Genomic DNA, 86,001 nt, shown 5'->3' with positions numbered 1-86,001 from the left:
ACTCATCTCAACAAATTGATTTAGTCAAAAGCGCGTAGAATATCACATAAAATCAATAACTTTTAGACGCCAGGGTAATATTTAAAATATTGCCTATGTTGTGCAAAATAGTCGTTGCCACTTCTGCCATTCCAGCACGACGAGCAGTAGATGATATTTTTTGGTTTAATTCTTTGATTTTTTCTTCAGAAACTTTGCTTTTATGAATATCGATAACGATTCCAGCAAGTTGTTTCTCTCCTTCCTGACATTGACTAATTAACCTATACCAATGGTAATTTCCATCAGGGTTTCTTACACGTATTTCACATTCATAATCTATTTTATCTTTAAGGGCACGTTTTACTTTTTGTATTAATTCAAATCGGTCTTGCTCATGGATTAATTCGATAAACTCATTTAGTTTAGGAGCTTTATGAGAAGGATTTAAATGCAATAGATTGAATAATTCATTGGACCAGATTGCACGGTCGAGGATGCCATCATAAGACCAATAGCCTAAACCAGCAATATGTTGGGCATATTCAAGTTTTTCATTCAAACTCATCATTTCTCGGGAAGATATTTTTATAGAGCGCTCGTGCAAATAGCGCTCCTGATCTGCTTCCATATAGGTATTATTGACGTGGTGAATAAAAGTCTGCCACTGCTCATTAGTTTCTGGCATCTTATCCTGAACAATGTTTGAATGTTCTAGCTGTCGTTTTAATAATTTATGAATTTCCATATCACTCTTATCTAAATATTTAATTTTTAGGTTTCGTAAATTGTCGTAATCGTCATCGTTTGGTTATGCAATTCGCAATTTCCAACAGAAAAAGGTGATAATTCCCCATATGAATAAAAGCCAATCTGGGTCGAGCCTTCAGGTAAAGCGGACATTGTTGATTCGATTTCTTCTTCTGTTCGTTCGCCTAAAAGCAGTCTTCTTCCTACACAACTAATGTCAATCGCTAAAACAGGGCCTAATTGTTTTAAGTTATCGTTCAACATTAATTTATTTGCTAGAAGACCTGCTTCATTCGCGCTATCGATTAATCGATCAAAATTGGCTCTCATCAATTGCGCGTACCATCCTGTTGGAATATCCCCTGCAAATACCAGTGATTGTTCTTTTTCATCGATTGCTAAGATTGTACGAACCAATTGGGTGTCATTATGGATTTCAGGGTTATTGATTGCTAATGGATAAAGCAATCCTGATGAGGGCAGCTCGGAAGCTTTTTCACCCAAGTATTCTTTGTACAGTTGCAAAGCAGGTTGATAATCAAGCTCATATAAAACATTAGCTTCTGAACGTGTAATTCGGCGAACAGGACCAAAAATATCCCATCCTCCTTTAGATGCGTGGCCAACATGAATGTCAGAACCATAAAAACCTACGGCTACGACATAATGATCAAGAATTTTATTATTTAAAATGGTCCATGTTTTTTTGAAATCACTGCCATCACCTGCTAACCCACCGGTAATAATAAGTTTATGATTACCATTTGCAGTGTTTAATCCTTGTACTAATTCAGAGCCATTTACATTAAGTCCATCAGACAAGATAAAGATACTATGCAGATCATCTGCTTTTAATTGCTCAGCAATTAAACTGCCTGTTTTTTTAGAGTCTTTGCTGTGACTTACCTCTGCTTTTGCAATTTTTAATGATGTTTTGGCAAATTTGACTACAGAGACTGTAATACTGTGGTCAAAAAGATCATCACCATAAATTTCACCCGCAGTGGAACAGCCTATAACTTTTGATTTGGAATAAAAGTTCGCTAATTGAATTATAGGATCTTGAAAATCCATGAATTCTGGAGCTGCAAAAATAAGTACTAATGTATTCTCTGAGTCAAGATCAGGAAATTCTTCCACACTCCATCCTTTATTCTTAAGGAATTGAAAGGTTTTTATTTCCATATTCTCTCCTGAGTGAAAATATCATATGACAGTAAAAAAGAGTCTTTTTTTATTAGTATAGTGTTAATTTTAGCTTTTTTCTTGGACAATTGGATTGTGCTTTGACGCCCAAATGAGACTGACATACGTTTAACTAGATTTTTTTGCTACCCTTATGAAAATTCGCTATGATGAATTTCTTCATTTTGGCTCAAGGAACGTAGTTTTTATGGAAGGAGAAAAGTCACCCCCTAAGAAAAATAAAACGGTGATTTCTAAACGTTGGCGAGCGCGTTATCAAGTAGACAATTTGTTAGGACTGCTCATTATTTGCATTGCTTTGGTTGCAGGACTGTGGCTTTATATTGTCGCTAAAAAAGCAAAAAATACAGCACCTAAGCCTATTCCTGTTGTTGCAGAAGTTTCTACTACTCGTGATGTACCGATTTATGCTCCAGCACTTGGTACGGTAACGCCTGTTTACACAGTGACGGTGCAAACCCAAATCAATGGTTTATTAATGAAAGTCCTTTTCAAGGAAGGACAATTGGTCAAAAAAGGACAGCTACTCGCCCAAATTGATCAGCGTCCTTATGAGGCATTGCTTATCCAATATGAAGGTGATCTAAAACGTGATTCAGCACTACTGGCTAACGCAAGAATTGATTTAAAACGTTATCAAAGACTATGGAAAGAGGACTCTATTTCCCAACAAACCTTAGCAACTCAGCAATCACTAGTAGAACAATATGAAGGTAACGTTAAAGCCGATTTGGGTTTGATTCAAAGTACTAAAGTCAATCTTATCTATTGCAATATTACTTCCCCAATAGATGGACGGATCGGCTTGCGCTTAGTTGATCCTGGCAATTTTGTGCAAACTGCAAATACGCAAGGCATTGCCGTGATCACTACCAATGATCCCATTACCGTAATTTTCCCTGTTGCTGAAGATTATGTACCACGAATTGCGCCACAGGCCTATGCTGGCAAAGAGATGCAAGTTAAAGTTTATGACCGCCAACAGAAGAATTTACTTGGAATAGGAAAATTGTTGGCTTTGGATAATCAGATAAGCACGACTACAGGAACAGTAAGACTAAGAGGGATTTTTAATAATGAAAAAAATAAACTATTCCCTAATCAATTTGTTAACGTAAAAATTTTAATTGAAACATTGCACCAAGCGACCGTTGTGCCCACGGCGGCGATACAACATTCAACAACAAACGATTTCATTTATGTGATTCATGCAAATAATACAGTGACAACTCAAGATGTGGTTATGGGACCCACTAGTGGTGATTATACTGTAATCAAAAGCGGTTTGTTACCAGGTCAAAAAGTAGTAGTAAATGGTGCTGATAAATTAATGAATGGCTCGACGGTACTTGTCAAAAATGATTATTCTAGCAAGCCAGTTAAAAAAGCAGGTAATGAATCGAAAGTGCGCAATATCACATGAGTATTTCAGGCCCATTTATCGCAAGAGCTATAGCCACTTCATTGTTAATGTTCGCTATTTTTCTTAGTGGGGCCCTTTCTTACAAACTATTGCCTGTTTCGGCTCTGCCAGATGTGGAATATCCCACAATTCAAGTGTCAACTTTTTATCCTGGGGCGAGTCCATATGTGATGAGCACAACGGTTACTGCACCACTTGAGCGACAATTTGGACAAATGCCAGGTTTGGATCAAATGACCTCAAACAGTTCATATGGATCATCGATTATTACCTTGCAGTTTAAACTGGATATCTCATTAGATGTTGCTGAACAAGAAGTCCAGCAATCAATCAATGCGGCGAGCAGTTATTTACCTGCTGATTTACCAAATCCCCCGGTTTACAGCAAAGTAAACCCAGCAGATACACCAATTCTTACTTTAGCATTAACTTCAAACACAATACCTTTAACAAAAGTTGAAGATTACGCTGAGACGCGTTTAGTCCCCAAAATTTCTCAATTAACCGGTGTAGGATTAGTGAGCTTGGGAGGAGGGCATCGGCCTGCAGTACGTATTCAAGCTAACCCCAATGCATTATCTGCTTATGGATTAACTCTGGAAGATATCCGAGCTATTGTTATGGCCTCTAACGTGAATACCGCAAAAGGGAGTTTTTCTGGTCCTCGTTTGTCCTATACGATTAATTCAAATGATCAATTGTTGTCTGCAGAAGCTTATCGTCCTCTAGTCATTTCTTATCAAAATGGGGCTCCAGTTCGTTTATCTGATATAGCGAATGTTATAGATGGTGCGGAAAATATTATGCAGGAGGCATGGATGAATAATGACCCTGCAATCATTGTAAACGTCCAACGGCAACCTGGGGCCAATGTGATTGAAGTGGCTCAACGAGTCAAAAAATTATTGAATCAAATGAAATCTGCAATTCCTGCAGGAATGGAAGTTAAGGTGCTTACTGACCGCACTATTAGCATTCAGGCATCGGTAAAAAATGTGCAATTCGAATTACTTTTATCTGTAGCGTTAGTAGTTATGGTCATTTTCCTTTTCTTACGAAAATTACCAGCTACCATTATTCCTAGTATTTCGGTACCTCTGGCACTCGTAGGCACTCTGGGTCTAATGTACTTACTAGGATTTAGTCTTAACAATCTTACTTTAATGGGATTGACTATTGCAGCCGGTTTTGTGGTCGATGATGCGATTGTGATGATCGAAAACATCATGCGCTACATTGAGCTTGGTGAAAAACCATTGGTTGCTGCTCATAAGGGAGCAGAACAAATTGGTTTTACTATTATTTCTTTGTCCATATCACTTATTGCGGTCCTTATTCCTTTGTTGTTTATGGGGGATGTAGTAGGTCGGTTATTTCGAGAATTTGCTCTGACTTTAACGATAACAATTGCTATTTCTACGTTCGTTTCTTTAACCTTGACGCCCATGTTGTGTTCGCGCATTTTAAAGCCAGAAAGCGAAAGCCAAAATAATGACTTACAAAAATTTCTCGAAAGAAAGCTAAACTACCTTATTGAAAAATATAAAGTTTCTTTAAACTGGGTATTATTACATCAACTACTTATTTTATTGATTTTCTTTATTACTGTACTCATTACTGGGGTTTTGTTGTTTCTTATTCCTAAAGGTTTTTTTCCTATTCAAGATACTGGGGTGATTCAAGGGATCTCTGTTGCAGCTGATTCAGTCTCATTTCAAGAAATGGCCAATCGTCAGAAAGATTTAACAAAAGCGGTACTTTCTGATCCTGCTGTAGAAAGTTTATCTTCGTTTATTGGAATTGATGGGACCAATATTACTTTAAATAGTGGGCGTATTCTTATTAATCTTAAACCTTTTGATGAACGACCTGGTGTGGATGAAGTAATAAGGCGATTACAATCTAAGGTTAGAAACGTGGTTGGTGCAAAATTGTATATGCAGCCAGTTCAGGATTTAACTATAGATACTTTAACGAGTCGTACTGAGTTCCAATACAGTGTGAATGGACCTGATCCTGATGAAGTGACTAACTGGTCAAAATTAATGCTGCAACGAATGCAAAAATTACCAGCATTGAAAGACGTCAACTCAGATCAACAAAATCTAGGTTTGGTCTCAGAACTGGATGTTGATCGTGATACGGCATATCGGCTTGGAATCAGCATGCAAATGATTGATGATACGCTTTATGATTCTTTTGGGCAGCGGCAAATATCAATTATGTTTACCCAACGAAACCAATATCGTGTCGTTTTGGAAGTTTTGCCTTCGTTACAAAAGGAACCCGTTGCTTTTGATAATATTTATATCAATTCTACGGTTTATAACTCCTCGCCTAGTATTTCTGCTGTAACGAACGCTTCTAGTCCAGGAATAAATTATCCGACGGTTAATTCATTGGGCGCGACCATCACTCCAGGTTCTGTATCTTCAGCAATAACCACTTCGAGTGGCTCAGTTCCCATTAAAACTTTTGCTAGCATCAAACAAACTGTAGGGCCATTAGTCATTGCACATAAGGACCAATTTCCATCAGCAACACTGTCATTCAATCTTGCTAAGAATGGCTCATTAGGAGAGGCAGTACAACAAATTGATGAGATGAAAAAAAATCTTAATCTACCTCTGAGTATTACGGCAGATTTTCAGGGGACAGCAAAAAGCTTTCAAAATGCACTTGCCAATGAAGGATGGTTGATTCTTGCTGCAGTTGTAGTCGTGTACATTGTTTTGGGTGTGCTTTATGAAAGCTATATTCATCCCCTGACCATTTTATCTACACTACCCTCAGCTACAATGGGTGCTTTATTTGCATTGTATGTCACAAATAATGAGTTCAGTATTATTGCTTTAATCGCCATAATTTTATTAATTGGTATTGTGTTAAAAAATGCCATTATGATGATTGACTTTGCTCTTGAACAAGAGCGTGAGTACAAAAGAAAACCTATAGATGCAATTTATGAGGCTGCATTATTGCGTTTTAGACCTATTTTGATGACGACTATGGCTTCGATGCTCGGTGCAATTCCTTTAGCCCTCAGTAATGGTATTGGAGGTGAATTACGACGTCCGTTAGGTATCGCTATTATTGGTGGTTTAATGGTTAGTCAGTTAGTTACTTTGTACACGACTCCAATTATCTACCTGACATTTGATCGAATATCACGCAAAGTAATGAGTTATCGAAGGGATAGCACTGATAAAGTGAGGGGGAACGCGTGAATTTATCCTCTTTATTTATTCATAAACCTATAGGAACTATATTACTTGCATTAGGTCTAAGTTTTGCAGGTATACTTGCATTTAATCTTTTACCTGTAGCTCCTTTACCACAAATTGATTTTCCTACGATTACAGTTCAAGCTCAGTTACCAGGCGGAAGTCCAGAAGTAATGGCTACTTCAGTAGCAGCTCCTTTAGAACGTCAGATCGGACTAATTGCTGGGATTACTCAGCTTACTTCGTCAAGTACTTTAGGGCAATCAATGATAACGGTTCAATTTGATTTATCCCGTAATATTGATGGCGCTGCGCGAGACATACAGGCAGCTATTAACGCTTCGTTAAGTCAATTACCGACGAATTTGACCAATAACCCAACGTATCGCAAGGTTAATCCTGCTGATGCGCCGATTATGATTATTGCCTTGACTTCAGATAAAAAAACACCAGGACAATTATATGATGTAGCGTCTACTTTTTTGCAACAAAAAATCCTGCGAAGTGAAGGAGTAGGGCAAGTGAACGTTGGTGGAAGCTCTTTGCCTGCTGTGCGTGTTGAAATCAATCCAACAGCATTAAACAGTTATGGAATAGGTTTGACGCAACTTGCAAATGCAATTGCTGCAGCTAATCTTAACCAAGCAAAAGGTCAATTGATCCGTGATGATTTAGCCTCAACAATTAAAAGTAATGATCAAATACTCAAGGCTGCGGGATACGCCCCCCTTATCATTAGTTATTTTAACAATCAACCTGTGCGACTTTCCGATGTGGCTAATGTTATCGACTCAGTTGCTGATGTTCATAATGCAGGTATAGCTAATGGAAAACCTGCTGTTTTGCTGGTTTTATTTAAAGAACCAGGCGCCAATATAATTAAGACAGTTGACAGCATAAAACAAATTTTGCCACAACTTGAAGCATCAATACCCAGTGACATTAAATTAAAGGTTTTGATGGATAGAACGACAACAATTCGAACTTCATTGCATGATGTGGAATTAACCTTACTTATTGCAATGTGCTTGGTAATTTTTGTTACTTATTTTTATCTTGGCAGTGTACGTGCCATGATGATTCCTGGAATTGCGGTGCCATTATCTTTACTGGGCACGTTCGCAGTTATGAAATTATTAAACTACAGCCTTGATAATTTATCACTTATGGCATTAACCATTTCCACGGGATTTGTGGTGGATGATGCAGTGGTTGTACTGGAAAACATCTCGCGTCATATTGCTATGGGTAAAAAACCATTTCAGGCTGCTTTAGAAGGATCTAAAGAAATTAGTTTTACTGTATTATCAATCAGTATTTCTTTAGTTGCTGTATTCATTCCAATTCTGTTCATGGGAGGAATAGTTGGACGTTTATTTCGTGAGTTTGTAGTTACGCTTTCACTTGCAATCGTTATCTCCATGGTGGTTTCATTAACTTTGACTCCAATGATGTGTTCGCGAATGCTTCACTCTGATGAAGGTGAAAAGGATCATTTTTTTATTCGTTTTAATGAGTACATCAAAATGCGCTATGCAAATGGTTTGCGTTGGGCATTATACCACCCCATATTAATGCTTGGTGTAACTTTGGGTACTATTTTACTTACTGCCTATTTATTTCATAGCATTCCTAAGGGATTCTTTCCTCAACAAAATACAGGCAGAATTGTTGGTTCTTTACAAGCTGATCAAAATATTTCATTTGACGCAATGAAGAATAAATTAATCCAATTTGTTTCCGAGATACGTAAGGATCCTGCGGTAGAAAATGTTGCTGCTTTTATAGGGAGTGGTCCAGGAAATAATACGGCAAATACCGGTTCTGTATTTATTATGATGAAGTCTTCTGTACTCAATAAAGAGACTACTGATGAGGTGAAAGACAGATTACGAGCCAAGTTATCTAAAATTTCTGGCGCAACACTCTACATGCAAGCGGCGCAGGACTTGACTATAGGTGGAAGACAAAGTGCAGCTCAATTTCAATACACAGTGTCAGCTGATAATTTACAGGATCTCGAGACTTGGACTCCTCGAATTATGGAGAGTTTGTCAAAACTGCACGGCATTGCTGATCTGAATAATGATCAGCTCAATCATGGGTTACAAATCTTTGTAGATGTAGATCATGACACAGCATCTCGTTTTGGTCTCACACCGGAGCTCGTTGATCGGGTGTTATATAATGCCTTTGGTCAAAGTCAAATTTCAGTGATGTATATGCCAATGAACCAATATTACGTGGTGATGAATGTGGCAGAGAAATATTGGCAATATCCTAAAGTATTGGAAGAAATTTATGTTATTTCTCCTGACGGAAATAAAGTACCTTTATCTGCATTTGCACGTTTCAAACCAGGAGCAACTTTGTTATCTGTCAATCATCAAGGCCAGGCACCAGCAGCAACATTTTCGTTTAATTTAGCTCCGGGTACTTCTTTAGGTGGGGCTGTGACTAAGGTTACTCAGATCATTAACAACATGAATTTGCCACCCACTATGCGTGGCGCATTTCAGGGAACAGCCCAAGCATTTCAGGAATCCTTTGCAAATGAAAAATTTTTGATTATGAGTGCTATTTTCGCTGTTTATATTGTATTGGGAATGCTTTATGAAAGTTTGATCCATCCAATAACTATTTTATCTACCTTACCATCAGCGGGTGTCGGTGCATTGCTTGCTTTAATGTTGTTTAAATCAGACCTAAGTATTATTGCTCTTATCGGGATGATTCTTCTTATTGGTATCGTGAAAAAAAATGCCATTATGATGATAGATTTTGCTTTAGATGCAGAGCGGAAGGAAAGCAAATCACCGCGCGAAGCGATTTATGAGGCGGCGATATTACGTTTCCGTCCTATTATGATGACCACTATGGCGGCTATATTAGGCGCTATGCCTTTGGTCATCGGTTTTGGTGTGGGGTCTGAATTACGTAGACCGTTGGGAATCGCGATTGTTGGTGGCTTAATCGTAAGTCAGTTATTAACACTATACACGACGCCAGTTATTTATTTGGCAATGGATACTGCCGGAATACGTGTTCGCAATTTTATGAAAAAATTTAAGTTACGGGGTGTCTATGGCCACTCATAATCGATTAAAGTCCCTAAGTAGCCTGGGTGCAGCGCAGCGGAACCCGGGGAGAAGCTGGCACAATACTCCCGGGTTCCGCTGCGCTGCACCCAGGCTACAGTTTTTTAAGAAATTCAAAATTTTTTTAATTTTGATACAGGCTTCTTTTTTACTGCCTTCCTGTATGGTTGGACCTAATTATGTACCTCCAAAACTTGTAGTACCACCACAATTCAAAGAAGCCAAAGGCAAAAAAGAAATAGGGGTTAAGCGTAAAAACTGGAAACCTATTCAGCCTCAAGATGATATGGAGCGTGGCGAATGGTGGAAAATTTTTAATGATCCTGTTTTAAATGATCTGGAAAATCAGTTGTATCATTTCAACCAAAGTATTGTAAATGCCGAGGCAAATTTCCGTCAGTCGCTTGCTATTGTTGACCAAGCTCGTGCCAGTTTGTATCCAACCGTAGTCGGCGCGTTTAGTTTGTTCGAACAACGACAAGCTGGAGGATCTACATCCATTATCAGTACCTCTGGAACTACAGGTACCGCAACGACAAATATTGCACCTGCAGCAACGGTTACAACAATTTATACAGCATTTTTGAATGCAAGCTGGGAACCTGATCTTTGGGGGCTTGTTCGCCGAACCATCGAAGCAGATCTTTCTTTGGCGGAATCCAATGAAGCATTGATTGGTGTAACGCGTTTGTCAGCCCAAGGTGCTTTAGCACAATATTATTTTGAATTACGCACATTGGATAAAGTTCAAAAGTATTTAGATGACACGGTGATTGCTTATAGAAAAATCTTACAATTGACAAAAAATCAATATAGATCGGGCGTTGTATCACGCGCCAATGTGGTCCAGGCTCAAATCCAGCTCGAATCAGCTCAAGCTTCAGCTATTAACAACGGTATTTTACGTGGCCAATATGAACATGCAATTGCAGTATTAATGGGACGTCCACCGGCTTATTTTTCGCTAAAACCTGCGATTATCAACTTGAAGCCACCAACTATTCCTTTACAGGTGCCTACAGCTTGGCTGGAGCGAAGGCCTGATATTGCTCAAGCTGAGCGCTTGGTACAACAAGCGAGTGCTTTAATTGGAGTGGCAGTTGCTGCTTATTTCCCAACTTTAACTCTGACAGGTACTATTAGTGCCGCAGGTCATAGTTTTCATCAACTGTTTCATAAACCTGCAATCAGTTGGTCTACTGGTTTTCAATTGGCAGAAACTATTTTTGATGGGGGTTATCGTTCAGCAGGCGTGAGGGCTGCGAAAGCACAATACATGGCTCAGGTCGCCAATTATCGTCAAGTAGTGCTCTCTGCTTTTCAAAATGTGGAGGATTATTTGATTTCCTTACTTCTTTTGGAAAAACAAAGCATAGTTCAAGATAAAGAAGCGTCTGATGCACTCTTTGCACTCAAAATTGTTAAAAATCAATATAGGTCAGGAACTGTTCCTTATGCGAATGTACTTACTGCTCAGATCAGTGCTCTTGCGGCAGAACAGGCGGCAACACAAGTAGATGGATTACAAATGTCTTCTGCTGTGGGTTTGGTTAAGGCACTGGGAGGAGGCTGGGTTGCTAATGTAAGGTTGGCACCCAAAAAGCAAAAAGCCTGATATGATAGAGAGCCCGCAATTTTTCACCCCACATACTGTGTTCTATGTGTGGCATCTAATGCCCCTAATATTAACTCTGCTTTGGATTTCAACTCAGTATGTGAGTTTAAATTTTTTATAATAATAAATTGACATCAATATAGCATCTCTTTAGCATGGGCAAAAACTAAACGAAGTGAGGGATGCATGTTAGGATTGATAAGTTTAGATGATATTAGCTACGTACTAAATGGTCGGTATGGTCCAAATCATTTATTGTCAGATGAGCCAAAAAGATTTATTGAAGTTTATAAGAAACGACCTGGTTTTTTTCAACCCTATCTAAACGCTAAAGAGTTTGCTGGTGGTTTGATAGCACCAATTGTGTATCCGTTAGGATTTGCGGCTTTAGGTATAATTGGAATTGTAGCGAGCATTGCTTTGCCACTTGCTACTCTTGGAAGCTGGTTTGTTGGCATAGGGGCAGGGATATTGGGGTATACACCACTACATGATCAAGCACTTAATGCCGCGAGTCAGTTTTTGTATTTTACAGGCTATGCTCTTGTAAACGCAGTGGCAGGTCTTTTATTAGCAGCTCTTAGTATCCCATGCTCTTTAGTTACTTTGGGTACTCGTAGTCTGGCTACTGTTGGTGCTGAGGTGCTTGAATGCATGAATGAGGCCTCTACTACTACAGAAATTTACACTAGTATGCTTATCTAAGTAAGCAAAAAATTATGGAAGAGTTTTATGCTTTATTTACTCGGTGAAGAAGAAGTCTATTATATTTTCGATGGACGAACCGTCAGTGAAATTACTGATAGGGCAATTAAAACCTACAGAAGTCGTCCAGGTTTTTTTACTCCTTATAAAAATCTTTATGAGTTTGGAGGAGAGTTAATTGCCCCTGGCGTGTACCCATTCGCTGGTCTTGTTTTAGCAGGATTTTCTGCATTTGCCTTTTTTGCTTCGGCTGCAGTTTGTCTGGCTACTTACCTTGTTGCTGCTGGTGCATTCGTATTTAACGCTCCAGAACTTCGCGATGATGCACTTGAATTTGCGGGTTCAGTACTTTATTTTACTGGTGTAGCACTTTTAACTTCTGCTGTGAGCGCCTTACTTGCACTTATAAGTTTTCCTCACAGTGTGCTCTCTATTGTTACGCGGTCTATGAGTACACTAGGTGCTGTAGGTACAGAAACTTATTTTGAAACAGGACAAGAGAAGATAGACCTTGAGAAGAATACAGATGGGTATGAGTTTCAAATGAGATAGAGTTAAGTTAGCGCATGGATCTCTTCACGTTGTAAATAGTTTTCTATCATTTTTAACTCCATTTTAACGCGTGTGATTTTCTCTTTTAACTTATTTTCTAGAGCAAAGTAATTCTTAAGCTCTAGAGTGGTCGCTTCTTTTTTTTCTTGCTGTTGCATGATGAAATTAAGCCAATTGATTTCAACCGCTGGATTCATAGTGAGTGAGTTAGGGACAGTTTGATTGATTTGTTTTTCAATTTGCTGAATTTGTTGTACGAGTTCTTGCTTTTGATGCTGAACAGTTTGTAAATGCAAATCAAGTTCATGGAATTGACGATTTAACTTGTTTATTAGGCTACTGAGTGACTCATTCATTGTTAAGCAAGAGTCCATTTTTTATTCTTTTCATATCTTATGCCAGTGTTACTTAGATTAATGGTGTGAGATTATTTTTTTCACACAGTAAATATTTAAAATACAGCTCAGATTAAATCAAACTGATGCAATTAAAACAACCCTATAAATGCAAATTGAAGAAAAAACAACTCTGGATAAATTGTATTTAACTTAAATGATTCAAATTATTTTTGATTTCAAAATGTGATTAATATGATTGTTAATTGCTCATTGATGTTGTTAGAATAGGCATAAAAATTGATGCTAAAAGATGGATACTTAATGAAAGAAATCACTTTAACTGCCATATTTGAAGGCACTATCTACAAAATTGATGAGCCAAATACCCATTTGCACCGAGTTTTATATAAAGATTGCAAGGGGACACTCATCGAGTCAGCCGAGCAAGTAAACCAACATAAAGATGCCACTCATTTTAAAATGGGTTTTAATGGATGTGGTATTGATTATGGTACAAAAGGGGCTTTATTTGGTGTAGGTTTAGAGGAGCAAAGTGATCAACTTGTTGCAGTCGTCAAAAAGTTAATTCAAGACGGTTATAAAGTGAAGTTAAATGGTATTGGCTTAAGTCGAGGTGGAATTGCTTTAATTTTGGCAGCGCTTAAGTTGGGCCATATTGATCGTTTCCATTTAGAAACAAATTTACTTCTTTTAGATCCCGTACCAGGTAATTTATTTTTCACAGCATTTTTAGATTTTTTTAAATATTCATTGGCTAATCGCACAGTCGATTTGTCTGGGTCCAAAAATTTAAATTATGTTGAAACACTTTATCCCTATCTTGAAGTGGGTGATGATACCGAAGAATTTTTGGATCAGGTTCTTGCCAAGTTCCATATACCTATAAGACCTACTTATCCTAAGCATTGTAAAGTAAGAGAAGAGGTTATTTTAGGCGCTCATTTAAAAGCTTTTCAGGATGTTGATAAGGCAAATGATGCGAAACACTTGCGTTATGGGGTTGATGCAATTCCAGTAATCAGAAAGCTTAGTAGAGCAATTATGTACCAATTTCTGAGTCGAGTGGGTAGCTTGGCAGAGTTGGGAGAAAATGTTGAGCAATCTGAGATCATTAATGAGTTTCAACGAGAAAACAAAAAATGGACAAAACTTCTTGCCGGTATTATTACGAACATTATTCCCAAAAGTAGAAGTTTACATTCTCAGGATGGTTCTAAAATTACGGTTTCAAACACAGCAAAATATCTTAATAAAACGCACCGTGAACTTATTGATACAAAGTCAATTGATCCAGATGAACTGTGTTTAAAAGTAGAGCCGGAACGAATCCATTTGGAAAAGGAAAAAAAACCACTAATCAAAGCAGATTTACTTCGTTTAATAGAAGTTATTCTAGATAATATGACTGCTGCAAGTAAGCAAGGTCAAAAGAAGGGATTACTGGATGAAATTAAAAAAGGTTTGGAAGATGATTTTAGTGAAGAGCAGTTGAGTTTTATACTGAGAGATATTCTCACAGTTGCATTACAAAGGGACCGAAACAGCTATAGTTTTTATAATACAACAACTTCTGGTTTAGCATTGGTTGGTGCATTGAACCAACCAGAATTTAGTGCAATTAAAGAATTGATACAATCTGATGATAAGGCTATTGAATACGATGATTTATGTGCATATGTTTTAGGTAGAAATGATTCGGCACATTTTAATAGTCAAGATAAGGATAAAAATCTTGCACATGTCGAGGAGCATATGCTTGGAGAAGATGGATACAGGATGTTGATTTAGATTGGTATTTGGCCATCTTGAATGTGAATAACTGACAATAGTGCTTAAAGAAAGAAGAAAATCAGGGAAGAAAAACAATGATAATGAAAAAAACGAGAACATTACTTTTAGTTTCAGTATGGTTGATGCAATGTTCCACTGGCTAAAGAGATGGCGGGACGAACGGGCCATAAGCCATTCACCTGTAACTGATAATGAATGGAATGAGGCAATTCAAAGTTTATCCTTGCTGCGGCGCTTGAGTACTCAGGAAAAAATAAAACTCAAGCGATTAGCCATTTTATTTCTTTATTATAAATCATTAGAGGGAGTAGGCGATCTACAGATAACAACTTCGATGCAGTTAAACATTGCTCTACAGGCATGTCTTCCTATTCTGAATCTTGGACTTGATTGGTACGATGGCTGGGTTTCAGTCATAATATATCCGGGTGCCTACTCACGAGAAAGCAAGGTAACTGACGAGTTTGGGATAGAACATTTAGGACGATCCAATTTAAGTGGCGAGTCATGGCAACGTGGACCCGTTATTATCTCTTGGGACGACACGCAACATCATGGTGGAATTAATGGGCGTAACGTGGTGATTCATGAGTTTGCCCATAAGTTGGATATGCAAAATGGAAGGGCAAATGGATTTCCTCCACTTCATAAAGGGATGTCAGCGACGCATTGGGCTGAGGTTTTTAATTCAGGGTATAATGATTTAGTAAATCGTCTCCAAGAAAATGATCCTATTCCGATTGATTCTTATGCTGCTACATCCCCAGCGGAGTTTTTTGCAGTATTTTCTGAATTATTTTTCGAAAAACCGGAAATAATAAGGCACTACTATTCTGAGATCTATAATTTGCTTGCCCAATTTTATCGACAAAATCCGCTGGGTGCTGTTGGAGTATTGTAGCCTAGGTGTTTGGTAGCCTGGGTGCAGCGCAGCGGAACCCGGGAACTGTGGCACAGCATTCCCGGGTTCCGCTGCGCTGCACCCAGGCTACAATACTACGAACTCCAATAAAATAATTACCAATTAAATGTATAACGTGTTTCCTTGGAGCTCCATCCATCGGTCACATACACTTCAAGTGTTCTTTCAGAAATGAGATTAAATTCGATTAGCGAACCCCAATAAGGATTATGGAACTCAAAACCTTGTTTTGTCTGCCCAGTTGTTAATTTGCACGAAAGCTGCCTCGGTTCGGGAGCTCCAAGACCATCGCCATAACTTAAATCCAGTTGGGTCGATCCCTGTGAGTTACCCACGGAAGCCACTGCATTCAGCCAATTACATTCAATTTTTGCAGATTGAGAGTTTTGGTTTTTTAGTTTTAAACAGCTTCTATGTGTACCACATGGTTTTGCAAAACTTGTACTAGCAAGTAAACCTAACAAAAGAAAAGTGTAAAATTTATTCATTTTTATACCTAGTCAGTTAGGGGGTGTGATGTTTTTATCATTGTTGTTAAATTGTTGTCAATCATTAATGGAATAAAATGAAAATTGAATCAATAAGATAACAGGATTCTATAATAGACGATCTTCGGGTAATATTCCTTATTTACATTCATGACAGAATTTAATATGACAAGGAAAAAGGATGAAACAAAATATTTCAATGTACACCGCTTCGGTACCAGTTTTCAAACAGATGCTTACCTCATTAAATGCAATTTTGGAAAAAACACAGGCTCATATTGATAATAATAAAATGGACCCAAATGTCTTTTTACAAGCCAGCCTTTTCCCAGATATGTTTAATTTCACACGTCAAGTACAAATTGCTACTGATTTCGCTAAAGGTGTTTCAGCACGGTTGGCAGATATGGAAGTGCCTGTTTTAGAAGACAATGAGAAAACGTTTTTTGAATTACGTGGTCGTATCGAAAAAACATTGTTCTTCCTTTCCAAAATTCTTCCAGAAGATATTAACGGCAGTGAAGAGAAAGAAATTATTCTCCGTCCGGGAACTCCAAAAGAACGAAAATTAATGGGGCAAACCTATCTTTTGCATTATGGAATACCCCAGTTTTTCTTTCACATTACTACAGCCTATGACATCTTAAGAAGCTTGGGCGTTGCTATTGGAAAAATGGATTATATGGGAACATTTTAAAGTTGTAGTCTGGTTGCTTGCAACCATGAGAGCCTATCGATTGTCCGTGCTACTGCAAGCAGTCAGGCTACAATTCTAATCCGGGCTACAAAGCGAGTACCTCTTTATTTTGAATATGCTGAAGTTCAAATTCATCAGCTGACACTTCTTTTCCTGGTATCTCTGCTTCTTCATGAGCTAAGCTCGCCTCATAACCTAACAATTCACTGGTTTTGAAGAATCGACGCGTCTGATAACGTGTTTTATTGATTTCCTCTTTTGCAATTTTATTAATAACTGGTTCGGCTTCTAGGAATTCTTTTTCTATCGTTACTACTAGCTGTTTAGCTGCTCCCTCGAGATGGGATGCAAGCTCGTGTTTGATTTGGTCTAGGCGTATTGGTATAAGTTCAATTCTTTTTTTATCCAATCGATCATTATGGTCGCTTAATGCATCCACTCGTACAGTTTCTTCATCTTGAAATTTACGCAGAGTACTCCTGAGTTGTTCCAGATGCTTTTCAAAGGCTTGTATTTTGCTTGCTAGCCTATAATTTTTAGTCATTATGATGCCCTGTTCCAAATAGGAACAAGTAGGTTCTTCCATACGTATTTGTGCTGTTTTAATGAGATTTTGTGTATCTAATATTTCTTTTTCCTGTATGCGGATTTGTTCTAAAGTATTCTTTATATTGCTTCGAATTTCCTCAATATTAATTTTGATCTTTAATTGCTCCTCCATAAGAGCATTAAAACCTCCGTCAGGCACTTGCCCCATAATCTTCGTGAGTTGACCCGGATCTACTGGGTTTAATTTCCAATTCAATTGTTTTAGCTCATCGACATGTTCCAGTTTTTTTCGAATTAATTCAGGAATTTCACTGCGATCAATGTTAAGAGTGTTCCAATCAAGATTTAAAAGTGCTTTTAGTCTGAATAATTTCTCAGCTTCAGGCTGTTTTCGTGCGGGAAGTATTTTGATTACATTTGCATCAGATAAATTGAGAAGATTATTTTTATTTTCTGCAAAAACTGATTTGACTCTTCGAAGTTCATCTTTCTCGGCATCGAGTCGTGTACGATAAGAGAATTGATATCCAGTAAATCCTTGTTGCAATTGCTCGTCTTCAATTTGTAATTCGATATAGGATTGAATGCCATCAGTACCGCTTTGAATCCGCACATGAGCAGGATCAACTTTCAATAAAGCAGCAAATTGAGTTTGTTTTTGTGTCAATAAACTTTCTTGTACATCTTGATGCAGTCCATCTGGTGCTTCCAATTCCTCTATTGAGCTTAAGAGTCGTTTTTTCAACGCATTAAGCTGGTTTAAATAGGGCTGATATGCTTTATAAGAACTAAAGCGTAAGGTTGCTTCATATAACTCCTGCACCACATGGCTAGGATTATCTTTACTTTGATGGCTTATTTTGAGTAACGTTCTTTTCAAATGCTCCCAAGTAGGGTCTGAGGTCTTGAAAAAGTAAGGTGATGCATTGGTCAAATAACTACGGAAAGACGTAATTTGATGTTCTGCAACTACTTTATCATGGCAGTTTTTTCTAAAATCAAGATCACAGTGCGGTACATTATTTAATGAATCAATTGCATTCAGTGCATCGTTAATCACATTGCGGGGCGATGAGTGGCTAATCGAAAACAGATACTTATCTTTTAAAATGGCTTTATGACGTTCAAGTGCTGAATAGAGTCCCTGAATTTTATCTTTATCCTGAGGAAAATTATTTAAATCTTCAGCCAAAGTATAAATTTCAAATGCTGCTTTTTTGGCTACGGTTCGTTCAAAGAAGGCATGGAAAGGCACAGGGTTTTCTTGCACCCAAGCAAACTCACTAAGTAGATGTTGGGCTAGCTTTTTCATTATTTCTTCGTTGTACGTCTTTTGCAAATTGTTTAAATCTTTATCTTCAGCTAATACTAAATTTCGATAAAGGGTAGAAAATGAGAGGACTAGGCCTTGCATTTTAAATTGTTCGACGAGCGAAAATTGTGCTAAGTTGCTGCAATGACTTAAGATTAAAGGCTTGATTTGGGACAATAGCTCCTGAATGGTTTTATCATCTGCATTCATTAGTTTTTTTTGATAAAATTGAATGATGCTTCCAGTGACTTCTTGTTTTTCTTCACTGGGCCATACCCATTTTTTTTGTTCGATTAACTTATTAATTCCTATTCGGATAATTTCAGGTATAAACGAAGAGTTTTGAGAGGTGATTTGAGGAAAGAATACTTTGGTAGTTTCTGGACAAGCAGTACAAAATTCTCCGATAAGATAGGGTAAAATTTGTTTGCTTTGCGCCAATTCCAAATCTTTTTTTGTTTGGCCAGAGGGGTTTGTATAATTTAAAACAGCTCCTGCTTTATCGGCAATTATTGTTTCTAGATTTTGATGCATTAAATCTTTTATTCCAGCGGTAAAACGCTTCGATTTTTGTTTGAGCTTTGTTTGAATATTTAGTTCTTGGAAGAAATCTAATTGTTTTAAAAACTTAAGCCGTAATTCTTGCTCATAACTCATTTTGGGTGCCTTTTCTGCTTTAGCTACCCATTTATCTTCTCGAGCAGTTTCCCAAATTCTGCACGCTGATTTTTTGAATTGCTCAATACTTTCAGTAAGAGAGCTTTCGGATACATTGGTATCTTGAGCACGCGTCAGCTCTCCCAAAATCGTTTCACGCCATTGGTAAAACTCAAATTGTAGTTTGGGATCATCAGGATAAAGCTCAAGAAGAAAACTTTCCCAAGCCTCAACTTGTTGAATTAGTATCTGTTGCGCTTCATCAATGGCCTGAGTATATATTCTATCTACAGTTGCTTGTAATGTGATTTTATTCCTATGTGCTTTAACCATTTGTTCATTACTACGTTGACGAACCCATGGAAAAACATAATATAAACACTTATTAAGCAAGTCTTCTGGCGGTTTTACTTGATAAATTGGCAGCCATTCACCAGGTTTTCCATTTCGCGCAGCGCGACCACCGATTTGGATGGTCATTCTTTCAGTATCAGGAAAGGTTTGTATTACAAATAAACCCTTAGGGTGATCTCCCGGATTGAAATCTATTCCCTGTGCAAGCATTGTTGTCCCTACAGTAATGGTATTAACTTGACCTGCTTGCTGTATGAGCTTTTCCAGTTGTTCTGGAGATTCCTTACCCGTAATAATTTGGACTATAAAACCTTGCTCTTCATATTTTTTTAAACTGTTGCCAATTGCCTGTGCCTCATCAAAATCTTCACTCACAATAAGAATGGGTTGAGTTTGATCGTGACTCCATTCTTCAATGGCTTGATTTCTTTCTGCAATTAATTGTTCATGTTGTTTATAGGTTTGAATCTTTTCATTAGGATTACCAATAACCATCTTTGGTTTTGTAACAGGACACTTAATCTTATCGAAGGTCTCATGGATGGCTTTGATTGTCCCTTCACGATCTAAGGTAAAAATTGGATCATGATTTATGCGTTTATCTCCAGCATGTGGTGCTACGCTCACTGCCTGAGTTCTTAGAGATGTAGCTAAGCTTTCAAGCTCACGCTTATCTCCCGGAGTTGCTGAAATTCCAAGCAATCGTCCTAAGGTCTTTTGGAAAAACTTGATTAACCCTTGTGCTGATTGACTAGCAAGTACAGAAGGAGCAGGGTCAATAAAAATATACTGGGCCTGATCTTTACTTTCCGCTTTAAGTCGGGCCTGTAATGCTTGCTGCACTTCTTCAGTGAAAATTGAACCAAGCTTTGGTGTGCTGCGGATTAAAGGAACGCAGGCAATTTTTTTAATAATCTCATGACCTGTCTCATCTTTTTCTTTGACAGGTTGCATTAGGAAATGTTTGTTTTCCACTAAAGTAGCGGCGATACAACTGGCACGTATCCATTGTTTGAGTTGCGTGTTACTCGTTGCCATCAAATAATTTTGTTTTTCGATATCACCATTAAATTGTTCATTAATTTGTTTGTTAAGAAATAATCTGAATTGATCGAGATCTTCATCCTCATCCCAAACTTTATCTAGAGTATTACGAAATGATGGCAAATTGGTGAATTGATATGCGAGTGGATAAATCCATTGAGCAGGATTGTCACCATGCGCTGCTTCGGCTTCTGCAACGAGTTTATAAAGTATTTGCTGATCTAAAAGTGCATCGTGACATTCATCTAAAACAATATGTACAGGACCTATTGAATCAAGCAGCCTTTCATTTTTAGCAATTTTTGCAGCTAAGTGGAAACTGGCCATATCTTCAACAGTGGAGCAGTTGATGCCATTAGGTATAAATTTTTCTGTGGGCGTATCACTTTGAATGAGTGTCGACGGAATCTCTAAAAAGCTGAAAAAAGGTTCGCAACTGTTCTCAAAATCGCGAGTCAGAAGGGTTGGATTGGCAGTCCATTGTACAACTGTACCACCTTGCGCCCATTGAGCAACAGAAAGCATCGGCGTATTAATGCTTTTCCCTTCTCCAGTTTTGATACGCATTAATAAATTGGATGATGGATCTTCTAGGGCAAGTAACAACACAAGCATTTGTGTGGTATTGGGGAATAAACCTGTTGTTCGAAAGTAGATTTCCCTTAAATAAGCTAAAAGCTCCAAGTAGGTTACTTCTTTTTGTTCAGGTGTTATTGAATTCGCACGAAGTTGATCAAGTATTGTTTTGGCACGTTTTTGTAATTCATCACGTGGCTTGCCAGTCAATCCTTTTAGAACGGGTGGTCGGTCATCTTTTAGGTTTGTAAAATCATTGGGAACTAATGGATCGGTATAACCTAATGTTTCGATATAGGTTAATTGTCTTGCAAGCTTCATTTGCAGTGAATGAGGAAAATTTTCTTCATGAAGCAAATCTTGCAAATTGGTCAGAGCATCTTTTATTCGATCTGTTGCAAAATGTTTGGCTAAATCCCTTTTTTCATTAGTTTTAGCAAAAGGATTTGTATCGAAGTTTAAACAATATTTATGTAGTTTTTCAGGATCAGGTGCGAGCAATGCAGCGTTTAGGCTTTGTGTATTAGGGTATGGACGTGTCTTGAATAATTTTAGAACTTTATCAACATCATCAGGAAGGCACCGTTTTAAACCTTTGGCGACTTCCAGCAATGCAGGTAAATTTACCGTGGAGTCTTTTTTGTTATTCGCTAGGCCTGTTAAAATCGTAGCAATTTTTTTTCTATTTTCTGGAGTAAATCCCACTAATTCTTGAAGAATTTGAGGATAGACACTGAGATCTTGGTTGGGATTTTCTTGTGAGACTTTCTTTAGTAATGAAGCGCAGAGTTCTGCTTGTTCCTGATTTTCAGTTAAAAATAATTGAGTCTTTTGGATCAATGACTGAATCAGTTCTGAGTCTGAGCCAGGAATTCCTAAAATTTGTATAATTTGTTTGATAATTAATGACTTGGTTGGAACAGGAAGCTCTGATTTTTTAAATTTATTTAGTGCGTCAAATGGGAAGGGGGTGCTGCTTTTCAAATTATGAGCCATGCTCATTTTGAAAAACATAACTTGGGTATCTGGATCAAGATCTGATAATTTAAAGAGCTCAGCTAAGCCATTAACCGCTCGTTCAATCGCTGTAGCATCTGCACGGGGATGCTCATCTAACGCTTGGATTGTCAGTTTTAGATAAAGGTCTAATTTTTCTGAGCTTTGTTTGATGAGATCATTAACTAAACTTTGTTTTTGCTTATAATCTAAGCGTGCTAGTGCTCCTGTACTCAGTTGCTTGTAAATCTTATTGAATTGTTGGGGGAGTCGGGCATTGATATCAATAAGCAAATTGAGATAATTTGCAATCGATTCAATTTTATTTTTATAACTTAGTAGTGCTTGATCTGAGGGAGCGTTTTCATCGATTGAAGCAGCTTCTTTAAGGATGTTTTTTTCAAAATCCTGATCCTGAGTATTAAGCTGATGTAATGTTTTTTTCAAGGCAGGCAATACTTTTTTCTGAATCAACTCTTCTTCGAAAAAGAAAGTTAAAGAGAGTGTCTTGTTAAATTTTGACATCCAACTAAGACAAGTGCTTAAATCTAAGTCTTTGACCGTCTGCTTATTCTTGGGGTTTTCAAAAAATGCCCTCATTTGAGAAACAAGTAAGGTATGGACTGGACCTAAAACTGCAGCAAACCCTGGTCCAGTAGTTTTATCGGTTGCTTTTCTTTCCCCAGTGAGTAAGAAACTTAAAATATATTCGCCTTGAGTTTTTACCTCAATACCGAAAAGACTAAGTCCATAAGTGCCATTAAGCAGTACAGTTTTTTGTTTCTCAAAAAATTTAAATTTTTCAAACACTTCTGAGAATTGAGGTGTATTAGATCTTTGTAACATCTTAACTAATTGATCGACCTCATCAAAAAGTGGCATCAGGTCTTGATCTAGTTTATCGCGTAATTCTTGAGGAACCATGCGGCTATTCAAATTCTCTTGTAATTTAGCCTTCAATATATCTAATTTTAATACAGCACTTCTTTTTTTAATTGCATCAGCTAAAGCATCAACAATCAAATTATCGAGTTTGGATATATCTCCATTACCAAGTACACAATCTTTTAAAAGGTTTTTATCGATGATGAGTGCTTTTAACCATTCCTCTTGTTTTTCTGGGGTATTAGATTCAGCAGGGATAACAGTGTCTTCAAAATTTGCGAGCTTATCCAGAAGTGTTTGAATATTATCTATTTTAGGTAATTCTTTTGACTTTGCGATATTGATTTGACTTAATGTACTGAGTACGGTTCTATGAAATTCTGGACCTTTTTTATCGTGTATGTTCTTTAGGGCTAATAATAAATTGTCGATATGTCCTTGAGTTAAATCGGACTCATTGAGTTTTGTGAGCAGTTTAATGAGATCCGGCGGTAAGACCTGGCGATTTTTTTGCAGCACTGCCGTAAACGATGCAATAGAGGATAGAGAAAATTGATTTACTTCAGGTTTCGGATCAGTTTTTTGAATACGCTCTTGAAGTATATTTAGTGTTTCAAGTCCTTCATTTTCCAAACATGAAACTAGTGGGGCAATGAAATCATCTTTGAATTTTTTATCAGGAAAAGCGATTTTAAATTCAATACACTGCTTCATGAATGCATTGATTTGTGCCAATGAACAGTTAGGTTTGAATTTAAAGGATCGAGAAAAAGCGTGCAGTAAATCACTACGATCACTGGGTTCCAATGTCTGTAATGAAAGAATGCAATTGTTTAAAGTTTCTCTCCATTGTGCAGCGTTCAGGGCGTCCTTATTTGAAAAAGCACAAGTTAAAATAAAAGTTAATTGATTCTTTTGAACTGGAGTCCATGTAGCAAGTTTTTCGATTTCTGAAAGCTGTGCCTGGATGTCTGATAATCTTACTTCAGCTTTCCAATTTTGTCCTAAGTATCGGAATAGCCAGGGCTTAAGTTGGAGGTCTTCATTGTTGAGTTGTTGATACATGCGCTCGGGATCAGTATTGCTATCCTCAGGCTTTTCAATCTTCATACACGAAGCAACTTGTTTAAAGTGTTCCGTAGCAGGGTTTTGCACCATGGCATAATGCACACCTGTTGGTCCCCAATTGAGGTCCGACAAAGAAAGACACTGTTCTTGTGGATTTTGAGCGAGTTCTATAACATCCAACACTCTGTTTAATGTAATGAGTAAATGGCCGTTATGTTTAATTGGACAGGGGATAGGTAGCGTTAGATTTTTTTCCGCAATTCGGGGGAGAACGATTTGTGTATAGGCTTCAAAAAAAACATTAAAATCAAAACTGTTTTTATCGTAATTTAAATGTGCAGCCACCAGTGTGTTCCACCATTCTTTTTGTTCTGCAGGGAGTTGCACTAATTTCTGCAGATTTTTAATTCCCCGCGTGCTCAAAAGAGCATTTTGTACTTCAGGGGAGTTCAGAAACTCAAGATTGATTTTTTTATTCAAACACGCATTCAGTAATCTTACTAAAACAACAGTATGAGCCTCACCTCCCAGCACATATTGTTTGCAAAGTAATGGAATAATGAATTCCTGGTGTTGTTGAAATTGAAGTAGTGCTTTGATTTCATTTTCATGTGCAGGAAGCAATGATACAAAGATATTTTTTTGGTTAGGTGAGTACTGAGGATCCAAAAGCGCAGTAACCGTATTTTGGTTAAGTTGGGGTAATAGCGCCGTAGTTTCTTCAATTGACGGCAAAACTAAAGATTCTTGTTTCTTCAGTAAAGGTGCTAAAGCAGAGGGAAGTTTTCTTGGGGTATCAGTATAACAAAACGCTTTTTTTTCTTTGCTTATATAAAACCCTTTGGGAAGATTGTTTGGGATAATACCATCCCTAAAGGCATAGCTATGTTCTTTTATTATAGGAAGAGCTGATTCTTGTATGTTATCAAGACCTAATGCCCTGAGTTGTTTGACCAGCTCGGGAAGTTCAGGGAGATCAATGGGTAGTAGGTTCAGATCCGGGCTTGCTACATGTTCGCTCTGTTCGAGTTGAGCATTTTTTTGTGCACTTGGTGGTTTAGGTAATCTATAGCTTTTTTGAATTTGGATACGTGCTCTGACTTCTGGTGTCTTAGAGCTCAATGCATATTTTAATGGGTTGATTTTTGGAGCGTTGGATGTATTTTTAAGAATTGTTTCTGCTGTTTTATTTAATACTGAGCGGCGTGCATGAAACGCGAGTTTCTTTGATGCTTGCTCATTCCCTGGAATTTTTAAAATAAAGAGACGCTTGCGATCATCATTAACAAATTTCAATAGAGCATTAATTTCTTTATCAGTGTATGGTTGTGCATCGAGTTCCCTCTCTAAGGGATTATAATTGACTTCAGTTTCATATGAGGTAATTAGATTTTCTAGAAAAGATTGCAGGTATTTATTTTCTGAATATTGAGGCACAGCAACGCTCCTAGAATCAAAAGAAATAATAATACATCGTAATTATTAACAGGAGATTAAGTGTCAAAAATGAAAATGCATGTATTCTTATTTCGCTCATGGTGAATCGTAGTATAATGAAAAAAAAAGGATTTTTACATTACGATATGTAAATAAATCACTCAATCTATGAGTAATCTTTTGCGAATTATTGAGCAATAATACGTTGCTTTTTATTGACTCCTAGAAGTTAATGATAAAACACCTACATCCTTTTTCTGTAAATTAGCCGTTTAAAAATTTATTTCAAATGATTTTTTCGATTGCAAAACAAACTTCTTTATTGAAAATGCAAAATTTACTTGACAGAGCTTGGGGAGCTCATTAAACTGCGAACCTAATTTTCGGGGTTATAGCTCAGCTGGGAGAGCGCTTGCATGGCATGCAAGAGGTCGGCGGTTCGATCCCGCCTAGCTCCACCATCAACATCTTTGATGTTGATGGTAAAAAGTCTAAGGTCCCCATCGTCTAGCGGCCTAGGACACTGCCCTTTCACGGCGGTAACAGGGGTTCGAACCCCCTTGGGGACGCCATTATTGGTGTTTGTAGTTGTAGTAAAAGAGTTGTAAGTTAAAGATCCAGGTCCCCATCGTCTAGCGGCCTAGGACACTGCCCTTTCACGGCGGTAACAGGGGTTCGAACCCCCTTGGGGACGCCATATTTAAGTCAATATTTTCATTTCAACGCCTTAATCCATAATTCAAAAAGCAAAAATGACACTGATAACGAGTGTATTAGTTCAAATGATCTGATTTTTAACATATTTTATTGTAAGTGTTCACTCAATGGTGCTAACCTAAGAGTAGCCTGGGTGAAACGAAGTGAAACCCGGGTTGCGACCTTTCGGCCTTCACCCAGGCTACGAGTGTATTTAAATAGGTAACTTACACAGGGTAGGGTACTTATTAATTATTATTTACTACCAGATACTCCAGAAACATTGGCTATGGTTATACTTGATGGTACAGGAAGTAAAAGTGGGGCGCTCCAAGTATTACCGCCATCAGTGCTACTATATGAATAGGGAATAATGTTCACCGCATTAGTTGTTCCTGAGCCAGCAGTAGTACAAAGGGTTCCATTTCCACCACAGAACAACCCATTTAATGTGTTGGCATCAAAACCTTGAGGTATGTTAGGTAGAATGGGTGCACTCCAGGTATTTCCACTATCAGTACTTGTATATACAAGATTTCTCAAGATTCCATTAAGTGTTCCAGTTCCAACTGCAGTACAAAGGCCCGAGTCGTTGCAAGAAACTGCGGAAAGTGAACTCCCCTCAGTAGATGGAGGAGTTGGTAAAATAGGATTACTCCAATTTAAACCACCATCAGCTGTTGTATAAGTAAGCGGTATTTGATTTCCTAATGCATCAAATGTATTCCCTACTGCGCTACAGATTAATCCTGAGCTGTTGCAGGAAACTGCTGATAAAGTCGGTGTAGAGCTAGGTGGTGTATTCAGAGTACTAGGAGCATTCCAGTCCTTACCCCCATCATTACTCGTATAAGCTATGGTCTTTGCTCCATTAACGCCTACAGTGACGCATTGGAGACCGGAACTGCTGCATGCAACACCCAACAAGGTTGTACTTCCTGTTAAAGCAGTGGGTAATACAGGAGTGCTCCACGTTGCACCTCCATCCATACTTGTATAAGTTAGTGCAAAACTTCGAGTTGGAGTTCTTGAGCGTCCTACTGCCACACAGTTTACCGCGGCACTATCACAAGCAACACTTATGAGTCTTGCATCAGTTGCGCCAGCTGGTGCAGTCAAAAGTATTGGAGAAGACCATGAATTTCCCCCATCTGTGGTGTTATATGCTAAAGGTTGGCTGGGAGCTGAAGTTGTACGACCTACTGAAACACAATTTAAACCTGAATCATCGCAAAAAACATCAGATAATGTACTTGGTAGCGTGCTAGACAGTTGAATAAGAGAACTCCATGAGTTGCCACCGTCAGTACTAGTAAAGGCAATCGGTGCGTTTTGGCCATTAATGGTAGCAACACCAACAATTAGTCTTCTTATCAGAGAAGACGGTGATAAGGTAATATTTAAATGATTCTCGGTACTGGGCTGAGAACAAAGATAGGGATCAGGATTATTATTTCCGGGGCCTTGGGTTTTGCATATCTCAGGTCCACTGTGTATTCCAGCAGATGAAATAGAATTTCCATGAATCACTAAGGTTAATAGGCAAGACTGTTTTGAGTCAAGTGTAAAAGGGCTGGAACAAGGATTAGTCCCTCCGGTTCCTTGGCTAACCCCTTGAATTGCTTTAAAGGTTAAAGTCCTTTTAATTTTCGTATTATTAGTTATTTGATAACGAACAGTAGCCGTGCTTGTTGAAGAAATTTGAAGTGTTGTTTTTGTAGTAGGAAGTATTGAGAATTTTGGTGTTGGTGCTGCATGCATTATGGTTGGTGTAAAAGCAATGCTACCCAATAAAAAATAAATCCATTTATTATTCATTTTCAATCCTTAAAATCATTAGATTATGAGACTTAAGCTAAATTGCAATTCATTTGTATATAGATGATTTAAACTCAAGCCGTTATTTAGGGTCTGGCCTGGTGCTCTTCCGAGATTACTTTTTCCCCAATCTGCAAATTCATAACCAATGCCAAATTGCCATCTCGAATAGAACTCTTTTTGGACTCCTACTCCAACTGTGTAAGAAAAAGCAGTATGGGTATTGGAGGTAAATTCTGGGGCAGGAACTTCTTCAACTATTTTAGGAGTAATTGTGAAATCGTGTGCACGATTAAAACCAACTCCCAAGCTTCCGCTTAAATAGGGATTTACAAGAACATTGAAATTACCAATCAACTTTCCTTTGGCTGCGATATGAGTATGATTGATTTTGTAGGTGTAGAAAAAGTTATCGAATTCTGGATCGGCATCTTCCCATACATCGCCTTTCAATTTTGCATTAGTTGTTGCTGCGACAGCCAATCCTAATTGACCGGTAAATGAAGCATTTAATGCATGTTGCAAGCCATAGAAAACCTCTCCATCAAAAAGGGTACTTGTATTTTCATTCGCAGTATATTTTTTTTCAACATCAGGTTGTAAGAAAAAGGTGTTCGTTTCACCACTATCAGTCCACGCTGGGCCAAGACTTAAAGTGATAACCTGCGTCCAGGGAGGGCTAACTGGTCCCATAGTTCCTGAAAAACTGTTTTGAGCAAACGCTGTAACAACAAGTACAGTAAGAGTCCTTTTTATATCCATTTTATTCTTATTTCTCCGTGAATTGAAAGGAGATAATAATATATTTTGGGGAGACATCCCAGTGCGGGAAAATAAAAAGTTGAAAACTCAATAAGTTAGTGATGAGTTCTCAAAGTCTTTCGAAAATGGTTCTTGTATTAAACCCAAACAATCGCTCATGCATTCTATAGGCATACTCATCGGTCATATTCGCCAGATAATCGCATACAATCCGATAGGCAGTTGTTTCATCTGTGGCTTGTTTAAACAAAACTCTATTTTTGTTATCTAATAAACTGGCAGGGTTGGAGCTGATGGCATCGAACAGTCTAAGTACAACCGTTTGCCCGCCATACTCAAAAGTACGGGCTTCTTGGGAGTCAATGACATTATTATAAATGCATTGTTTTAAATAGTTCAGCAGGGCATTTGCTTCAGGAGCGAGTGCCAAATTGTATTTCAACAGATTATTCTCAAAATTTTCATTGGTCGTTATGATTTGAGCTGAGGTAATAAAATAATTGACCATTTCTCCTATGGTTTGTTTTCTTGAATAAAGATCTGGAGAAAATAACGAATCAATGATTTGATTTTGTCGATTGGTTAATAGGGTACTGCTTAATAACTGTCTAAACTCCGGTGTATCCAAATGAGAGGGATTAATAAGGCGTAAATGGATTGCATCTTCAAGATCATGCACTCCATAAGCAATATCATCTGCGATATCCATAATGGAACAATCAAAGCTATGGTAGGCTGATTTTCCTGCTTTTGTACCATGCGGTGCTTGTGATAACGATTGAAATAATTCTTTGTCATTATCAGAAAAAGGGGACAATAACCAATCAATCTCAGGCTGTTCGCAATCAAAATATGCTTTAGGTGGTAACCAGTCATTAATTTTGATGGTTTTATGAATGGATTCATGAACTGGGGCTTGTTTTGGTGCGACGACAGCAGAACGTTTCACTGGGTATTTTAAAATACCCAGCAATGCACGGCGGGTTAAATCAAGACCATACGTTCCATAACTGCTTTCAACCTTAGTGAGGAGTCGCAGTGTTTGTCCATTTGCTTCAAACCCTCCATAATTGCGCATCATATAATTGAGGGCCACTTCACCACCGTGTCCAAAAGGTGGATGTCCAATGTCATGAAGTAAACAAATAACGGAGATCAGATCGTCATTAGGTAATAGGCCAGCTAAAACTATATGTTTCTCTTGGTTCATTAAGAGATTATGTACAATACTGCGTCCTATTGAATCGACCTCGAGAGAATGGGTCAGGCGAGTACGGTGGAAATCACCTTCATCAGTCCCTAAAATTTGTGTTTTTCTTTGCAGACGTCTGAAAGCTGGGCAGTGAATTACACGTGTACGGTCTCGTTCATAAGGATCCCGATGATCGAGATTTCCTCTTTGATTCGTTTGTCCTGAACGTCGATGTGTCCACATAAGTTTTTGCCGTCGAAATAAAAAAATAATTACTGTAAGTCATAATTTGCTCTTTAACAACACAATTTCCTAAAGTTTTTTCTAGTTATGTAGATATAGTGAACAGGGAGTAAATAATAAGAACTAAAAACTAGGGGAATGACTATGGATAAGAAAATAAACTTAGCGCTCATAGTAATTTGTGCTTTTGGTATGTCTTCCTGTACTAAAGATGACAACATCTCATATCCAGCATATTCATATGTTGATATCACACAACAACCTTGGACTATAAATAGTTACAATACGAATTATGACTATAGATACCAACGAAGTCAGGAAGTAAAAGTTCCTAATTCATATCATGTTGGCGAGTTGCATTCTCCAGTGTCTTTTAAAGACAGAGATGAGACTTGGGTAAATAGTCAAAATCCTCAAGGTTATACGATTGAATTGACCGAAGGGGACAAGGCATCTCAAGTTGCACAAGTCCTATATAAAGCGCCCAAAAAAGATCGAATGGCGCAGGTAAAATATGATCGAGATGGTAAAACTCGATATAGAGGAGTATATGGAACCTACACTACCTCTGAAGAAGCACAAAAAGCTTTAAATTCTTTACCCCCTGAATTGAAAAGTGGTGCTTCAGTAATTAATTGGAGCAGTGTCCAACACTAGAATAATAGCTTGACCCGAGTGAAGAGAGACCTTTACTCGGGCATTTTTTGCTGCGATTAAGCGGTTACTATAATTTTACCTACTTGTTCATTAGACTCCATGTATCGATGTGCATCGACTATATGTCCCAAAGAGAAAGTTTGGGCAATTTGAGGATGAAATGATCCATCTTGTAAATGATCAAAAATATATTTTTCGGCTTCTTTCCGAGCCTCGGTTTGAGTAGCAATTTCAAAAAGCGTATAACCCCGCACAGAAATTCCTTTGTTCAATGCGGTGAAAAGAGGGAAAGGCGTAATCTGTTCCAGAGATAAGTTACCATAAACAAAAAGTGTTCCACCTGGTGAGAGTGTTTCTGCTAGAACTTCAACGCCTTTACCAGCGATTGGATCAAAAACGATTTTTACTCCTGTACCCTTTGTTATTTCACTTACACGAGCAGGGAGATTTTCTTCGCTTGTTACAATGACATGATCTGCGCCTAAAGAGAGTAACTCAGCTTTTTTCTTAGAGGTACGTGTGGTAACAATACTCTTTGCACCCTGAGTTCGTGCAATTTGAATTGCAGCTAATCCCACACTACTACTTGCTGCAGTAATTAAAACAAAATCATTTTTAGAGAGTTTTCCATAGTGAATCAGAGCTCCATAAGCTGTCATGTATTGCATCCATATGGAAGTTCCCTCTGCATATGAAAGTTTCTCAGGATATGCTGCAAGTGCGTATGCAGGGACTATGGCCACTTCTCCATATACACCATATTTACCTAGATCAAAACAAGGCACAGTGCTGTATGTCTTGCCAATTATTTTTTTATCAACATCCGGACCAACTGCTTCAACCACACCGGAGGCTTCATAGCCAATTTTTGATGGGAAATGAGGTTGTACTAAATATTGACCAGTACGAAACATAATTTCAGCTCGATTTAAACCAATTGCATGAACACGCAAACGAACCTCACCTTTCCCTGGCTCTGGTAATGATATCTCTTCAAGTTTTAATACCTCTGGTCCCCCAGTTTCGTGAAAACGAACAATTTTAACTGATGAGTTTGACATGAAATTTCCTTATTTTTTATGAAGTTCTTGTATCGCTCTTAACCCGGAATCTTTTTTCGTCATCCCGAGTGGGGTCTCCCATCGTAACTCGGTGCATAGGGTGAAGGTTCCCCTCGTTACACTCGTGATGACGGGGCATTATTGCCTCTTCACCCAGATTATAACAGGCTAAGTTTTCGAAGCGGAGCTAATTAAGATCATTAAACGAGTTACACCAGGTGTTTTCGAGCGATCTGCTTCAAACTGTTTTACGGTAATCGCATAGCGTTGATTTATTTTTTCCAACCAGGTAATAAATAAATTAAAAGCAACTGCATCAAAAGTAAGCTGAATATCTCCGGAGCCAGTTTGTTGCAACTGATATGGAAACTTTAATGTTGTGTCATTTTTTAGTTGTGTCGCTAGAGTCGTTAATAATTGACTGTTATCAACTATTTGTTTTTTCGTTTGTTTTGTATGGCTTTGTTGTTTTATCTTTTTCATCCACTCGAGTGTAGCCGTTTTTTCGACGAGTTGGGTTGATTTTTGGTTTACCTTTTGGCTCAACGGGTTATACAAAAACAAATAATACACATAAAGGAAAAGGCACACTGCTGTTCCAATCAACATCCATCTTTCTCGTTCATTAAGTGTACTTAAGTATGCTTTCACATTAACTCCAAAGTAGCGACAACTTGTTGTTCGCGAGTTGATGCTTGGGTTTGTTTTACTTTAAGTTGAAGCTTTTTTAATGCATTTTCTAATTCTTCTAAACTGGCAAAGTCCGTGCTGACCAATGTGACTGATAAAATCTTATTCTGATAACGTAATTGTTCCAAGGTATTGTGATCATTTTTCATGACCTTGGAAAATTGGTTGAGTAAGAACCAAAAGCGATTTTGTTCTTCCGCATTATTGCTTTTTAACAGCTGTGTGATGCGAAATTTAGGGCTAATAACTTGTTTTGCATCAGGAAAAAATTCATGATAAATCACTGCAATTTGCGCATCAATTTTTTGAGTATCTTTATTGAGTAAATGCAACTTGATCCCATTGACTACAAGTAGGGAGATTAACCAAACACAAAAAAGAGCGCCGGCGATTTGATATCCTTTTTTAAGTTGATTTGCCTTATTGCCGTACTGCATCTCTCCTTGACAGAGGTTCATCAGCTTTGCTTTTAGTATTCTTTGGGCAATCCATGTGTACGATGATTCCTGATTCTTGGGCAAAGATGAATCATCTTGGATTGTACTGTCTTCAAAAAGCAAAGGTTGATGTTGCGGGTGGCCTTTTAGATAGATATGAGCTAATTCTCCTGATAGAGCTCCTTTGAAATCATCGGTATTAATAAGTAATGTTGCTTCACAAACGCATAATTCTTGTGGTTCCAGGGCAAACCAATCTACGGTGATTCCAGAAAATTCTATTCCTTGCTCCCTGAGGAATTGCATGAGATATCGAATTCGCTGTTTACTTATCACAGTCACCAGGTACTGATTATTTTGATATCGTGCTTTATCAAAAGCAAAATGAAGCTCATCTACTGGTTGTGCTAGTTTTTCTTCTAAAGCATAAGGGATTGCAATTCTTGCCTTCCTATCTGGAAGCCATGAAAACTCGAGATTAAGAAGACTGACCTGTTCACATGTTTCAATAACTAAAGTGTTACTTTCTGTCTGTAGTGTTTTAATTTCGGCAAAACTACGTTGAGCAGGTGGAGCAATTAATGCTCCATCAGCGTTCATTTTGAGGCAGAAACATCCTGCTTCATTAAGATGTTTTGCGAAAAGAAAAAGGGTATTCATTCCTAAGCATAAGCTCTAAGTTTTTTTATATTCATGGCAGTCCATTGTTGCTTCAATTGTTGCGACAGTAGATAAACTACAAGTGCATACTGGGGACTTGAATTGTATCGGGTTATCACAAAGAAATTAGGATAAGCGATCCAATATTCATTCCCTTTAGCCGTAACCAGCTCAATTAAGGCGGCGCGTGAAGGATGATTATACGCGGCGGTAACAGGTTTAATACCATTTGCAATCAATTGTGAATAGTAATAATTGGGTTTTTTAGGGTTCACTTGAATTCGTTTATAACGAGTACCAACTACTGTGGCATGTTGGGCAACCCCATCATTAGGTCTCCAACCATGATGATAGAAATAATTCGCAATGCTTCCAATCGAATCCGCATTATTGGTTACAATATCGCGTTTTCCAGTATTATTAAAATCAACAGCAAAGTTACGGTAACTACTGGGCATGAATTGTGGTTGGCCAATGGCACCTGCATAGGAACCTTTGAATTGGGTTGCAGGAACTCCATGTTCGCGACAAAGAAGCAGGTATTCTTTTAATTCTTTAGTGAAATAAGGCGCGCGTTTTGGATAATTGAAAGCCAGTGTGGCTAATGCATCTAGAACTCGATGTTCTCCTTGTTTCTCTCCATATAAGGTTTCCACTCCCAAAATTGCAATAATAATTTCTGGGGGAACGCCATATTTTTTTTGTGCTTTTTCTAATGCCTTTCTATTCGCTGCCCAATAGTCCAATCCGCCTTTTAGACGTGCAGGGGTAAGAAACAAATCTCTATAAACATCCCAATTCTTCTTTTCATAGGGTTTTTCCATCGATTCAATGATATCGGGTCGGATTACTACCTGATTCATTGTTGCTGTAAGCTCTTTAGCATTAAAGTGGTACTCATTAACCATACTTTTGATAAAGAGTTGTACATCTTTTCTTTGTGTAAATGCGGTATCTGAATAAGTTGAGAACGAAAGAAGTAGCAATAATATTGCTATAAACCCCAAACTTGATACTCGTCGCATAGCGCACCCTAATAATAGAAAAACGAAATGGTAAATCTTATTAAAAATGCGGTGCATTAGCAAATACTTTAAGGCTGCGCTTATTTAAGCTAGAATGCGCTATTTGCAAAAAAGGGTATTTCAGTTGAGTGATTTAAAGCGGATTCGTAATTTTTCGATTATTGCCCATATTGATCATGGTAAATCAACCTTGGCAGATCGGTTTATCCAAATTTGTGGTGGTTTAACAGAACGTGAAATGAGTGCTCAAGTTCTTGACTCAATGGATATAGAGCGAGAAAGGGGGATTACGATCAAAGCCCAGTGTGTTTCTTTAAATTACACTGCGAAAGATGGCAATAGCTATCTCTTAAACTTCATTGATACACCAGGACATGTGGACTTTAGCTATGAAGTATCTCGTTCTTTGGCTGCTTGTGAGGGTGCGATTCTTGTTGTGGATGCAGCCCAGGGTGTGGAAGCACAAACTGTCGCTGTTTGTTACACGGCCATTGATCAATCATTATCTGTTTTGCCCGTGCTTAATAAAATTGATTTACCGCAAGCTGAGCCAGAGCGTGTTATCTCAGAAATTGAAGATATTATTGGTGTGGACGCACACGATGCAATAAGGGCTAGTGCAAAAAGTGGACTTGGTGTGGAAGATGTTCTGGAAGCATTAGTAACTCGTATTCCACCACCAGTAGGTAATATCGACGCGCCTTTACAAGCTTTAATTATTGATTCATGGTTTGATAGCTACCTTGGTGTTGTTTCTTTGGTGCGTATTGTAAATGGATCGATACGTAAGGGGGACAAGATGAGAGTCATGTCTACAGGTCGATCTTATGAGGTTGATCAGGTAGGTATATTTACTCCTAAACGTACTAAGCTGGAAATGTTGAATGCTGGTGAAGTCGGTTATGTCGTTGCCGGAATCAAAGAAATTCAAGGCGCTCCAGTAGGCGATACACTTACTCTGGAAAAAAATTCTGCGGATAAACCACTTCCTGGTTTTCAACGTGTGAAACCCCAAGTTTATGCGGGTCTATTTCCTATCAGTGCTGATGATTTTGAGGCATTCCGCGAAGCTTTGGCTAAATTAAGCCTCAATGATGCTTCACTCTTTTATGAACCTGAATCTTCTGAAGCACTAGGTTTTGGTTTCCGATGTGGCTTCCTAGGTATGCTGCATATGGAAATTGTACAGGAGCGTCTGGAACGAGAATATAATCTTGATCTAATCTCCACCGCGCCTACAGTGGTTTATCAAATTGTGACGCAAAAAGGCGAGACGATGCTCATTGATAATCCATCTCATCTACCGCCGCTTCCACAAATTAAAGAAATGTATGAGCCTATTGTACGAGCAAATATACTTGTACCACAGGATTATCTCGGTTCAATTATTAATTTGTGTATTGAGCGACGTGGTGTCCAAGTAAATATGACTTACAGTGGCCGCCAAGTTTCTGTAACCTATGATATTCCAATGAGCGAAGTAGTTTCTGACTTTTTTGACCGATTAAAATCGGTGAGCCGAGGTTATGCTTCATTGGATTACAATTTTTTGCGTTTTCAGGAAGCCGATTTAGTTAAAATGGATATTTTGATTAATAGTGAACGTGTGGACGCGCTCTCAGTGATTGTCCATCGCTCCTCATCACATAGTCGTGGAAAATTAATTGCTGAGAAAATGCGAGATTTAATTCCAAGACAAATGTTTGATGTGGCAATTCAAGCGGCTTTAGGCAGTCATATTATTGCCAGACAAACAGTAAAGGCACTACGAAAAAACGTTACTGCTAAATGTTATGGTGGTGATGTGACACGAAAACGGAAATTATTGGAAAAACAAAAAGCGGGTAAAAAACGTATGAAGCAAGTGGGGCATGTGGAAATACCGCAAGAGGCTTTTATGGCTGTGTTTCAAACGGATAAAAAGAAATAATAGCTGTTTACCACGGTTCACCAAATCTGACTTTTCACCAGGATTTTAAAATGGATGAATGGTTATTGGATATATAAATTAAGTTTAATTAGGATATAAATTTATGAATTTTGCTTTAATATTAGTTGTCCTATCTTTTATCAGTGGATTTATTTATCTACTCGATGTTCTATTTTGGGCAAAAAAGCGTACTCAGGATGAAAAACCCAATCGGATCATTGAATACTCACGATCTTTTTTCCCCGTTTTCTTCATTGTCTTAATTCTACGCTCATTCATAATTGAACCTTTTCGTATCCCTTCAGGTTCATTAGAGCCAACATTGCTTGTTGGTGATTTTGTTGCGGTAAATAAGTTTATTTATGGATTAAGGCTCCCAGTTTGGGAAAAGAAAATTCTTTCAATTTCTGACCCTAAGACAGGGGCAGTTGCTGTATTTCGTTGGCCGCCCGATCCTTCTTATGATTATATTAAAAGAGTAATAGGAGTTCCCGGTGATAAGATTACTTATCACAATAAGGTATTAACAATTAATGGTAAGGAAGCAAAACAAACCTTTGTTGAGTACACTATTGATGAGAGCTCTGGGAAGGCAGTAGCTAAATATAAAGAAGATTTGAATGGAACTGTGCATGATATTTTCATTCGAGCTGATGTTCCCGCTGTAGACTTTGATATTGTAGTGCCCGAGGGAAATTATTTCATGATGGGTGATAACCGCGATGACAGTGCAGATAGCAGATTCTGGGGGTTTGTACCTGAGTCCTATTTGCGAGGCAAAGCATTTTTGGTTTGGATGAGTTGGAATAGTAAGACGGCTAATGTGCGTTGGTCTAAAATAGGGAAATTGATACCCTAAATACGTGATATTTTCATGGTTCTTAGATCAAAATATTGATTTTAAATTTAGAGCAGATAAAGGGAATAACAAATGCAAAGACAAAAGGGAATGACTTTTATAGGGATGTTAGTTACTGTAGTTGTGCTTGTTATGGGTGTGGTGGTAATAATGCGTATTATTCCGGTTTACCTGCAGTATTACTCTGTTCTCGAATCAGTGAAAGGATTAAATTCGATTCCTCCATCCACATTAACAGGGGATCCGGTTGCTGATGTTAACGTTCTGAAGAGTACTTTAGATAAACGTCTGGATATAAACGGCGTAGAAAGTTTAAAGGAAAATCAGTTAGCTATTGAACCCATGGGTGGCAATAAATTTAGAGTGAAATTGAAATACCAAGTGATTAAGCCTTTAGTATACAATATAAGCTTATTATTTGATTTTGATCATACTGAAGAGGTTGTAACTGGCAGTGAAAGTTGATTTAGAAAGGTTATGCAGGCGATTAAATTATCAATTTAAAAATGTTGCTTATCTTAGGCAAGCTTTGACGCACTGTAGTGTGGGTAGTGAAAACTATGAGCGTTTTGAGTTTCTAGGAGATTCAATTTTAAGTTTTGTAATTGCCAATGAACTATTTCATCGATTTCCTATGCAGAGTGAAGGTCAATTAAGTCGTTTGCGATCATTTTTGGTTCGAGGCGAGATGTTGGTCGAATTAGCTAAAGAAATTGATCTTGGCGATTTTCTTTTTTTAGGCCAAGGCGAGCTAAAAAGTGGTGGTTTTCGTCGTGCCTCAATTCTTTCTGATGCCCTGGAAGCAGTTTTTGCCGCAGTTTTTCTTGATGGTGGCATTGAGTCTGCAAAAGAGGTTATTTTAAAGTTATATCATTCTCGGCTTGAAGATCCTAATTTAAACGATTGTTTGAAAGACGCTAAAACTCAACTGCAGGAATATTTACAGGCTGAAAAAATTGCTCTTCCAGAGTATACCTTAACTAAGGTAGAAGGTGATGAACACAATCAAATATTTTATATCACCTGTACGGTTAATGGAGCGAGGCAAAAAACCTTTGGTGAGGGATCCAATCGGCGAAAGGCTGAACAACTCGCCGCGAAGGCGATGTTAGAATTGTTGCGTTCAGTTAAGTAGTTTTTCTCCGAAATGATAACGGGATAGATTATGTAGCCTGGGTGCAGCGAAGCGGAACCTGGGATAAGAAGTGGTTCAATATTCCCGGGTTCCGCTTCGCTGCACCCAGGCTACATGTTTAAGCTAAATCTTCCAAACTGGTGCTAATTTCTAACCATTCTTCTTCAGTCTGACTTAAAGAAGAATGAGTAAAACTACGCTTTTGTACTAATTGATTGAGCTTATTTTGTTGCGTACTGTCTTCATAAATGCTTGGGTCACCTAGCTGAGTATCCAGTTTGGCAAGTTCGTCTTGATATTGTTCAATCAACTGTTCCAGTTTCTTCAAACGATTTTGTAAGGTTTTCTTTTCTTTATAATCAGTTGCAGTTGAAGTAGCTGAATTTTCTTTAACTGAATCTTTAGCTTGTAGCCATGAATAATAATCATCTAAGTCCCCATCAAACGCTTGCACTTTCTTCTGGTAAATCAGATAGAAATTATCGACGCTGGTTTTGAGCATATGACGGTCATGCGAGATAAGAATTAATGCACCTTCATAGCTTTGCAATGCGAGCTCAATAGCGGACCGCATCCCAAGATCCAAATGGTTTGTGGGCTCATCAAGCAAAAGTAGATTGGGTTTGAGCCAAACGAGTTTAGCCAAAGCTAAACGTGCTTTTTCACCACCGGAAAAGTGAGTAATGGGTTGTACTGCCATATCACCAGTGAAATTAAAGCCACCTAAAAAATCACGAATAGTTTGTTCGCGTGCTTCTGGTGATAAAACTTGGATTGTTTCCACTGGACTTAAATTGTAATCCAGCTGTTCTACTTGGTGTTGTGCATAATAGCCAATCTTTAAATGTACTGCACGGTGAATTGTACCATTCAAAGGAGTTAAAGAACCAGTTAATGTCTTGATCAGTGTAGATTTTCCTTCGCCATTTGGTCCCAACAAGGCTATTCTGTCCCCTGGATTGAGTGAGAAATTGATTCTTTTTAATATAGGGTTTTCAGATTGATATCCCGCATCGACCATATTGCACTGAATTAATGGATTACCTGCTCGGGGGCATGGAAAAAAATCAAAAGAAAAGGGAGAATCTACTTGCGCTGCAGCGATAATTTCCATTCTTTCAATGGCCTTTAGACGTCCTTGGGCTTGTTTTGCTTTAGTAGCTTTGGCTCTAAATCGATTGACAAATGACATCATATGATTAATTTTGGCTTGTTGTTTTTCAAACATGGCTTGTTGCAATGCCAATTGTTGTGCATGTGTTTTTTCGAAACAACTGTAATCGCCACTGTAAAGCGTTAGATTTTGTTTCTCAATATGAAGAATATGAGTAACGAAAGCATCAAGAAATTCACGGTCATGAGAAATAAGAATAATAGTGCAGGGGCTTTGTCTTAAAAAACGTTCCAACCAAAAAATAGCTTCCATGTCTAAATGGTTAGTAGGTTCATCCAGCAAAAGTAAATCAGCCGGTTTCATTAAGCAGCGTGCGAGGCTTAAACGCATTCTCCAACCCCCGGAAAAGCTATTCACGGAAGCCTGTTGTTGCTCACCTATAAAACCAAGGCCAGACATAATCGTTGCTGCTTGGGCTGGTTTACTGTAGCCCCCGGTATGACTTAACTCTTCATGGCATGCTAACACTTCAGCATCATTGCCTGTTGCTTCTGCATCGTTCAGGCGTTGAAGCAACTTAAGATATTCTTCATCACCACCCAATACAAAATCCAGTGCTTTTTCATCACTGACAGGTAATTGTTGAGATAAGTGACTGATGGTAAGTTGAGGATTAATTAAAAAATCACCCGTATCAGGGTGTAGTTTTTTTAATAAAAAATCAAATAATGTCGATTTGCCACAGCCATTATGACCAATAAGACCTATTTTTTGTTTTTCATAAAGTGTGACATTAACTTTATCTAATAAAACTTTATTGCCACGACTTAAAGTAATTTGACGAAGAGTAAGCATGATAAATCTTTAGCCATATAGGTGGTTATATAAAAATTAAAAACTGTAGCCTGGGTGCTGCGAAGCGAAACCCGGGTTTAAAGCAGCCGTCATATTTCCTGGATTTCTCTTCGCAGCACCCAGGCTACAATATTCTCTTAATTCTAACATAAATCCGCTTAACTTGGTTCTGGCTCAATCGTTTTTTTCCTGGCCGACTGATAGCGAGCTTGTTTTTCAATGTCGATATAACGATCTGTTGTTGCACTAGAACTATGGCCAGCATCGTCTCGCACATGTTCACGAGGACGAATTTTAACATCTTCAGAAATACCGGTATGTCTAAGCCAGTGGACAGTCGCTGCAGCTAAATTATCTGCCTCTTCATTATGGCCTTTTATGCGCAGTTGCTCACCTGCTAAGTCAAAACATCGCTGAATAATTCTGCGTATCGGTGCTGTATCACTCATAGGACCGTTCCCACGAATTTTGGGAATAAGTGGGCTATTATCTGCTGGAGAAGGGAGGGGAGATAATCCCAAGAAACAACGCCATCGCATCAAACTTTCCAACATTGCTTCGCTTACTGCGATTTGTCGTTCTTTGTTTCCTTTACCTATCGTTGTGAACCACCAATGACCATTACTGTCCTTGGCAAAATCATTCATACTGGGGATCCAGCGATCACTTGCTGCTAATTCAGATATACGAAGATACATGCCAAACAACAAACTCAACATAAAACGAGTGCGTTCATGCTTCAGGGGGGATTCTTCGGCAAGGGATTCAGCGGCATCCAATACAGCGCTCCATTGTGTCAAACTCAATCGTCGTATGGGGGCATTATGTTGGCGCTTACGAATAAATTTACTTTTTTGACGAATTAGAGCAACAGGATTAGAAACCAGATACTCTTCTGCAATTAAGAAATTAAATAAGGTACTTAAAATAGCAAATATTTCTTGAATGGCTCCTTGAGATAAATTGAATTGATCAATCTGTGGTTTTTGACCGTTTTTTATTGCAGATTTGCTTAACGTAACTACAAAGGGCCTCCACTCTTCATTAGGAATACGTTTTCCATCTTTTTCAATAAAACGAGGGACTTTTTTTAAACTGATCCAGGATTTGGGTGGATTTTGGCAAAAATGAATGTATTGCTCTATATCATCACGTTTCAATTCATTGATAGTTACATTTTTAATTAACCAGGACCATTGTAATAAACGTTCCGTTTCCCTACGGTAACTATTGAACGTGCCTTGACTGCCAGTGTAACTTTTCAAAAAATTCAACGCATAATTAAAATCATTTTGAAAACAAATATCAGGCAATACAACATGCTCGTGGTTTTTATGTAGGTAATTCAGATTGTCGAAGATAGGGAGCAATTTAAGTTTCATATTTTCAAGGTAAAATGAATAATGAACCTCAATGCTAGCTGAAAAAGGAAGAAGATTCGAGTAGGTGAGTACAGTGCTTGTATGGACAATCAGCTACATGGCTTAAAAAATAACGATTTGTTCAAGCTAATTAAATAACGGCAGCAATAAAGTAAAATTAATTAAAATTAAATGATTAGAGATATTGACCTTGATGAAGGCACCTAGTATCATCTGCGCTCTGTCCTTGGGACGGGTTTTACGGGGTATAGCGCAGTCTGGTAGCGCGCCTGCTTTGGGAGCAGGATGTCGGGGGTTCGAATCCCTCTACCCCGACCAAGATGCGCCCGTAGCTCATCTGGATAGAGCATCGGCCTTCTAAGCCGAGGGTAGCAGGTTCGAATCCTGCCGGGCGTGCCAGCCCAGATCTTGTTCATAAGAATTTCTGGTATATAGTTTATGGTGAGCGTAGCTCAGTTGGTAGAGCCCCGGGTTGTGATCCCGGTTGTCGTGGGTTCGAGTCCCATCGTTCACCCCATATGAGAGAAACAAAAAAGGTTTATCGCTAAAGATTTTATCTGAGTCTTTACAAGACTGAATTACTGATTGATAATCCAACCTGATTTGCGAAAGTGGCGGAATTGGTAGACGCACTGGATTTAGGTTCCAGCGGGGCGACCCGTGAGAGTTCGAGTCTCTCCTTTCGCACCATTTATCATTATACATTCCAAGAGGTGATTTTAATGCAAGTTTCTGTTGAGACCCTAAAAGGTTTGGAACGTAAGGTCACAGTTTCTGTGCCTTCAGAGAAAGTTGAGGAAGAAGTGAGCTTACGTCTCAAGAATCTTGCTCGCAAAGTTAAAATTGATGGTTTTCGTCCTGGTAAAGTACCCTTTCATGTTGTTGTCAGTCGCTATTCTCAAAGTGTTCGCGAAGAAGTTGCTCGAGACATGGTGCAATCTACATTGTTTGAAGCATTACAAAAAAATGAATTAGTTCCTGCCGGTTATCCTTCCGTTGAACCTGAGCAGCTAGAGAAAGGAAAAGACTTCAAGTATTCCGCAATATTTGAAGTAATGCCTGTATTTGAAGTAGCTGAATTAAATCAAGCATCAGTTGAACTGGCTCGTTCAGAAGTAACAGATAAAGACGTTGAAAACATGTTGGATAAACTTCGTGAGCAAAATAAAGAATGGCATGATGTATCTCGAGCTGTCAAAAAAGGTGACAAAGTAGTTATCGATTTTGAAGGGTTTCTTGATGATAAACTCTTTGATGGTGGTAGTGCGAAAGGGCATGAATTAATTATTGGGTCTGGCTCGATGATTCCTGGTTTTGAAGAAGGAATTATTGGTAATAAAAAAGAGAAATCTTTTGATATCAAAGTTACTTTCCCTGCTGACTACGGCCATAAAGAATTAGCAGGTAAAGAAGCTGTTTTCAAAATTACACTTCATAATGTGATGGAAGGAAAATTACCTGAGCTTGATGAAGCTTTTGCTGAGAAATTTAATATCAAAGAAGGCGGCATAGACGCGCTGAAAAAAGATATTAAAGAGAATATGGCTCGTGAATTAGAGCGTCGCGTCAGTATGATGAATAGGGAAAAGTTGTTCGATAAATTAATGGAAGTGAATGTCATTGAATTGCCACTAGCTTTAATTGATAAAGAAATCGAACATTTGAAACATGATATGTATCATCGTCTTTTTGGACATGAGCATCATGAGAATGAAAAGATACCTGATTTTCCTCGTGAACTGTTTGAAGAGCAAGCAAAACGTCGCGTTCATCTTGGTTTACTCTTCTCTGAGTACGTTAAAAAACACCAAGTTGTTGCAGATAAAGATAAAGTTAATGCTGTAATTGAACGATTTGCCAGTGCTTACGAGAATCCTGATGAGTTGCGTGCTTGGTATCAAAGTAGCAAAGAGCATATGGCTGAAATTGAAGCAATTGTTATGGAAGAGATGGTTGCAGATAAAATTGCTGAAGATGCAAAAATTAAATATAAAAATAAAGATTATGATTCAATAATGAATCCTAAGCCTGCAACTGAAGCAACTGAGAAAAAAGGAGAGTAATTGTATGTCGGGATATTCAGAGAACATAATTCGCAATGCCAGTGGATTAGTCCCAATGGTTATTGAACAAACCTCACGTGGTGAGCGTTCATATGATATTTATTCGAGATTATTAAAAGAACGCATTATCTTTCTTTTGGGTGAAGTTGAAGACCATATGGCTAATTTAGTAGTTGCTCAATTGTTGTTTCTTGAGTCTGAAAACCCTGAAAAAGATATTTCTCTCTATATTAATTCTCCTGGAGGTGTAGTAACTGCTGGCTTAGCAATTTATGATACCATACAGTTTATTAAACCTGATGTAAGCACTTTGTGTATAGGGCAAGCAGCAAGCGCTGCTGCTTTATTGCTTTGCGCTGGAGCTGATGGCAAGAGATTCTGTCTACCAAACTCACGAGTAATGATCCACCAACCATTAGGTGGTTATCGAGGTCAAGCTACTGATATCGAAATTCATGCTCGCGAGACCTTAGCCGTAAGAGAACGTTTAAATACTATTATGGCAAATCATACTAAAAAGACACCAGATCAAATTATGCGTGACACAGAACGTGATAATTTTATGAGTGCCACACAAGCTGTTGAGTACGGCTTAGTTGATAAGGTGCTTTATGATCGAGAGTCAGTAAATAAAACAGAGTAATTGTTTACTTTAAATTCAAAAAAACTGAACTATAATGTATCTTAGCCCAGGTGCAGCGAAGCGGAACCTGGGTTTGGTTCAGATTTACAGGGTTCCGCTTCGCTGCACCCGGGCTAGGAATGCGATTAGGGGTCCTTTTATATTGAGTCTTTATTACTTTTTCGTATTTCGTTTTGTTTTTAAAAAAATAGTTACATGAAAAACAGTGGCATATCTTTTTCTGATTGACTAATATTTTACATATATTATCTATTTTTCCGATAATCGTTGTAAGAAGGGGTTTGGTTATGAGTAAATCCGGTAACGGAAGTGGCGATAAAGTTTTGTATTGTTCTTTTTGCGGAAAGAGCCAACATGAAGTTAAAAAATTGATTGCTGGTCCTTCTGTATTTGTCTGTGATGAATGTGTTGAGCTCTGTAATGATATTATTCGCGAAGAAACACATGAAGCTCATGAAGAAGCAGAAGTACGTTTGCCATCACCCAAAGAAATTTCAAACTTCTTGGATGAGTACGTCATAGGACAATCTCATGCAAAAAAAGTCTTGTCCGTAGCTGTGTATAATCATTACAAGCGATTACAACATAAAAGTGAAGATGGTGTTGAGCTTGGAAAAAGTAATATTTTACTTATAGGTCCAACTGGAAGCGGGAAAACACTTTTAGCACAAACATTAGCTCGAATTCTCAATGTTCCATTTGCTATGGCCGATGCAACTACACTTACTGAAGCAGGTTATGTAGGTGAAGATGTAGAAAATATTATCCAAAAACTTTTACAAAAGTGTGATTATGATGTTGATAAAGCTCAGCATGGAATCGTTTATATTGATGAAATTGATAAGATATCACGTAAGTCTGATAATCCGTCGATTACACGAGATGTTTCTGGTGAGGGAGTGCAACAGGCACTCTTAAAGCTAATTGAAGGTACTATTGCTTCAGTGCCACCACAAGGTGGTCGTAAACATCCACAACAAGAGTTTTTACAAGTTGACACTTCAAATATTTTATTTATTTGTGGTGGTGCTTTTGCTGGATTGGAAAAAGTAATAAGAGAGCGAAGTGATAAGTCAGGCATTGGATTCTCTGCACAATTGAAAAATAAAAAAGAAAGCAGTGATGAAATATCTAAGGTATTGAATCAATTAGAATCAGATGATCTGATTAAATATGGATTAATACCCGAGTTTGTGGGTCGATTGCCTGTAGTTGCCACTTTGCAAGAGCTGGATGAATCAGCTCTTATTGATATTTTAACGAATCCTAAAAATGCTTTGACTAAGCAATTCCAGTCGCTGTTCAGAATGGAAGGAGTCGAGCTTGAATTTAGAGAAGAAGCACTAGTAGCAATTTCTAAAAAGGCTCTAGAACGAAAAATGGGAGCACGAGGTTTACGTGCTATACTTGAAAATATTCTTTTAGACACCATGTATGAATTACCTTCTCTTGAAGGAGTAATTAAGGTTGTGGTTGATGAAAGTGCTGTAAATAGTTCATCAAAACCTATCCTTATTTATGAGCAAGAAGGGATGAAGAGTGCAGCAGGTGGTCAAGAGTAAGATTTTTACTCCTCTCCTGTTTAGTGCAGGAGAGAGTCCTTTAGGCAACTTTCTTAATTATAGCGCTTTGATTTCTTGCAATAACTCTCCCTTCCTTTTAAATTATAATTAGTAGTAGCGTGAATTTTAAATAGAGTTTTCGTTTGAATAAGGGTTCATTATGTCCACTGAAATTATAGAGACTTCGAATGAGGCAGAAAAACTGTCAGATATACCTGTATTGCCATTAAGAGACGTAGTGGTCTACCCTCATATGGTTATTCCTCTGTTTGTTGGGCGAGGAAAATCAATTAAAGCTTTAGAAGCGGCAATGGTTGATAGTAAGCAAATTTTTTTAGTTGCACAGAAAAAATCATCTAATGACGATCCTGGTGAAGCTGATATTTTTCAAGTTGGAACGTTATCAAGTGTTCTGCAATTATTGAAATTACCGGACGGAACCGTAAAAGTTTTAGTCGAAGGCGAAAAGCGTGCAAAAGCAAAGGAATACAATCAGACCAAAGGATATCTAGAAGCTGATCTTGAATTATTGGAAGATGAAAATGCTGCGGTACAAGAACCAGATACCGGTATTTTAATGCGATCCTTAATGTCGCAGTTTGAGCAATACATCAAGCTAAATAAAAAAATTCCACCCGAGGTTTTATCACCCCTTGCCGGAATAGAAGAGCCAGGCCGTTTAGCTGACACTATAGCTGCCCATCTGACATTGAAGGTAGATGATAAACAAGAGTTACTAGAAACTCTAGATGTGGGTACTCGTCTTGAGCGTTTAATGTCTGCTATAGAAAATGAAATTGACTTGTTACATGTTGAAAAACGTGTGAGAGGACGTGTTAAGCGACAAATGGAAAAAAGTCAGCGAGAGTATTATCTCAACGAGCAAATGAAAGCAATTCAAAAAGAGTTGGGCGAGCTGGGCGAAGAAGGAAATGAAATTGAACAATTGGAAAATTCCATTAACAAAGCTGGGATGCCCAAAGAAGCAAAAGAAAAATCGCTAGCTGAACTTCATAAATTGAAAATGATGTCACCTATGTCTGCTGAGGCAACGGTTATACGCAACTATCTCGATTGGATGCTTGCGGTACCCTGGAAAAAGAGAACTAAAATTCAATTTGATTTACTCAAAGCAGAAAAATTATTAGATAAAGAACATTACGGCCTTGAACGGGTTAAAGAACGTATTATCGAATATCTGGCTGTTCAACAACGTGTGAAACGATTAAAAGGGCCAATACTTTGTCTTGTTGGACCTCCTGGGGTTGGTAAAACTTCATTAGGACAATCCATTGCGAATGCTACAGGTCGTACATTTATTCGTATAGCTTTGGGTGGCGTAAGAGATGAAGCAGAGATTCGAGGACATAGAAGAACTTATATAGGATCTATGCCAGGAAAAATTATCCAAAAATTATGTAAGGCCGGGGTAAAAAATCCACTCATTATGTTGGATGAAGTGGATAAAATGGCTATGGATTTCCGTGGCGACCCTGCTGCAGCACTACTTGAGGTGCTGGATCCAGAACAGAACCACACGTTTAACGATCATTATCTAGAAGTAGATTATGATTTGAGTGATGTTATGTTTATTGCGACAGCGAATTCACTGGAAATTCCTGCTCCTTTATTAGATAGAATGGAAGTGATTCGACTTGCGGGTTATACAGAAGATGAAAAAGTAAGTATTGCTGATAAATATCTTGTTCCAAAACAAGTCGTCTTGAATGGTTTGAGCAATCAAGAAATTCATATTAGCGAAGGTGCAATTCGAGAAGTTATTCGTCACTACACTCGAGAGGCAGGTGTTCGTAACTTAGAACGAGATATTGCGAGTATTTGTAGAAAAGTCGTTAAAGAAATTCTATCTAATAAAAAAGTTAAAAAAATGAACGTAACTACAAGTAATATTGAAAAGTATTTGGGTGTGAAAAAATTTCGATATGGCTTGGCTGAAGAGTTTGATCAGGTGGGTCAGGTTACAGGTTTAGCCTGGACAAGTGTGGGCGGAGAATTGCTAACAATTGAAGCATCAATGATGCCAGGTAAAGGCAAAGTAACGCATACAGGTCAATTGGGTGAGGTCATGCAGGAGTCCATTCACGCTGCAATGACTGTTGTACGAAGCAGAGCTAAAAATTTTGGCTTGGCCGATGATTTTTATGACAAGAATGATTTTCATGTTCATGTTCCTGAAGGAGCTACTCCTAAGGACGGCCCAAGTGCGGGTATTGGTATGTGTACAGTTTTGGTTTCTGTAGTGACGCATATCCCTGTTAAAGCAGATGTAGCGATGACAGGAGAAATAACGTTGAGAGGGCAGGTGTTGCCAATTGGGGGTCTTAAAGAGAAATTATTGGCAGCTCATCGAGGCGGAATTAAGCATGTCATTATTCCTGAGGAAAATGTAAAAGACCTGGAAGAGATTCCAGATAATATTTTACGTAAGCTAAAAATACATCCAGTTAAGACCATAGAACAGGTTCTAGAACTGGCTTTACAACGCAGTCCTTGGGTAGAACAGCCAACAAATGTACAATCTGAAGCTTTAGTGGGTAAAAGATCAAAAAAAATTAAAAATAATGATTTACATACCCATTAATAAGAGGTATATTTCGTTTCGTAGCCCGCCACTAGCGGGCACTGCAAGGATGTAACTACTTGACCGGTTAATTTGATGAGTTTAATTAAATTAACTTGAAGTATGGAAGATTAACTGTATAGGGGAAGCAATGAATAAGAGCGAATTAGTTGATGCTATAGCAAGTGGTTCGGGTTTAACAAAAGCTGACGCCAGCCGTGTTCTCGAAACTTTTACTAGTACTATTACTGATGCTTTAAGAAGCGGTGATCAAGTAGTAATACCTGGTTTCGGATCTTTTTCAACAGGCAATCGTTCAGCACGTACAGGTAGAAACCCACAAACTGGTAAAATTATTCAAATTAAAGCGTCACGAGTAGCCAAGTTTAAAGCGGGTAAAAACCTGAAAGAAGCGGTGCAAGAAGCATAAGTTTTCAGGGTGCTTAGCTCAGCTGGGAGAGCATCGCCCTTACAAGGCGAGGGTCGTAGGTTCGATCCCTACAGCACCCACCAAGAAATGGAGTGGTAGTTCAGTTGGTCAGAATACCGGCCTGTCACGCCGGGGGTCGCGGGTTCGAGCCCCGTCCACTCCGCCAGATTAACGCGCCGAAAGGCGCGTTTTTTTTATCTGGAAAGAAGTGTTTACTTCAGACTCTATTTTTTCCTAATCTCTGTTTTATTATTTAGAGAAATGTCGGGTAAAGATATGCAAAAGAAGTAATATTAATTATTTCAACGTTAATTTTCTTACTGGTTTTAAAAGAAAATTTTTGCTGAATAGATGAACTGTTGTTTTCGTTTTGATTTTTTTCAGTCTGGGTTATAATCCCTCGCTAAAATGAATAAAGCTTTAATTATTAATATGGATCTTGGGACATGTTACAAAAGTTAAATGAACGTATACAGGGTGTTGTAGCTTGGTTAGTAGTGATCTTAATCGGTATTACGTTTACACTTTTTGGTGTGGATTATTATCTACAATCGCGTCAAACGACAAACTCTAAGGTGACCGTTAATGGTCAGCCTCTAACACTGCAAGCTTTTGAAAACAATTACAGACGCGCCCGTTCCATGCAAGATGTTGAACAAATGACTGCTGCTGATGAAAAAAAATTGCAAAACCAAGTGTTGGATCAAATGATTACCAATGAGGTTTTAGTACAAGCTGCAGGTAAGAATGGCTTCAACGTTAGTGCAAATCAAGCAAATGCAGCAATTTTGAGTATTCCTCAATTTCAGGAAGACGGTCATTTTTCAGCCCAGAAATATCAACAGGCATTAAATGCCGCCTTATTTACACAATCAAGTTTTCAAAATGAAGTAAAACAAGGAATGCTATTAAACCAGCAACGATTTGCTTTTATGGGTAGCTCCTTTGCTTTACCTGATGAAATTGATCGTTTTGTAAGTTTGTATATGCAAAGCAGAGACTATGATTATTTAACGATTCAGGCTTCTGCCTTTGAAAAAGATGCTCATGTTTCTGCAGAAGAGGTTGCTGATTATTATAAAAAGCATAAAAAAGAATTTATGACCCCTGAAAAAGTCAGCTTGGATTATGTGACTTTATCCATGCATGACATTAAGAACAAAATTAAAATATCCGATGATGATGCAAAACGATATTATGAAGAAAATCAAAGTAACTATTTGATACCAGCAAGCTGGCAAGTCGCTCATATTTTATTTGCTGTTCCAGAGAATGCGAGTCAATCTGATTCGGATAAAATCCAGAAGAAAGCAAATAATGCATATCAGTTATTGCAAAAAAATCCGGAACAATTCGAACAGCTCGTTTCAACAATGTCAGATGATAAGCTTTCTATAGCTGACAAAGGCGTTCTTCCCTGGATTACAGCGAGCGGACAAAATAATTACAATCGAATTTTATCTAATTTAACTAAGCCAGGACAGATTTCTCCACCTGAAAGAACGAAACATGGATATGAAATTTTTAAACTAATTGCGTACAAACCTGTTTCAACCAAATCTTTTTCTGAAGTGGGCTCGTCGATTAAAGAACAATTGGTTGCTGAAGCTGCTCAGACTAAATATACACAAGCTATGGAACAATTGTCGGATTTAAGTTATCAATCCCCAGACTCACTTCAACCAGTAGCTGACGCATTAAATTTAAAAATTGAAAAAACACAACCTTTTGCACGATCAGGCGGTACAGATAATCTTACAAAAAATAAACAAGTACTTAATACGGCATTTAGTCATGATGTGCTTGATTTAGGAAATAACAGCGAACCGATACAAATTGATAATGACTCAGTTGTTGTTATCAGGGTTGACCAGCATTGGGCGGAAAAGGAACAGTCTTTAGAAGCGGTTCAAGATCAAATCAGCAAAATTTTGGTTAAAAAAATTGCTGAATCTAAAGCGAAAGAAGTAGGGATGAATTTATTAAACCCAGTTGAAGATAAGAAACAACAAGAATTAATAAGTAGTAACAATTTATCATGGAAATCTGTGGTTAAATCGACTCGTGACAATGATAAGGTAGATACAGATATTAATGACATGGCATTCAATTTATTACGACCTGAAAGTCGAGATGGTCTTGTTATGCCGAATGGTGATTATGTCGTAGTAAGACTAAAACAGATTCATGATGGCAAATTAAGTACTTTAGACAGGGAGCAGCAAGACAGCTTAATTCAACAAATCGAAGCAAGCTATGGCATGATGGATTATGACTTGTATGTAAAAAGTTTAATTAATCGAGCACAAATTGTAAGACACTAGGTTTTATAGACAAATGTGTTAGCTTGAGCTTCATGGTTTCTTGATTTTTTCATTCCAAAAAAAATTAATATCCTAGGATCAGGATAGCAGCGTTTGCCTATATAACCCATTTATAGGAGTAAAATGCTATGCCTGATTTAAGTTCTAAGTTTACTGATCAAAAATTAAAGTTATTATATGGACAGGTACTAATCCATTATGAAAATGCTTCTAAGCGTGGGTTAGATCGTGATCAAATGTATGCTGAAATGTATTCTGCGCTAGTAAATGCCATGGAATCTGGCCAGAGTAAAAGCCCGTTTCATCTTCTAGATTTTAATGAAAAAGGTAAAGCAGTTTATGCTTTTAATACACTTTTTCGGACTTTGCCTATACATCAAAGAATGCGTCATCAACAGCAGAGTGTGTTTAATCCTCCAATGCCTCAATTTAATCCGTCAATTAAATTTGAGATTCATGAGTATAACAACTACAACTGCAACGATTCAGCGCTTTTAAATTATTTACTCATAAAATCTATAGTTCATGATTCTCATTATCATGGAGATAGTTGTTTCGGGTCTTCACATAGCCATGGCCATGGTTCAAAATCAAATGATGATTTGGGTAAATTGATCATGGCTTTGCTGGTTATCGCTTTAGCTTTGATTGCTGTAGTTTTAGCTACTATTGCTTTGGTTTATATGTTATATGAGTTTGCAGACAGCGTAGACCGCTTTTTTTATGGTGAAGGATGGCTGAAGGGCGCATTAATGTTAGCTACTTCCATTGGATTTGGTGCCGGCTCAGCTTATTTAACGCTTAATTTTGGCGCTGTACCATTAATTGCCCTTGCTGTAGCAGCAGGATTTAATCCAGTTGGTGTAGTAATTATGGGAACGGTGCTACTTAGCATCATTGGTGCAGGTGTTGGCTGTTTTGCAATGAGCCTCCTCTATGATTCCTCCAACAAATCCGCTAACAAAGAGTCTATGGAACCCAATGATCCAGACCGGTTTAGATTAACGACTTCAGAGGAAGAGGCTTTACGAAGAAAAAATATAGATCCTGTAGCAGTAAAATTAGCTATGATTGCAAAACAGGCCGAAATGACAGAATTATTGGGTAAAGAAAAGTCTATACCTTCCTTTTTCAATCGTGATGATAAAATTCAGAAATTACTCACTGAATTAAGACAAATACGTAAAGGCGAGATGAATGCAGTTGATATTGGTGGCCTACATTTTGACTTTACACCGCCTCCTCCTACAGTGATTTATGTCCCAGTTTATTATCAACAACCTCAGGTTCCTCTATATCAAGCTCCTATGTATCAACCGTATCAACCTCAGATGTATCAAGCCTCTACGCACGAACCTCCTATGTATCCAGGATTTCAAGATGCTTCAAACCAAATTGATGGAATAACTCCTACGGCGCCTCCTAGTTATGTACTCCAACAATAAAGTTAATGCTTCGAGTAAAGATTTTTCTTTACTCGAGGCAAATTTCCAATGTAATGATTATTTTTCTTTTAAGTATTAGGAGCTACTTATTCGAAGTAAAAGGAAGCATGCGCTTTAATACATCATCTTTGCGAATGAAATGATGATAGAGAGCCGCAAGAAAATGAAGTCCAACAAGAGCCAGGATAATAAAGGCAATTGTTTCGTGGGTTGAGAACATTATACTACCAAGTTGCTCATTTTCTGTGATTAGGCAGGGTATAGTGAACCAACCAAAAAAGTTAATCGGTTTACCATCAGAGCATGTCATTATGTAGCCAACGATTGGCATCAGTATTATAAGAATAAAAAGCAGGTGGTGGACCAATTTAGAAATAATGTATTGCCATCGTGGTTGATTCTCTGGAGGTAGGGGTTTGATACTTATAATATGCCAAATATAAAATAGGAGCCCGAGTACTAAAATAGTTACACCCACTGATTTATGCAACATCATATAGAGTGGTGTCAGAGGAGAGTTGTCACTAAGAGACCAGACAAAATAAAATTGGGCGGCAATTAGAATAAAAATTAACCAATGCAGTAGTTTCGTAATACTGCCAAAACGATTCATTGAATTCCTTAACATGTAGCTCTCCATTAACGTTAGGTAGAGTAACTATACCAACGGCTTAAATAATTTCAATACTGATAATTTCTTTAATTTTATGCTTGAAAATAATGGTATTTACAGGACAAATTATTTTCTAAGAAAGGCTGGATTACTGAAAGTAAAAAACTTGGCGGAGAGACAGGGATTCGAACCCTGGGAAGGTTGCCCTTCAACGGTTTTCAAGACCGCCGCATTCGACCGCTCTGCCATCTCTCCAGGCGAGAATACTATCCTAACGACTCTGGTTTTGCAAACATTTTTTTAATATTCTCTGCGATTATAGAGTACTTTTTCAGTGGTACGATTTTTATTTTTTTCGCTCTTTAAAAAAAACACAAGAATGTTCGCAAATTATATAGTCCTAGGTATAATGTTCCAAATTTTGTGACTGTTGTAGATACAACAGATGTATATTTTATAAATAGGTTAGGTGTAGTTTATGAAACGAATTCAAATGTTGTTCCTAATAGGTCTTATGGTATCTTTATCTGCATGCAAGACATGGTGGGGAAAAGAAGATGAAGATAATAATCCTTATAAAGGCATGACCGCGGAGCAGCTAAATACGGAAGCCCAAAAGGACTTACGTAAAAAAGAATATTCAACAGCAATAAAGCATCTTGAAGCGATAGAAACAATGTATCCATTTAGTGATTATACTGAACACTCACAAATGCAATTGATTTACGCTTATTATAAAAATGAAGATTATCCCTCAGCTGCAGCTACTGCAGAGCGATTTATTCATCTTTATCCACGCGCTAAAAATGTAGATTATGCGTATTACATGAAAGGAATGGCGAATTTCCAACAAACCCGCGGGGTTTTTGCAAAATTCTTACCACTGGATGAGTCTTGGAGAGATCCTGGAACACAAACCCAAGCTTATTCTGATTTCGGTATTTTGATTCAAAAATTTCCTGACAGTAAATATAAAGCAAATGCATTGCAGCGTATGATCTATTTACGTAATATGTTTGCACAACATGAATTGAATGTCGCGACATTCTATTTTAAACGTAAGATGTATGTTGCAGCGATCAATAGAGCAAGTTATGTCGTAAAAAACTACCCACAAGCACCAAGTGCAAAACTGGCTTTGGTAGTGATGTATCATGCTAATATGGCCTTAGGTTTCAAAAAAGCAGCAGACGAAGCGTTTGCTGTTTATCAGGCAACTTATCACACAACTAAAATGGACAGAATTGTTTAAATACTCTAGTTCTAAATCATGAGAACCGATGGTTGAGTGATAGGTAGCATTGTAGCCTGGGTGAAGGCACAGCCGTAACCCGGGTTACGGCTTACGCCTTCACCCAGGCTACAAAGTATGACTAAAAATATTTATCTGATGTCTCTTTATTTCATTTTCTACAGAAAGAGCTCAATTAATAAAGTATCTTGGTAAGAACAGATGAAAAAGGGAGCATTATCAAATGCTGCTCCCTTCGATGTATTTTATGCGATCACTTCTAATTCGGGTTCTTTTTCTTTTACCGCAAGAGCAACTAAAAGATCATGAGTTAGTTCACGTAGCTCACCGGATAATAAAGCAAGTGCTGCATCACGTTGTTGGTATTCTTCATCAAGTTGTTTAATGTCATTAAAATCATCGAGTAGAAGATCAAGGCTTTTAAGCTTTTTAAAGCTAAAATCATGGGTTAGAGTCAATTGAATTCGTTCTTTCCAGATTAACGAAATTTCAGCCGTTCCCATACCTTGAGATAATAACGTTAAGATTTCTTCTGCTGGGAGTTCATAACCCTTGCAATGCACTCGTTTTTTTTCATCATCAAGAGAAAAAAGTAAGCAATCAGACGCTAATTGAAAATGATTAGGAAGGGTGCTAGGAGATTGAATCCATTCGGCAAAACGTAAGGCAAGATTTTCTGTATGAGAAATTGGTTCAATCGAGATGCCAGCGACTGATTTACGCAAAAGAGAAGTGAGTTGTGCTGCTTGGTTGTTACTTGAAGCATTAACTATTATTCTTTTGCTGACGCTATCAAGGATGGCAAACATTTTTTTCTGAATGCAAAATGACTTAGGCAATAATTCAAATTCGATGTCTTCAGCCATCTGTGCTTTTTCAGCACGTTTCACTGGGCGACCTTGTTGCGTTTCAAGGACTTGTACTTTTTCAGCCAACATTTTATTGATCACGCCACGTGGCAGTAGACGTTCTTCCTTGCCCATACAAATTAGCGAACTACCGGCTATTTCTTGAACCATTTCATCCGCAAAGGCAGGAAGCCAGCCATAAACAAAACGAGCATGAGGGGGACAAGGTTTTAGAATATTTTCAGCCAAGGAAGCTGTTAAATCACCAGCTTCATCCAACTCATATTGATAGATTAATGCGTTGTTAAACCACATAAAAAACTCCTGAGATTACATAATATAATAAGTGCCAATTGCCATCGTTCTATTGTACGGTAATTTATAAAAGTCGATATTTAAATTAGCCGAGTAGTTGCGTATTAAAAAAGCAAATAATTTTTCTTGCCAATAGAAGGTTAATGATTTTTTTGATTTGGATGCGGTAATATTGGGAATTTCCACCATATAGGTAGCACGGTCAACATTTAACTTGAAGGGGAACAAGTTTTTGTTAGAGGCTCGTTCCAAAGCTCTGGGTATCGAAATAGTTTCCATAAATCCAAAATGTAAGGTGAGATTAAAAACTTTTTCATGCAAGCAGGTAATTTCATAACGTTGGCTGTAATGAACATACGGTATGTTGTCTACAATATAATTAACAATAAGAACACGTTCTGGAACAGCGCGGCTTAACTTGAGGAAGTGGAGAAAGCTCCCACCGCTTTTATCATAAACATCGGTAATAAAAATTGCTGTTAAATCGGTAAGTTGATTCAAACTCTTGTATTCTAGTTGTCTGAGAATCTTGGAAATATCATCTTTATTCATGTAATAATTTTCACGCAAGTATTCCAAGCCAAATTTCCAGGTATACATAATGGTTGCTATCAGTAAAGCAAAGGTGACTGGGACCCAACCACCTGTTAAAAACTTATGTAAATTTGAACCAAGAAATGCAAAATCTATCGTGAGAAATAATCCGAATATCACAGTGACTTTAAATTTTGACCATTTCCAAATCGATAAGGCTGCATAAGCAACCATTGCATCAATCAGGAGCATGTATGCATTTACAGCGATTCCATAGGCGTGAGCTAAATTATCTGATGTTCTGAATGCAAAACAAAAGGTGATAGTTCCAATAAATAAAATAATGTTAATTTGAGGTACATAAATTTGCCCGGAAAATTCCTTGGATGTTTGCACGATAGGTATACGAGGGCATAGACCTAGCAAAACAGCTTGTTTTGTTAAAGAAAAGGTAGCTGAAATAACTGCTTGTGACGCGATTACTGTTGCAATAGTAGCAAGAATAATTAATGGAATATAAAACCATTGAGGTGCAATCATATAAAAAGGATTACTAATCGCTTGAGGGTGTAAGAGTAAATTAGCACCTTGGCCAAAGTAATTTAATACCAAGCAGGGAAGAACAACCGCAAACCAACTGGCACGAATGGGATTTTTTCCAAAATGTCCTATATCGGCATACAGTGCCTCTCCTCCTGTAACAACGAGAAAGATTCCTCCCAATAATAAATATCCTTTAAATCCTGTCTCCTGTATCAAAGCAAAAGCATAGTAAGGATTGATTGCTTCTAACACGATTGGGGCTTTTACTATTTGTACTATTCCGAGTACAGCGATGGTTATAAACCAGATAAGTATAAATGGGCCGAATAGATTTCCTATGCTGCCCGTTCCTCTTGATTGCAGCATGAAAAGAAAGATTAGAATCACTCCTGCAATGGGTAGAATGTAGGGTGTAAATGAGTCCGAAAGCGTACTGAGACCCTCTACGGCACTGACTACCGATATGGCTGGCGTAAGCATGCCGTCACCTAAGAGTAAGCCGGCTCCAAAAATTGCAACAATATAAAATAAGGGTACATATCGAGTGCTTTTATATTTCATCAGCGCTAAAAGGGCAAGAATTCCTCCTTCTCCATCATTATCTGCCCGAAAAATCATGATTAAGTATTTGAATGAAATAATAATAATCAAACACCAAAATATAAGTGAGAGTACTCCCATAATAGTAGTTTGAGAAATAGGGAGATTATCCATAGTGACTTTTAAGGCATATAATGGGCTGGTGCCTATGTCACCAAACACAACTCCTAAAGCTCCTAACGTGAGTCCATAAGAGAACTTTTGTGTATTTTCCATATTGATTACCAAAATGTGTTAATTGTTAAAACATTGGTTATAAAAAAGGAGATAAAATGTTTTTTTATTGTTTGTGGCATCACTGTCCCTAATTCTTATTTTTTCAGTTAAATTGAGCGGGAACTGCTTTTTTAGGCTTTATAAAATTATGAACTATTGCAGGTCTATCGTTCTTTGTGTAGATTAGCCGATTTTTGTTCTTTGGGAAATAGAAAAATGAATGCAAAGGTTATTTTGCTTAAGGCAAAACAAAACACCGTATTACGCGGCCATCCCTGGATATTCCCCAAGGCCATTGCAAAAACTCATGGGAAATTAGTCACAGGACATTTGATTGATATTTATAATGCAGATGAGGAGCTTATTGGTGTAGGTGTTTATAATGAACATTCTCTCTACAGAGTTAGAGTATTGGCTCTCGCAAATGAATCCATAGATAGAGGCAATTTACATTCCTTGATTGCACATCGTTTAAATCAGGCAAAACAGGTTAGAGAATGTTTGAATCTACCTAATGAAAAAACCACTGCTTATCGTTTATTTAATAGTGAAGCGGATGGTCTTTCAGGATTAACGATTGATCGATTTAATCAGATTTGTGTCGTTGCCAGCTCCGCTTATTGGGTTGAACTCAATCGAGAAATTATCATTCACGCTTTGCAAAATTTATTTCCTGAAGATCAAATTGTTTGGATGCCGCAAAATAAACCATTGGGTCAGGACGGCTGGAAACAAATTACTGCACAAGAGAAACAATACGATACTAAAGTTCTTGAAGCAGGAGTTATTTATGAAGTTGAATTTGCTCAAGCACAAAAAACAGGACTGTTTCTTGACCAACGAGAGAATCATCAGCGTATTGCTCAATTATCCAAAGGAAAAAACGTATTAGATCTTTATTGTTATAGTGGTGGTTTTGCTTTACATGCTGCGCGAGCTGGGGCCTCAAAAGTAACTGCTGTGGATAGTTCTGCCCAAGCAATCGCTCAAGCGCAGAAAAATGCTGCATTAAATGATGTGACCCAGATTGAGTTTATTGAAGCAGATGCCCGCGAGTATTTAACAAAAGCAGGGGATTACGATCTCGTTATTTTGGATCCCCCTAAATTGGTTCCTTCAAAACAACATGTTGAGCGCGCTAAAAACTATTATCGATTCTTGCACCGTGAAGTATTTAAGTACATGAAACCAGGTTCTTTATTAATGACATGTAATTGCTCTTCAGCACTTTCATCGCAAGAATTTTGTTCTTTGGTCAGTGCTCAAGCAGTGGCTGTAGGAAAGCAAGCTCGCATTTTAGGTGTTTATGGCCCAGCAAGTTGTCATCCTACATTAACTTCTTTTCCAGAAGGAAATTATCTGACTGCGGTCTTGTTGGCAGTTGTGTGATTATTTTTGTAGCCTGGGTGCAGCGCAGCGGAACCCGGGATTAATGGATTTAAATGAAGCTCATAATTCCCGGGTTCCGCTGCGCTGCACCCAGGCTACAAGTTATAACTTATTTAAGTATGAACCGTTCTATCTCGGTCTCGCAAGCACTGCAACACATCATAAAAACTTAATTCACATGCTTTTAATAAAACAAATAAGTGAAAAATTAAGTCAGCACTTTCATTAACCAATTCTTCGCGGTTATTATTTACTGCAGCAATTACTGTTTCTACTGCTTCTTCACCTACTTTTTGTGCACATCGTGAGAGTCCAGATTCTAATAGTTGTGCTGTATAACTGTTTTCATTTTTTGATTCAGCGCGCTCATTAATCAACTCAATTAACTCATGTATAAATCCTAAATTTGAATTATGCGCCGGTTGAAAGCAACTCGTATAACCTAAATGACAGGCTGGGCCTTTAGGTAAAACCTGAATTAAGAGGCTATCACTGTCACAATCAACACTGATATGTTGGATGGACATGCTATTACCGGAGCTTTCTCCTTTGCGCCATAGGCGTTTTCGACTTCGGCTGTAGAGATTTAATTGGCCTGTGGTGAGTGTAGCGAGCAAAGCCTCTTGGTTCATATAACCCAACATTAGAACACTACCATTTTCAGCATTTTGGATAATGGCTGGTAATAAGCCATTCATTTTTTTCCAATCCAAAGAATTAATTTCCATGTGAATCATAATCGTACCTCAATCTTTTGTTTTTTTAATGCTAATTTTATTTCATGTATTGTCAAAATTTTGTCATGAAAAATACTGGCAGCTAAAGCTCCATCTACTTGAGACTCAAGAAAAACTTGAGTAAAGTCATCCAGTGCTCCGGCACCTCCCGATGCAACTAATGGCACCTGACATAAAGACCGCATCAGTTTTAATTGATGTAAATCATAGCCATTACGCACTCCATCTGCTTGCATACAATTTAATACAATTTCTCCTGCTCCTCTATCTTGTACTTCCTTTATCCATTCTTTTGTTTTACGTTTAGAGTTAAGTGTTCTTTTCTCATCTCCAGTGTATTGATAGACATAATAATCATCATCTATCCATTGGCTATCAACTCCTATTACAACGCATTGGCTTCCAAAATCTCGACTTAATTCATTGATTAAGTCAGGGTTTTCTAATGCTGGGCTATTAATGGATATTTTATCAGCTCCTAAATTTAATAACGATTTTGCCTGAATAAGCGAGCGAATTCCACCTGCTACAGTGAAAGGAATATTAATTGTTTCTGCTACTTGATTCACCCAGTCCGGACAAACTGAGCGTTGCTCAGAGCTTGCAGTAATGTCATAAAATACAAGCTCATCTGCACCTGATGCAGAATACTCAGCTGCAAGATCAAGAATATTGCCAACAACGCGATGATTGCGAAATTTGATTCCTTTAACCACTTGATTATTGCGTACATCAAGGCATGGAATAATTCGTTTGGTTAACATATCGTACTCACTTAATTAGTAATGCATCCGGGCACTTTGTCAATAACATCGACTCTAGGTCAAATTTGCCTTGGTAGAGAGTTAATCCCAGAATCGCCTCGCTCACTCCAGTGCAACGGGGACGGACCCCGTTGGGGTCCGTCCCCTCCTGCTGCGCTGCACCCAGGCTACACCTACTATACCTACAATAACATTGATTCTAAATTTAAGTTGCCTTGGTAAAGGGTTAATCCCAGAATCGCCGCACTCACTCCTAATGCATCCAATTGATTTATATCCTGTGTGTCCCGGATGCCTCCTGAAGCTTGCCATTCAATTTGTGGAAAGCGTTCTACTGCTTCCTTATAAAGTTCAAAATTTGGTCCTTGCATCATTCCATCACAAGCAATATCGGTACAGAGTATTTGCGTAATTCCTAATTGTTGGTAATAGGAAACAATATCCCATAAATTATGATTGGTTGTTGTTTGCCAACCATGAATGGCAGGTATAGGAATTTTATCTTGTATTCGAACATCTAAAGCCAGAATAATGTGTTGAGCATTTATTACTTTAATAATTTGTGCCGTGAGTTCGGGATTGCTTATGGCAATACTGCCTATTACCAGATTAGATATTCCGGATGAAACACATAACATTGCTTGTTCTAAAGAGCGAATCCCACCACCTGCTTGCACAGGGATACCGGTGCCTTGCATGGCACAGATTAAAGGCAGTTGTTGCATCGTTCCTGTTTGTGCACCATCTAAATCAACAATATGCAAGCGCTTCGCACCTAACTGCGCAAAGTAGGTAGCCCGTTCTATGGGTAGTGCATCAAATTGAGTGACTTGATCAAATTGCCCTTGCCGTAAACGCACACAACGACCTGCTTGGATATCAATTGCAGGGATAAGGATCATAAAGCCTCCATAGGCTATTGACAATTCAACTATCCTGGCCTAAATAGCGAATTGCCAACAGCCTTTAATTGTTACAAAAATTTTTTAGCAAAGTCATTCCAGTGTCTGCGGATTTTTCCGGATGAAATTGCATGCCCCAAATATTATTTTTTTGAACTATTGCCGTGAATGGTTCACTGTATTCACAATAAGCCAATGCATACTTACTCTCACCAAGTGCGTAACTATGAACAAAATAAACATAGTCTTGTTCATTTAATCCTTGCCGTAACAACGTCTCTGTGTGCCATTGCAATTGATTCCAACCCATGTGAGGCACTGGATAACCATCTTGATGGCGTAAGCGCTTTATTTTTCCGGGAAGCATCCCCAGACACCGAACATCATTTTCTTCGCTGCTTTCGAACAACAATTGCATGCCAAGACAAATACCGAGCAGTGGTTGTTCCAGTGAGGTAATCACATCGATCAAGTCATACTTGTGCAAAGCATTCATACCATAAGCTGCAGTGCCTACCCCTGGTAAAATCACGTGGCTTGCGTTATTAATTACCATTGCATCGTGTGTTAATTGATAATTCAATTCCAACCGTTTTAATGCATTAACCAAAGAAGTTAGGTTGGTGCCACTCACATCAATAACAGCAATCATAATATCCCCTTAGTTGATGGCAGGGAGTTATTTGTTTTCATACAGGCCTGGCCGAGCGCTCTTCCTAATGATTTGAAACAGGCTTCGATCATGTGGTGGTGATTTTGGCCTTTCACTTCAACATGAATGGTGGCTCCTAGGGCAGCGGCTAACGAGCTAAAAAAATGCGGCACCATTTCCGTTGCCATACCTCCAACAAATTCCCGGGTAAATTGGCCTTTAAAGTCGCAAAAGCTTCTGCCACTAATATCTATAGCTATAGAGGCTAAGGCTTCATCCATAGGTAAAATAAACCCATAACGGTTAATACCCCATTTATCCCCAAGTGCTTTTTTTAGCCCTTCGCCAAAAGCAATTGCTGTATCTTCAATCAAATGGTGATCATCAACGTCTATGTCTCCATTGGCATACAACTCAAGATTAAATCCACCATGTTTGGCTACTTGTTCCAGCATGTGGTTAAAAAATGGCAATGGTGTGTTGATTGGGCCAATTTGATCCGCATCCAATGTCAGGTTCAATTTAATTTCGGTTTCTTTTGTCGTTCTTTGAATCACAGCACTACGTTTGTGATTAAGAATCGTTTGGGTAATTTGATCCCATCCGTGTAGTTTAGAAACGGGTAAAAATTTGATGCCCAGATTATCAGCCAATTGTCGATCAGTTTCCCTATCGCCAATAACCCAAGAAAATGATTTATCAATTGCTTTCTCCTTTAGGAATTGATCCACCAATCCTGTTTTAGGTTTTCGGCATAAGCAATTGTCTTCAGGCATGTGAGGACAAATAAAAATTTCATCAAAAAATACCCCCTGTGAAGAAAAAAGATCCAGAGTAAATTCATGGCAAATCATAAAATCATCCTCAGGAAATGCGGGGGTACCTATACCATTTTGATTGCTTACCATAACAAAGCGAAACCCTTCATTTTGTAATTGAAGTAATGCAGGAATAACATAGGGAGTGAGTTTAATTTTATCCAATGAGTCTACTTGAAAATCAAAAGGTTCTTCGATTAAGGTCCCATCACGATCAATAAATAATATTTTTTGCATTTTTAATTTCCTAAACCATTATTTTGAAAAGAAGATAGAGCATCCAGTAACAGCTCATTTTGTGGATCATCACCTACGGTGATTCGCAAATGATCATGTAAAGGTGAATGGGGCGAAAAACTTTTAATCACGATACCTTGGCTGGCAAACCACGGAACTAATTGCGTCGAGTATTTTGTTTTAACAAGAATGTAATTTGCTTCTGTTGGATAGACTTTCTCAATCACTGGGCATAATTGTAATTCGTTCATTAATTTAGCGCGAGACTCTTTAATTCTTTCAATTGCATGAAGAAACCATTCACGTTTTTCCAATGCACGTAGCGCTAAATCAATAACAACACTGGAAAAAGGGAAGGGGGGCATAATTGTATTAAAGGCTTGGATTACATGTGCTTGTGCCAATATAATTCCCAAACGAAGGTTAGCAAGACCATAGGCTTTCGACAGAGTACGTAAAACAATTAAATTATCGAACTTAGAAATTAAGCTGGCTGCACTTTGTGCTTGCGAAAATTCGATATACGCTTCATCAACAACGATGACGGAACGATTTTTATATTCAGTGCAAAGTTGAGCAATAAAGTCCAGCTCGATTAAGTGAGCAGTTGGATTATTAGGATTACACAAAAAAATAATCTTACAATTCTTTTGCCAGCTAGTGCGAATCTCTTCTATCGAGATTTTAAATTCTTGCAGCGGGTCTAAAGGACATTCGATAAGCTGGGCATGTTGTAATGTTACATAAAAACAATACATGGAAAAAGTTGGCGAAAATTGCATACAAGCGTCTTGTCCAGCACTTAAAAATAAACGAGTGATTAAGTCAATGCCATCATCCGATCCTCGAGTGAGTACAATTTGATTTATATCAACTTGATAACGTTCCGCTAGTTGCTCTTGTAACTGGTCTTTGAGACGTTTTTCTGGGTAAAAATTTAAATCTATATTCGTACTTAATGCAGACCAAGGTAGCTCGTTTGCATGGAGTCGGTGTTTAATTGGAGCACTTCCGATCACATAGGGTTTATTGTTTAATAATTCAGAGCGGATTAAGTTAAGTACTGACATGTTTAAATCTCCAGTGAATCGAGTCTAATTTTCACTGCTTGTGCATGGGCATCTAATCCCTCGATCTGGGCCAGCGTAATTGCGGAAGACCCTAGGGCCCTAATTCCTTCTTTGCTAATCGATTGCACATTAAAGCACGTTAAAAAATCGAGCGTACTCAAACCATTATGATTTTTGGCAAAACCATTGGTTGGTAGAACATGATTTGATCCAGTTACATAATCACCTAGCGTTTCGGCAGCCCATGGTCCAAGAAATAGAGTTCCTACAGAATTGATCTCTTCGACCCAAGACTCAGCATCTTCTCGATTTACAATCAAATGTTCCGGCGCATAGGAATTAATCATGTTTAATTGTTCTACTTTTTCAGCGCATACAAATATCATACTGTTCGCCATGGATTGTTTTATTGTCTGCGTTCTAGATAGAGTATTGAATTGAACTTGCAGTTGTTGGTTCACCTGTTCCGCAAATTCAAGCGTGTCGCAAACCAAAATGACTTGTGAATCAACGCCATGCTCCGCTTGTGCGAGCAAATCGGCAGCGACAAATGCAGGATTTGCTTGATTATCTGCGCTGATCATGACCTCAGAAGGTCCAGCAGGCATATCTATAGCTGCCCCGTATGGATCTGAGGCAACCAATGTTTTGGCCTCTGTAACATAACTGTTTCCTGGCCCAAAAATTTTATCTACCTTTGTAATGGTTTCTGTACCATAAGCCATCGCAGCGATTGCTTGTGCCCCACCAAGTGTAAAAATGGTATCTATGCCACATAATCGTGCTGCCACAAGCAGATGTTCGTTGATTGAACCTGAGGCATCAGGCGGGGTACATAGTATTTTTATAGGACATCCCGCCACAAGCGCAGGTACAGCTTGCATTAATAATGAAGAAATTAACGGTGTTTTATTACCAGCAGGCACATACAAACCGACTCGTTGAAGTGGTCTATAGGTACTGTAAATAGTTACTCCTCTAGCGGTACAAATGTTCTTGTCTTCAGGTAAAAGAGCTTGGTGATAGAGGGTAATCGTTTTTATCGCTTCATTAATGGCTTCCAGTGATTTCTTACTAACGCATGCGTTCTCAATTTTCCTCATGGGAATTTTCAGGCTTTCCAAACGAGCGCCATCAAACTGTTCTGTCAATGCAAATAAAGCCTGATCTCCAAATGTTCGTACCTGTTTAATAATCTCTTGCACTTTGTTTTGTACTGAGGACATTTTCAGGGGACGGGTAAGATATTGTTTTTTATCAGCTTCTGATAGGGATTGCCAATTTTTAATCGATAACATCATACTACTCCAACATTTTTTCTATAGGTAAAACCAATATAGAACTGGCTCCGAGGGTTTGAATGGTTTCTAAAGTGTTCCAAAATACGCGTTCACTGGAAACAACATGAACGGCTACTTTATTCATATTTCCTGGTAAAGGCAGAATTGTAGGTGACTCAGCACCAGGTAGTTTCTCTGCAATTACTTCGAGGGCTGATTTAGGTGCATGAAAAACAATGTATTTTCTTTCTTGTGCCTGTTGTACCGCTTGGATTCTTCGAGAAAGCATGTCAAATAAGTCTTGAAACATAGAAGAAGATGTTTGATCACTTTGGATTAATACTGCTTGACTTGAGAGTACGGTATCGACTTCATAAAGCTTGTTGTCTTCTAAGGTCTGGCCACTTGAAACCAGGTCACAAATTGCATCTGCCATACCCATTCGCGGGGCAACTTCAATTGAACCTGATAAAACAAGACTTTCCGCACATATTTTTTTATCACGTAAATATTGATTCAGTAAATAAGGGTAACTGGTAGCAATTCGCTTCCCATCTAGACTTCCTGGGCCTTGATAATCCGCAGCTTCAGGAACAGCGATTGATAAGCGACAAGTGCATGTACCTAATGCTGCTGAAATTTTGTATGATTTGCCCGGATTGGCAAGAGATGCTTCGAATAAGACATTTTCACCAACGATTCCGCCATCACATAAACCATCAAATACTAAGGTGGGTATGTCATCATCACGTACAAAAAGTAAATCGATAGGAAAGTTATCAACATGAGTAAGTAGGCTATTAGGTTTGATGCGAAACTTTAAACCACATTGCTGTAAAAGACTTAATGATTCTTCAGATAAACGCCCCTTCTTCTGCAGGGCTAAACGTAAACGATTTTTCACGATGACTCCAATCTCTTCGCAATTAGCTCATAACCGCCTGTACCAAAGCTCAAACAGCGTGCCACACGGGTTATTGTGGTTACACTGACCCCCGTTTGTTCATGAATGGTGCGATAGGGGATACCTTGTCGCAATAAAGGAACAACCTGCCAACGATCGGCCATTGCCTCTAATTCTGCAGGAGTGCATAGATCAGTAAAAAATTGTAAGGCTTCTTCTTTATTTTCAAGCAAGCTGATGGCATGCATTAAATCAGGTAGAGCAGTATGTTTTATCGGCGTATGTGTTTTCATATTAATGTATTAACGTGATAGAACATTAATACAATAATACTGATTGTTTTAAATACTGTCAATAAGGGATGAGGCGAAATTTATAGTACTGAAAATAAATACAATCGTAGAGTGGATGAATTGTAGCCTGGGTGCAGCGCAGCGCAACCCGGGATCGGTATAACTACATTTCCCGGGTTGCGCTGCGCTGCACCCAGGCTACAATTCATCCAGGTTACTAAGAAAAATAGTGTTGGGGAAGGGTATTAAATTTTTATATGCTAGCACCATAAACAGAGTGGTAAGCTTCAAGCTTTTGAACATATTCGCTTTGATTTGCATTTTTTAAGTAGTCGATTAAATCAAATAAAGTGATGATGGAATATACTTCAATGCCTTGAGCTTTAATTTCAGTCAATGTAGATTCTTTGGTTAACCCACGCTCGCATCGATCAAGTGCAATAACAACCCCGGTTAATTGGCCACCATTTTCTTTAATTAAAACCTGCGACTCTCTAAAAGCTGTGCCTGCCGTAATGACATCATCAACAATAATTGTTCTTCCAGTTAATGGAGCACCAATTAATTGCCCCCCTTCACCATGATCTTTTACTTCTTTACGGTTAAAAGTAACGGTGGTTTCTTGACCTAACTCTGCTAAAGCTATAGCTGTTGCAGTAGTGAGAGGTAACCCTTTATAAGCCGGTCCAAATAAATGCTCAAATTGAGCCTGATGTTCGATTAAAGTTTTTGCATAAAATTGTCCCAACTGCCATAAAGCGTTACCTTGATAAAATAATCCTGCATTAAAAAAGTAAGGACTGATTCGTCCGGACTTTAAAGTAAATTCACCAAATTTTAATACTTGGCAATCAAGTGCTAATTTTATAAAAGCTGATTTCATCTGATTCATTATGTATTTCCGCTAGAAAAAAAAAGTATAAAGATCTCGATTTTTTTTAAAAAATCCTTAACAATCAATAAAAAACTGCTATGCTAATCTATATGTAGGGAATTATTTCCTACATGAGTAAATGTTTATTATAACTCAGTGTCTTAATTATGAATATTTTTACACTGAAAATAAACATCTGTAATAGTTGGATAGTAAAGCTTAAGACAAAGGGGATAGCTAATGTCGCAAAGAGAAACGGGCCATGTAAAATGGTTCAATGAGAAAAAAGGATTTGGATTTATTATTAATGAAAATGGTGATGACATTTTTGTTCATTATAAAGATATCCAAGGTGTTGGATTTAAAACTCTTCATGAAAATGATCCAGTTTCTTTTGTGCTTGATAAAGGACCAAAAGGGTTAAAAGCACAAGACGTTACCATTATTACTGAATAAGTAAAGTAACGATCAAATATTCTCAGCTATCGCTGCGTGTTAAGTTTAACCTGGGCTAAGGATTTACCTAAAACCCGGGTTTGCTTCTCATGCAATAATTTTGGTTATAGCTACAATCTAAGAATTTTTGTTCTGGCAACGTTTTCTACTGTGCCTGAGCTTATGATCATAAGGATGTGGTAACTAATCAAGTGGTTTTCTTTGTCTAAAAATTCATCGTAAAAAAGAAACCGTATCAAGACTCTTGAATTCCCTAAAAATATCTTCATATATAACTCTCTTGTTATTTTATTATTGTTTTAAGAGGTGTGTTTATGAAAAATTTGCCTATGTATCAAGTGGACGCATTTGCATCTACTCTTTTTGAAGGTAATCCAGCAGCAGTTTGTCCTTTAGACAGCTGGCTCACTGAAAAAGAAATGCAAAAGATTGCTACAGAAAATAATTTATCAGAAACCGCCTTTTTTGTTCCTGATGGAGATGGATTTTATATAAGATGGTTTACACCCAATGAAGAGGTGGCATTATGTGGTCATGCAACGCTTGCGACTGCGCATGTTATTTTTGAACAATTAGGATTTAAGAACGAAGAAATAAAATTTAATTGCAAGAGTGGGGCGCTAATTGTTCGCAGACATGGGAATGGGTTAATGATGGATTTTCCAGCATTGTCTTATCATCCAATCGAACTTTCACCTGAGTTGCTGCAGCTCAACTTAAAAAAACCTCAAAAAGTCTTTAAAAGTCAGTTTGATTTAATGTTTGTTTATGATAACGAACAGGACGTGAGAGACGCTGAACCTGACTTGGATGCAGTAGCTCGTTTGGATTATAGAGGTTTAATCTTAACTGCTCCTGGTAAAAATACAGATGTTTATTCGCGGTGTTTTTATCCAGGGTGTAATGTTCCAGAAGATCCAGTGACCGGATCAGCACATTGTGTTATTGCGCCTTATTGGTGTGAACAATTGAGTAAATCACGTATTGATGCAATGCAAGGGGGTAACCGTCAAGGCAAATTGCAATGTGAGGTAAAAGAAGGACGAGTTTTTCTTTATGGAACGAGTCATCTTTATTTACAAGGTACAATTTATCTGCCATGAAATCTATAGAAACTAAGAGGCTTTTATTAAGAGCTTGGAGCGACCATGATATCGCTCCTTTTTTTTCCATAAATCAAGATCCTAAGGTGATGGAATTTATTCCCACTCTTTGGACTATGGACATGGTTACTTATTTTATAGAGCAAATGAATGCTCAACTCGCTGCGAAAAATTATACTTTGTGGGCTGTGGAAGAAAAAAGTACACAACAATTTATGGGGTTTATTGGTCTAAACAATCCGGTTTGGGAAGCACATTTTACACCTTGTGTGGAAATCGGTTGGCGCTTGGCATCTTCTTTTTGGGGTATGGGGTATGCAACTGAGGGAGCGCAAGCTGTTTTGGATTATGCTTTTCATGTTTTAAAATTGAAAGAAATAGTTGCTTTCACAGTACCTGACAATTTACGTTCGCAACGCGTTATGGAAAAACTTGGAATGATTCGTGATGAGAATGGGGATTTCCTTCACCCTAAAGTTGATCCTGTCAATTCTTTGGCGAAACATTATTTATTTAGGATAACAAATTATCGAGATTAATATTTTCCATCATTAATAATCTTGATTTTATTGTTTTTTTTATTAAATGAATAATGACTTTATATAGGGTTCTATTTATCATGGGTACTATTGGGAATATTCATGTGAGAAAAGGAGATTTATGACGACCTATATGTTTCCTGGACAAGGTTCTCAGGCCAAAGGAATGGGAATTGAATTATTTTCATATTTCCCTGAGCAAATAAAGCAAGCTGATGAGGCTCTAGGATATTCCATTAAAGAATTATGCCTGGATGATCCAAAGCAGCAATTGGGGAGTACCGAATACACTCAACCTGCATTATATGTTATTGAAGCGCTTTCTTTTTTAGCTAGAGCTGAGGAAGAACCAATGCCACAATACCTTGTAGGACATAGTCTAGGAGAATACGCTGCTTTATTTGCCGCAGGCGTTTTTGATTTTATTACTGGGTTAAAACTGGTGCAAAAGCGTGGTGCATTGATGGCTCAAGCCAGTGGTGGAGGAATGCTTGCTGTAATTAATTTAACTGAAGATAGAATCAAATTTTTATTGAAAGCTAATGGGTTGGATTCGGTGGATTTTGCCAATTTTAACTCGACTAAGCAAATTGTCCTTTCTGGACCTGCTGGGGATATTGCTAAGGCTAATGAGCTTCTTGCCAATGAAGCCTTGATGTGTGTACCTTTAAAAGTCAGTGGTGCGTTTCACTCACGTTATATGCAATCTGCAGCTGATGAGTTTGCACAATTTATTGCTCCATTTCAGTTTTTGCCACTTCAATCGCAAGTGATTGCTAATGTCACAGCGGAACCTTATGTCGACAATATGATTAAAGATAATTTAGTAAAACAAATTACTCACCCTGTTCGCTGGACTGAAACAATCCGATATTTGAAAGATCAAGGCGAAACAGTTTTCATAGAAGTAGGACCAGGAAATGTACTGACTCGCTTAATCGCACAAATTTGATAAATACCCTCATCCGCCCCCACTGACACCTTCTCCCTTGTAGGGAGAAGAGATATTTCTTAGCTTATGTTAAGGAGAGTCCTGTCTCCCGCTTGAGAGATGGGTAAGGGGGGTGCTTTTCAAGAAAAAGAGAAATTTCTTTCTTTAATTTATTACATCCAAAGAAAAAAGATCATCTACACTTAAATAACGGTTCAATTTACAAAGGATGTAATATGACGATTAGACTGAAACATGATCATGGAAAGTTAGAGGCAATTGAATTTTTTCAGTTGCATCACCATTTGGCAATTCCTCATCTTAAGAAGTACTTGCAGTCCAAAGGTTCAAAACAATGTAAATCAATCAAAAAGATTAGTGTGGATCACTCTTACTTGAATGATAAAGATTATGCGGCATTGCATGATATCTTGAAATTATCATCAAAAGTTAATGAGATTTCATTTTACTCAAATCATATTGATACGGATCGTATTAGCTATTTATTTGATTCTTTGTCCAGTAAAAAAATAAATACAATTAAGTTCATAGATAATTGGATAGGAGACAAAATTTCTACTGATTTTTTCTCTTTTCTAAACAATAAAAAGCTGACTGTTTTGGATTTATCATTAAATTGGTTACGAGATATTGGCGTGCAGCGTTTATTAGATGCAATAGATGCAAATACCGAATTGAATGAATTAGTATTAAGTTGTAATGATTTTGGTTTGGATGGAATGAAAGCATTACATCATTTTGTGTTGAGGCATTCTTCATTGAAAATTTTGGATATTTCATATAACAACTTGAACGAACGATGTGCTGAAGAAATTGCAGCTATGATAACTGAATCGCAATCTTTAACTCACCTAAATGTCAGAAGCAACAAAATCGGTGATGCAGGTGCTGAGCTTATTGCGCAATCACTAAAATCCAATACTAATTTAAAATATGTTGATTTATCGGATAATAAAATCTCAGAGATTGGGCTATTTCAGCTCGTGCGTGAGGCAGAAGCTCATGATCATCTTGAAGATTTAATATTGAAACATAATCATCTCTTTCCTTCAGCATTAAAAACGAGCCGATCGGACTTGCAAGTTGTTTATTGATATCAAATAGGGCAGATTTAAATAACCGTTCAGTGTAGTATTCATCTTCTAATGGATATAATGAACGGTTATCGATTAACCTACGGAGTTTATGCTGATGGGCACTGGTGTTTTTTACCTTTTAAAAAAGCGTATTTTTTTGCCTTTTTTTCTTACCCAGTTTTTTGGCGCTTTTAATGATAATGCATTCAAATTAGCGATGCTCACTTTAATTAGTTATCATTTAACACATGACCAAGCCCAATCTGAATTTTATCAGGCAATAGCAGGTGCTTTATTTATAACACCTTTTTTTCTTCTTTCAGCCACTTCTGGACAATTAGCGGATAAATACGATAAAGCTTTAGTGACTCGAGTGATTAAAGTATTGGAATTATTTTTAATGATTATCGGCAGCATTGCTCTATATTGGGGAAATATTTTTCTGATGATGATGACCTTGACTGGTTTAGGGGTTCATTCAACATTTTTTGGACCAATAAAATATGCCATTCTACCTGACCATTTGCAAAAGAAGGACTTATTAGGTGCAACAGGTTTAATTGATGCGAGTACTTTTATTGCTATTTTATTAGGAACTACTATGGGTACCTTATCTATTGGGGTAAATAGTCCTAAGCCTTATATGGCAGTTTATTTAACAGTGATTGTTGCTCTTGCAGGATTAACTTCAAGTATGTTCATACCAAGAGCCCCTTCAACATCCGAATATATTAAAGTCGATATGCAGATTTGGCGTGTTACTTATAAAATGTTGAAGCATGCTACAGATCATTTTGGTATTTTATTATCTATTTTAATTTTATCTTGGTTTTGGTTGTTAGGGACAATAATCCTGACAAAACTGCCCGACTACACAAATTATGTTTTAGGAGCTAGTAATACTGTTTTTGCACTATTCCTGGCATTATTTTCAATTGGCATTGCATTGGGTTCCATAACGGTTAATTTTATTTTTCAAGGGAGGATTAATCTTCCTATGGTTCCTTGGGCTATGTTTGCTTTTACTTGTTTTACAATGGATTTGTATTGGGCTACACCTGAAATAACAGAACAAGATACCTTATTTTCTTTAATGACCTTTTTTACACGCTTTAGTCATTGGCGCATTGCTTTTGACTTATTTATGCTCGCTTTTAGTTCAGGCCTATTTGTTGTTCCCCTATATACTTATTTACAGGTTATGAGTCCGCCTCATTCTAGAGCACGAATTATTGCGACCAATAATATTTATAATTCCCTATTTATGGTTATGGGTACGTTTATGGTCATTGGTTTATTGCATTTTAGTGCCGCAATTCCACAGATTTTTTTAATTTTAAGCGTATTAAATGCTCTGGTTGCGATATTTGCTCTAATTTACTTAAAGAAAGTGCCTTTACCAGAAAACTAATTGAAGTAGCCTGGGTGCAGCGTAGCGGAACCCGGGAGCAATAATACCCCATTTCCCGGGTTCCGCTACGCTGCACCCAGGCTACAATGCTTCAATGTCAATTAATTATGTTAACCAATCACGGGGTGGCAGGAAATCAGTATAAAGTTTCGCTTCTGTGCTCTGTGCATCAGGCTGCCAATTGTATTCCCATGTGACTTCTGGGGGCAAGGACATTAAAATGGACTCCGTTCTGCCGTTTGATTGTAAACCAAATAAAGTGCCACGGTCATAGACCAAATTGAACTCCACATAGCGTCCTCTTCGGTAGTTTTGAAATGCTTTTTCTCTCTCTCCAAAGGGGTGAGATTTGCGACGCGACACGATTGGCGCATAAGCTTCAATATAATGATTGCCTATACTTTGCATTAGCGCAAAACTATGATCAAAGCTTATTTCATTATAATCGTCAAAAAATAAGCCACCAATTCCACGCGCTTCATTTCGATGTTTGATAAAAAAATAATCATCACACCATTGTTTGAACTTAGGATAAATTGCTTGGCCAAAGGGTTGACAGGCATGTAATGCGGTTTGATGCCAATGTATGCAGTCTTCTTCAAATCCATAATAGGGCGTTAAATCAAATCCACCACCAAACCACCAAACTGGGTCAGCGCCTTCTTTTTCTGCAAGAAAAAAGCGCACATTTGCATGTGAGGTAGGTACATAGGGATTGTCGGGGTGAATGACTAAAGATACGCCAAGCGCATTAAAATTTCTGCCTGCTAATTCGGGACGGTGTGCGCTGGCTGAAGCAGGAAGATTGGCTCCCAATACGTGGGAAAAATTGACACCTGCTTTTGCAAAGACGGAACCCTGCGCCAAAACGCGCGTAATTCCACCACCACCTGTTGGACGCTTCCACTTATCTTCAATAAATTGAGCTTGGCCATCTAAATTTTCAAGTCTCGAGCAAATGGTGTTTTGCAGCTGTAAAAGATAGGTTTTTACTTGTTCTAGAGCATTTTCAGGAAGTGTACTGTTCTTTGGCATGGCTGAGATCCCCAGTTTATAACCTACTTATTTTCTCACTTATTTGAAATTGGCACAATGTTTGCTTTTCTAGTTGGACTTACTTAAAGAGGGGGAAATATGGCGTTAGATCTCGATACATATTTTGGAATACATGCTAAAGCTTTAGTAGCGCGTGACCACAGAGCTTCGCAGTTGGCAAACAATTTAGCCAATGCCAACACTCCCAATTATAAAGCTCAGGATATCGATTTCAATGAGTTTCTAGCAGCGAGTATGGCTGGTGGTGCTCAAAAGATGGAGGCTACTTCTCCTAATCATATTAATGCTAACGCCGATTTTTCAGCGAATTTGAAATATCGAGTTACTTCACAAATGTCTTTAGATGGAAACACAGTAGATAAAGATTTAGAAACCACGGAATTTGCACGCAACTCGCTTAATTATCAAGCCAGCTTGAGTTTTCTTGATAATAAAATCAAATCTATGATGCTTGCGCTGAAAGGAGAATAATCATGACATTAAGCGCAATTTTTAATATTGCAGGTTCAGCATTAACTGCTGAGACAGCGCGTTTAACGACTAGCGCTGAGAATATGAGTAATGCTAACGTAGAGTCAGGTAATGCTAACGAAGTGTATAAAGCAAAATATCCTATTTTTAAAGCGGTTCAAGAACAGGCGAATCAATGGATGGGGGAACAAATATCGGGAGGCGTTCAGCTTAAAGGCACTTATGAGAGTACTTCAGATCCTATAAAGCGTTATGCACCTGATAATCCTTTGGCGGATAAACAAGGATTTGTTTATACACCGAATGTAAATTATGTTGAAGAAATGGCAAACGTAATTTCAGCTTCAAGGTCATATCAAATGGATGTTGAATTGCTTAATACAACAAAACAGCTTATGCAACGTACCTTGAAGCTGGGTGAATAAAGGGAGAACAGGGAATGACAACGAATTCGGTTAATGGAGCGAATAAATCTAATCTTCCGTATAATCAAATCGATTCTCAGACAAAGCAAAGTTTGGGGCAACAGGATTTTTTACGTTTAATGGTGGCCCAAATTCAAAATCAGGATCCCATGCAACCCCAGGTAAATGGTGAATTTTTATCTCAGCTGGCTCAGTTTAGTACCAATGATGGCGTTACCAAAATGCAAGAGTCATTGCAACAGATGGCAACTTCCCTACAGTCAAATCAGGCTTTACAAGCTTCAGCTTTAGTGGGTCGCAAGGTGCTAGTGAATAGTAATTCGCTTCAACTGGGTGCTGATGGTGATACAAAGACTGCTGTAGATATTCCACCAGGGCTAAGTAATTTGAGTGCCTCTATTTATTCAGATTCTGGGGAACTTATAAAAACAATTCCTTTAGGGCAACCTGCACCTGGATTTTTTCAATTCACCTGGGATGGTACTGGTGGGGACAATAATCGCGTGAAAGAAGGTAAATATAAAGTTGAGGTTCGTGCAGTTTATGGTGGAAAAGAAGTGTCTTTAAAAACAATGACCTCTGCAAACGTTGATAGTGTAAGTCTTGGTCAAAATGGTGACGGCTTAAAATTAAATGTAGCAGGGGTTGGACCAATATCATTGGATCAGGTAAGACAAATATCAGTTTAAGAGCAGGAGGCTAAAATGATTTTTGACGCAGCACTAAGTGGACTTCAAGCAGCAACAAGTAATTTGGACGTTATAGGCAATAATATAGCAAATTCTTCTACAGTAGGATTTAAAGGATCTCGTGCGGATTTTGGCGATATTTACTCATTCGGTGGTTATGGTAGCTTTGGTGCTGGCAGTACCTCTATTGGTGGTGGAGTGATGTTAACCTCGGTTCAACAACAGTTTGCATCAGGAAATTTAACCAATAGTACAAACAGTCTGGATTTGGCAGTGAATGGCTCTGGATTTTTTATTTTAGAAAATCCAGGAGGCGGACCAGTCTATACACGTGCTGGTGAGTTTAGTTTGAATAACCAAAATTATATTACCAATGCTAACGGACAATATCTGACTGGGCTACTTTCAGACGGAAAAGGGAATATTACTGGAACGTCAGGGAAATTGCAGATAAATACAGAGAATATAAGCCCTCAGGCAAGTACTACGGTGACAACTGGTGTTAATTTAAATTCGCAAAGTACACCCCCAGCAGTTGACTGGACTGGTGGAACAGCACCGCTGAGTAGTTCTTATAATAATCCAACCTCATTGACTATTTATGATAGTTTAGGTAATTCTCATGTGCTGAGTATGTATTTTATTAAAGCAAATTCTGCTGCCGCATCGGGACAACCTAATGCTGCAACACCTCCAGGTACAGAAAATCAATGGTATGTTGCATTTCAAATCGATAATCAGGATGTTCCACCTATTACAGGTACAGGTAATACTGCGAATCTGTTTGAGATGAATTTTAATACTGATGGATCGTTTGTTGGGATAGCTAGTCCTGGTGGTGCGCCTATAGCGAATAACTTGATTCCATTATCGCTTAACTTGAATAATGGGGCTGATCCTTTAAATTTAAATGTTGATTTAACAAACAGTACTCAGTTTGGTAGCCCATTTGCTGTTCAATCTACTTCATCAAACGGTTATACAACAGGAAGCTTAGCTAGTTTAAATATTGATGATAGTGGCCTGATTCTAGGTATTTATACCAATGGTCAGTCCATGGCTATGGGACAAATTCAATTAGCTAATTTTGCCGATCCTACAGGGTTACAAAACGTAGGAAATGTTTGCTGGACACAAACTTCCGCTTCAGGCCAACCTTTGGTAGGAGTTGGTAATACAGGTGGATTAGGTGCCATTAAATCGGGCATGTTGGAACAATCTAATGTGGATTTAACCAGTGAGTTAGTTGATTTGATTAGTGCACAACGTGATTTTCAGGCGAATGCACAATCAATTCGTGCTGGTGACGCGATCACACAAACAATTATTAATATGCGTTAGGAGGTAACTCATGGATCCTATCTTATATAATGCTGCAGGTGGTGGACGGATCGGTTTTAAGCGCCAGGAAATAATCGCCAATAATTTGGCGAATGTTAATACTCCTGGTTTTAAAGCGGATATGTATCAAGCACAAACCATGTATGCAAATATGGGGGGATCAGACAGCGGAGCAGCCTTTGCGATACAAAATCCAAATGCACTTGATTTAAGTCCTGGCGATATTACGACAACAGGACGCAACCTAGATATAGCAATTGAGGGCAATGGCTGGTTTGCTGTGAGTAACAGTCAAGGTAAAGAGGGGTACACGAAGGCTGGAAATTTACGGTTGGATGTAAATGGCATGTTAACAACCGCTTCTGGGCACCCTGTTTTAGGCAATGGCGGACCCATTTCAATTCCCCCAGCTCAGGAAATAAACATTGGAGCTGATGGTACGATTACAGTTGTTCCGCTTGGTGGTGATCCCAAAAGCGCGGCTATATTAGATAGAATTAAGTTAGTTACTCTGGATAAAAATAATATTGTCAAAAGCTCAGAGGGTTTATATCAATTGAAAAATGGTGGAACGCCCCCTGCTGCTGATGCAAGTGTCCAGGTACGAAGTGGTGCTATTGAAGGATCTAATGTTAACGCGATTGACCAGATGGTAGAAATGATTACCTCTGGACGTGAGTACGATGCACACATGAAAGTGATGTCTACAGTTGAAGACAATTTTCTAAAATTGGCACAAGTATTGCACGAATAACCCCATTTTTAGTATATAAGTAAGAATAATTGCGGAGGGATCCCCATGGAACCAGCATTATGGGTAAGCAAATCAGGCTTGGAAGCCCAAGAAAAAAATATTGCTACGATTGCTAATAACTTGGCAAACGTCAACACAACTGGCTTTAAAAAAGATAGACCAGTGTTTCAAGATTTACTTTATCAAAATACAAGTCAGGCAGGCGCTCAATCTTCAGAGAACTCTTTAATTCCAACAGGTATCAATGCAGGTTCTGGTGTCCATTTAGCCGCTACTGAAAAAATATTTGAACAGGGCAGTGCGCAAAATACACGTAACCCTTACGATTTAATGATACAAGGTCAAGGTTTCTTTACAATTTTGATGCCTGATGGGACTCAAGCATATACTCGTGATGGTACTTTTACAGTGGATAGCACAGGGCAGCTCGTTGATGTTAATGGCTATGCATTACAACCCTCAATAAATATTCCTGCTCAAACCTTAGGGGTAACGATTAGTACTGAGGGAGTGGTAAGTGCTACAGTAGTTGGAAGTACTACTCCAACCGTACTTGGAACCATACAATTGGCGAATTTTACCAACCCAGCAGGACTTCAGCCTATAGGACAAAACCTTTTTATAGAAACGGCTTCAAGTGGTGCAGCAACATTGAATAATCCAGGAAATTCAGGTGTCGGCACCTTGTTACAGGGCTCTTTAGAGGCATCGAATGTGAATGTGGTTGAAGAATTAGTTAATATGATTCAAGCACAAAGAAGCTATGAGATTACGGCAAAAGGTATCCAGACTGTGGATAACATGTTGCAATACCTAAATCAAACCGTTTAAGAAGATTTCATTGATGAAATTATTTAATTTGCTTGTTGCAGGATCAGTTGCCATTTTTTTGAGTGGGTGTGAACTTTTAAATCCACCTCAGCGTGGGAAGGACCCTGAGTTTGCACCTACGTATCCAACAACACCCGACCCAAAAGAGTTAAGGAAAGAGTCGGGAGCAATTTATAGTCCGGAAACTGCCTTACCTCTTTTTGAAACGCCAAGAGCAAGACATCCAGGAGATATAATTACAGTATTTTTAGTTGAAAGTACTAACGCATCAAAAAATGCAACTCTGCAACAGCAGAAAACCGATACTAATGTAGTTAAGAACAAGCTCTTTTTAGGACGACCTATTTCTTTTGGTAGTGGTTACAGCATGGATTTTGATTTAAACAATCAACGACAATTCAATGGGTCTGCCCAAGCGGTACAGAATAATAAATTGGCAGGAAGTATTTCAGTTACGGTATCGCAGGTGCTGGCAAATGGTAACATGGTAGTACAGGGTGAAAAATGGGTGAAAATCGATCAAGGAGAAGAATACGTACGTTTATCAGGTATTATTCGACCTCAAGATGTCAGAGCCGATAACTCCGTCACCTCAGATCGTATAGCCAACGCTCGTATTGCGTACGGTGGCACAGGACAAGTGAATAACACGAATGCCCAAGGCTGGCTGGCACGAATTATGTGGGGTCCATTATTCCCAACCTAACGTGACTTATAAGCCTGGCAAAGCGAAGTATTGTAGTCTGAGTGCTTGGTAGCCTGGGTGCAGTGCAGCGGAACCCGGGATCAGCGCTAAATCGTTCCCGGGTTCCGCTGCGCTGCACCCAGGCTACAATTGGGAACGATTTATTTAAATAATGCTTAATTAACAAGGAAATTGTAATGCGGCGATTGCTGATAATTACATGGATGCTGACGATAAACTTGATAGCAAATCACGTTTATGCCGAACGAATTAAAGATCTCGCGACTTTGGCTGGCGTACGTACCAACCAATTAGTTGGTTATGGTTTGGTTGTTGGTTTAAATGGTACTGGAGATAAAACTGGAACTCGATATACTGAAGACACTTTTGCAAACTTGCTCACTCAATTAGGCGTAAACATTCAACCGGGAACCAAGCTTAATTCAAAAAATATGGCTGCAGTGATGGTGACCGCGAGTTTGTCTTCTTTTATGAAAAAGGGACAAGCTATGGATGTGAATGTTTCCTCTATTGGTGATTCAAAAAGCTTATTAGGTGGCACCTTATTAATGACCCCAATGAAAGGAGCAGATGGGCGAGTTTATGCAGTAGCCCAAGGAAATGTGATCGTGTCTGGTGTAAGTGCATCGGGAAGTGATGGTACAAGTGTTACAGTCAATGTGCCAAGTGGGGCACGAATTCCTAATGGTGCAACCATTGAGGTCGACATTCCTAATCCTTTTTATTTTACCAAAGAATTAACTTTTAATTTGCACATGCCTGACTTTACTACAGCAAAACGCATGAGTGATGCCATTAATGAAATGATGGGACCAGGAACTGCTAGAGCCTTGGATGCTGCGTCAGTGGTTGTCACTGCGCCCAAGAAAATGTCCCAACGTGTGGACTATGTTTCGGTATTGGAAAATATAGAGTTCAAACCTGCTGAGGCGATAGCAAAAATTATTATTAATGCGCGTACAGGAACGGTAGTTATTTCCTCTAATGTCATTGTCAAATCGGCGGCGGTCTCACATGGTAATTTAGTGGTGAGTGTGACTGAAACTCCAGTGATAAGCCAACCTAATGCTTTTGCTCGTGGGCGTACGGTTTCAACCCAGCAATCACAAGTTGCCATTGAGCAAAAAAATAATCATGCGTTTGTATTACCACCGGGTGTGACACTAAAGGATATTGTTAGAGGGATTAATGCTGTAGGAGCAACGCCTGCTGATGTAATCGCGATACTTGAAGCACTACAGCAAGCAGGTGCTTTAAATGCCACCTTAATCGTGATATAGGTGGGTATTGGAATTGTGATCCATCAAAATAAAGGATTGATATGACGGTACATGGAATTGCAACCAGTGATTTTAGTGCATTGAATGAATTAAAAGTTCAAGCACAAAATAATGAAAAAGAGGCCCTGCCTGAGGCAGCGAAACAATTTGAAGGAATATTCTTACAGTCCATGATGAAAAGTATGCGCATGGGGCAGCATTTTCTAGAAGAATCGAGTCCATTTAGGGGCAAGGATAGGGAAACCTTTCAAGATATGCTGGATGCTCAATATGCAAGCACTATTGCGAACTCTAAAGGTGTTGGTTTAGCCGATATGCTTGCGAAACAAATGGAGCAAAATCTACCTACCGTAGAACAACCAGAAAAAAGAACAACGGATATGCAGGTTAGTTCTAACTCAATATCTCCCATAGCGGTAAAAGAAGAAAAACAGGATAAAACGGCAAGTACAATTGATGAATTTGTCAAATCAATTTGGCCCCAAGCAAAACAAGCAGCATCAATTATTGGTTTGGACCCTAAAATTTTGATAGCTCAAGCAGCATTAGAAACAGGGTGGGGAAAATATGTGACCAAGGATGCTTATGGCAGCAGCAGTAACAATTTATTCAACATAAAATCTGGTAACAGCAATGAGTTTGATTCAGTAAATGTTAAAACAACTGAATATATTGCCGATACGCCAATTAAAATCAACGCATCATTTAGAAAATATCCATCAGTTGAGCAAAGTTTTAATGATTATATTTCTTTAATCAAAGACAGTGAGCGATATCAAAATGCTTTAGCCAGTGCCAGAAACCCCGAACTTTATGTTAATGAATTGCATAAAGCAGGGTATGCCACCGATCCTGATTATGGTACAAAAATTTTATCAATTTATCATGGTGAGGAATTAAATCAGGCAATACAACGTTGTGAGTTATCAGAGCAAGTTTGAAGTAACTACTGCTGAAGGTAATTTGAAGATTAGGTCAGGGAGCAAACAATTATGTCAATACTAAGTATTGCTTATTCAGGAATGAATGCTTTTCAAAATGCATTGAGTGTCACTGGAAATAATATTGCAAATGTCAAAACACGAGGTTATTCAAGACAAAGTATTCAGTTTGCTCCAACTCCATCCAGACGTTATGCGGGTTCATTTATTGGTACAGGAGTGGCTGTTAACAACGTGTACCGCAACGTGGATCAATTTGCTAACGCTCAAGTGAGAAGTACGTCAAGTGTTAAATCCCAATATGATACTTTTTACCAGCAGGCCCTGGAAATTAATAAATTGCTTTCTCAGGATGGTAGCAGTCTTTCTTCATCATTACAGTCCTTTTTTGACTCACTAGGTCAATTAAATAATGCACCAGACAATGTAGCTTCACGGAATGTTGCTATGAGTCAAAGTCAATTGTTAGCGAGCCAATTTTTATTTTTGCAACAAAATCTTGATCAATATCAAGCAAACTCAACGGCGCAGATTAAAGAAATAGCGAATACAATTAATCAATTAACATCGAATCTTGCAGCAGTAAATGAGCAAATAATGAATTCATCTAATTCTCCTGATTTATTGGATCAACGGGATGAATTACTCAAACAGTTATCTCAGTATTCCGATTTAACTGTAGTGGAACAAGATAATGGGATGGTGAATGTGGGTATTGGTAGTGGCCAAATGTTGGTAATCGGAACGACACAAAGAGCTTTGTCAGTCAGTTTTGATCAAATAACAGCTCAAGGGACTCATGTTTTATTGGGTACTGGTGCGGAACAAATAGACATTACAAATCAATTAAGCAGCGGAACATTGGGTGGTTTGTTAGATTATGAACGAAATATTTTATCTAAAGCCAGTCAAGTCATAGGACAAATGGCTATTGGTTTAGCACAGGCGTTCAACGCTCAAAATAGTTTGGGAATGGACTTAAATAATCAATTAGGACAGAATATTTTTACCGATTACAACACCTTGGCTATGCAACTGGATCGCTCAGTTGCAGCAGCGACAAATATAGGGTCTGGAGTATTATCAGTAAATATTTCTGATATCTCACAAACCAAAATCAGTGATTATCAATTAGTTGTTACGAATGCAGGCGCGAGCCAGGTTACACTCATTCGTGATTCGGATGGATCCTCAGTGACCTTAAATTGGACTAGTAACCCACCAGCCCCACCAGCGGGACAAATTGTAGTAGATGGCATGACCATCACTGTAGATAACATCACTAACTTAGCTAATAATGATTCTTTTACTCTCATGCCGACACGTGGCGCAGCAGAGAAATTTGCTTTACTAATGGATGATCCTCGTCAGTTAGCCCTCGCATCACCAGTACAAACCAGCGCATCCCTAAATAATACAGGACAAGGACAAATTGCTTTAGGACCTATTTTAAATACCGCTGGAGTTTCTAAACAATATACCATTGATTTCATCTCCCCAACTCAGTTCAATCTGATCAACGTTACTGACGGTATTACCACGGGTCCACTTCCATTTGTTCCAAACACAGACAATGTGGTTCAGATTCCAGATGCTATCAATCCCTCTTATTCGATTACTTTATCCGGTGCACCGAATGCAGGAGATCAGTTTACTGCACAGTATAATCAGGGCGGCTATGGTGATAACCGTAATGGTTTACTTTTGGCTGGAATCCAACAGCAAGATATTTTTTCTAACGGTACTGAAACAATTTTTGACGTTTATTCTGATTTGCTCTCTGACACAGGAAGCCAAACCAACGAAGCTAAAAATCGTTCCGATGCATTTCAGGTTTTATATAAACAAGCTGTTGATTATCAGGAAAGTATCAGTGGAGTAAATCTTGATGAGGAAGCAGAAAACTTATTGCAATTCAAGCAAGCGTATGAAGCTGCAGCAAAGCTAATGGAAATTGCCAATCAAATGATGGACTTACTTTTTGACATGATGAGGTGATGAATGCGTATTTCAACAAATCAAATTTATCAGAATAGTATAAATAGTTTATTACAAAAACAAGCACAGGTGGCAAAACTGCAGGAACAGCTTGATGAAAATTTTTTAAAAGTGCGTTATTCATCAGATGATCCCATCGCTTTTGCACAAATTGAACTCATGAACCAGCGCATAAGCTTTACAGAGCTTCTACAAAAAAATCGTGAAAGTGCTGATAGTGCACTCAGTATGGAAGAATCGATTTTAAATGATTGTACAACGAGTTTACAACGTTTAAGAGATATTCAGGTTCAAGCAGGCAACGCGACATTATCTGAGGAAGATCGTAAGGCATTAGCAATTGAGGCGAACATCATTTTGAATGAGTTGGTCGATTATGCAAATACAAAAGATATCAATGGCGATTATATGTTTGCCGGAGGCCAGACATCTACAATGCCCTTTTCAGTAAATGCATCAGGGCAATATGTATATAATGGTGATAGTACGCAGCGTTTCCAGCTTGTTGGTAATAGTTTACAAATGGCGATTAATGACCCAGGAGATGGTCTTTTTATGCGCATACCTGATGGGAACGGTAGTTTTTCTATTAAACAAACAGGAACCCTTAATACAGGAACAGCATCAGTAAATGCAGGTTCAGTATCTACTCCTTCAGCTTATGTGCCAGACAATTACACAATGAGCTTTGCATTGAACTCACAGGGTAATTTGGTCGTTATGGTTAGTGGTGCAGCCAGTGGGAATGTGATCCCTCCAACCGGGCTACCTGATGATGCACCTTTATATCAAGATGGAATGACGGTTAGTTTTAATGGTATGGAAATGGCAGTTTCAGGCACACCTGCACCGGGAGATGCTTTTTTGATCACGCCTTCTCAAAACGAATCTGTTTTTGCAACAATACAGGATATGATTAATAACTTGAATCAACCTTATACAACTGCTACTCAAAAAGCAGCTACAATAACAGTGAATAATCAAATATTGGCACAAATAGATAGTGCATTAAGTACCATCTTGGATGCTCGAGCTAACTTGGGTTCCAGACTGAATCAGTTACAACATGCGGATGAAGCAAATTCCGATTTGATTGAGCAAAGTAAAATTACCTTAAAGCGATTACAAGAAGTCGATCCTTTAGTTGCCGCTTCTGAATTTAAACAGGAATTATACAATTTGGAAGTTGCACAACAAAGCTTTGTATTGATACAGGGGTTATCTGTTTTCAATTTCATTTAGTTTTTTAAATGAAAATTGTTCTGTAAGAGTGGTAATCAATATTTAAACCTATTGTAGCCTGGGTGGAGGCGTAAGCCGTAACCCGGGATTAAGAGGTTCGTTGATGTTGAGAACCCCCGGGTTCCGCTGCGCTGCACCCAGGCTACGTAAATAATTTAGATCGAATAGCCGGGATTCTTGCACTAGGCTTGGTGTTTCCTGAATTTTATAAGCAAGATCGAAACTAAGTTACTGAGTTATGATCGTAATTTTAGTTATTGAGAGGGCAGTTTGCCGCCCAAAATTGAGCTATATCGATTCGTCTTGTTATCCAAATATCTTGATACTGAGTTAAATGATCTAAAAATTGTTTTAAGATAAGACAGCGGTCGGGTTTTCCACTCAGGCGTGGATGCAAGCCTATAGTCATTATGGCAAGACGTTTTTCTTGATAAAGATAACGAAACGTATTCATTAATCGGTCATAAAATTCTTTGGCACATGAAAAACCAGGTGTTGTAGTGAACCGAAAATCATTGCAATCAAGCGAGTAGGGGATAACAAGATGCTCGTCAATATATTACCCTGGCGTCTAAAAGTTATTGATTTTATGTGATATTCTACGCGCTTTTGACTAAATCAATTTGTTGAGATGAGTA

68 protein-coding genes, 10 tRNA genes and 1 pseudogene are annotated in these 86,001 nt (G+C 38.2%); 49 read left to right on the top strand and 30 right to left on the bottom strand.

Annotated features, from left to right (window positions below; all coding sequences use genetic code 11):
* Positions 1-52 precede the first annotated feature (52 nt).
* Together Lstg_RS04695 and Lstg_RS04690 are read right to left on the bottom strand one after the other, a co-directional pair.
* Positions 53-727, bottom strand: coding sequence for a PAS domain-containing protein (locus tag Lstg_RS04695; protein ID WP_238585373.1), 675 nt, complete (start codon positions 725-727; stop codon positions 53-55).
* Positions 728-753: 26 nt separating this feature from the next.
* On the bottom strand, positions 754-1,914 hold the full coding sequence (locus Lstg_RS04690; RefSeq protein ID WP_058476502.1) for an FIST signal transduction protein: 1,161 nt from the start codon (positions 1,912-1,914) through the stop codon (positions 754-756).
* A 208-nt stretch (positions 1,915-2,122) separates the two neighbouring features.
* Here Lstg_RS04690 and Lstg_RS04685 point away from each other — a divergent pair, with 208 nt between their 5' ends.
* The 6 genes from Lstg_RS04685 (at position 2,123) to Lstg_RS04660 (ending at position 12,552) form a co-directional block, all read left to right on the top strand.
* Positions 2,123-3,358 (top strand): efflux RND transporter periplasmic adaptor subunit, encoded by a 1,236-nt coding sequence (locus tag Lstg_RS04685; protein WP_058476501.1) that lies wholly within the window; start codon positions 2,123-2,125, stop codon positions 3,356-3,358.
* On the top strand, positions 3,355-6,585 hold the full coding sequence (locus Lstg_RS04680) for an efflux RND transporter permease subunit (protein ID WP_058476500.1): 3,231 nt from the start codon (positions 3,355-3,357) through the stop codon (positions 6,583-6,585). The genes Lstg_RS04685 and Lstg_RS04680 overlap by 4 nt, the downstream gene beginning before the upstream one ends.
* Positions 6,582-9,680 carry an efflux RND transporter permease subunit gene (locus Lstg_RS04675; protein WP_058476499.1) on the top strand — a complete coding sequence of 1,033 codons (3,099 nt, stop codon included), beginning with the start codon at positions 6,582-6,584 and terminating at the stop codon, positions 9,678-9,680. Before Lstg_RS04680 ends, Lstg_RS04675 begins: the two co-directional genes overlap by 4 nt.
* 130 nt (positions 9,681-9,810) lie before the next feature.
* Entirely contained in the window at positions 9,811-11,295 is a 1,485-nt protein-coding gene (locus Lstg_RS04670) for an efflux transporter outer membrane subunit (protein ID WP_274519319.1), read from the top strand.
* 186 nt (positions 11,296-11,481) lie between these two features.
* Positions 11,482-12,000: a hypothetical protein gene (locus Lstg_RS04665; RefSeq protein WP_058476497.1), complete on the top strand. Its 519-nt coding sequence runs from the start codon at positions 11,482-11,484 to the stop codon at positions 11,998-12,000.
* A 27-nt stretch (positions 12,001-12,027) separates the two neighbouring features.
* On the top strand, positions 12,028-12,552 hold the full coding sequence (locus tag Lstg_RS04660) for a hypothetical protein (protein ID WP_058476496.1): 525 nt from the start codon (positions 12,028-12,030) through the stop codon (positions 12,550-12,552).
* Between the two features lie 2 nt (positions 12,553-12,554).
* Here Lstg_RS04660 and Lstg_RS04655 read toward each other — a convergent pair whose 3' ends face one another.
* Positions 12,555-12,926, bottom strand: coding sequence for a hypothetical protein (locus tag Lstg_RS04655; RefSeq protein ID WP_058476495.1), 372 nt, complete (start codon positions 12,924-12,926; stop codon positions 12,555-12,557).
* A 285-nt stretch (positions 12,927-13,211) separates the two neighbouring features.
* Between Lstg_RS04655 and Lstg_RS04650 the strand changes: the two genes are divergently transcribed.
* On the top strand, positions 13,212-14,699 hold the full coding sequence (locus Lstg_RS04650) for a hypothetical protein (RefSeq protein WP_058476494.1): 1,488 nt from the start codon (positions 13,212-13,214) through the stop codon (positions 14,697-14,699).
* Between the two features lie 40 nt (positions 14,700-14,739).
* On the top strand, positions 14,740-15,603 hold the full coding sequence (locus Lstg_RS04645) for a M90 family metallopeptidase (RefSeq protein WP_238585371.1): 864 nt from the start codon (positions 14,740-14,742) through the stop codon (positions 15,601-15,603).
* A gap of 116 nt (positions 15,604-15,719) precedes the next feature.
* On the opposite strand, the gene Lstg_RS04640 is transcribed toward Lstg_RS04645, so the two are convergent.
* Positions 15,720-16,112: a hypothetical protein gene (locus tag Lstg_RS04640; RefSeq protein WP_058476493.1), complete on the bottom strand. Its 393-nt coding sequence runs from the start codon at positions 16,110-16,112 to the stop codon at positions 15,720-15,722.
* A 181-nt stretch (positions 16,113-16,293) separates the two neighbouring features.
* On the opposite strand from Lstg_RS04640, the gene Lstg_RS04635 reads away from it, so the two are divergent.
* Positions 16,294-16,809: a DUF1993 domain-containing protein gene (locus tag Lstg_RS04635; protein WP_058476492.1), complete on the top strand. Its 516-nt coding sequence runs from the start codon at positions 16,294-16,296 to the stop codon at positions 16,807-16,809.
* Positions 16,810-16,894: 85 nt separating this feature from the next.
* Here Lstg_RS04635 and Lstg_RS04630 read toward each other — a convergent pair whose 3' ends face one another.
* Positions 16,895-25,687 carry a hypothetical protein gene (locus Lstg_RS04630; protein ID WP_058476491.1) on the bottom strand — a complete coding sequence of 2,931 codons (8,793 nt, stop codon included), beginning with the start codon at positions 25,685-25,687 and terminating at the stop codon, positions 16,895-16,897.
* Positions 25,688-26,072: 385 nt separating this feature from the next.
* Here Lstg_RS04630 and Lstg_RS04625 point away from each other — a divergent pair.
* From Lstg_RS04625 to Lstg_RS04615, 3 genes are all read left to right on the top strand, one after another.
* Positions 26,073-26,148, top strand: a tRNA-Ala gene (locus Lstg_RS04625).
* A gap of 35 nt (positions 26,149-26,183) precedes the next feature.
* A tRNA-Glu gene (locus tag Lstg_RS04620) sits at positions 26,184-26,259 on the top strand.
* Positions 26,260-26,308: 49 nt separating this feature from the next.
* A tRNA-Glu gene (locus tag Lstg_RS04615) sits at positions 26,309-26,384 on the top strand.
* Between the two features lie 254 nt (positions 26,385-26,638).
* Here the strand turns inward: Lstg_RS04615 and Lstg_RS04610 are convergent.
* The 3 genes from Lstg_RS04610 to Lstg_RS04600 all read right to left on the bottom strand — a co-directional run bounded on the left by Lstg_RS04610 (position 26,639) and on the right by Lstg_RS04600 (position 30,398).
* Positions 26,639-28,201: a WD40/YVTN/BNR-like repeat-containing protein gene (locus Lstg_RS04610; RefSeq protein WP_058476490.1), complete on the bottom strand. Its 1,563-nt coding sequence runs from the start codon at positions 28,199-28,201 to the stop codon at positions 26,639-26,641.
* 18 nt (positions 28,202-28,219) lie between these two features.
* Complete coding sequence (locus Lstg_RS04605; RefSeq protein ID WP_058476489.1) at positions 28,220-28,963, bottom strand: outer membrane protein; 744 nt, start codon at positions 28,961-28,963, stop codon at positions 28,220-28,222.
* A gap of 109 nt (positions 28,964-29,072) precedes the next feature.
* Positions 29,073-30,398: an anti-phage deoxyguanosine triphosphatase gene (locus Lstg_RS04600; protein WP_058476488.1), complete on the bottom strand. Its 1,326-nt coding sequence runs from the start codon at positions 30,396-30,398 to the stop codon at positions 29,073-29,075.
* A gap of 144 nt (positions 30,399-30,542) precedes the next feature.
* Between Lstg_RS04600 and Lstg_RS04595 the strand changes: the two genes are divergently transcribed.
* Positions 30,543-31,055: an SPOR domain-containing protein gene (locus Lstg_RS04595; protein WP_058476487.1), complete on the top strand. Its 513-nt coding sequence runs from the start codon at positions 30,543-30,545 to the stop codon at positions 31,053-31,055.
* 56 nt (positions 31,056-31,111) lie between these two features.
* Here Lstg_RS04595 and Lstg_RS04590 read toward each other — a convergent pair whose 3' ends face one another.
* The 4 genes from Lstg_RS04590 to mltB all read right to left on the bottom strand — a co-directional run bounded on the left by Lstg_RS04590 (position 31,112) and on the right by mltB (position 34,928).
* A complete protein-coding gene (locus Lstg_RS04590) occupies positions 31,112-32,116 on the bottom strand; it encodes a zinc-dependent alcohol dehydrogenase family protein (protein ID WP_058476486.1) in 1,005 nt (334 codons plus the stop codon).
* A gap of 168 nt (positions 32,117-32,284) precedes the next feature.
* Positions 32,285-32,767, bottom strand: coding sequence for a GspM family type II secretion system protein LspM (gene lspM / locus Lstg_RS04585; RefSeq protein WP_058476485.1), 483 nt, complete (start codon positions 32,765-32,767; stop codon positions 32,285-32,287).
* On the bottom strand, positions 32,764-33,903 hold the full coding sequence (gene gspL / locus Lstg_RS04580) for a type II secretion system protein GspL (RefSeq protein ID WP_058476484.1): 1,140 nt from the start codon (positions 33,901-33,903) through the stop codon (positions 32,764-32,766). The genes lspM and gspL overlap by 4 nt, the downstream gene beginning before the upstream one ends.
* Before the next feature lie 2 nt (positions 33,904-33,905).
* Positions 33,906-34,928, bottom strand: coding sequence for a lytic murein transglycosylase B (gene mltB / locus Lstg_RS04575; protein ID WP_058476483.1), 1,023 nt, complete (start codon positions 34,926-34,928; stop codon positions 33,906-33,908).
* 94 nt (positions 34,929-35,022) lie between these two features.
* On the opposite strand from mltB, the gene lepA reads away from it, so the two are divergent.
* From lepA to rnc, 4 genes are all read left to right on the top strand, one after another.
* Positions 35,023-36,858 carry a translation elongation factor 4 gene (gene lepA, locus Lstg_RS04570; protein ID WP_115324550.1) on the top strand — a complete coding sequence of 612 codons (1,836 nt, stop codon included), beginning with the start codon at positions 35,023-35,025 and terminating at the stop codon, positions 36,856-36,858.
* A gap of 103 nt (positions 36,859-36,961) precedes the next feature.
* Complete coding sequence (gene lepB, locus Lstg_RS04565) at positions 36,962-37,717, top strand: signal peptidase I (protein ID WP_058476482.1); 756 nt, start codon at positions 36,962-36,964, stop codon at positions 37,715-37,717.
* A 72-nt stretch (positions 37,718-37,789) separates the two neighbouring features.
* Entirely contained in the window at positions 37,790-38,182 is a 393-nt protein-coding gene (locus tag Lstg_RS04560; protein WP_058476481.1) for a DUF4845 domain-containing protein, read from the top strand.
* Positions 38,172-38,852: a ribonuclease III gene (gene rnc / locus Lstg_RS04555; protein ID WP_058476480.1), complete on the top strand. Its 681-nt coding sequence runs from the start codon at positions 38,172-38,174 to the stop codon at positions 38,850-38,852. Before Lstg_RS04560 ends, rnc begins: the two co-directional genes overlap by 11 nt.
* Positions 38,853-38,970: 118 nt before the next feature.
* Here the strand turns inward: rnc and Lstg_RS04550 are convergent, their stop codons facing one another.
* On the bottom strand, positions 38,971-40,821 hold the full coding sequence (locus Lstg_RS04550) for an ABC-F family ATP-binding cassette domain-containing protein (RefSeq protein WP_058476479.1): 1,851 nt from the start codon (positions 40,819-40,821) through the stop codon (positions 38,971-38,973).
* A gap of 158 nt (positions 40,822-40,979) precedes the next feature.
* Positions 40,980-42,203: a tyrosine-type recombinase/integrase gene (locus Lstg_RS04545; protein WP_058476478.1), complete on the bottom strand. Its 1,224-nt coding sequence runs from the start codon at positions 42,201-42,203 to the stop codon at positions 40,980-40,982.
* A 241-nt stretch (positions 42,204-42,444) separates the two neighbouring features.
* On the opposite strand from Lstg_RS04545, the gene Lstg_RS04540 reads away from it, so the two are divergent.
* From Lstg_RS04540 to Lstg_RS04480, 13 genes are all read left to right on the top strand, one after another.
* Positions 42,445-42,521: transfer RNA gene (locus tag Lstg_RS04540), tRNA-Pro, on the top strand.
* Positions 42,522-42,525: 4 nt separating this feature from the next.
* Positions 42,526-42,602 (top strand) — tRNA-Arg (locus Lstg_RS04535).
* Positions 42,603-42,644: 42 nt separating this feature from the next.
* Positions 42,645-42,720 (top strand) — tRNA-His (locus Lstg_RS04530).
* A gap of 88 nt (positions 42,721-42,808) precedes the next feature.
* Positions 42,809-42,893: transfer RNA gene (locus tag Lstg_RS04525), tRNA-Leu, on the top strand.
* Positions 42,894-42,925: 32 nt separating this feature from the next.
* A complete protein-coding gene (tig, locus tag Lstg_RS04520; RefSeq protein ID WP_058476477.1) occupies positions 42,926-44,266 on the top strand; it encodes a trigger factor in 1,341 nt (446 codons plus the stop codon).
* A gap of 4 nt (positions 44,267-44,270) precedes the next feature.
* Complete coding sequence (gene clpP, locus Lstg_RS04515) at positions 44,271-44,909, top strand: ATP-dependent Clp endopeptidase proteolytic subunit ClpP (protein ID WP_058476476.1); 639 nt, start codon at positions 44,271-44,273, stop codon at positions 44,907-44,909.
* A 287-nt stretch (positions 44,910-45,196) separates the two neighbouring features.
* Positions 45,197-46,471, top strand: coding sequence for an ATP-dependent Clp protease ATP-binding subunit ClpX (clpX, locus tag Lstg_RS04510; protein WP_058476475.1), 1,275 nt, complete (start codon positions 45,197-45,199; stop codon positions 46,469-46,471).
* Between the two features lie 160 nt (positions 46,472-46,631).
* The gene (lon, locus tag Lstg_RS04505; protein ID WP_058476474.1) at positions 46,632-49,073 is read left to right on the top strand and encodes an endopeptidase La; all 2,442 of its coding nucleotides are present in this window, start codon (positions 46,632-46,634) and stop codon (positions 49,071-49,073) included.
* Between the two features lie 130 nt (positions 49,074-49,203).
* Positions 49,204-49,482, top strand: a complete 279-nt coding sequence (locus tag Lstg_RS04500) for an HU family DNA-binding protein (RefSeq protein ID WP_010653977.1) — start codon at positions 49,204-49,206, stop codon at positions 49,480-49,482.
* A 7-nt stretch (positions 49,483-49,489) separates the two neighbouring features.
* A tRNA-Val gene (locus tag Lstg_RS04495) sits at positions 49,490-49,565 on the top strand.
* 6 nt (positions 49,566-49,571) lie between these two features.
* Positions 49,572-49,648, top strand: a tRNA-Asp gene (locus Lstg_RS04490).
* Between the two features lie 280 nt (positions 49,649-49,928).
* On the top strand, positions 49,929-51,806 hold the full coding sequence (locus Lstg_RS04485) for a SurA N-terminal domain-containing protein (protein ID WP_058476473.1): 1,878 nt from the start codon (positions 49,929-49,931) through the stop codon (positions 51,804-51,806).
* Between the two features lie 128 nt (positions 51,807-51,934).
* Positions 51,935-53,251 (top strand): DUF1761 domain-containing protein, encoded by a 1,317-nt coding sequence (locus Lstg_RS04480; protein WP_058476472.1) that lies wholly within the window; start codon positions 51,935-51,937, stop codon positions 53,249-53,251.
* 82 nt (positions 53,252-53,333) lie between these two features.
* Here Lstg_RS04480 and Lstg_RS04475 read toward each other — a convergent pair whose 3' ends face one another.
* Complete coding sequence (locus Lstg_RS04475; RefSeq protein ID WP_238585370.1) at positions 53,334-53,879, bottom strand: cytochrome b; 546 nt, start codon at positions 53,877-53,879, stop codon at positions 53,334-53,336.
* A gap of 152 nt (positions 53,880-54,031) precedes the next feature.
* Positions 54,032-54,119: transfer RNA gene (locus Lstg_RS04470), tRNA-Ser, on the bottom strand.
* A gap of 223 nt (positions 54,120-54,342) precedes the next feature.
* Here Lstg_RS04470 and Lstg_RS04465 point away from each other — a divergent pair.
* Positions 54,343-55,116, top strand: coding sequence for an outer membrane protein assembly factor BamD (locus Lstg_RS04465; protein WP_058476471.1), 774 nt, complete (start codon positions 54,343-54,345; stop codon positions 55,114-55,116).
* Positions 55,117-55,361: 245 nt separating this feature from the next.
* Here the strand turns inward: Lstg_RS04465 and Lstg_RS04460 are convergent, their stop codons facing one another.
* Both Lstg_RS04460 and Lstg_RS04455 read right to left on the bottom strand, forming a co-directional pair.
* The gene (locus tag Lstg_RS04460) at positions 55,362-56,279 is read right to left on the bottom strand and encodes a recombination-associated protein RdgC (RefSeq protein ID WP_058476470.1); all 918 of its coding nucleotides are present in this window, start codon (positions 56,277-56,279) and stop codon (positions 55,362-55,364) included.
* A 15-nt stretch (positions 56,280-56,294) separates the two neighbouring features.
* The gene (locus tag Lstg_RS04455; RefSeq protein WP_058476469.1) at positions 56,295-58,172 is read right to left on the bottom strand and encodes a potassium transporter Kup; all 1,878 of its coding nucleotides are present in this window, start codon (positions 58,170-58,172) and stop codon (positions 56,295-56,297) included.
* Between the two features lie 216 nt (positions 58,173-58,388).
* Here Lstg_RS04455 and Lstg_RS04450 point away from each other — a divergent pair, with 216 nt between their 5' ends.
* Positions 58,389-59,561, top strand: coding sequence for a class I SAM-dependent rRNA methyltransferase (locus tag Lstg_RS04450; RefSeq protein ID WP_058476468.1), 1,173 nt, complete (start codon positions 58,389-58,391; stop codon positions 59,559-59,561).
* A gap of 113 nt (positions 59,562-59,674) precedes the next feature.
* Here Lstg_RS04450 and hisIE read toward each other — a convergent pair whose 3' ends face one another.
* From hisIE to pyrE, 10 genes are all read right to left on the bottom strand, one after another.
* On the bottom strand, positions 59,675-60,298 hold the full coding sequence (gene hisIE / locus Lstg_RS04445) for a bifunctional phosphoribosyl-AMP cyclohydrolase/phosphoribosyl-ATP diphosphatase HisIE (RefSeq protein ID WP_058476467.1): 624 nt from the start codon (positions 60,296-60,298) through the stop codon (positions 59,675-59,677).
* Positions 60,295-61,062: an imidazole glycerol phosphate synthase subunit HisF gene (hisF, locus tag Lstg_RS04440; RefSeq protein ID WP_058476466.1), complete on the bottom strand. Its 768-nt coding sequence runs from the start codon at positions 61,060-61,062 to the stop codon at positions 60,295-60,297. Before hisF ends, hisIE begins: the two co-directional genes overlap by 4 nt.
* Before the next feature lie 182 nt (positions 61,063-61,244).
* Complete coding sequence (locus tag Lstg_RS04435; protein ID WP_058476465.1) at positions 61,245-61,964, bottom strand: 1-(5-phosphoribosyl)-5-[(5-phosphoribosylamino)methylideneamino] imidazole-4-carboxamide isomerase; 720 nt, start codon at positions 61,962-61,964, stop codon at positions 61,245-61,247.
* A 64-nt stretch (positions 61,965-62,028) separates the two neighbouring features.
* On the bottom strand, positions 62,029-62,616 hold the full coding sequence (gene hisH / locus Lstg_RS04430; RefSeq protein WP_058476464.1) for an imidazole glycerol phosphate synthase subunit HisH: 588 nt from the start codon (positions 62,614-62,616) through the stop codon (positions 62,029-62,031).
* Positions 62,613-63,671 carry a bifunctional histidinol-phosphatase/imidazoleglycerol-phosphate dehydratase HisB gene (gene hisB, locus Lstg_RS04425; RefSeq protein ID WP_058476463.1) on the bottom strand — a complete coding sequence of 353 codons (1,059 nt, stop codon included), beginning with the start codon at positions 63,669-63,671 and terminating at the stop codon, positions 62,613-62,615. The genes hisH and hisB overlap by 4 nt, the downstream gene beginning before the upstream one ends.
* 2 nt (positions 63,672-63,673) lie before the next feature.
* Positions 63,674-64,741, bottom strand: coding sequence for a histidinol-phosphate transaminase (hisC, locus tag Lstg_RS04420; RefSeq protein WP_058476462.1), 1,068 nt, complete (start codon positions 64,739-64,741; stop codon positions 63,674-63,676).
* A gap of 2 nt (positions 64,742-64,743) precedes the next feature.
* The gene (gene hisD / locus Lstg_RS04415) at positions 64,744-66,039 is read right to left on the bottom strand and encodes a histidinol dehydrogenase (protein ID WP_058476504.1); all 1,296 of its coding nucleotides are present in this window, start codon (positions 66,037-66,039) and stop codon (positions 64,744-64,746) included.
* 4 nt (positions 66,040-66,043) lie between these two features.
* A complete protein-coding gene (gene hisG / locus Lstg_RS04410; protein WP_058476461.1) occupies positions 66,044-66,925 on the bottom strand; it encodes an ATP phosphoribosyltransferase in 882 nt (293 codons plus the stop codon).
* Entirely contained in the window at positions 66,922-67,218 is a 297-nt protein-coding gene (locus tag Lstg_RS04405; RefSeq protein WP_058476460.1) for a YerC/YecD family TrpR-related protein, read from the bottom strand. The genes hisG and Lstg_RS04405 overlap by 4 nt, the downstream gene beginning before the upstream one ends.
* Positions 67,219-67,471: 253 nt before the next feature.
* Positions 67,472-68,110, bottom strand: coding sequence for an orotate phosphoribosyltransferase (pyrE, locus tag Lstg_RS04400; protein WP_058476459.1), 639 nt, complete (start codon positions 68,108-68,110; stop codon positions 67,472-67,474).
* A gap of 222 nt (positions 68,111-68,332) precedes the next feature.
* Between pyrE and Lstg_RS04395 the strand changes: the two genes are divergently transcribed.
* The 6 genes from Lstg_RS04395 (at position 68,333) to Lstg_RS04370 (ending at position 73,629) form a co-directional block, all read left to right on the top strand.
* Positions 68,333-68,548, top strand: a complete 216-nt coding sequence (locus tag Lstg_RS04395) for a cold-shock protein (RefSeq protein WP_003631957.1) — start codon at positions 68,333-68,335, stop codon at positions 68,546-68,548.
* A 314-nt stretch (positions 68,549-68,862) separates the two neighbouring features.
* Positions 68,863-69,651: a PhzF family phenazine biosynthesis protein gene (locus Lstg_RS04390; protein WP_058476458.1), complete on the top strand. Its 789-nt coding sequence runs from the start codon at positions 68,863-68,865 to the stop codon at positions 69,649-69,651.
* On the top strand, positions 69,648-70,190 hold the full coding sequence (locus Lstg_RS04385; RefSeq protein WP_082650799.1) for a GNAT family N-acetyltransferase: 543 nt from the start codon (positions 69,648-69,650) through the stop codon (positions 70,188-70,190). The genes Lstg_RS04390 and Lstg_RS04385 overlap by 4 nt, the downstream gene beginning before the upstream one ends.
* 121 nt (positions 70,191-70,311) lie before the next feature.
* A complete protein-coding gene (gene fabD / locus Lstg_RS04380) occupies positions 70,312-71,142 on the top strand; it encodes an ACP S-malonyltransferase (protein WP_058476457.1) in 831 nt (276 codons plus the stop codon).
* Positions 71,143-71,357: 215 nt separating this feature from the next.
* On the top strand, positions 71,358-72,236 hold the full coding sequence (locus Lstg_RS04375) for a leucine-rich repeat domain-containing protein (RefSeq protein ID WP_058476456.1): 879 nt from the start codon (positions 71,358-71,360) through the stop codon (positions 72,234-72,236).
* A gap of 97 nt (positions 72,237-72,333) precedes the next feature.
* Positions 72,334-73,629 carry an MFS transporter gene (locus Lstg_RS04370; protein WP_058476455.1) on the top strand — a complete coding sequence of 432 codons (1,296 nt, stop codon included), beginning with the start codon at positions 72,334-72,336 and terminating at the stop codon, positions 73,627-73,629.
* 105 nt (positions 73,630-73,734) lie between these two features.
* On the opposite strand, the gene hemF is transcribed toward Lstg_RS04370, so the two are convergent.
* Positions 73,735-74,664 (bottom strand): oxygen-dependent coproporphyrinogen oxidase, encoded by a 930-nt coding sequence (gene hemF / locus Lstg_RS04365; protein ID WP_058476454.1) that lies wholly within the window; start codon positions 74,662-74,664, stop codon positions 73,735-73,737.
* Between the two features lie 99 nt (positions 74,665-74,763).
* Here hemF and flgB point away from each other — a divergent pair, with 99 nt between their 5' ends.
* From flgB to flgL, 11 genes are all read left to right on the top strand, one after another.
* Positions 74,764-75,156, top strand: coding sequence for a flagellar basal body rod protein FlgB (flgB, locus tag Lstg_RS04360; RefSeq protein WP_058476453.1), 393 nt, complete (start codon positions 74,764-74,766; stop codon positions 75,154-75,156).
* A gap of 2 nt (positions 75,157-75,158) precedes the next feature.
* Positions 75,159-75,581 carry a flagellar basal body rod protein FlgC gene (gene flgC / locus Lstg_RS04355; RefSeq protein WP_058476452.1) on the top strand — a complete coding sequence of 141 codons (423 nt, stop codon included), beginning with the start codon at positions 75,159-75,161 and terminating at the stop codon, positions 75,579-75,581.
* A gap of 14 nt (positions 75,582-75,595) precedes the next feature.
* Complete coding sequence (locus Lstg_RS04350) at positions 75,596-76,270, top strand: flagellar hook assembly protein FlgD (protein WP_058476451.1); 675 nt, start codon at positions 75,596-75,598, stop codon at positions 76,268-76,270.
* 15 nt (positions 76,271-76,285) lie between these two features.
* Positions 76,286-77,611 (top strand): flagellar hook protein FlgE, encoded by a 1,326-nt coding sequence (gene flgE, locus Lstg_RS04345; protein WP_058476450.1) that lies wholly within the window; start codon positions 76,286-76,288, stop codon positions 77,609-77,611.
* A 10-nt stretch (positions 77,612-77,621) separates the two neighbouring features.
* Positions 77,622-78,365, top strand: a complete 744-nt coding sequence (gene flgF, locus Lstg_RS04340) for a flagellar basal-body rod protein FlgF (protein WP_058476449.1) — start codon at positions 77,622-77,624, stop codon at positions 78,363-78,365.
* 45 nt (positions 78,366-78,410) lie between these two features.
* Positions 78,411-79,196 (top strand): flagellar basal-body rod protein FlgG, encoded by a 786-nt coding sequence (gene flgG, locus Lstg_RS04335; protein WP_058476448.1) that lies wholly within the window; start codon positions 78,411-78,413, stop codon positions 79,194-79,196.
* A gap of 13 nt (positions 79,197-79,209) precedes the next feature.
* Entirely contained in the window at positions 79,210-79,902 is a 693-nt protein-coding gene (locus tag Lstg_RS04330; RefSeq protein ID WP_058476447.1) for a flagellar basal body L-ring protein FlgH, read from the top strand.
* 176 nt (positions 79,903-80,078) lie between these two features.
* A complete protein-coding gene (locus tag Lstg_RS04325; protein WP_058476446.1) occupies positions 80,079-81,182 on the top strand; it encodes a flagellar basal body P-ring protein FlgI in 1,104 nt (367 codons plus the stop codon).
* A 41-nt stretch (positions 81,183-81,223) separates the two neighbouring features.
* Positions 81,224-82,123, top strand: a complete 900-nt coding sequence (gene flgJ / locus Lstg_RS04320; RefSeq protein ID WP_058476445.1) for a flagellar assembly peptidoglycan hydrolase FlgJ — start codon at positions 81,224-81,226, stop codon at positions 82,121-82,123.
* A gap of 51 nt (positions 82,124-82,174) precedes the next feature.
* Positions 82,175-84,121, top strand: coding sequence for a flagellar hook-associated protein FlgK (flgK, locus tag Lstg_RS04315; RefSeq protein ID WP_058476444.1), 1,947 nt, complete (start codon positions 82,175-82,177; stop codon positions 84,119-84,121).
* A gap of 3 nt (positions 84,122-84,124) precedes the next feature.
* Positions 84,125-85,363: a flagellar hook-associated protein FlgL gene (flgL, locus tag Lstg_RS04310; RefSeq protein WP_058476443.1), complete on the top strand. Its 1,239-nt coding sequence runs from the start codon at positions 84,125-84,127 to the stop codon at positions 85,361-85,363.
* A gap of 250 nt (positions 85,364-85,613) precedes the next feature.
* Here flgL and Lstg_RS04305 read toward each other — a convergent pair.
* Positions 85,614-85,922, bottom strand: a pseudogene (locus tag Lstg_RS04305) (chitin deacetylase); the annotation flags it as partial.
* Positions 85,923-86,001 lie beyond the last annotated feature (79 nt).

The organism is Legionella steigerwaltii, assembly GCF_001468065.1.
Taxonomy (GTDB): Bacteria; Pseudomonadota; Gammaproteobacteria; order Legionellales; family Legionellaceae; genus Legionella; species Legionella steigerwaltii.
The sequence above is the reverse complement of the archived record's forward strand: the minus strand, read 5'-3'. Positions and strand labels throughout refer to the sequence as shown.

What these genes read in the sequence shown, in the direction of transcription:
- hisB (WP_058476463.1), bottom strand. Translation starts at nt 63,671, where the DNA reads ATGCAAAAAATATTATTTATTGATCGTGATGGGACCTTAATCGAAGAA.
- Lstg_RS04385 (WP_082650799.1), top strand. Translation starts at nt 69,648, where the DNA reads ATGAAATCTATAGAAACTAAGAGGCTTTTATTAAGAGCTTGGAGCGAC.
- Lstg_RS04695 (WP_238585373.1), bottom strand. Translation starts at nt 727, where the DNA reads ATGGAAATTCATAAATTATTAAAACGACAGCTAGAACATTCAAACATT.
- Lstg_RS04500 (WP_010653977.1), top strand. Translation starts at nt 49,204, where the DNA reads ATGAATAAGAGCGAATTAGTTGATGCTATAGCAAGTGGTTCGGGTTTA.
- Lstg_RS04635 (WP_058476492.1), top strand. Translation starts at nt 16,294, where the DNA reads ATGAAACAAAATATTTCAATGTACACCGCTTCGGTACCAGTTTTCAAA.
- Lstg_RS04475 (WP_238585370.1), bottom strand. Translation starts at nt 53,879, where the DNA reads ATGTTAAGGAATTCAATGAATCGTTTTGGCAGTATTACGAAACTACTG.
- Lstg_RS04460 (WP_058476470.1), bottom strand. Translation starts at nt 56,279, where the DNA reads ATGTGGTTTAACAACGCATTAATCTATCAATATGAGTTGGATGAAGCT.
- Lstg_RS04680 (WP_058476500.1), top strand. Translation starts at nt 3,355, where the DNA reads ATGAGTATTTCAGGCCCATTTATCGCAAGAGCTATAGCCACTTCATTG.
- Lstg_RS04485 (WP_058476473.1), top strand. Translation starts at nt 49,929, where the DNA reads ATGTTACAAAAGTTAAATGAACGTATACAGGGTGTTGTAGCTTGGTTA.
- flgB (WP_058476453.1), top strand. Translation starts at nt 74,764, where the DNA reads ATGGCGTTAGATCTCGATACATATTTTGGAATACATGCTAAAGCTTTA.
- Lstg_RS04390 (WP_058476458.1), top strand. Translation starts at nt 68,863, where the DNA reads ATGAAAAATTTGCCTATGTATCAAGTGGACGCATTTGCATCTACTCTT.
- hisC (WP_058476462.1), bottom strand. Translation starts at nt 64,741, where the DNA reads ATGTCAGTACTTAACTTAATCCGCTCTGAATTATTAAACAATAAACCC.
- Lstg_RS04610 (WP_058476490.1), bottom strand. Translation starts at nt 28,201, where the DNA reads ATGAATAATAAATGGATTTATTTTTTATTGGGTAGCATTGCTTTTACA.
- hisF (WP_058476466.1), bottom strand. Translation starts at nt 61,062, where the DNA reads ATGTTAACCAAACGAATTATTCCATGCCTTGATGTACGCAATAATCAA.
- Lstg_RS04590 (WP_058476486.1), bottom strand. Translation starts at nt 32,116, where the DNA reads ATGTCAAACTCATCAGTTAAAATTGTTCGTTTTCACGAAACTGGGGGA.
- Lstg_RS04550 (WP_058476479.1), bottom strand. Translation starts at nt 40,821, where the DNA reads ATGCTTACTCTTCGTCAAATTACTTTAAGTCGTGGCAATAAAGTTTTA.
- Lstg_RS04480 (WP_058476472.1), top strand. Translation starts at nt 51,935, where the DNA reads ATGCCTGATTTAAGTTCTAAGTTTACTGATCAAAAATTAAAGTTATTA.
- Lstg_RS04660 (WP_058476496.1), top strand. Translation starts at nt 12,028, where the DNA reads ATGCTTTATTTACTCGGTGAAGAAGAAGTCTATTATATTTTCGATGGA.
- Lstg_RS04640 (WP_058476493.1), bottom strand. Translation starts at nt 16,112, where the DNA reads ATGAATAAATTTTACACTTTTCTTTTGTTAGGTTTACTTGCTAGTACA.
- Lstg_RS04395 (WP_003631957.1), top strand. Translation starts at nt 68,333, where the DNA reads ATGTCGCAAAGAGAAACGGGCCATGTAAAATGGTTCAATGAGAAAAAA.
- hisD (WP_058476504.1), bottom strand. Translation starts at nt 66,039, where the DNA reads ATGTTATCGATTAAAAATTGGCAATCCCTATCAGAAGCTGATAAAAAA.
- Lstg_RS04595 (WP_058476487.1), top strand. Translation starts at nt 30,543, where the DNA reads ATGGATAAGAAAATAAACTTAGCGCTCATAGTAATTTGTGCTTTTGGT.
- Lstg_RS04405 (WP_058476460.1), bottom strand. Translation starts at nt 67,218, where the DNA reads ATGAAAACACATACGCCGATAAAACATACTGCTCTACCTGATTTAATG.
- Lstg_RS04690 (WP_058476502.1), bottom strand. Translation starts at nt 1,914, where the DNA reads ATGGAAATAAAAACCTTTCAATTCCTTAAGAATAAAGGATGGAGTGTG.
- lepB (WP_058476482.1), top strand. Translation starts at nt 36,962, where the DNA reads ATGAATTTTGCTTTAATATTAGTTGTCCTATCTTTTATCAGTGGATTT.
- Lstg_RS04330 (WP_058476447.1), top strand. Translation starts at nt 79,210, where the DNA reads ATGAAATTATTTAATTTGCTTGTTGCAGGATCAGTTGCCATTTTTTTG.
- clpP (WP_058476476.1), top strand. Translation starts at nt 44,271, where the DNA reads ATGTCGGGATATTCAGAGAACATAATTCGCAATGCCAGTGGATTAGTC.
- Lstg_RS04650 (WP_058476494.1), top strand. Translation starts at nt 13,212, where the DNA reads ATGAAAGAAATCACTTTAACTGCCATATTTGAAGGCACTATCTACAAA.
- flgL (WP_058476443.1), top strand. Translation starts at nt 84,125, where the DNA reads ATGCGTATTTCAACAAATCAAATTTATCAGAATAGTATAAATAGTTTA.
- Lstg_RS04605 (WP_058476489.1), bottom strand. Translation starts at nt 28,963, where the DNA reads ATGGATATAAAAAGGACTCTTACTGTACTTGTTGTTACAGCGTTTGCT.
- fabD (WP_058476457.1), top strand. Translation starts at nt 70,312, where the DNA reads ATGACGACCTATATGTTTCCTGGACAAGGTTCTCAGGCCAAAGGAATG.
- hisIE (WP_058476467.1), bottom strand. Translation starts at nt 60,298, where the DNA reads ATGATTCACATGGAAATTAATTCTTTGGATTGGAAAAAAATGAATGGC.
- hemF (WP_058476454.1), bottom strand. Translation starts at nt 74,664, where the DNA reads ATGCCAAAGAACAGTACACTTCCTGAAAATGCTCTAGAACAAGTAAAA.
- pyrE (WP_058476459.1), bottom strand. Translation starts at nt 68,110, where the DNA reads ATGAATCAGATGAAATCAGCTTTTATAAAATTAGCACTTGATTGCCAA.
- lepA (WP_115324550.1), top strand. Translation starts at nt 35,023, where the DNA reads ATGCGCTATTTGCAAAAAAGGGTATTTCAGTTGAGTGATTTAAAGCGG.
- mltB (WP_058476483.1), bottom strand. Translation starts at nt 34,928, where the DNA reads ATGCGACGAGTATCAAGTTTGGGGTTTATAGCAATATTATTGCTACTT.
- Lstg_RS04435 (WP_058476465.1), bottom strand. Translation starts at nt 61,964, where the DNA reads ATGATCCTTATCCCTGCAATTGATATCCAAGCAGGTCGTTGTGTGCGT.
- flgG (WP_058476448.1), top strand. Translation starts at nt 78,411, where the DNA reads ATGGAACCAGCATTATGGGTAAGCAAATCAGGCTTGGAAGCCCAAGAA.
- Lstg_RS04375 (WP_058476456.1), top strand. Translation starts at nt 71,358, where the DNA reads ATGACGATTAGACTGAAACATGATCATGGAAAGTTAGAGGCAATTGAA.
- clpX (WP_058476475.1), top strand. Translation starts at nt 45,197, where the DNA reads ATGAGTAAATCCGGTAACGGAAGTGGCGATAAAGTTTTGTATTGTTCT.
- tig (WP_058476477.1), top strand. Translation starts at nt 42,926, where the DNA reads ATGCAAGTTTCTGTTGAGACCCTAAAAGGTTTGGAACGTAAGGTCACA.
- lon (WP_058476474.1), top strand. Translation starts at nt 46,632, where the DNA reads ATGTCCACTGAAATTATAGAGACTTCGAATGAGGCAGAAAAACTGTCA.
- Lstg_RS04325 (WP_058476446.1), top strand. Translation starts at nt 80,079, where the DNA reads ATGCGGCGATTGCTGATAATTACATGGATGCTGACGATAAACTTGATA.
- Lstg_RS04450 (WP_058476468.1), top strand. Translation starts at nt 58,389, where the DNA reads ATGAATGCAAAGGTTATTTTGCTTAAGGCAAAACAAAACACCGTATTA.
- flgK (WP_058476444.1), top strand. Translation starts at nt 82,175, where the DNA reads ATGTCAATACTAAGTATTGCTTATTCAGGAATGAATGCTTTTCAAAAT.
- Lstg_RS04545 (WP_058476478.1), bottom strand. Translation starts at nt 42,203, where the DNA reads ATGAAACTTAAATTGCTCCCTATCTTCGACAATCTGAATTACCTACAT.
- Lstg_RS04370 (WP_058476455.1), top strand. Translation starts at nt 72,334, where the DNA reads ATGGGCACTGGTGTTTTTTACCTTTTAAAAAAGCGTATTTTTTTGCCT.
- Lstg_RS04685 (WP_058476501.1), top strand. Translation starts at nt 2,123, where the DNA reads ATGGAAGGAGAAAAGTCACCCCCTAAGAAAAATAAAACGGTGATTTCT.
- Lstg_RS04350 (WP_058476451.1), top strand. Translation starts at nt 75,596, where the DNA reads ATGACAACGAATTCGGTTAATGGAGCGAATAAATCTAATCTTCCGTAT.
- flgF (WP_058476449.1), top strand. Translation starts at nt 77,622, where the DNA reads ATGGATCCTATCTTATATAATGCTGCAGGTGGTGGACGGATCGGTTTT.
- gspL (WP_058476484.1), bottom strand. Translation starts at nt 33,903, where the DNA reads ATGAATACCCTTTTTCTTTTCGCAAAACATCTTAATGAAGCAGGATGT.
- Lstg_RS04600 (WP_058476488.1), bottom strand. Translation starts at nt 30,398, where the DNA reads ATGTGGACACATCGACGTTCAGGACAAACGAATCAAAGAGGAAATCTC.
- Lstg_RS04560 (WP_058476481.1), top strand. Translation starts at nt 37,790, where the DNA reads ATGCAAAGACAAAAGGGAATGACTTTTATAGGGATGTTAGTTACTGTA.
- Lstg_RS04455 (WP_058476469.1), bottom strand. Translation starts at nt 58,172, where the DNA reads ATGGAAAATACACAAAAGTTCTCTTATGGACTCACGTTAGGAGCTTTA.
- Lstg_RS04655 (WP_058476495.1), bottom strand. Translation starts at nt 12,926, where the DNA reads ATGGACTCTTGCTTAACAATGAATGAGTCACTCAGTAGCCTAATAAAC.
- flgJ (WP_058476445.1), top strand. Translation starts at nt 81,224, where the DNA reads ATGACGGTACATGGAATTGCAACCAGTGATTTTAGTGCATTGAATGAA.
- hisH (WP_058476464.1), bottom strand. Translation starts at nt 62,616, where the DNA reads ATGATTGCTGTTATTGATGTGAGTGGCACCAACCTAACTTCTTTGGTT.
- flgE (WP_058476450.1), top strand. Translation starts at nt 76,286, where the DNA reads ATGATTTTTGACGCAGCACTAAGTGGACTTCAAGCAGCAACAAGTAAT.
- Lstg_RS04465 (WP_058476471.1), top strand. Translation starts at nt 54,343, where the DNA reads ATGAAACGAATTCAAATGTTGTTCCTAATAGGTCTTATGGTATCTTTA.
- Lstg_RS04665 (WP_058476497.1), top strand. Translation starts at nt 11,482, where the DNA reads ATGTTAGGATTGATAAGTTTAGATGATATTAGCTACGTACTAAATGGT.
- flgC (WP_058476452.1), top strand. Translation starts at nt 75,159, where the DNA reads ATGACATTAAGCGCAATTTTTAATATTGCAGGTTCAGCATTAACTGCT.